The organism is Terrabacter sp. Root181, from assembly GCF_001428505.1.
Classification (GTDB): Bacteria; Actinomycetota; Actinomycetes; order Actinomycetales; family Dermatophilaceae; genus Terrabacter.
Window position 1 is genome coordinate 342,971 of record NZ_LMHU01000006.1, and the last position, 115,343, is coordinate 458,313.

Annotated in this window: 107 protein-coding genes, 1 tRNA gene and 2 riboswitches (2 of these 110 running past the window's edge); of the genes, 18 read left to right on the forward strand and 90 right to left on the reverse strand. The window is 71.9% G+C overall.

Annotated elements, in window-relative coordinates; all coding sequences use genetic code 11:
- From ASD90_RS13440 to ASD90_RS24740, 16 genes are all read right to left on the reverse strand, one after another.
- Positions 1–445: the 5' portion of a TetR/AcrR family transcriptional regulator gene (locus ASD90_RS13440; protein WP_082588715.1), read on the reverse strand. It extends 215 nt beyond the left edge of the window; the window shows 445 of its 660 coding nt (coding positions 1–445); its start codon is at positions 443–445; the stop codon falls past the left edge of the window.
- A 250-nt stretch (positions 446–695) separates the two neighbouring features.
- Positions 696–1,577 (reverse strand): glycerophosphodiester phosphodiesterase family protein, encoded by an 882-nt coding sequence (locus tag ASD90_RS13445; RefSeq protein WP_056757231.1) that lies wholly within the window; start codon positions 1,575–1,577, stop codon positions 696–698.
- A gap of 1 nt (position 1,578) precedes the next feature.
- Positions 1,579–2,694, reverse strand: coding sequence for an ABC transporter ATP-binding protein (locus ASD90_RS13450; protein WP_056757235.1), 1,116 nt, complete (start codon positions 2,692–2,694; stop codon positions 1,579–1,581).
- 102 nt (positions 2,695–2,796) lie between these two features.
- Positions 2,797–4,098, reverse strand: coding sequence for an ABC transporter substrate-binding protein (locus ASD90_RS13455; RefSeq protein ID WP_056757237.1), 1,302 nt, complete (start codon positions 4,096–4,098; stop codon positions 2,797–2,799).
- Positions 4,099–4,167: 69 nt separating this feature from the next.
- Entirely contained in the window at positions 4,168–5,100 is a 933-nt protein-coding gene (locus ASD90_RS13460; protein ID WP_157623177.1) for a carbohydrate ABC transporter permease, read from the reverse strand.
- Positions 5,097–6,047 carry a carbohydrate ABC transporter permease gene (locus tag ASD90_RS13465; RefSeq protein WP_200958626.1) on the reverse strand — a complete coding sequence of 317 codons (951 nt, stop codon included), beginning with the start codon at positions 6,045–6,047 and terminating at the stop codon, positions 5,097–5,099. The genes ASD90_RS13460 and ASD90_RS13465 overlap by 4 nt, the downstream gene beginning before the upstream one ends.
- A gap of 58 nt (positions 6,048–6,105) precedes the next feature.
- Entirely contained in the window at positions 6,106–7,164 is a 1,059-nt protein-coding gene (locus ASD90_RS13470; RefSeq protein ID WP_056757241.1) for an LLM class flavin-dependent oxidoreductase, read from the reverse strand.
- Complete coding sequence (locus ASD90_RS13475) at positions 7,161–7,931, reverse strand: DUF1684 domain-containing protein (RefSeq protein ID WP_056757244.1); 771 nt, start codon at positions 7,929–7,931, stop codon at positions 7,161–7,163. Before ASD90_RS13475 ends, ASD90_RS13470 begins: the two co-directional genes overlap by 4 nt.
- Positions 7,928–9,073: an LLM class flavin-dependent oxidoreductase gene (locus tag ASD90_RS13480; RefSeq protein WP_056757246.1), complete on the reverse strand. Its 1,146-nt coding sequence runs from the start codon at positions 9,071–9,073 to the stop codon at positions 7,928–7,930. Before ASD90_RS13480 ends, ASD90_RS13475 begins: the two co-directional genes overlap by 4 nt.
- Complete coding sequence (locus ASD90_RS13485; protein WP_056757250.1) at positions 9,063–11,066, reverse strand: FAD/NAD(P)-binding domain-containing protein; 2,004 nt, start codon at positions 11,064–11,066, stop codon at positions 9,063–9,065. The genes ASD90_RS13480 and ASD90_RS13485 overlap by 11 nt, the downstream gene beginning before the upstream one ends.
- Positions 11,063–12,193, reverse strand: a complete 1,131-nt coding sequence (ssuE, locus tag ASD90_RS13490; RefSeq protein WP_056757253.1) for an NADPH-dependent FMN reductase — start codon at positions 12,191–12,193, stop codon at positions 11,063–11,065. Before ssuE ends, ASD90_RS13485 begins: the two co-directional genes overlap by 4 nt.
- Positions 12,194–12,202: 9 nt before the next feature.
- Positions 12,203–13,234 carry a transporter substrate-binding domain-containing protein gene (locus ASD90_RS13495; RefSeq protein ID WP_056757256.1) on the reverse strand — a complete coding sequence of 344 codons (1,032 nt, stop codon included), beginning with the start codon at positions 13,232–13,234 and terminating at the stop codon, positions 12,203–12,205.
- 32 nt (positions 13,235–13,266) lie between these two features.
- Complete coding sequence (locus tag ASD90_RS13500) at positions 13,267–14,271, reverse strand: ABC transporter substrate-binding protein (RefSeq protein ID WP_157623178.1); 1,005 nt, start codon at positions 14,269–14,271, stop codon at positions 13,267–13,269.
- Positions 14,272–14,359: 88 nt separating this feature from the next.
- Complete coding sequence (locus ASD90_RS13505) at positions 14,360–15,121, reverse strand: amino acid ABC transporter ATP-binding protein (protein WP_056757262.1); 762 nt, start codon at positions 15,119–15,121, stop codon at positions 14,360–14,362.
- Positions 15,118–16,182 (reverse strand): amino acid ABC transporter permease, encoded by a 1,065-nt coding sequence (locus ASD90_RS13510; protein ID WP_056757265.1) that lies wholly within the window; start codon positions 16,180–16,182, stop codon positions 15,118–15,120. Before ASD90_RS13510 ends, ASD90_RS13505 begins: the two co-directional genes overlap by 4 nt.
- A 163-nt stretch (positions 16,183–16,345) precedes the next feature.
- A complete protein-coding gene (locus ASD90_RS24740) occupies positions 16,346–16,429 on the reverse strand; it encodes a putative leader peptide (RefSeq protein WP_369791901.1) in 84 nt (27 codons plus the stop codon).
- Positions 16,430–16,462: 33 nt separating this feature from the next.
- A riboswitch (SAM riboswitch) is annotated at positions 16,463–16,575 on the reverse strand.
- 296 nt (positions 16,576–16,871) lie between these two features.
- Here ASD90_RS24740 and ASD90_RS13515 point away from each other — a divergent pair.
- Both ASD90_RS13515 and ASD90_RS13520 read left to right on the forward strand, forming a co-directional pair.
- Entirely contained in the window at positions 16,872–18,095 is a 1,224-nt protein-coding gene (locus ASD90_RS13515; RefSeq protein WP_056757268.1) for an acyltransferase, read from the forward strand.
- Positions 18,092–19,483, forward strand: coding sequence for an acyltransferase (locus tag ASD90_RS13520; RefSeq protein ID WP_056757271.1), 1,392 nt, complete (start codon positions 18,092–18,094; stop codon positions 19,481–19,483). Before ASD90_RS13515 ends, ASD90_RS13520 begins: the two co-directional genes overlap by 4 nt.
- A gap of 82 nt (positions 19,484–19,565) precedes the next feature.
- Here the strand turns inward: ASD90_RS13520 and rpsA are convergent, their stop codons facing one another.
- The gene (rpsA, locus tag ASD90_RS13525; RefSeq protein ID WP_056757274.1) at positions 19,566–21,077 is read right to left on the reverse strand and encodes a 30S ribosomal protein S1; all 1,512 of its coding nucleotides are present in this window, start codon (positions 21,075–21,077) and stop codon (positions 19,566–19,568) included.
- 172 nt (positions 21,078–21,249) lie between these two features.
- Here rpsA and ASD90_RS13530 point away from each other — a divergent pair, with 172 nt between their 5' ends.
- The gene (locus ASD90_RS13530; RefSeq protein ID WP_056757277.1) at positions 21,250–22,071 is read left to right on the forward strand and encodes a class I SAM-dependent methyltransferase; all 822 of its coding nucleotides are present in this window, start codon (positions 21,250–21,252) and stop codon (positions 22,069–22,071) included.
- A gap of 93 nt (positions 22,072–22,164) precedes the next feature.
- On the opposite strand, the gene ASD90_RS13535 is transcribed toward ASD90_RS13530, so the two are convergent.
- On the reverse strand, positions 22,165–23,082 hold the full coding sequence (locus tag ASD90_RS13535; protein ID WP_056757280.1) for a DUF3068 domain-containing protein: 918 nt from the start codon (positions 23,080–23,082) through the stop codon (positions 22,165–22,167).
- Between the two features lie 216 nt (positions 23,083–23,298).
- Here ASD90_RS13535 and ASD90_RS13540 point away from each other — a divergent pair, with 216 nt between their 5' ends.
- A complete protein-coding gene (locus ASD90_RS13540; RefSeq protein ID WP_056757283.1) occupies positions 23,299–24,477 on the forward strand; it encodes an acyltransferase in 1,179 nt (392 codons plus the stop codon).
- A 24-nt stretch (positions 24,478–24,501) separates the two neighbouring features.
- Here the strand turns inward: ASD90_RS13540 and ASD90_RS13545 are convergent, their stop codons facing one another.
- Positions 24,502–25,347 (reverse strand): 2OG-Fe(II) oxygenase, encoded by an 846-nt coding sequence (locus ASD90_RS13545; RefSeq protein ID WP_056757286.1) that lies wholly within the window; start codon positions 25,345–25,347, stop codon positions 24,502–24,504.
- Positions 25,348–25,453: 106 nt separating this feature from the next.
- Between ASD90_RS13545 and ASD90_RS13550 the strand changes: the two genes are divergently transcribed.
- Genes ASD90_RS13550 through ASD90_RS13560 form a run of 3 tightly spaced genes read left to right on the forward strand, consistent with a single transcriptional unit; the run spans position 25,454 to position 30,059 of the window.
- Positions 25,454–26,914, forward strand: coding sequence for a bifunctional glycosyltransferase/class I SAM-dependent methyltransferase (locus tag ASD90_RS13550; RefSeq protein WP_056757290.1), 1,461 nt, complete (start codon positions 25,454–25,456; stop codon positions 26,912–26,914).
- Positions 26,911–28,941: a hypothetical protein gene (locus ASD90_RS13555; RefSeq protein WP_056757293.1), complete on the forward strand. Its 2,031-nt coding sequence runs from the start codon at positions 26,911–26,913 to the stop codon at positions 28,939–28,941. The genes ASD90_RS13550 and ASD90_RS13555 overlap by 4 nt, the downstream gene beginning before the upstream one ends.
- Complete coding sequence (locus ASD90_RS13560) at positions 28,938–30,059, forward strand: glycosyltransferase family 4 protein (RefSeq protein WP_056757296.1); 1,122 nt, start codon at positions 28,938–28,940, stop codon at positions 30,057–30,059. The genes ASD90_RS13555 and ASD90_RS13560 overlap by 4 nt, the downstream gene beginning before the upstream one ends.
- Here the strand turns inward: ASD90_RS13560 and ASD90_RS23575 are convergent.
- Positions 30,040–30,180: a hypothetical protein gene (locus tag ASD90_RS23575; protein WP_157610851.1), complete on the reverse strand. Its 141-nt coding sequence runs from the start codon at positions 30,178–30,180 to the stop codon at positions 30,040–30,042. The genes ASD90_RS13560 and ASD90_RS23575 overlap by 20 nt on opposite strands.
- Before the next feature lie 2 nt (positions 30,181–30,182).
- Entirely contained in the window at positions 30,183–31,964 is a 1,782-nt protein-coding gene (locus tag ASD90_RS13565) for a hypothetical protein (RefSeq protein WP_056757299.1), read from the reverse strand.
- Positions 31,965–32,066: 102 nt separating this feature from the next.
- On the opposite strand from ASD90_RS13565, the gene ASD90_RS13570 reads away from it, so the two are divergent.
- Positions 32,067–32,819 (forward strand): class I SAM-dependent methyltransferase, encoded by a 753-nt coding sequence (locus ASD90_RS13570; RefSeq protein WP_082588719.1) that lies wholly within the window; start codon positions 32,067–32,069, stop codon positions 32,817–32,819.
- Positions 32,820–32,846: 27 nt separating this feature from the next.
- On the forward strand, positions 32,847–34,139 hold the full coding sequence (locus ASD90_RS23580) for a lipopolysaccharide biosynthesis protein (protein WP_056757302.1): 1,293 nt from the start codon (positions 32,847–32,849) through the stop codon (positions 34,137–34,139).
- A 50-nt stretch (positions 34,140–34,189) separates the two neighbouring features.
- Here ASD90_RS23580 and polA read toward each other — a convergent pair whose 3' ends face one another.
- Positions 34,190–36,865, reverse strand: a complete 2,676-nt coding sequence (gene polA / locus ASD90_RS13580; protein WP_056757306.1) for a DNA polymerase I — start codon at positions 36,863–36,865, stop codon at positions 34,190–34,192.
- Positions 36,866–36,960: 95 nt separating this feature from the next.
- On the opposite strand from polA, the gene ASD90_RS13585 reads away from it, so the two are divergent.
- Positions 36,961–37,398 (forward strand): PaaI family thioesterase, encoded by a 438-nt coding sequence (locus ASD90_RS13585; RefSeq protein ID WP_056757309.1) that lies wholly within the window; start codon positions 36,961–36,963, stop codon positions 37,396–37,398.
- Positions 37,399–37,424: 26 nt separating this feature from the next.
- Here the strand turns inward: ASD90_RS13585 and ASD90_RS13590 are convergent, their stop codons facing one another.
- The 22 genes from ASD90_RS13590 to ASD90_RS13695 form a co-directional block, all read right to left on the reverse strand.
- On the reverse strand, positions 37,425–38,012 hold the full coding sequence (locus ASD90_RS13590; protein ID WP_056757311.1) for a GNAT family N-acetyltransferase: 588 nt from the start codon (positions 38,010–38,012) through the stop codon (positions 37,425–37,427).
- Between the two features lie 192 nt (positions 38,013–38,204).
- Entirely contained in the window at positions 38,205–38,924 is a 720-nt protein-coding gene (locus tag ASD90_RS13595; protein WP_056757316.1) for an ABC transporter ATP-binding protein, read from the reverse strand.
- Positions 38,914–39,900 (reverse strand): ABC transporter ATP-binding protein, encoded by a 987-nt coding sequence (locus tag ASD90_RS13600; protein WP_369793605.1) that lies wholly within the window; start codon positions 39,898–39,900, stop codon positions 38,914–38,916. The genes ASD90_RS13595 and ASD90_RS13600 overlap by 11 nt, the downstream gene beginning before the upstream one ends.
- Positions 39,893–41,041 carry a branched-chain amino acid ABC transporter permease gene (locus ASD90_RS13605; RefSeq protein WP_056757319.1) on the reverse strand — a complete coding sequence of 383 codons (1,149 nt, stop codon included), beginning with the start codon at positions 41,039–41,041 and terminating at the stop codon, positions 39,893–39,895. The genes ASD90_RS13600 and ASD90_RS13605 overlap by 8 nt, the downstream gene beginning before the upstream one ends.
- Entirely contained in the window at positions 41,038–42,027 is a 990-nt protein-coding gene (locus ASD90_RS13610; protein ID WP_056757322.1) for a branched-chain amino acid ABC transporter permease, read from the reverse strand. The genes ASD90_RS13605 and ASD90_RS13610 overlap by 4 nt, the downstream gene beginning before the upstream one ends.
- A gap of 111 nt (positions 42,028–42,138) precedes the next feature.
- Positions 42,139–43,281: a branched-chain amino acid ABC transporter substrate-binding protein gene (locus ASD90_RS13615; RefSeq protein WP_235506633.1), complete on the reverse strand. Its 1,143-nt coding sequence runs from the start codon at positions 43,279–43,281 to the stop codon at positions 42,139–42,141.
- A 150-nt stretch (positions 43,282–43,431) separates the two neighbouring features.
- Positions 43,432–44,145: a response regulator gene (locus ASD90_RS13620; protein ID WP_082588720.1), complete on the reverse strand. Its 714-nt coding sequence runs from the start codon at positions 44,143–44,145 to the stop codon at positions 43,432–43,434.
- 121 nt (positions 44,146–44,266) lie between these two features.
- Positions 44,267–44,349 (reverse strand) — tRNA-Leu (locus tag ASD90_RS13625).
- A gap of 94 nt (positions 44,350–44,443) precedes the next feature.
- A complete protein-coding gene (pyk, locus tag ASD90_RS13630) occupies positions 44,444–45,901 on the reverse strand; it encodes a pyruvate kinase (protein ID WP_056757328.1) in 1,458 nt (485 codons plus the stop codon).
- A 185-nt stretch (positions 45,902–46,086) separates the two neighbouring features.
- Positions 46,087–47,544, reverse strand: coding sequence for a glutamate synthase subunit beta (locus ASD90_RS13635; RefSeq protein ID WP_056757331.1), 1,458 nt, complete (start codon positions 47,542–47,544; stop codon positions 46,087–46,089).
- Positions 47,537–52,102 carry a glutamate synthase large subunit gene (gltB, locus tag ASD90_RS13640; RefSeq protein WP_056757333.1) on the reverse strand — a complete coding sequence of 1,522 codons (4,566 nt, stop codon included), beginning with the start codon at positions 52,100–52,102 and terminating at the stop codon, positions 47,537–47,539. The genes ASD90_RS13635 and gltB overlap by 8 nt, the downstream gene beginning before the upstream one ends.
- Before the next feature lie 202 nt (positions 52,103–52,304).
- Entirely contained in the window at positions 52,305–53,366 is a 1,062-nt protein-coding gene (gene lgt, locus ASD90_RS13645; RefSeq protein ID WP_056757336.1) for a prolipoprotein diacylglyceryl transferase, read from the reverse strand.
- Complete coding sequence (trpA, locus tag ASD90_RS13650; protein WP_056757339.1) at positions 53,363–54,163, reverse strand: tryptophan synthase subunit alpha; 801 nt, start codon at positions 54,161–54,163, stop codon at positions 53,363–53,365. The genes lgt and trpA overlap by 4 nt, the downstream gene beginning before the upstream one ends.
- Positions 54,160–55,419 (reverse strand): tryptophan synthase subunit beta, encoded by a 1,260-nt coding sequence (gene trpB, locus ASD90_RS13655; protein ID WP_056757342.1) that lies wholly within the window; start codon positions 55,417–55,419, stop codon positions 54,160–54,162. The genes trpA and trpB overlap by 4 nt, the downstream gene beginning before the upstream one ends.
- A gap of 2 nt (positions 55,420–55,421) precedes the next feature.
- The gene (gene trpC / locus ASD90_RS13660) at positions 55,422–56,249 is read right to left on the reverse strand and encodes an indole-3-glycerol phosphate synthase TrpC (protein WP_056757345.1); all 828 of its coding nucleotides are present in this window, start codon (positions 56,247–56,249) and stop codon (positions 55,422–55,424) included.
- A 5-nt stretch (positions 56,250–56,254) separates the two neighbouring features.
- Positions 56,255–56,524, reverse strand: coding sequence for an HGxxPAAW family protein (locus ASD90_RS13665; RefSeq protein ID WP_235506634.1), 270 nt, complete (start codon positions 56,522–56,524; stop codon positions 56,255–56,257).
- 58 nt (positions 56,525–56,582) lie between these two features.
- Positions 56,583–57,188: a Trp biosynthesis-associated membrane protein gene (locus ASD90_RS13670; RefSeq protein WP_056757350.1), complete on the reverse strand. Its 606-nt coding sequence runs from the start codon at positions 57,186–57,188 to the stop codon at positions 56,583–56,585.
- Positions 57,185–58,768, reverse strand: a complete 1,584-nt coding sequence (locus tag ASD90_RS13675) for an anthranilate synthase component I (RefSeq protein ID WP_056757353.1) — start codon at positions 58,766–58,768, stop codon at positions 57,185–57,187. The genes ASD90_RS13670 and ASD90_RS13675 overlap by 4 nt, the downstream gene beginning before the upstream one ends.
- Before the next feature lie 115 nt (positions 58,769–58,883).
- Positions 58,884–59,294 carry a phosphoribosyl-AMP cyclohydrolase gene (hisI, locus tag ASD90_RS13680; protein ID WP_056757356.1) on the reverse strand — a complete coding sequence of 137 codons (411 nt, stop codon included), beginning with the start codon at positions 59,292–59,294 and terminating at the stop codon, positions 58,884–58,886.
- 49 nt (positions 59,295–59,343) lie between these two features.
- A complete protein-coding gene (locus ASD90_RS13685) occupies positions 59,344–61,155 on the reverse strand; it encodes an ABC transporter ATP-binding protein (RefSeq protein ID WP_056757360.1) in 1,812 nt (603 codons plus the stop codon).
- Positions 61,152–63,017, reverse strand: a complete 1,866-nt coding sequence (locus tag ASD90_RS13690; RefSeq protein WP_056757363.1) for an ABC transporter ATP-binding protein — start codon at positions 63,015–63,017, stop codon at positions 61,152–61,154. The genes ASD90_RS13685 and ASD90_RS13690 overlap by 4 nt, the downstream gene beginning before the upstream one ends.
- Positions 63,018–63,066: 49 nt before the next feature.
- Positions 63,067–64,098 carry a GNAT family N-acetyltransferase gene (locus tag ASD90_RS13695; protein WP_056757367.1) on the reverse strand — a complete coding sequence of 344 codons (1,032 nt, stop codon included), beginning with the start codon at positions 64,096–64,098 and terminating at the stop codon, positions 63,067–63,069.
- A 76-nt stretch (positions 64,099–64,174) separates the two neighbouring features.
- Between ASD90_RS13695 and ASD90_RS13700 the strand changes: the two genes are divergently transcribed.
- On the forward strand, positions 64,175–64,816 hold the full coding sequence (locus tag ASD90_RS13700) for a TIGR03085 family metal-binding protein (RefSeq protein ID WP_056757370.1): 642 nt from the start codon (positions 64,175–64,177) through the stop codon (positions 64,814–64,816).
- Between the two features lie 17 nt (positions 64,817–64,833).
- Here ASD90_RS13700 and hisF read toward each other — a convergent pair whose 3' ends face one another.
- Positions 64,834–65,607: an imidazole glycerol phosphate synthase subunit HisF gene (gene hisF, locus ASD90_RS13705; RefSeq protein ID WP_056757372.1), complete on the reverse strand. Its 774-nt coding sequence runs from the start codon at positions 65,605–65,607 to the stop codon at positions 64,834–64,836.
- A 54-nt stretch (positions 65,608–65,661) separates the two neighbouring features.
- Here hisF and ASD90_RS13710 point away from each other — a divergent pair, with 54 nt between their 5' ends.
- From ASD90_RS13710 to ASD90_RS13725, 4 genes are all read left to right on the forward strand, one after another.
- Complete coding sequence (locus ASD90_RS13710; RefSeq protein WP_056757375.1) at positions 65,662–66,249, forward strand: uridine kinase; 588 nt, start codon at positions 65,662–65,664, stop codon at positions 66,247–66,249.
- A 2-nt stretch (positions 66,250–66,251) separates the two neighbouring features.
- Entirely contained in the window at positions 66,252–67,448 is a 1,197-nt protein-coding gene (locus ASD90_RS13715) for a CynX/NimT family MFS transporter (RefSeq protein ID WP_235506636.1), read from the forward strand.
- Positions 67,449–67,579: 131 nt separating this feature from the next.
- A complete protein-coding gene (locus ASD90_RS13720) occupies positions 67,580–71,449 on the forward strand; it encodes an IPT/TIG domain-containing protein (protein WP_056757378.1) in 3,870 nt (1,289 codons plus the stop codon).
- Between the two features lie 71 nt (positions 71,450–71,520).
- The gene (locus tag ASD90_RS13725) at positions 71,521–72,003 is read left to right on the forward strand and encodes a group II truncated hemoglobin (protein WP_082588721.1); all 483 of its coding nucleotides are present in this window, start codon (positions 71,521–71,523) and stop codon (positions 72,001–72,003) included.
- 102 nt (positions 72,004–72,105) lie between these two features.
- Here ASD90_RS13725 and ASD90_RS13730 read toward each other — a convergent pair whose 3' ends face one another.
- Genes ASD90_RS13730 through pnuC form a run of 9 tightly spaced genes read right to left on the reverse strand, consistent with a single transcriptional unit; the run spans position 72,106 to position 78,563 of the window.
- A complete protein-coding gene (locus tag ASD90_RS13730) occupies positions 72,106–72,645 on the reverse strand; it encodes a flavin reductase family protein (protein ID WP_056757380.1) in 540 nt (179 codons plus the stop codon).
- On the reverse strand, positions 72,642–73,154 hold the full coding sequence (locus ASD90_RS13735) for a PH domain-containing protein (RefSeq protein ID WP_056757384.1): 513 nt from the start codon (positions 73,152–73,154) through the stop codon (positions 72,642–72,644). The genes ASD90_RS13730 and ASD90_RS13735 overlap by 4 nt, the downstream gene beginning before the upstream one ends.
- Before the next feature lie 30 nt (positions 73,155–73,184).
- Positions 73,185–74,030 carry an ATP phosphoribosyltransferase gene (hisG, locus tag ASD90_RS13740; RefSeq protein ID WP_056757387.1) on the reverse strand — a complete coding sequence of 282 codons (846 nt, stop codon included), beginning with the start codon at positions 74,028–74,030 and terminating at the stop codon, positions 73,185–73,187.
- Positions 74,031–74,044: 14 nt separating this feature from the next.
- Positions 74,045–74,308, reverse strand: coding sequence for a phosphoribosyl-ATP diphosphatase (locus ASD90_RS13745; RefSeq protein ID WP_056757742.1), 264 nt, complete (start codon positions 74,306–74,308; stop codon positions 74,045–74,047).
- Between the two features lie 44 nt (positions 74,309–74,352).
- Positions 74,353–74,823 carry a 6,7-dimethyl-8-ribityllumazine synthase gene (gene ribH, locus ASD90_RS13750; protein WP_056757390.1) on the reverse strand — a complete coding sequence of 157 codons (471 nt, stop codon included), beginning with the start codon at positions 74,821–74,823 and terminating at the stop codon, positions 74,353–74,355.
- Positions 74,820–76,061, reverse strand: coding sequence for a 3,4-dihydroxy-2-butanone-4-phosphate synthase (ribB, locus tag ASD90_RS13755; RefSeq protein ID WP_056757393.1), 1,242 nt, complete (start codon positions 76,059–76,061; stop codon positions 74,820–74,822). The genes ribH and ribB overlap by 4 nt, the downstream gene beginning before the upstream one ends.
- The gene (locus ASD90_RS13760; protein ID WP_056757397.1) at positions 76,058–76,675 is read right to left on the reverse strand and encodes a riboflavin synthase; all 618 of its coding nucleotides are present in this window, start codon (positions 76,673–76,675) and stop codon (positions 76,058–76,060) included. Before ASD90_RS13760 ends, ribB begins: the two co-directional genes overlap by 4 nt.
- 10 nt (positions 76,676–76,685) lie before the next feature.
- Complete coding sequence (ribD, locus tag ASD90_RS13765) at positions 76,686–77,801, reverse strand: bifunctional diaminohydroxyphosphoribosylaminopyrimidine deaminase/5-amino-6-(5-phosphoribosylamino)uracil reductase RibD (RefSeq protein WP_235506639.1); 1,116 nt, start codon at positions 77,799–77,801, stop codon at positions 76,686–76,688.
- A 3-nt stretch (positions 77,802–77,804) separates the two neighbouring features.
- On the reverse strand, positions 77,805–78,563 hold the full coding sequence (pnuC, locus tag ASD90_RS13770) for a nicotinamide riboside transporter PnuC (protein ID WP_056757400.1): 759 nt from the start codon (positions 78,561–78,563) through the stop codon (positions 77,805–77,807).
- A gap of 116 nt (positions 78,564–78,679) precedes the next feature.
- Positions 78,680–78,810: riboswitch (FMN riboswitch) on the reverse strand.
- A gap of 218 nt (positions 78,811–79,028) precedes the next feature.
- Between pnuC and ASD90_RS13775 the strand changes: the two genes are divergently transcribed.
- Together ASD90_RS13775 and ASD90_RS13780 are read left to right on the forward strand one after the other, a co-directional pair.
- A complete protein-coding gene (locus ASD90_RS13775) occupies positions 79,029–79,526 on the forward strand; it encodes a hypothetical protein (RefSeq protein ID WP_056757402.1) in 498 nt (165 codons plus the stop codon).
- Positions 79,526–79,795, forward strand: a complete 270-nt coding sequence (locus ASD90_RS13780; RefSeq protein ID WP_157610853.1) for a hypothetical protein — start codon at positions 79,526–79,528, stop codon at positions 79,793–79,795. Before ASD90_RS13775 ends, ASD90_RS13780 begins: the two co-directional genes overlap by 1 nt.
- Positions 79,796–79,803: 8 nt before the next feature.
- On the opposite strand, the gene rpe is transcribed toward ASD90_RS13780, so the two are convergent.
- The 27 genes from rpe to efp all read right to left on the reverse strand — a co-directional run bounded on the left by rpe (position 79,804) and on the right by efp (position 106,733).
- Complete coding sequence (gene rpe / locus ASD90_RS13785) at positions 79,804–80,460, reverse strand: ribulose-phosphate 3-epimerase (RefSeq protein WP_056757745.1); 657 nt, start codon at positions 80,458–80,460, stop codon at positions 79,804–79,806.
- Positions 80,461–80,489: 29 nt separating this feature from the next.
- A complete protein-coding gene (locus ASD90_RS13790) occupies positions 80,490–81,272 on the reverse strand; it encodes a class I SAM-dependent methyltransferase (protein WP_235506641.1) in 783 nt (260 codons plus the stop codon).
- A gap of 50 nt (positions 81,273–81,322) precedes the next feature.
- Entirely contained in the window at positions 81,323–82,903 is a 1,581-nt protein-coding gene (locus ASD90_RS13795) for an RsmB/NOP family class I SAM-dependent RNA methyltransferase (RefSeq protein ID WP_056757411.1), read from the reverse strand.
- On the reverse strand, positions 82,896–83,843 hold the full coding sequence (fmt, locus tag ASD90_RS13800) for a methionyl-tRNA formyltransferase (RefSeq protein WP_056757413.1): 948 nt from the start codon (positions 83,841–83,843) through the stop codon (positions 82,896–82,898). Before fmt ends, ASD90_RS13795 begins: the two co-directional genes overlap by 8 nt.
- A 1-nt stretch (position 83,844) precedes the next feature.
- The gene (gene def, locus ASD90_RS13805) at positions 83,845–84,390 is read right to left on the reverse strand and encodes a peptide deformylase (RefSeq protein WP_056757419.1); all 546 of its coding nucleotides are present in this window, start codon (positions 84,388–84,390) and stop codon (positions 83,845–83,847) included.
- A gap of 39 nt (positions 84,391–84,429) precedes the next feature.
- The gene (locus ASD90_RS13810; RefSeq protein ID WP_056757422.1) at positions 84,430–85,764 is read right to left on the reverse strand and encodes an MFS transporter; all 1,335 of its coding nucleotides are present in this window, start codon (positions 85,762–85,764) and stop codon (positions 84,430–84,432) included.
- A complete protein-coding gene (locus tag ASD90_RS13815) occupies positions 85,761–86,300 on the reverse strand; it encodes a helix-turn-helix domain-containing protein (RefSeq protein ID WP_056757425.1) in 540 nt (179 codons plus the stop codon). The genes ASD90_RS13810 and ASD90_RS13815 overlap by 4 nt, the downstream gene beginning before the upstream one ends.
- Before the next feature lie 82 nt (positions 86,301–86,382).
- On the reverse strand, positions 86,383–86,925 hold the full coding sequence (locus tag ASD90_RS13820) for a dihydrofolate reductase family protein (RefSeq protein ID WP_056757428.1): 543 nt from the start codon (positions 86,923–86,925) through the stop codon (positions 86,383–86,385).
- A gap of 13 nt (positions 86,926–86,938) precedes the next feature.
- Entirely contained in the window at positions 86,939–88,243 is a 1,305-nt protein-coding gene (locus ASD90_RS13825; RefSeq protein WP_056757431.1) for a trans-acting enoyl reductase family protein, read from the reverse strand.
- Between the two features lie 44 nt (positions 88,244–88,287).
- On the reverse strand, positions 88,288–90,324 hold the full coding sequence (locus ASD90_RS13830) for a primosomal protein N' (protein ID WP_200958621.1): 2,037 nt from the start codon (positions 90,322–90,324) through the stop codon (positions 88,288–88,290).
- A 16-nt stretch (positions 90,325–90,340) separates the two neighbouring features.
- On the reverse strand, positions 90,341–91,564 hold the full coding sequence (metK, locus tag ASD90_RS13835) for a methionine adenosyltransferase (protein WP_056757434.1): 1,224 nt from the start codon (positions 91,562–91,564) through the stop codon (positions 90,341–90,343).
- Between the two features lie 83 nt (positions 91,565–91,647).
- Positions 91,648–92,886: a bifunctional phosphopantothenoylcysteine decarboxylase/phosphopantothenate--cysteine ligase CoaBC gene (gene coaBC, locus ASD90_RS13840; RefSeq protein ID WP_056757437.1), complete on the reverse strand. Its 1,239-nt coding sequence runs from the start codon at positions 92,884–92,886 to the stop codon at positions 91,648–91,650.
- Positions 92,887–92,911: 25 nt separating this feature from the next.
- Complete coding sequence (gene rpoZ / locus ASD90_RS13845) at positions 92,912–93,175, reverse strand: DNA-directed RNA polymerase subunit omega (protein ID WP_020143994.1); 264 nt, start codon at positions 93,173–93,175, stop codon at positions 92,912–92,914.
- A 101-nt stretch (positions 93,176–93,276) separates the two neighbouring features.
- Positions 93,277–93,897 (reverse strand): guanylate kinase, encoded by a 621-nt coding sequence (gene gmk, locus ASD90_RS13850; RefSeq protein ID WP_082588738.1) that lies wholly within the window; start codon positions 93,895–93,897, stop codon positions 93,277–93,279.
- Positions 93,897–94,214 carry an integration host factor, actinobacterial type gene (gene mihF / locus ASD90_RS13855; protein ID WP_056757440.1) on the reverse strand — a complete coding sequence of 106 codons (318 nt, stop codon included), beginning with the start codon at positions 94,212–94,214 and terminating at the stop codon, positions 93,897–93,899. The genes gmk and mihF overlap by 1 nt, the downstream gene beginning before the upstream one ends.
- 155 nt (positions 94,215–94,369) lie before the next feature.
- Positions 94,370–94,756 (reverse strand): hypothetical protein, encoded by a 387-nt coding sequence (locus tag ASD90_RS13860; RefSeq protein ID WP_157610855.1) that lies wholly within the window; start codon positions 94,754–94,756, stop codon positions 94,370–94,372.
- A 69-nt stretch (positions 94,757–94,825) separates the two neighbouring features.
- Positions 94,826–95,281 carry a hypothetical protein gene (locus ASD90_RS13865; RefSeq protein WP_157610857.1) on the reverse strand — a complete coding sequence of 152 codons (456 nt, stop codon included), beginning with the start codon at positions 95,279–95,281 and terminating at the stop codon, positions 94,826–94,828.
- A gap of 49 nt (positions 95,282–95,330) precedes the next feature.
- Positions 95,331–96,173, reverse strand: a complete 843-nt coding sequence (gene pyrF / locus ASD90_RS13870; protein WP_056757449.1) for an orotidine-5'-phosphate decarboxylase — start codon at positions 96,171–96,173, stop codon at positions 95,331–95,333.
- Positions 96,174–96,208: 35 nt separating this feature from the next.
- Complete coding sequence (locus tag ASD90_RS13875; protein WP_056757453.1) at positions 96,209–97,159, reverse strand: dihydroorotate dehydrogenase; 951 nt, start codon at positions 97,157–97,159, stop codon at positions 96,209–96,211.
- Positions 97,159–98,049 carry a dihydroorotate dehydrogenase electron transfer subunit gene (locus ASD90_RS13880; protein ID WP_056757456.1) on the reverse strand — a complete coding sequence of 297 codons (891 nt, stop codon included), beginning with the start codon at positions 98,047–98,049 and terminating at the stop codon, positions 97,159–97,161. The genes ASD90_RS13875 and ASD90_RS13880 overlap by 1 nt, the downstream gene beginning before the upstream one ends.
- Positions 98,046–101,399, reverse strand: coding sequence for a carbamoyl-phosphate synthase large subunit (carB, locus tag ASD90_RS13885; protein WP_056757459.1), 3,354 nt, complete (start codon positions 101,397–101,399; stop codon positions 98,046–98,048). The genes ASD90_RS13880 and carB overlap by 4 nt, the downstream gene beginning before the upstream one ends.
- Positions 101,399–102,610: a glutamine-hydrolyzing carbamoyl-phosphate synthase small subunit gene (gene carA / locus ASD90_RS13890; protein WP_369793608.1), complete on the reverse strand. Its 1,212-nt coding sequence runs from the start codon at positions 102,608–102,610 to the stop codon at positions 101,399–101,401. Before carA ends, carB begins: the two co-directional genes overlap by 1 nt.
- Complete coding sequence (locus tag ASD90_RS13895) at positions 102,607–103,944, reverse strand: dihydroorotase (RefSeq protein ID WP_056757462.1); 1,338 nt, start codon at positions 103,942–103,944, stop codon at positions 102,607–102,609. Before ASD90_RS13895 ends, carA begins: the two co-directional genes overlap by 4 nt.
- Positions 103,941–104,939, reverse strand: a complete 999-nt coding sequence (locus ASD90_RS13900) for an aspartate carbamoyltransferase catalytic subunit (RefSeq protein WP_056757464.1) — start codon at positions 104,937–104,939, stop codon at positions 103,941–103,943. Before ASD90_RS13900 ends, ASD90_RS13895 begins: the two co-directional genes overlap by 4 nt.
- Positions 104,936–105,484 (reverse strand): bifunctional pyr operon transcriptional regulator/uracil phosphoribosyltransferase PyrR, encoded by a 549-nt coding sequence (pyrR, locus tag ASD90_RS13905; protein WP_255358568.1) that lies wholly within the window; start codon positions 105,482–105,484, stop codon positions 104,936–104,938. Before pyrR ends, ASD90_RS13900 begins: the two co-directional genes overlap by 4 nt.
- Positions 105,485–105,739: 255 nt before the next feature.
- Positions 105,740–106,153 (reverse strand): transcription antitermination factor NusB, encoded by a 414-nt coding sequence (gene nusB, locus ASD90_RS13910; protein ID WP_056757472.1) that lies wholly within the window; start codon positions 106,151–106,153, stop codon positions 105,740–105,742.
- A 16-nt stretch (positions 106,154–106,169) separates the two neighbouring features.
- Positions 106,170–106,733: an elongation factor P gene (efp, locus tag ASD90_RS13915; protein WP_056757475.1), complete on the reverse strand. Its 564-nt coding sequence runs from the start codon at positions 106,731–106,733 to the stop codon at positions 106,170–106,172.
- Positions 106,734–107,005: 272 nt separating this feature from the next.
- Between efp and ASD90_RS13920 the strand changes: the two genes are divergently transcribed.
- Positions 107,006–109,054, forward strand: a complete 2,049-nt coding sequence (locus tag ASD90_RS13920) for an AAA family ATPase (protein ID WP_056757480.1) — start codon at positions 107,006–107,008, stop codon at positions 109,052–109,054.
- Between the two features lie 7 nt (positions 109,055–109,061).
- Here the strand turns inward: ASD90_RS13920 and ASD90_RS13925 are convergent, their stop codons facing one another.
- The 9 genes from ASD90_RS13925 to ASD90_RS13965 all read right to left on the reverse strand — a co-directional run.
- A complete protein-coding gene (locus ASD90_RS13925) occupies positions 109,062–109,355 on the reverse strand; it encodes a hypothetical protein (protein WP_056757483.1) in 294 nt (97 codons plus the stop codon).
- 25 nt (positions 109,356–109,380) lie between these two features.
- The gene (locus ASD90_RS13930) at positions 109,381–110,307 is read right to left on the reverse strand and encodes an intradiol ring-cleavage dioxygenase (protein ID WP_082588723.1); all 927 of its coding nucleotides are present in this window, start codon (positions 110,305–110,307) and stop codon (positions 109,381–109,383) included.
- Between the two features lie 146 nt (positions 110,308–110,453).
- The gene (locus ASD90_RS13935; RefSeq protein WP_157623179.1) at positions 110,454–110,843 is read right to left on the reverse strand and encodes a hypothetical protein; all 390 of its coding nucleotides are present in this window, start codon (positions 110,841–110,843) and stop codon (positions 110,454–110,456) included.
- A gap of 218 nt (positions 110,844–111,061) precedes the next feature.
- Entirely contained in the window at positions 111,062–111,499 is a 438-nt protein-coding gene (gene aroQ / locus ASD90_RS13940; protein ID WP_056757488.1) for a type II 3-dehydroquinate dehydratase, read from the reverse strand.
- Positions 111,500–111,509: 10 nt separating this feature from the next.
- Complete coding sequence (gene aroB / locus ASD90_RS13945) at positions 111,510–112,637, reverse strand: 3-dehydroquinate synthase (protein ID WP_056757491.1); 1,128 nt, start codon at positions 112,635–112,637, stop codon at positions 111,510–111,512.
- Positions 112,634–113,164: a shikimate kinase gene (locus tag ASD90_RS13950; RefSeq protein WP_056757494.1), complete on the reverse strand. Its 531-nt coding sequence runs from the start codon at positions 113,162–113,164 to the stop codon at positions 112,634–112,636. Before ASD90_RS13950 ends, aroB begins: the two co-directional genes overlap by 4 nt.
- Positions 113,158–114,378, reverse strand: coding sequence for a chorismate synthase (gene aroC, locus ASD90_RS13955; protein WP_056757496.1), 1,221 nt, complete (start codon positions 114,376–114,378; stop codon positions 113,158–113,160). The genes ASD90_RS13950 and aroC overlap by 7 nt, the downstream gene beginning before the upstream one ends.
- Before the next feature lie 106 nt (positions 114,379–114,484).
- Entirely contained in the window at positions 114,485–115,186 is a 702-nt protein-coding gene (locus ASD90_RS13960; protein ID WP_235506644.1) for an A24 family peptidase, read from the reverse strand.
- 8 nt (positions 115,187–115,194) lie between these two features.
- Positions 115,195–115,343, reverse strand: the final stretch of a protein-coding gene (locus ASD90_RS13965; protein WP_056757502.1) for a shikimate dehydrogenase. 715 nt of this gene lie beyond the right edge of the window; only the last 149 of its 864 coding nucleotides appear in the window; its start codon lies beyond the right edge, outside the window; its stop codon occupies positions 115,195–115,197.

Below are 115,343 nucleotides of genomic sequence, written 5' to 3' on the forward strand. Positions count from 1 at the left end.
TGCCGACCCGTCGCTCGCGGTCGATGGTCGCGACGAACTCCTGCAGGCCGGCGTCGCCCCCGGGACCCTGGGCGAGGAGGACGCCGAGGAGGGGCCCGACGCGCTCGTAGATGGTCGCGCACAAGGCGGCGTAGGCCCGCACGAAGCTCTCGCGGTCGGGGGCCGCCGACATGGCCCGGAACTCGGGCCGATCCTGCATGGCCACGGGGGCGTCGTCACCGACGAGCAGCACGTCGTAGACGGCCTTGACGACCGCCGCCTTCCCACCGACGGCGTTGTAGACGGTCTGCGCGCTGACGCCCGCGCTCGAGGCGAGGGCGCTGACCGACATCGCGTGGTACCCGTCGCGCAGGAGCATGTCGCGGGCCGCCTCGATGATCCGGCGCCGCGTCGCGAGGGCTGCCTCCGCCCTCGAACTGTTGTCGTACGCCCGGTCTGTTGACATCGGAGTCCTTCGAAAGCATCATGAGTTCGCTGGAACGGCGTTCTAGCGAATGGGTGGGGTCCAGGGGTCCCCACCCAGCTGCTGCACCAGGCGGTTGCAGCGCCGACATCGGCGCCTGTCGACCGGACGAGTGTGCCACGAGCGCCACAGCGCCCGCCCCGGCGGGGCACCGGAGGGGAAGTGAGGGGCCGGACCACGGGGGTCCGGCCCCTCGCTGGGGCTCAGCCGGGTGAGCCGGGGGCCTCTTCCCTCAGGCAGGGGCCGGGGTGAGCACCGACAGGGCGCGGTCGGGATAGTCAGAGACGATGCCGTCGACCCCCGCCTCGACGAGCGCCACCATGCGGTCCGGCTCGTTGACCGTCCACGGCAGCACCGCGAGTCCGGCCCGGTGCGCGCGGTCGACGAAGTCCGCGTCGACGAGCACGTGCTCGGGTGAGATCACCTGGGCGCCCACGGCAGCGGCACCGGCGCACACGTCGTCATGCGACTCCCCCACCGTCACGCTCCCGGTCCACGGGCTGCCCGGCATCCACGTCACGGAGGCCTCGACGAGCGCCGAACGGATGACCCCGGGGGCCAGCTCGGCCGACAGCTCGAGCACCGCCCAGTCGAAGGAGTGCATGAAGCACTGCCGCTCCAGGCCCGCGTCGTGCACGCTCGACAGGACGCGATCGAGGAGCTGGCGCCGGCTCGCGGACTCCCCTGCGTCGAGCGGGTTGACCTTGAGCTCGATGGTCCACCACACGTCGGGCGCGCGCTCTCGCCCGTGGGCCAGCACCTCGTCCAGCGTCGAGATGCGGGCGCCCGGCGAGGGGCGCTGGTCCGGGAAGCCGGCGAGCGTCTGGCTGCCGACGTCGACCGTGCGCAGCTGCTCCAGCGTCAGCTCGGCGACGCGGGCCCCGACGACGTCGGGACCGGTCGGCAGGCACTTGCCCGGCAGCAGCACCGGGTCGTGCCAGACGACGACCTCACCGTCGGACGTGAGCCGGACGTCGAGCTCGACACCGGTCACCCCGGCGTCGTACGCGGCCGCGAAGCTCGCCAGGGTGTTCTCGACGACGAGCCCCTTGGCACCACGGTGCCCCTCGACGTCGAACCGGCCCGAGGCCCAGGGGCCGGGGCGAGCGGACATGTCAGGCCTCGATCCGCTCGCCGGAGGTCGCGTCGAAGAGGTGGACCTCGCCGCGGTTGGGCTCGACGTGCACCGTGTCGCCGACGGTCAGGTGCGTGCGCTTGTCGAGGCGGACCGTGACCCGGTCGGTGCCCTCGTCCGCACCGACCGGACGGCCGTAGACGAACGACTCGGAGCCGAGGGACTCGACGAGCTCGACATTGAGCGCGAGGGCCGACGCGTCGGCCCCGTCCCGGGCTCCGTCCGCAGGCGTCTCGACGACGTGCCACGACTCGGGCCGCAGCCCCACCACGACCTTCTCCCCCGCCCGGCCGGCTACGGCACGGTCGAGCGGCACGGATACGCCGTGGACGCGGGCGACACCCTCGCGGACCTCCGACTCGACGAGGGTGATGGCCGGCGATCCGATGAAGGCCGCCACGAAGGTGTTGACCGGGTGGTCGTAGAGCCGCTCCGGCGTGTCGACCTGCTGGAGCCTCCCGTCGCGCAGCACCGCGACACGGTGCCCCATCGTCATCGCCTCGACCTGGTCGTGGGTGACGTAGACGGTCGTGATCCCCAGACGCCGCTGGAGACCCGCGATCTGCGAACGCGTCGAGACGCGCAGCTTGGCGTCGAGGTTGGACAGCGGCTCGTCCATGCAGAAGACCTTGGGGTTGCGCACGATCGCCCGGCCCATCGCCACGCGCTGGCGCTGCCCGCCGGACATCTGGCCCGGCTTGCGGTCGAGCAGCGGCTCGAGCTCGAGGATCTTGGCGGCCTCGGCGACCCGCTGCTTCGTCTCGGCCTTGCTCACCTTCGCGTTGTCGAGGGCGAAGGCCATGTTCTGGGCCGCGGACATGTTGGGGTAGAGCGCGTAGCTCTGGAAGACCATGGCGATGTCGCGGTCGCGGGGACGCACGCCCTTCTGGTCGTGTCCGTCTACGAGGATCCGGCCGCCGTCGACGGGCTCGAGGCCGGCGAGCATGCGCAGCGTCGTCGACTTGCCGCAGCCCGAGGGGCCGACGAGGACGAGGAACTCACCGTCGGCGATGTCGAGCGTGATGCCGTCGACCGCCGGGGCGTCGTCGTCCTTGGAGAACCGACGAGTCGCCTCGTCGAAGTACACGGTTGCCATCGGTGGCCTCTCGGGTCGTTCGTGTGGGGAGCTCGTACGCCGTCCGGCGGGTCCGCGCGGAGCCCGCCGGACGGCATACGACCGAGGTGGTGCGGTGGCGCGTCAGGCGCCCAGCTTGCTCTTGATCTGCGAGTCGAAGACCTGCTGGCTCTCGGCGTCGAGCGCCTTGAAGACCGCCGCGACGTCCTGGCCCTGGACGATCTGGTCGAGGCCCTTGCCGATGCGCGCGCCACCACCGGGGAGCAGCACGCGGACGTTGTCCTGCGACCGGGTCTTGGGCAGCTGCTCGATCGCCGTCTTCGCGTTCGGGTTCTTCTCGAGGAACGCCTTCTCCTCCGGCAGCTCCACGGCCGACTTGCGCACGGGCATGTACCCGGTGGCCTGCGTGAAGGTGACGGTGTTCTGGGCATTGGTGAGGAACTCGATGAACGTCAGCGCGTTCTTCTTGCGGTCGTCGGAGATGTTGGCCGGGATGCCGACGCCCGCGCCACCCGTCGGGCAGTTGCCGTCCGTGGGCAGGAACGCCGTGCCCACCGGGAACTTCGCGTCCTTGGCCACGCCGCCGAGCGATCCGGTCGACATCATGCTGCAGCCGACGATGCCGGCCGTGAAGTCGGGCGCCGGGTCCTTGGAGAGCTTGAGGTAGCCGTCCTTGGCGAGGTTCTGCAGGTAGGTGCCGGCCTTGACGGTGTTGGGGTCCGAGAACGTCGGCGTCCACTCCTTGGAGTAGGCACCGCCGTAGCCCCACACCATGTTCTGGAAGACCCAGTCGAGGTAGTTCGAGCCGTCGGGCAGCTCCATGACGATCTTGTCGGAGCCGGCGGCGGCCTTGAGCTTCGGTGCCCACGTGAGGAACTCGTCCCAGTCCTTGGGGCCACGGTCCTCGAGACCGGCGGCCTTCCAGAGGTCCTTGTTGTAGTAGAAGAGCGGTGTCGACCGGGAGAACGGCAGCGCGTAGTGCTTGTCGTCGAGGTTGTAGTCGTTGTAGAGCGCGTCGACGTAGTCGGACGTGTCGAGCTTCGCCGTCGCGAGCAGCTCGTCGAGCGGGCTGAGCTGCTTGTTGAGCGCGAAGTTGAACCACGTGACGTCCGAGACGACGACGACGTCGGGCAGCGAGCCGCCGGCGAGCGACGCGTTGAACTTCTGCGCGACCTCCTCGTAGTTCTTGCCGGCGTCGACGAGCTTGACCTTGAGGCCGGAGTTGGCCGCCTCGAAGGCCTTGATGATCTCCTGCTCGACCGGCTTGCTGTTGCCGGGGTGGTTGCTCCAGAACTCGATGGTGTTGCTCGAGCCGCCCCCGCTGCCCGTCGACGGTGCCGTGCCCGTGCCGGCGCAGGCCGCGAGACCGGCGACGCCGGCGGCCCCGGCGAGGCCGAGGAAGCCTCGACGTGAGAACTCGTTCATGGATGGTGCCTTTCCCTGTGGTGGTGGGTTGGGGTCGTTGGTATGGATCGGCCTGCGGCAGAGCAGGACTCAGCTCTTCACGGCCCCCGCCGTGAGGCCCTTGATCATCTGCCGCTGGAGGAAGAGGAACAGCACGAGGATCGGCAGCATCGCCAGGACGGTGCCGGCCATGACCGGCCCCCAGTTGGTGACGCCGTCGTTGTTCTGGAGGAACGTCAGACCGACGGGCAGCGTGGCCGTCGACTCGTCGTCGGCCATCAGGAACGGCCAGAGGTACTCGTTCCACTCGTTGACCACCGTGATGAGCGCGAACGCCACCAGCGTCGGCCACGACATGGGCATGACCACGCGCCACAGCAGCTTCATCGGCCCCGCCCCGTCGAGGCGGGCGGCCTCGATGATCTCTCCGGGCAGGTTGAGGAACTGGTTGCGCATGAGGAAGGTGCCGAAGGCGACACCGGCCAGCGGGATGATGATGCCCTGGTAGGTGTTGCGCCAGCCGAGCTGCGCGACGAGCGCGTAGTTGCTGATGACGGTGATCTGGTTGGGCACCATCAGGGCCGCGATGACGACGAGGAAGACGATCGAGCGCCCCGGGAAGCGCAGCAGCGACAGGGCGTACGCGCTGATGACGCCGAGGATGATCTTCGCGAGCGACGTCGCGGACGTGATGAGCACCGAGTTGCGGACGTAGTCGAAGAACGGGATGCGGGTCGTCAGCTCGCTGTAGTTCGCGGTGGTGGCGGGGTCGGGCCACCACTGCGCCGGACGGACGTAGATGTCGCCGCGCTCCTTGAACGACGTGATGAGGATCCAGAAGAGCGGGACGGCGACGACGAGGACGACGAGGACCATGCCGGCGTATCCCGCTGCGGTCCAGAGCGGTCCACGGTTGTGGGTCGACGCCTCCACGTTGTGCGACGCGCGTCGGCGCCGACGCCGGGTGGGCGCCTCAGGTGCCTTCTCGTCGTCGAGGGTCCCGAGGATGGTGGACGTGCTCATGCCTTCTTCCCCCTGTCCATGAAGCGCACCTGGACGACCGTGACGGCGAGCAGGATGACGAACATGACCGTGGCGACCGTGGCGCCGTAGCCGGCGCGCTGGTTGACGAACGTCTCCTGGTAGACCTGGTAGACGAGGGTGGTCGTGGCATTGCCCTGTGGACCGCCTCGGGTCATGACGTTGATGATGTCGAAGACCTGCACCGAGCTGAGCAGCACCGTGATCGACAGGAAGAAGGTCGTCGGCCGCAGCTGTGGCATGAGGACCCGGCGGAAGCGGGTCCAGGCCGACGCCCCGTCGATCTCGGCCGCCTCGTCGAGGTCGGCGCGCCGGCCCTGGAGGGCGGCCAGGTAGATGACGAACGTGTAGCCGATGTTCTTCCAGATGTAGGTCACGGTCACCATGAACAGGGCCCATCCGGGCTCCTGGTAGAAGTCCGGGACCCCGACGCCGATGCGGACCAGCAGGTCGCGGATGAGGCCGTAGTTGGGGTCGAAGACGAACTGGAACGCGATGCCGATCGCGGCGCCCGAGATGACGAACGGCGCGAACACGACCGAGCGCACGAGGTTGCGGCCCCTGAGCTTCTGGTCGAGCAGCAGCGCGAGGCCGAGCCCGACCGCCATCGAGATGCCGACCGTCGCGACCGTGAAGACCAACGTGTTGCCCACGATGATCTTCGTGTCGTCACGCCCGAACCACTCGATGTAGTTCGACAGGCCCACGGGGTTGGCGATGGGCGAGGAGACGTTCCAGTCGGTGAACGACAGCCTGATGTTGTCGAGCAGCGGACGGTAGGTGAAGACGATGAGGAGCACGAGGTTGGGCAGGAGCAGGAGGGCCGCGAGCGACCACTCCCAGGCCCGTCCGCTCGACCGTCGCGGGGGTGGCCCGACCTCGGGCGGGGGTCCCCCGGTTCCGGGCGTGGCGCTGCGGGGATGGGTCACCGATGACTGCACCCGGCCAACCTAGCCGCGCGAATGCACCGATTGCGGCTTTGGTGCGTCAGGCATTCAACGCGTGTCTGAACTCCTGTCGCGACGGGTGCTCGCGGCGCACGACGGGCGCGACGTCGGCGAAGAACCGATCGATGCTGCGTCGCGTGACGGCCTCCGGTAGGCCCGGCACGTCGAGCGAGACGCCCGAGAGCTCGTGGCCGAACGCCTCGCGGTACCGACCGATCTTGTCGACGACCTCGGCGGGCGAACCGATGAGCGCGGAGCTGTCCCGGGCGTACTCCTCGACGGTCGTGAAGGGCAGCCGGTTGTGGACCGCGCCGGGTGAGCGCCGGAACGCCTCGAAGGCAGGCTCGTAGAGGCGCAGCGCCGCCTGGGTCGTGTCGGCGACGAGCAGGCCGAGGAACCCGGCACCGACGACCGCGTCCGCCGGGTCGTGGCCGTGCGCCTCCCACCGCTCGCGGTAGTGACGCACGAGGGCTGCGTACTTCGTTAGTGGGTGGAAGCCGTTGGCGGAGAAGAGCGGGTCGCCCCAGCGCGCCGCGAGCTCGGTCGACTCGGTGGAGCTGGCGGAGCCGTGCCAGACGGGAATCGGCTGCTGGAGCGGCCGCGGCTGCGTGGTCGCGTCGACGAGCGGGGGCCGGAACCGGCCTGACCACGTCACGCGCTCCTCGCGCCACAGCCGCCGGAGCAGCTCGTACTTCTCGGCGTTGCGTTCCCACTGCCCCTCGAGGTCGAGCCCGAAGAGGGCGTTCTGGTCCGGGTCGTTGCCCTTGCCGATGACGACGTCGAGCCGTCCGCCGCTCAGGTGGTCGAGGGTGGCGTAGTCCTCGGCGACGCGGACCGGGTCGAGGAGCGAGAGCACCGTGACGGTCGTCATGAGGCGGATGCGAGTGGTGCGCGCCGCGAGGTGGGCGAGGACGACGGGCGGCGAGGAGGAGACGAAGCGCTGGGCGTGCCGCTCCCCCACGCCGAACGCGTCGAACCCGAGCTGTTCGGCCCACTCGGCCTGGTGCGCGACGTGCTCGAAAGCCTGCGTCTGGGTGCGCGCGACTCCGGTGACCGGGTCGGGGCTCGTGTCGAGCAGCGTGTAGGTGGCGAACCTCATGCCGGCCGCTTCTCCCCTGCCGTGACGGGGACGGCGATGCGGTTGCCCGTGACGGGCCCCGGGCACGTGCCATGGGCCGTGAAGGCGAAGGGAAGGTTGACCGCGCGGTTGAAGTCGACGACGACGTTGCCGTCGGGGTCCGGCGCCGACGTCGTGACGGTGCGCCAGGGCGCCGAGGCATCACCGTTCGTCGTGTCGTGGAAGAGCAGCCCCAGGCCGTCTCCGGCCGCGACCGCGCTGAGTCGGTGGCGCACGCCGTCGATGTCGACGTCGACCGTGCCGACGACGGTGGCGTGCTGCACGAGGTCGTCACGCGCGGTGCGCACCGCCACCCGCGCCGGGCGGTCGGACGGCGTGAACCGGCCGGGTCGCACCCAGTCGGGGTCGTGCTCCCACGTCGGCACGCCGCGGAAGCCCAACCGCGTCGGTGCCTGTGGGTCACGGGTGCGCACGGCGAGCCTCCCGCCCCTTCGGAGCAGCTCGACGACGCGGTCCCCGTGCCTCACCCAGAGTCGCGAACCCGACTCCTCGACGTCCGCCGTGGCCCGTCCGGCGATCGGTTCGTCCCCGACCCGGAGGGACTCACCGGGTTCCGCCTCGACATGGGCTCCGGAGTCGTCCGCCCACCAGCGGCCCGGGAGGCCGGGCAGGCTCGCCGCCTGGTCAGGGAGCCAGGCGAACGCGGTCAGCGAGAGCCAGCCGTGCTCCTGGGCGAGGTCGGTCTCCCGCGCGGTGCGCCACGCGAGCCACTCGTCCGTGGCGCTCATGCGACGGCCGCCCGGTCGGCCGTGTCGGCCGTGTCGGCCGTGGCCGCGGCCGCCTCCCGACGCGCGACCTCGTCGCGCACGAGCGGGATGACGTGCCGCCCGAAGTCCACGGCGTCGTCGTAGAGGTGGTAGCCGCGGGCCGAGAAGATCCGCACCCCGAGGTCGTAGTAGTCGAGCAACGCCGCTGCGACGGTCTCGGGGGTGCCGACGAGGGCCGTGGAGTTCCCGCCTCCCCCCGTGGCGGCCGACGTCGCGGTCCAGAGGGCACGGTCGTGGCGCTCCCCCGACTCCGCGGCCGCCAGCAGCCGCTGCGACCCTGCGTTCTCGGGCTGGGAGCCGTTGCGGCGCAAGCGTCCCCGCGAAGCAGAGCCTCCGGCGGCTCTGTGCGCCCGGATGTCGCCGAGGGTGCGCTCGGCCTTGTCCCAGGCCAGCTCGTCCGTGGCTCCGAGGATCGGCCGGAAGGCGACCTGGATCGTCGGCAGGGCACGCCCGGCATGGGCGGCGGCAGCGCGGATCGTCTCGATCTGCTCCGCCGTGCCGGCGAGCGGCTCGCCCCACAGCGCGAAGACGTCAGCCTCCTGCGCACCGACGGCGTATGCCGCCGGGCTCGACCCGCCGAAGGAGATCCGCGGGCGCGGGGACTGGAGCGGCTTGATGTCGGCGAGGAAGCCCTCGAAACGGTAGTGCTCGCCGTCGAAGTCGAACGGCTCGTCGCTCGTCCACGCCTGCTTGAGGATCTGGATGAACTCCCTCGTGCGGGCGTACCGGGCGTCCTTGTCGAGGTGGTCACCCTCCGCGGCCTGGTCCGCGGTGCTGCCTCCGGTGATGACGTGCACCTCGAAGCGGCCGTCGCTGATGTGGTCGAGCGTGGCGAAGGTCTTCGCCGTCAGGGTGGGGTAGGCCGTGTTGGGCCGGTGCGCGACGACGAGGTTGAGCCGGTCGGTGTTCGCCGCGACGTGGGCGGCGACCTGTGCGGGGTCGGGTGAGCCGGAGTGGTAGGCGAAGAGGACGCGGTCCCAGCCGTTGTCCTCGTGGGCGCGGGCGAGCTTCGTGGCGTACGACAGGTCGAGGGCGCCCGCGCTGCGTGCGGTCGTCTCCGTGCCGTCGTGGTTGGCGGCGATGCCGAGGAACTCAACTGGCATGACGGTGGTCCTTCTCTCTCGGGGTGTCTCGGGGGTCGTGCTGCGGTCGGTGGGCGTCGTCGTGGTCCCGCACGTGGACCGGTGCCCTGCGTGGCGGTCGGTGCGACGAGGAGCTGATGAGGTGCGCGGGCGTGGTGCGCCCTGCCAGGGCGACCGTGAGCAGGTCTCGGGCGACGGCGTCGTTCTGGCGGAACCCCGGCCCGTTGAAGCGGGGCCGGGAGAAGCCTCCGGCGCCGACGGACCCCGACACCGCGGGGCCGACGAGGTAGCGGTGCGGGTGCACGCTGCCGTCGGCACGGACGGCCCGCGCCCGGGCGTCGTCGACGAGCTGCCCCGCGCCGAGAGCGGTCCCGTCGGAAGCCGTGACGGGCCGCGAGCGCAGCTCGCCCGAGGCCAGCAGCCCGGCGACGAGGGGGTCGGTGACGAGGGCGCTGTCGGGTCGGGGCAGCCTCGCGTCGACGGCTGCCCGGGCCCGCACCTCACGGTCTCCGGAGCGCCCGACGAAGGCACCGTCCTCGATGACGAGCTCGAGGTGCGGGCCGAGGAACCGGACGATGCCCGCCCGGTGCAGCGCCAGCAGCTCGGCGAGCCGACGCGGCGGAGGTCCGCTGGCCAGGAACGAGAAGAGCCCGTGGAAGTGCCCCTCCACGTGCCGCACCCGGTCCTCGTCGAGGAGGCGACCGGTCACGACGAGCTCGGTCAGGACGGCATACACCGCGAGGAGCGTGTCGAAGACGGCCCGGTCGCTCGACCGCGACGGGTCGGCGCGACGGGTCAGGTCGTGTCCGACGTGCTCTGCGACGAGGCGCTCCACCTCGTCGGGCGACGTCCCGTCGTGGAGGACGGCGTCGAGCGGCCGGTCGATGCGGTGGATGTCGAAGACGTCCTCGGGGTCGCTCAGGTGCGCCACGGCGACGGCCGTGAGCTCCCCGTTCGTGACGTCGGCCTTGGCGAGGGCGCGCTCGAGGGCCTCGAGGGTGCCTCGGGTCCGCTCCGGGTGGGCCTCGAAGAGCCGGCGGTAGTGCGCCGCCGCGAGCTCGAGCACGACGAGCGGCCAGACCTGGCTCCGGTAGTCGAGGACCGACGCGCCGCCGCCGAGGGTGGCGAGGCGCTCACGGGTCAGGTGTCGCAGCGGGGCCGGTCCGGCGACACCCTCGCGGACCTCGTAGCCGAGCTTGGCGTGGTAGGGCACGCCGCGACGTGACCCCACGTGGAGCACCGGCTCACGGCCGCTCGGGTGGTAGGTCAGCTGCGTGCCGTCGCCGGTGAACGTGCCGCCGCGGCCTTCGCCGAGAAGGACGACGAGGTCGACGAACGCCAGGCCCATCCCGCGGACGACGACGGGCTCCCCCGGCTGCAGCCCGTCGAGGTCGAGGTCGGCCGTGTGCCCCGGGGGGACGTAGGTGAGTCCATGTGCGGCCGCGACGTCGAGGAGACGTTGCTCGCCCGGGGCGGGAGCCTGGTCGAGATACCCCTGCGCGAGCACGACGACGTCCGCCTCCAGGTGCCGCCCGTCGGCCAGGCCGACGCGTTGGGACCCGCCGCGGTCGACGAGTCCGACGGCCCGGCTCGCGTGGACGTGCACGCTGACGGCCTCCGGAAGGGAACCGACGACTCGTCCCCAGGCCCAGTCGAGGTAGTCCGCCTGGACGACGCGGGGCGCGAAGGAGCGGGCAGACAGCCCGGCCGCCGCGGCGCTCGCCTCGGGACCGGCCGCCCACTCGGACAGGGACGGCCCCGGCACGACCGGTCCCTCGCACGTGACCGACTCGTCCGTGAAGACCGTGACGTCCTGCGCCTCGGAGTTCATCCAGAGCAGGGGCGACTGGGCTGCCCGCCAGATCCGACCGGTGCCCGGCGGGTGCGGGTCGACGACGTGCACCTCGACCCGCTCCCCCGGCGTGCCGACCACGCCCGCGTTGGCGCCGAGGCGCTCGACGAGGCCGAGCGCCCGCGGTCCGGCCCCCACGACGACGATCCGTCGGCCGGTCACGCCGCACCCCAGTCCCGGTACGAGCGCAGCCCGGGCGACCCGGCGGACACGCCGGGCACGGCGGGCACGGCGGACGCGCCCGATAGGACCGTCCCCGCCGGAAGCTCCTTGTCGAAGGCGTGCGGGCCGATCGACTCGGGGTCGGCGTGCAGGTCGAAGGCCGGGAGGTAGCCGGCTGCGAGGTAGAGCGCGCGTGCCTCGGGCTGGCGTGGCCCCGTGGTGAGGTGGATCCTCCGGTACCCGAGCCCCGCGGCGGCCTTCTCGAGCTCGATCAGGACCCTGCGGGCGAGTCCCTGACGACGGAACTGGGCGTGGGTCCAGACCCGCTTCACCTCGGCGGTCTCGTCGTCGTGGCGGCGGATCGCCCCGCCGGCGATCGTCTGCCCGCCTCGGAGCACGACGACGAACGCCCCGTGGGGTCCCTCGAAGTCGCTGACCGGGACCTCTGTCAGCTGCGTGTGGGGCGTCGACAGCCCGTAGCGCGTGCCGTACTCGACGACGAGGTCCTCGAGGAGCGGGGCCGCGACGTCGTCGTGCGGGGACACGCGCAGCACGACGTCGTCGTCGTCGAGGGCCGGCACCTTGTCGCGGCGGTGCCGCGCGACGTGCGTGAGGAACGACTCCGTGACCTGGTGGAGGGCTCGGGAGGCGGACTCCGAGAGCAGCACGCCGCCGTCGGCGGGGAAGACCTGCACGTCGGAGGCCAGCACGAACCAGCCCTGGGTCACGTGCTCCGCGCCGAGCGAGACGAGCACCGGCCGCAGGGCGTAGTCGACGGCGAGCACGTGCGCCGCACTGCCGCCGGTGGCGACGGGAAGCACCGACTTGCCCCGCAGTGCGTACTGCGGGAGCAGGTCGAGCAGCGTCTTGAGCAGCCCGGTGTAGGCCGCCTTGTAGACCGGTGTCGTGACGACGACGGCGTCCGCCGCCTCGATCTGCGCCACGACCGCCGCGATCTGCGGGTCGGTGGCGTCGGCACGCAGCAGCGCCTCCGGGGGCAGGTCGCGCACGACGACGCGCTGGACGGCGTGGCCGCGCACGTCGAGACGGCGTTCGATGTGGCCGAGGACGGCATCCGTGCGGGACGCCACCGACGGGCTCGAGGCGATGGTGACGATGGTGGCCATGTCAGCGCCTCACTTCGCCGAGGTCTCGGTGGGCTTGGGCAGCCCGGCGGGGTTGACCTCGGAGGCGGGCACCGCCTCCGCGGTGAGGCCCCACCGGGCGAGGACCTTGCCGTAGCTGCCGTCCGCGATGGCGGCGTTGATGGCGTCCGCGATCGGCTTGGCCAGGCCGTTGCCCTTCTTCGTCAGCACACCGACCTTCCCGGGGATCGGGAAGCTCGACGACACGGTGCCGACGATCTGCGTCCTGCCCGCCGTGACGACGTGGTAGGTCGCGGTCGGGTTCGGGCCGAGGTAGAGGTCGATGCGACCGGAGTCGAGGGCGAGGTAGTACTCCGTCGTGCCCTGGTAGTAGACGAGCTCGGCGGGCGCGCGTCCGGCCTTCTCGTTCTCCTCGTTCCAGCGCAGCAGGATCGCCTCCTGCAGGGTCCCCGACCCGACGGCCACCTTCTTGCCCGAGATGTCGGCCGGCCCCCGCACCTGCAGCGTCGAGCCCTTCTTGGCCTCGAACGCGTGCAGCCCGAGCCGGTACGTCGCGAAGTCGTACTTCTCCTTTCGCTCCTCGGAGACGCCGACGTTGGAGATCGCGACCTGGTACTTGCCCGAGTCGGTGCCGATAAAGAGGTTCTCCCAGCTCGTCGTCTGCACGTCGGCCTCGAGGCCGAGGACGTCGGCGACGAGGTGGGCGACGTCGACCTCCACCCCGATCGGCGTCGTGTTGTCGTCGGCCGTGAACGCCAGAGGGGGTATGCCGCCGCCCGCGCCGCCGCTGCCGATGACCAGGGTGCCCCTGGCCTTGACGTCGGCCGGCAGGGTCGCGGCGATCTCCGGGTGCAGGGTGCCCGCCGGGCGCTTCGCGTTCGCCGAGGTGTCGAACGAGACGGGGAGGACCTTCGAGTCGCCGAGTGCCTTCGGGTCCACCTGCGTCGTCCCGGTGCTGACCGGGTCGGCGCAGGCTCCGAGCACACCGACGGTCGACAGGAGGGCGGCCGCGACGACGATCGCACGGCGGCCAGCAGGCGCATGGGTCTTGCTGTGGTGCATGATGATTCGTCTCCTGGGGTGGTGTGGGTGGCTCAGTCGGTCTTGGGCAGGCCGGGCGGGTTGACCTCGGACTTCGCGAGCCCCTCGGTGCTGAGGTTCCAGCGCTGGAGGACCTTCGCGTAGCTGCCGTCGGCGATCGCCGAGTTGATGGCGGCGGCGTAGGGCGCGGCGAGGCCGGAGCCCTTCCTCGTCAGCACGGCGATGAGTCCCTGCAGGGACTCCCCGGCGCCCGAGAAGTGACCGATGGCCTCGGTCTGCCCGGCGGTCGCGACGTGGTAGGCGACGCTCGGGTTGGGGCCGAAGTACGCGTCGATCCGGTGCGACGACAGCGCGAGGTAGTAGTCCGTCTGCGACTGGAAGTACTTCACCTCGGCGGGTGCGAGCCCGGCCTTGATGTTGGCCTCGTTCCAGTCGAGGAGGATCTTCTCCTGGTTGGTGCCGGAGCCGACGGCGATGGTCTTGCCGGCGATGTCCCTGCCGCTCGTGACCTTCCACGTGCCGCCCTTGGGCGCCTCGAAGGCGAGGTCGTCCTTGCGGTAGGTCGCGAAGTCGTACTTCTCCTTGCGCTCCTCCGTGACCGTGACGTTCGTCAGGGCCACGTCGTAGCGACCGGAGTCGATGCCGAGGAAGACGTTCTCCCAGCTCGTCGCGGGCGTCTCGACCCTGAGGCCGAGCTTGTCGGCGAAGAGGTGCGCGAGGTCGACCTCGACGCCGATGACGGTCTTGTCGTCGTCGGCCGTGAAGACGAGCGGCGGCGTGCCGCCACCCGCCCCGGCGTTGGCGGCCGTGATCGTGCCCCGCTCCCGGATGGCCGCCGGCAGCAGGGCCGCGGCCTGCTCGTCCTTCGTGGTCGTGATGCGCTTCTGGTCCGGCGAGGTGTTGACGCCCGCGACGGCTGCCGCGGCCGGGTCGGCCGAAACGCCCGAGCTGGCCTCTGCGGCTCCGGAGCAGCCGGTGAGCGCGACGGAGGCGGCGACCGCGAGGGCGGTGACGGCATACGTCGTCGGGCGGTGGACGGTGTGGGGACGTGCGGGCATGAGGACTCCTCTCGGCACCCGATGGGTGCGAGTCATGGATGGCCGGTACGGCCTGAGGGGTGGTGGGGTGGTGGGGTGGTGGGCGGCGTCAGAGGACGCGGTCGAGGAAGGCGCGGGTGCGTGCGTGGGCGGGGTGGTCGATGACCTGCTCGGGCGGTCCCTGCTCGACGATGCGGCCCCCGTCGAGGAAGACGACCGTGTCGGCGACCTCGCGGGCGAAGCCGACCTCGTGCGTCACGACGACGAGGGTGGCACCGTCGCGGGCGAGCTCCTTGATGACGGCGAGGACCTCGCCGACGAGCTCGGGGTCGAGGGCTGAGGTGGGCTCGTCGAAGAGGATGACGTCGGGGTGCAGGGCCAGGGCGCGGGCGATGGCGACCCGTTGCTGCTGGCCACCGGAGAGCTGACGCGGATAGGCGGCCGCCTTGTCCCCCAGACCGACCCGCGCGAGCAGGGCCCGGGCCTCGACCTCCACCTCGGACCGTCGCCGGCGCTGCGCCGACACCGGCGCCTCGACGACGTTCTCGAGGACGGTGAGGTGCGGGAAGAGGTTGAACTGCTGGAAGACGAAGCCGATGCGGCTGCGCTGGCGCAGGATGTCCCGCTCGGGCAGCTCGTGCAGGCGCTCACCCACCTGCCGGTAGCCGATGAGCGTCCCGTTGACGCGCACCTGACCCCGGTCGATCTTCTCCAGGTGGTTGATGGTCCGCAGCAGCGTGGACTTGCCCGATCCCGACGGACCGAGGATGACGGTCACGGTGCCCTCGGCGAGCTCGAGGTCGACGTCGTCGAGCACCCGGTGGCCCCCGAACGACTTCGTGACGCCGCGCAGGTCGACGACGGCGGTCATCGGACAGCCTGCTCGGGACGACGGGTGGCCTGCGATGCCTGCGTGGCGAACCCGGCCCACCGGGCACGCAGCCGCTGGAGCGGCGTCGGGGGCAGGGAACGGGCGCTGCCCCGGGCGAAGTGGCGCTCGACGTAGTACTGGCCGACCGACAGCAGCGTCGTGAGGATGATGTACCAGACCGTCGCCACGAGCAGGAGGGGCACGACCCGGGAGTTGCGGCCGTAGATCACCTGCACCTGGTAGAAGAGCTCCGGGATCGCGAGGACCGAGACGATCGAGGTGCCCTTGAAGAGGCTGATGACCTCGTTCGCGGCGTTGGGCAGGATCGAGCGCATCGCCTGCGGCAGCACGATCCTCGTGAGCTGACGGCGCCGCGGGATACCTAGCGCCGACGCCGCCTCGCGCTGCCCCTCGTCGACGGAGAGGATGCCTCCGCGGATGATCTCTGCCGCGTAGGCCGCCTGGTGCAGGGCGAGGCCGAGCACGGCCGCGCCGAGGGCCCCGAGGAGGTCGTTGGTCTCGACGCTGGCGAAGGACGGGCCGAACGGCACGCCGACGCTGATGGTCTGGTAGAGGTAGGCGATGTTGAACCAGAAGAGCAGCTGCACGATGAGCGGGATCGACCGGAACGCCCAGATGTAGGCCCACGCCACGGTCCGCAGGAACGCGTTGGACGAGAGACGCATCGCCGCGAGGACGAGCCCCAGGGCGAAGCCGGCCACGGTCCCGAGGACGGTTAGCTGGATGGTCGTGCCGAGGGCCCGGATGACGGTCTCGGTCGCGAAGTAGCGACCGAAGGTCGGCCAGTCCCAGCCGGGGTTGGTCGCCAGGCCGTTGACGAACATCGCGACGAGCAGGCCCACTCCGGCGACGCCGACCCACGTCCAGGGGTTGCGACGCGGGACGACGGCGAGGACCGGCCGGTCGACGGACGGCGTGACGGTGTGCGGGGCTGGTGGGGTCGCAGGGTGGTCCGCGCCGGTCGGCGGGACGGGCTCGGTCGCCCGTGGCGACGGAGGTGCCGTCGGCGCCGAGCGCCGGACGGTCGAGAGTGATGGCACGTGGGGCTCCTGGAGGGATCGCTCGGGCACCCGTCACCGGGGACGGGTGGCAGGGAGGCGGCGTGCGCCGCGTGGGGTGCGTGCTGGCGCCTGTCCCTGCGGGATCACCGCTGGGGCCATGGGCGCCGACCGGCCGGCCGAGGAGTCGGCGACCGAGACGTCGTCAGGGACGACAGAGCGCGCTGGACACGCGGAGCAGGTCGACGTGGCGGCGTAGCACCAGGTGGGTGCTCGTCGTGCGCGCCATGTCGGCTCCTCGGTCCGGGACCCGACCACAGCGAGTCCGCGCTTGCCGTCGCCTGCTGGCGACGGCCTGGTCCTCACCCGGAGCACCCCGCCGCGGTGGAGGGTTGCTGTCCAGCGAGCCGGGGCTTGGCACTGGAGCTCTTGACCTGTGGACGACACTACGAAGGGCGCGTGGCACCCGTCAATCGCCGAATCGGGCACTTCCTCGGCACCAGGACCGGGTGCGCACCCGCCGTCGGAACCTTGTATTCCCTTGCCTCCCAATGGATTTCCAGCATGGCAACGGACTGTCGACGGACTTAATTCCTAGTAATCCAGTCGGAAATAGGCTCAGGCCCTTCTTGCATCCTGAGACAGCAGGCTCGCCTCGGCGCGTCGCCCACCGTCCCGCAGCCTCGACGACCCCCGCCACTCCCGGGCTACCACCGGGTAGTCTCACGCGCGTGACTGCCGGACCAGGTCGCACTGACGCGCCCGCCACGACCCCACCGACACCCGTCGGCCCCGGGTCGACCCGACGCATCGCCGCGCTCGACGGGCTGCGCGGGATCGTCATCGTCCTCGTCGTGCTCGGTCACGCCAACGGCAACCTGTGGCCCACCGACCTCGTCCTCCCCGTCCCGGTCCTCGGCGGCTTCTTCGGAGGTGGCGCCGTGTCGCTGCTCTTCGTCATCGGCGCCGTCATCGTCACGCGGGGCCTGCTGCGGGAGCGCGAGCTCGGCGTCATCGACCCGGTGCGCTTCTACGCCCGACGCGTGGTGCGCCTCGGGGTGCAGCTCGTCCCCTTCACGGTCGCGATCCTCGTGCTGCACCGCATCGACCCCACCGACACGACGAGCGCCCACACGACGAACCAGTCGGTGCTCAATGTCCTGGCCTTCACGTGGAACACCTACACCGAGCAGCACCTCCTCGAGGCCCGCCCCGACTTCTTCCACCTCTGGTACCTCAGCGTCCAGCAGCAGTGCTACCTCCTGCTCCCACTCGTCGTCGTGCTGCTGGGTGCCCGTCGTCGTGCGCTCGCAGCCGCCCTCGCCGCCCTTTTCGTGGCCATCACGGTGTGGCGCTACCACGTCTTCGCGACAGACGGGTGGATCGTCGCGCACAGCTCCACCACGACACGCTCCGACGGCCTCGTGCTGGGCGTGCTCGTCGCGGTGGTGCTGCCGTGGCTGGCGCCCCTGCGTCACCGGGCCGGGCATGCCATGACCGCCAGCGCCGTCGCCCTCGTCGTCCTCGTCGGCAGCCTCCAGGAGCTCCCGCCCTTCCAGTACCTCCACGAGTGGGGCATCGTCTTCACGCTCGTCGGCGGGATCCTCGTGGCGACGATCTTCCTCGACCCCGCTCCCACGGTCGCGTCGCGGGCCCTGTCCACCCGGCCGCTCGGCTACCTCGGGCGCGCGTCGCTCGCCATCTTCATCTGGCACCTCCCGGTCTTCGCCCTCGTCGCCCGGCACACGACCACGTGGCAGTGGCCGACCCGGACTCTCGTCGCCGCCCTCGTGCTCGGCGTCGTCGTGTGGTCCTCCCACCGCTTCATCGAGGAGCCCACCCGGATCTGGCTGGCCACCCACCTCCGGCCGCGCCGGCTCGAGACCGCTCCCGGGCCGGTGCCGGCCAGGACGGCACGCCCGACGTCGCCCGCCGCCCCGGCGGGCGAGCCGTGAGCACGAAGGGGGCGGCGGCGAACACCTCGCCGCCGACCCGACCGGAGCACCCGGCCAGCGCGTCCCGCCTCGCGGTGCTCGACGGCTTCCGCGGGATCGCGATCGTCCTCGTCGTCCTGTCGCACCTCGGCAAGGTCTGGCCGGAGCAGCTGCGCCCCGACCTCGGCCCGCTCGACGGGCTGTTCGCCGCCGGGAGCATCGGGGTGACGATCTTCCTCGTCGTCGGTGGGTTCCTCGTCACCCGGGGCCTGCTCGCGGCCCGGTCCCGCGACGGGCTCCGCGGCCCGGTGGTCTCGTTCACCCGCCGGCTCGTGAGGATCAGCCTGCAGGTCTACCTCCTGCTCGCGGTCGTCGCCGTCGTCGCGGAGATCGACCCGACCGACCCGAACTCCCGCTCCGCCACGAACAGCTCGCTGCTCGCCGTGGCGACGTACTGGTGGAACGTCTACGTCCGCAACCACGCCCTCGACGCCCGCAGCGACCTCGGCCCCCTCTACTACCTCAGCATCGAGCTGCAGTTCTACGTCGTCCTTCTCGTCCTCGTCCTGCTGCTCGCGCGACACCGCCGGCTCCTGGCCGGCCTGCTCGCCGCGGCCATCCCGGTCGTCACGGTCTGGCGCTGGCACGTCTACGACACGCAGGGCTGGTTCGTCGCCTCGCTCATGACCACGACCCGCATGGACGGGCTGCTCTACGGCGCGCTGGCGGCCGTGGTCGTCGACCTGCTCCCGGGCAGGGTCCGGGCCGGTCTCCGTCGCCAGTCGGCGACCCTGGTGGGCGGCTCGCTCCTCGTCGTCGTGGGCGTCGTGGTCTCGTGCGCGTTCTACGACATCGGGGCCTACTTCAAGGTCCAGGGCATCGTGCTCACGGTCGCGTGCGCCCTGCTCGTCCTCGGCTGCGCGAGCCCCCTCGACCCGCAGGCGTATGCCGTCCGCCTCCTCTCGGAGCGCCGGCTCGCGTGGCTCGGGGTGGCGTCGCTCAGCATCTTCGCGTGGCACGTGCCTGTCTTCGAGCTCCTGATGCGCCACACGCCGGACTGGCCCCCGGCGGCACGCACCGCCGTCGCCCTCGGCCTCCTGGCCGCCGTCGTCCACCTCGTCGAGCGCTTCGTCGGGCGGCCGGTCACGGCCGTGGTCGGCCGCGTGGGCCGCACCGTGCGCCTGGCGGACCCGCCCGCCGTGGTGGAGCCGAGCCCTGGGCTGGTCCAGACCTCCCCTGCGCCGCAGCCGGCACCGACGCCGGCCGTGACCGGCTCGTCGACGAGCACCGCCCGACCCGGCCCCTCCCTGCGGCGCTCCTCGGGGACCGTCATCGCGGCCGTCGAGGCACCCGACGACTGGGACGACGGGTTCGAGGACTACGACTACGACGGACCCGTCCGCGACTGACCTCGTCCGCGACCGAGGGCCGGACGCACGAGAGCCCCGGACCGTGACGGTCCGGGGCTCTCGGTGTTGCGGGTGACTGGCGTCAGTTGCCCGTCAGCTTCTCGCGAAGCGCGGCGAGCGCCTCGTCCGAAGCCAGCGTGCCCTCGGCCGGGGCCGGGGCGTTGCGCGGGGCGCGCTCGGCACGGTCGGCGTCGCCGGCCTCGGCGACGTCACCGGTCGCGGACGAGTACGACGTCGCGGAGCCGGCGTTGGCCGCAGCCTCGGCGTCGGCCTTCGTCGCGGCGTCGACCTGGGCCTTGTGGGCCTCCCAGCGAGCGTGGGCGTCGGCGTACTGGCGCTCCCACTTCTCGCGCTGGGCGTCGAAGCCCTCGAGCCACTCGTTCGTCTCCGGGTCGAAGCCCTCGGGGTACTTGTAGTTGCCCTGCTCGTCGTACTCGGCAGCCATGCCGTAGAGGGTCGGGTCGAACTCCGACGCCGCGACGGCCTGGTCGTTGGCCTGCTTGAGCGACAGCGAGATGCGGCGACGCTCGAGGTCGATGTCGATGACCTTGACGAAGATCTCGTCGCCGACGTTGACGACCTGCTCCGGCAGCTCCACGTGGCGCTCGGCCAGCTCGGAGATGTGGACGAGGCCCTCGATGCCGTCCTCGACGCGCACGAACGCACCGAACGGGACGAGCTTGGTGACCTTGCCGGGGACGACCTGGCCGATGGCGTGCGTGCGAGCGAAGTGCTGCCACGGGTCCTCCTGCGTCGCCTTCAGCGACAGGGAGACACGCTCACGGTCCATGTCGACGTCGAGCACCTCGACGGTGACCTCGGTGCCGACCTCGACGACCTCGGACGGGTGGTCGATGTGCTTCCACGACAGCTCGGAGACGTGGACGAGACCGTCGACGCCGCCGAGGTCGACGAACGCGCCGAAGTTGACGATGGAGGACACGACGCCCGAACGGACCTGGCCCTTCTGGAGCTCCTTGAGGAACGTCGTGCGCACCTCGGACTGCGTCTGCTCGAGCCAGGCACGGCGCGACAGGACCACGTTGTTGCGGTTCTTGTCGAGCTCGATGATCTTGGCCTCGATCTCCTTGCCGACGTAGGGCTGGAGGTCGCGGACACGGCGCATCTCGACGAGCGAGGCGGGAAGGAAGCCGCGGAGGCCGATGTCGAGGATGAGTCCACCCTTGACGACCTCGATGACGGTGCCGGTGACGACCCCGTCCTCTTCCTTGACCTTCTCGATCGTGCCCCAGGCGCGTTCGTACTGTGCGCGCTTCTTGGACAGGATGAGACGGCCTTCCTTGTCCTCCTTCTGGAGGACGAGGGCCTCGACCTCGTCACCGACCTTGACGATCTCGCCGGGGTCGACGTCGTGCTTGATGGACAGCTCGCGCGAGGGGATGACGCCCTCGGTCTTGTATCCGATGTCGAGCAGGACCTCGTCCCGGTCGACCTTGACGATCACACCCTCGACGATGTCGCCGTCGTTGAAGTCCTTGATGGTGGCGTCGATCGCCGCAAGGATGTCTTCCTGAGAGCCGATGTCGTTGATGGCGATCTCAGGCGCGGTCTTCTCGACCGTGTTGGCAGTCATGTAGTAGGAACTCCGATTGTGGACAGTTAGATTGGGGACCTCGCGGCGGCGGACCTGACGGCCGCTGCCCCGATGCCTTGTGGACAGGTTCAACATTGATCGTGCGCACACGGATGTGCACGGCAATCCTATCCGCGCTGTCACCAGCCGGTCAAAAGAGAGCACGTATGCCGTGAGCACGCCCACCGAGGCCACCCGCCGTCCCGCTCCCCCGGACGAGACGGCCACGGCCAACCGCACGTGGTGGGACGGCGAGGCGACGTCGTACTACGTCGAGCACGGGTCGTTCCTCGGTGACACCGACTTCGTCTGGGGCCCCGAGCGCCTGCGCGAGGATGACGCCGGACTGCTCGGCGACCCGGAGGGCCAGGTCGTCCTCGAGATCGGCGCCGGCTCGGGGCAGTGCTCGCGCTGGCTCGCCGCCCACGGCGCGACGGTCGTGGCCACCGACCTGTCGGCCGGCATGGTCGCGACGGGCGTGGCCGTCAACGACGCCCTCGCCGACGGACTGGACGAGGCCCTCCGTGTCCCCTTCGCGCAGTGCGACGGACGTGCCCTCCCCTTCGCCGACGCGTCCTTCGACACGGTCTTCACGGCATACGGCGTCGTGCCCTTCGTCGCGGACTCCGACGTCGTCATGGCGGAGGCGGCCCGCGTGCTGCGCCCCGGCGGACGGTTCGTCTTCTCGACGACCCACCCGGTGCGGTGGTCGTTCGCCGACGACCCCGGGGCCGGCGGGCTGACGGCACGTCACTCCTACTTCGACCGCACGCCCTACGTCGAGCAGGACGAGCAGGGCAGGGCGACCTACGTCGAACACCACCGGACGGTCGGCGACCGCGTGCGCGAGATCGCCGCGGCCGGGCTCGTCCTCGTCGACCTCGTCGAACCCGAGTGGCCCGAGGGCCACGAAGAGCCGTGGGGTGGATGGTCGCCCCTGCGCGGTCGGGTCATCCCGGGCACGGCGATCTTCGTCTGTCGCAAGCCCGCCTGACGCGCGGCGACGGGCACGGCGACGGGCGCGACGACTTGCCGCGACGGCCTGCGTCCCGACACCGAGACGGCGCCGGGACGGCGGTCGGACCGGTCAGGCGCCCACCGGAACGCGGTGTCGCGACCCGTCACTCGTTCGGGCATCGCTCTGGCGCAGGACGAAGCCGCCGAAGAGGGCCAGGACCCCGCCGACGAGCCCGACGAGCGGCACGGTCGAGGTGAGCAGGTTGAGCTTGCTCGCGTTGGCCTTGGCGTCCTCGACGTTCTTCGCCACGGTGTCGGGGGTGAACGCGAACGTCAGGTCGAGCACGGTCTGGCCCGACGAGGCCATGCTCCGGGTCTGGTGCTCGCTCTGCTTGAGGATCGAGCCGGTGAGGGCGTCGACCCACATCGTCTTCTCCGTCGAGTACTTCCCGGCGTCCTCACCGATCGTGATGTCACCGTCGATGATGCGCACGACGTACTTGTGCGTCGTGACGCCGTCGAGGTCCTCCTCGCCCTGGAACGTCGCCGGGACCGCGCGGCTGGTCAGGCCGTCCCAGAACTTGTAGTCGGCCTTCTCCGGGTGGAAGGGGAACTTGTTGATGAGCCCCTCGTGCTTCTTCGCGTCGGCGGGTAGGTACTTCGAGTCGTTCACGGCGAGCGCGGTGACGCGGTCGGTGGCGAACACGTCCGTGCCGGCGGACACGAGTCGCTTGTCGGGGTCGTCGGCCGAGACGCAGTCGGGGGCGGTGCCGTCGGGGTCCTTCACGAGGCACGACGAGCTCTCCATGACGACGACGGAGTCGTCGGACTTGGACGTGTCGGAGTGGGTGACGCTCGTCGCCTTGACCGGGGTCTCCTGCAGCGCCGTGCCGTCGAAGAGCTGGGCGTCGCCGGTCAGTCGCGTCACCGAGTTGATGTCGAGCGGGGTCTTCTCGACCTGGCCCGGGACCCAGAACCTGGCGATCAGGCCTCCCACCAGCAGGAAGGACCCCAGGAAGAGCAGGATGATGCTCAAGACCTTGCGCACCGAGCGACCCCTTCGTCGACGGCCGTCTGACCCACGTTCGGGCTTCGTCCGGCTTCAGTTCGGCGAAACCCTACCAGCGAGTACCCCACGGCGACCCGTGCGTGGTCCGTGATGTCGTGCAACGTTTCGGCAACCCTCCCGCCGGCGCCCGAGCCGCGGACGGCAAACCCGCCGTCACGGTGTCCCGGACGCCCGGATGTCACTACAGTGCGGGCCATGAACGCCGAGAAGAAGGACGGCCCCGCGCCGTCGGCACCCCGACGGCTCGCGCCGCTCGACGGAGTGCGCGGCATCGCCATCCTCCTCGTCGTGCTCTCGCACGGATGGGCGCTCTGGCCGACCGCCGGCCTCGAGACCACCCCGGTCGTCGGGCTCTTCCGCGCGGGCAACCTCGCGGTGACGATCTTCTTCGTCGTCGGCGGCTACCTGCTGACGCGCTCGCTCCTCGGGGAGGTCGACCACACCGGTCGGCTCCGGGCGCGCACCGCGACGGTCCGGCGCTGGGCGAGGGTCAGCGCCCACGTCTACGCCCTCGTCGCCGTCGTCCTCATCGTCCACACGCTCGACGACACCGACCTCTACGACCGCTCCAACCTGCGCCAGTCCGCGGTCCGCATCGTCACCTACACGTGGAACTGGTTCCTGCGTGACAGCCCCCTGCTGGCCCGGCCCGACCTCGGACACCTCTGGTACGTCTGCGTCTACCTGCAGGTGACGGTGCTGCTCATCGTCGTCATCAAGCTGCTCGGACGACGTCGCGTCCTGCTCCTCGTGCTGCTGGCCGGCGCGCTCGTGGCCGTCACGCTGTGGCGGGCGTGGGTCGTCGACCACGAGGGCCTCTACAGCGCGCTGCTGCGCACCACGACCCGGATGGACGGCATGCTGTGGGGCGCGCTCGCCGCGGTGGCGATGCCGTGGATCCGCCACCGCATCCGTCGAGCCGCACCCGCCCTCATGCCCGCGGCCCTGCTCGGCCTGGTCGCACTCATGCTGACCACCGGCCACGACGAGACGTACTTCCGCTGGCAGGGCGTGCTCATCAACCTCGCCGCGTTCGCCTTCGTGGTCTCGGCCGTGACGCTGGCCGCCCCGACCCGGCTCAGCGGCGCCCTCTCCTGGCGCCCGTTCGTCGTCCTCGGCAACGCCTCGATGGCGATCTTCGTCTGGCACTACCCGATCTTCTGGGCGGTCACCCGGCACACGACGTCGTGGTCGTGGCCCGCCCGGACGGTCGTCGCCCTCGCGATCACGGCCGCCTTCGTGCTCATGGCCCAGCGGCTCGTCGAGCGCCCGCTCCAGGCGTGGCTCGCCCACCCGCGGTGGGACCGGCGCCGCGCCGCAGCCGCCGAGCCCACCCAGCACACCGAGCCGGCGGCGCCCCCGACCCGACGCTGACCGCGCACCGGGCCGACCCGCCGATCAACCCTTGCGGCGGAGGCGGTCGACGCGGGCCAGCCAGCGCTGCGCGGTCTCGTCGGTGACGCCGAGCCGGCGCTTGGCGCGGTCGAAGAGGTCGACGGCCTTCTTGTCGGCCCAGATCGCGACCTTCCTGACCCCGTCGTCGGGACGCGCCCGGTAGTTCGTCGCCCGACGGACGGTCTGCTCCTCCTGCGTGAAGTAGTAGAGCGCCATCGAGCGGCGCGCCACGTCCTCGGGACACAGCAGCGGGTCCGGGTGACCATGGAAGCTGTCGTGGGAGGTCGTGAAGACGAACATGCGGTTGCCCTTGGGGGTGACCCTGCCCTGGACGGCCGTCATGTCGTGGTCCCACAGCTCGAGCTGTCCGCCCCACTCCTCCTGCCACTCCTCGTTGAGGTAGAGCAGGATGTTGACCCGGCGGGCCCAGTTCTCGTGCGTGTGGTGCGTGGAGAAGTCCGCGTGGATGTTGAGGTGGCCACCGCGCAGCGTCTGGTGCAGGCCACCGCCGTCCATCGACCAGTCGGGGATCAGCCCCTCGATGCCGGTGAGGCGCTCGAGGTAGTCGACGAACTCCGGTGACACGAACTCCTTGGCGACGGCCGTCAGGGTCGAGCCCCACGTGTCGGGCAGCGTGTTGGAGTACTTCGTCTCGTTGACGTGGAGGTAGCCCTTCCAGAAGGGGTCGCGGATTCCCGGGAACTCCTGCACCGCGGCGGCGAACGCCTCGGGCGTCAGCACGTCGTCGAGGACGATGTGCGGGTAGGGAGGTGCGGCGGCGTACCGGGCCGACGTCTCGTCGAGATCCGCCGTGAGCGACCCGACGTCGATGAGGGACAGCGCTGTCATGCGCGGAACTATCGCACAATATTTCCCGCGAGTAACTTGCAGTCGCTAGACTCCGCGAAGTTTCGTCGTCGGCTGCCCCCTCGGGCACCGTCCCGGGAGGTCAACGGTGCTCACCCCAGCTCACGCACGCACGTCCAGCACGCCCAAGCGCGTCGGTGTCCTCGTCGTCGCCTACAACGCGGCGACGACCCTGGCGCGGGTGCTCGACCGGCTGCCCGAGTCGTTCATCTCCGGGGTGGACCACATCCTCATCGGCGACGACGCCAGCGTCGACGACACGCACGCGGTGGCGACGGCGTACCAGAGCGGTTCCTTGCTCCCCCTCACCGTGGTGCGCCATCCGGAGAACCTCGGCTACGGCGGCAACCAGAAGGCGGGCTACCGCTGGGCGATCTCGCACGGCCTCGACGTCGTCGTGCTGCTGCACGGGGACGGGCAGTACGCCCCCGAGGTCATCGAGGACCTCGTCGAGCCGCTGCTCGCCGGGGATGCCGACGCGGTGTTCGGCTCCCGGATGATGCGCCGGGGCGCCGCCCGCGCCGGTGGCATGCCGGCCTACAAGTACGTCGGCAACCGCATCCTCTCGACGATGCAGAACGCCCTCACCGGTCTCGAGCTGACCGAGTGGCACAGCGGCTACCGCGCCTACCGGGTCGACGCGCTCGCCGACCTCGACCTCGGCTCGTACTCCGACGACTTCGACTTCGACACGGAGATCATCCTGGGGCTGCATGCCGCGGGGAAGCGCATCGTCGAGGTCCCGATCCCCACGTACTACGGTGACGAGATCTGCTACGTCAACGGGATGAAGTACGCGCGCGACGTCACCAAGGACGTCGTCCGCTTCCGCGCGGCCCAGATGGGCTTCGGCAGCGGCTCGACCGGGCTGGACGAGACCGCGTACGAGCTCAAGCCCTCACCGCACTCGTCCCACGGTCGCCTCCTCGGCTGGCTCGGCCGCCGCTCCCCGGCCCGCGTCCTGGACGTCGGGTGCTCCGACGGCCAGTTCGGCGCGCTCGTGCGCGAGCAGGGACACCACGTCGTCGGTGTCGACATCGTCAAGCACGACGGCGTGGCCGACCGCCTCGACGACTTCGTCGAGGCCGACCTCGAGCAGGGGCTGCCCGACACCGGCGAACCCTACGACGTCGTCATCGCCGCCGACGTGCTCGAGCACGTCACCGACCCGGCACACCTGCTGAACGACATGACGGCCGCGCTGGCGCCCGGCGGCCGGATCCTCGTCTCGGTGCCCAACTTCGGGCACTGGTACCCCCGTGGCCGCGTCGCGGTCGGGCGGTTCGACTACGACCAGCGTGGGCCCCTGGACCAGGGGCACGTCCGCTTCTTCACCCGCCGCAGCTTCGAACGGCTCGTCACCGCCAACGGGCTGCGTGTCGTGGCACGCGACACCGTCGGCTCACCCGTCGACGTCCTGGCACGGGGCCGGGAGGACACCACGGTCGGCGCCGTCGCCCAGGGTGTCGCCGCAACCGACCGCGCGGCCACGCGCGTGTGGCCGACCTTGTTCGGCTACCAGTTCCTCTACGTCCTGGAGCGGGTTTGACCTCAGCGCTACGACAGCGGCGCGCGCAGGTCGCCACCGCCGTCGGGCTCGTCGTCGGGGGCCTGGCGTTCTACCTCACGCTGTTCGACTTCCGGCTCGACCCGACGCGTACGGCCGTCAGCCTCGGCTACGCGTCGAACTTCTTCGACCTCCAGGCCCAGGCGTTCCTCGACGGTCGGGTCGACGTACCCCGGGGCAGCCTGGGCATCGAGGGCTTCGTCATCGACGACCGCACCTACATGTACTTCCCGCCGTTCCCGGCCCTGCTCCGCGTGCCGGTGCTGCTGCTGACCAAGGCGTTCACCGGCCGGCTCAGCCTCGTCTCGATGGGCCTGGCCTGGGTGGTGCTCGCCGTGATGACGGTGCTGCTGCTGTGGCTCGTGCACCGGTGCCTGCGGGGCACGCGTCCGGTGACGGTCCTCGAAGCGGTGGCCGCCGCCGTGTTCCTGGCAGCGGCGACCGGCGGCACGGTGCTCACGTTCGACGCGGCGCTCCCGTGGGTCTACCACGAGGTCTACCTCTGGGCGGTGGCTCTCGTCGTCGGCTCCCTCTACTGGATCGTGCGCACGGTCCTCGAGCCGACGCGGACCCACGTGCTGTGGCTCGGCGGCTTCGCCCTCGCGAGCGCCCTGACCCGCACCACCGGTGGCTGGGCCGTGTGCATCGTGGTCCTCGGCATCGGCGCCTGGCTCGCGCTCGGGCGCTACGGGCCCGAGCGCCGTCCGGCCTGGCGCATCGTCGCCCTCGCCGGAGCGGTGCCGCTCGCGGTCGCGGTCGCGTACAACCAGCTGAAGTTCGACCACCCCTACCTCTTCCCGCTGCAGGACCAGGTGTGGACCTCGGTCAACGAGCACCGGCGCGACGCCCTCGCGGCCAACGGCGGGACCATCACGGGACCGCAGTTCTTCCTGACCTCGCTCGTCAACTACTTCCGGCCCGACGGGGTGCGGTTCGTCGACTACTTCCCGTGGGTCACGCTGCCCGGCGAGCCGGCGCGGGCCTACGGCGGCGCGTACCTCGACCAGTTCTACCGGACGGGCAGCGTCACGGCCTTCATGCCGCTCCTGCTGCTGCTCACGCTCGCCTCGTTCCCCGTGCTGTTGCGCCGCACGGAGAGCATCGAGCGGCGGGCGCTGCGCCCGGCTGTGCTCGCCGGGCTGCTCGTCACCGGTGGCGTCATGGCCTACGGCTATGTCGCGTACCGCTACACGAGCGAGTTCGTCCCCGTCCTCGTCATGGCCGGCGCCGTGGGCCTGTGGGGCCTGACGGGGCTGCTCGAACGGCTCCCCCGGGTCGTGCGCGCCACGGCGCTCACCGCGACCGCGGTCCTGGCCTGCTTCGGCATCGCCGCCAACATGCTCACCGGGGTGGCGACCGCGGCGACGACGCACCGCGGCGAGGACCTGCGCGAGTTCGTGGCCACCCAGGCCACGGTCAGCGGCGGACCCGGCTCCGCCCTCAGCCGGCGGGTCACGCAGTCGGACGACCTGCCCGCGCGGGGCGCCACCGACGAGCTCCACGTCCTCGGCGACTGCGACGCGCTCTACCTCAACACCGGCGACGCGTACGAGCCGTGGGTGGTCGTCGAGGCGCGCCCCCAGGTCGTCGAGGTGCGGGTCGGCGAGCGGCTGCGTCACGGTCGCGTGCTGCTCTTCACCGTCCACGGCACCGTCGACCGGCACGTCTACCTCGAGACGCAGGACGACAACTACGCCCGTGTCGTCATCACGACGAAGGACGGCAACTACGCCGGGGGATGGTTCGCCGTCTACCGCGACTCGACCTTCCGCGTGGGCATCGGCGTCGCGACCGACCTGGGGTTCGCCGAGGTCACGTCGACCCCGGGCGGCTTCGTCGGATACGTCCCCTACATCGAGTGGGACGCGAGCTGGGACGCCCGACCGGGGAGCATCTCCCCGTCGTTCTACGGCACCCGCACGTTCGAGAAGCTCGGCGTGACCATGAGCCGCCAGCAGGGCCTGCCCCTCGACCTCTGCCACCGCCTGCTGGCCGACGCCCGCTCGTGAAGGTCACCTTCCTCACCTGGCGGGACCCGGGACACCCGGACGGGGGCGGCTCCGAGGTCTACGTCGAGGAGATCGCTCGGCGGCTCGCGGCCCGCGGCCACGAGGTCACCGTGCGCAGTGCGGCGTATGCCGGGGCCCCGGCTCGCGAGACCGTCGCGGGCGTCGCGCACCGCCGGTCCGGCGGGCGGCTCACCGTGTACGTCCGTGGGCTCGCCCACCTGCTGACGCGCGAGGGGCGCGACCGCGACGTCGTCGTCGACGTCATCAACGGCCTGCCCTTCGCGTCACCGCTGCTGCGCCGCCACGGCGTGCTCGCGCTCGTGCACCACCTGCACCGAGAGCAGTGGGCGATCATCTACCCGGACTGGCGAGGACGCCTGGGCTGGTTCGTCGAGTCGCGCGTGACGCCACTGCTCTACCGCGCCGTCCCGGTCGTGACGGTGTCGGAGCACTCGGCGGCGGACCTCGCACGGATCGGCGTCGAACGCGCGCGCGTCACCGTGGTCCGCAACGGGCTGGACCACGGTCGCCGGCCCCCGACCGCCCCGAGGTCGACCTCGCCACGCCTCGTGGTCCTCGCGCGGCTCGTCCCCCACAAGCAGATCGAGCACGCCCTCTGGGTGCTGGCGCAGCTGCGCGCGGAGGTGCCCGGGCTACGGCTCGATGTCCTCGGCGACGGGTGGTGGCGCAGTCACCTCGTCGACGAGGCGAGCCGACTGGGCGTGACCGACTGCGTCACGTTCCACGGACACGTCGACGACCCGACTCGCGACGAGCTGCTCGCGACCGCCTGGGTGATGCTGCTGCCCTCGGTCAAGGAGGGGTGGGGCATCGCCGTCACGGAGGCCGCGGCCCAGGGGACGCCGACCATCGGCTACCGCCAGAGCGGGGGCCTGTGCGAGTCCGTCGTCGACGGCGTGACGGGCCTGCTCGTCTCGGACCGCTCGGAGCTCCTCGCCGCGACGCGCCGGCTGCTCGCCGACGACGTGCTGCGGACGCGGCTGTCGGTGGAGGGCACCCGCCGCGCGCGGCTGCTCGACTGGGACGACAGCGCCGAGCGCTTCGAGGAAGCGCTCGGCGAGGTCGGCGTGGACCGCGTCAGCGGTCGCCGTAGGTGATGATCTCCTGGCTTGCGGGGTTGGTCTCGGGCGGCGCCGTCTGCGACGACACGAGACCGAACAGTCCGACACCGGCAAGCACGGCACCGGCCACGATGGGGCCGACAACCTTCGTGAGCATCCTCAACTCCCTCTCTGGGTCCGGGGCAGCATACCAGCGGGTAGCCCCCGCCGACGGATGAACCGGTCGCGCGTCACGAGGACCATTGCGACCAGCACGAGCGCGGCCACGAGCGCATCCGTCCCGACCACTGTCGCGATCCGCAACATCCCCGGATCCGGCTGCGGCGCAACGGGATCCGCGGACTCGTAGAGCTCCAGGTGCGTTCCGCGAAAGCGCTCCACGTAGCCGGCGGGAAGGGCGGGCCGCGTCGCGGCGTCGGCCTGGACGAGGAGCCAGCGCATGCCGAGCCGGCGCAGGTCGGCGGCAGCCGCCGGCGTGCCTCCGGGCTGCCCGGCACGGGCCAGGGCTGCCCCGACGGTGGCGGACCGGACGCTCTCCCCGCCCAGGGTCAGCGGCCCGACGGAGAGCCGGTCGGACATGACGACGTCGACGTCGAACCAGCGCGACGCAGGGTCGTAGACGGCGGAGGCGGCGCCCCACGGGTAGAGGCGGTAGGGGGCCCACGGCAGCGATGCCATCGACCCGTCGGACCCGTCGACGACGTCAGCCACCCGTGCGAAGTCGACGGGGTAGTCGACCGGGCGCACGGTGGGCCAGACGACCCGCGTGGCGTCGGGGAGAACGGCCAGCGGCAGCAGCAGCGCAGCTGTGCCCACCGTGGCGAGGAGCCCCGGGGACCGCGTACGAGCCGCCCTGAGTGCCCGGTCGGTGACCGCGCCGAAAGAGAGGACGGCGAGGACGACCGCGGGCAGGAGCCACTTCTGCCCGTCGCGCAGCAGGCCCGCCCCCGGGACGCTCTCGACGAGCAGGCGCACGCCGGCAGATCCGCCCGGCACAGCGGCGACCACAGCGAGCCCGAGGCCGACCGCCGCGGCGACAGCGAGACGGGGCGCCGCCTCCGGGAGCAGCCGGCGCAGGCGCGGCCACCCGAAGGCGACCACGCCGACGACGAGGACGGTCCCGACGTGGCCGAGCACGCCGCCACGGCTGGGTGGCACCGAGCCCGAGTCCCAGATCCCGCCGAGCCCGAGCAGGCTCCACAGCGCGCCACCGGGGCGCTCGGCCCGGGCCGCGAACGCCTCCACGGCGTTCGGGTCGCCCACGGAACCACTGGCGCCCAGCAGGGCCGGGACGAGCCACGGCAGCTGCACGATCACGGCGACCGCGACGGCGAGCCGACGCGTCCCACGCGTCCAGGCCAGGACGGCCGCGAGCCCGCCCGCCACGACCGCCCCGGTAGGCGTGATCGAGGCCAGGGCCGCTCCGACGAGCAGCCCGGCAGCGGCACGGGTCCGGGCGCCCCTCCCCTGCTCCGAGACGCGGCGGAGGCGGACCGCGGCAGCGACGACGACGAAGCACGCGGCATACGCGGCGAGCAGGGCCCACTGCCCCAGCGCGAGCCGCTCGACGACGAAGGGGTTCCACAGCGCGAAGCCGGCCGCGGCCGCTCGCGATGCGGGATGGGCGTCCCGCAGGAGCCGGTGGGCGGCGCACCCGGCGAGGACGAGGATCCCGACCAGCGCGACCCGGGCGAGGAGCGCCCCGCCCACGACGAGGTCGGCCGCGGCGACGAGGGCATCGAGGGGGACGGCGCGGGCGGGCGAGTCGCCGAGGCCGAGCCATGCGAGGCGGAACGGCTGGTGCGGGGTGAAGACGAGGTCCCGCGCGAGCGGGTGACCGGCCTCGGTGAGCAGCGGCCAGAGGAGCAGCACCGTGAGGGCGGCGACCCACAGGTCGAGAGCGGCCGGCACGAGCCGACCAGCCCGGGGTCGCGGGTCCATGCGCCTCCCTCCGTCGACCGGGCCGCGCCGCCTCACCACGATGCCGGTGTCGTGCCCCTCTACGCTGGGCCGACCCACCCTAGAACACCCCGGAGGCACCTCGTGAGCGAGTCGATCGGCGGCGACGCGCCCACGGCTGCCGCAGACCCCGGCGGCGACGGGTTCGACGAGGCCTTCGCCCTCGCCGACCCGATCGGCGGCTGGCTGACCCGCGACCAGGCTCGCGCCCTCTGGGACGCCGCGGCCGACCTGCCACCCGGTGCGCACGTCGTCGAGATCGGCTCGCACCAGGGGCGCAGCACGGTCGTCCTCGCCCGCGCCCTCGCCCGGTCGGGTGGCCGGCTCACCGCCGTCGACGCCTTCGTGGACGGCCCCCGCTACGGCGGCACGGCCACCCGCGACGTCCTCGCGGCCCACCTCGAGCAGGCCGGCGTGACCGCGGTCGTCGACGTCGTGGCAGCCCGCAGCCAGGACGTCCGGTCCCGGTGGTCCGAGCCCATCGACCTGCTCTGGGTCGACGGCAAGCACGACTACTGGACGTGCAGCGACGACCTCCGCTGGAGCGAGCACCTTCCACCGCACGGCCGGTGCCTCGTGCACGACGCCTTCTCGAGCATCGGCGTGACGACGAGCCTGCTCGTCCACGTCCTTCCGTCGCGGCGCCTGCGCCTCACAGGCCGGGTGGGGTCCCTGGCGCTGCTCGAGGTCGCCTCCCCCAGCGGCGCCGACCGTCGCCGTCTCGTCGCACAGCTGCCGTGGTGGCTGCGCAACGTCGGCCTCAAGGTGCTGCTCCGTCTGCGACTGGGCGCCGTCGCGCGTCGACTCGGTCACGTCGGGCCGTTCGACCCGTACTGACGGGTAGGTAGGGGCTATCCTCGGCCCGTGACCGACCGCTCGCGACGCCGCGACGCCCTCCGTGGGGGCCTCGTCATCGCTGTCGCCACCGGGCTGATGAACGCGGCGACCTACGGCTTCACCCTCATCGGGGCCCGCCGTCTCGGGCCCACCGGGTACGGCGCGTTCGCGGCGATGCTCGGCCTCGTCATCGTCGTGAACGTCGTCTCGCTCGGCCTGCAGGCGACCGGCGCCCGTCGCGTCGCGGCGGCTCCGGGCGACCGTGGCGTCATCGAGGCGCGGGTCATGGCGGTCTCGGTGCGCTGTGGGATCGCGCTCGCCGTCGTGTGCCTCGCGGCCTCCCCGCTCGTCGCCCGGGTGCTCTCCCTCGACTCGTGGCTGACGGCGGCGCTGCTCGCGGTGCCGGCGTTCTGCTTCTCCGTCATGGGCGGCCAGGCCGGCATCCTGCAGGGTGAGGGGCGCTGGCTGCCGCTCGCCGCCGTGTTCGTCTCGCTCGGCGTGGCCCGCATCGTGATCGGCAGCGTCGCGATCTCGGTCTCGGCGACCCCCTTCTCGGCGACGCTCGGCGGCATCGCCGTCGCCGCGGTCGTCCCTCTGGCGGTCGGCGCCGTCGCGCTCCGCCGGACGGCGGTCGCCGGCACGCCGACCACGCCGGCCACGCCGGCCACGGGCCGCACGCACTCCCGCGTGCTGCGCGAGGTCGTCCTCAGCGCGCACGCCCTCTTCGCCTTCTTCGCCCTGTCGACGGTCGACGTCGTCGTCGCCCGCGTCGTCCTCGACGAGCACGAGGCCGGGTTGTATGCCGCCGGGCTGATCCTCTCCAAGGCTGTGCTCTTCCTCCCCCAGTTCGTCATCGTCATCGCGTTCCCGGCGATGGCCCGGCACGGAGCCGACCACCGGCTGCACCTGTGGGGGCTCGGCGTCGTCCTCGCAGTGGGCGGCGTCGTGTCCCTGGTCGCGGCCGCGCTGCCCGGGGTCGCCGTGGTCTTCGTCGGTGGGCGCGCCTATGCCGAGGTCGCCGGCTCGCTGTGGGCGTTCGCCGCCGTCGGCACGGTGCTCGCCGCCGTCCAGCTGCTCGTCTACAGCGCGCTGGCCCGACGACACCAACGGTCGATCGGGCTGCTCTGGGTCGCGCTCGTCGCCATCTCGGCGGGGTCGCTCCTCGTGCACACCGGGACCGGCCTGCTCACCCTCGTGTGCGTGGTCGACCTCGCGCTGCTCACCGCCCTCGTCGTCATCACCCGGCGTGACGACGTGACCCAGCGCGACCGTTTCGACGGGCTCGATACGCGGGCCGCGGAGCCCGTCGCCCAGCTCTGACGGGACGGCGGCCGCGTCAGAGCCCGCCCCGGGCCGTCAGGTGCGAGGGGTCAGTGGGCCGCGTCGTGCCAGGAGTGACCGACGCCGACGTTGACGTCGAGGGGCACGTCGAGCTCAGCGGCGTGGCCCATCTCGTGGCGGACGAGCTTCTCGACGTCGTCGCGCTCACCGGCGGCGATCTCGAGGACGAGCTCGTCGTGGACCTGGAGCAGCACGCGTGACCTGGCGCCCGAGTCGGTGAGCGCACGATCGACGCCGATCATGGCCACCTTCATGATGTCTGCCGCCGAGCCCTGGATCGGGGCGTTGAGGGCCATCCGCTCGGCCATCTCGCGGCGCTGGCGGTTGTCGGACGTCAGGTCGGGCAGGTAGCGCCGGCGGCCGAACATCGTCGCGGTGTAGCCGGTTCCGCGCGCCTCGGCGACGATCTCCTTGAGGTAGTCGCTGACGCCGCCGAACCGCTCGAAGTAGCCGTCCATCAGGCCCCGGGCCTCCTCCGTGCTGATGGTCAGCTGCTTGGAGAGTCCGAAGGCCGACAGGCCGTAGGCGAGGCCGTAGGACATCGCCTTGACCTTGGAGCGCATGGCCGAGGTGACCTCGTCGGGCTCGACGCCGAAGACCTTCGAACCGACGAAGCTGTGGAGGTCCTCACCGGTGCGGAACGCCTCGATGAGCCCCTCGTCGCCGGACAGGTGCGCCATGACGCGCATCTCGATCTGGGAGTAGTCGGCCGACATGAGAGCGTCGTAGCCGTCACCGACGACGAAGAGCTCACGGATGCGGCGCCCCTCCTCGGTGCGGATCGGGACGTTCTGGAGGTTGGGCTCGGTCGAGCTGAGCCGCCCCGTGGCGGCGATGGTCTGCAGGTAGGTCGTGTGGATGCGGCCGTCGTCGGCCACCGACTTCTGCAGCCCCTCGACCGTGACCCGCAGACGCGCGGCATCGCGGTGACGCAGCAGCGCCTCGAGGAACGGGTGCTCGGTCTTGGTGTAGAGGTCGGACAGGGCGTCGGCGTCGGTCGTCCAGCCGGTCTTGGTCTTCTTGGTCTTGGGCAGGCCCAGCTGACCGAAGAGCACCTCCTGCAGCTGCTTCGTCGAGCCGAGGTTGACGTCGCGCCGGTCGATGGCGTCCCACGCGTCCTCCTGGGCCTGGCCGACCTTGGCGGCGAAGTCGCCCTCGAGGGAATCCAGCCCGGGCACGTCGACGGCGATGCCGGTGCGCTCCATCCGGGCGAGCACGCCGACGAGCGGGAGCTCGACCTCCGCGAGCAGCTGCTCGCCCCCGGTGGCGGCGACCTGCTCGTCGAGCACGTCGGCGAGGTCGCGCACGGCGGTGGCCCGCACCATCTCCTTCTGGGCCGCGACCTCGTCGGCGTCGCCACCGAAGTCGAGCATGCCCTGGCCGTCGGTCGGCGCGGCACCGCTCAGCTCTCGGTGCAGGTTGCGCAGCACGAGGTCGTCGAGGTGGTAGGTGCGCTGGTCGGGCTTGACGAGGTAGGCCGCGAGCTGGGTGTCGCTGGTCAGCCCGGCGAGCGTCCAGCCCCGGGCGCCGAGCGCCTCGATCGGGCCCTTGGCGTCGTGCATGGCCTTGGGGCGTGCGGGGTCCTCGAGCCAGGCACCGAGCGCGGACTCCCCCTCGGGCGTCAGGGTCTCCAGGTCGATCCACGCGGCGCTGCCGTCGGGAGCGGCCACGGCGACACCGCTCGCGTCGCCGGTGCCCCGGGCCCAGGTGCCGGCGACGGACAGTCCGGCGCGCTGGTCGGACGCGAGGTGCTCGGCCACCCAGGCCGGCACGGCCTCGGGCGCGACGAGCTCTCCGTCGACGTCGAAGCCCTCCTCGGCCTCGGGCGCGGCGGCCTCGACGGTGGCGAAGAGACGGTCGCGCAGGACGCGGAACTCGAGCCCGTCGAAGACCGTGTGCACCTCCTCACGGGCCCACTGGGTGCGCTGGAGGTCCTCGACCTCGATGCCGACGGGGCTGTCCTTGACGAGCTGGTTGAGCCGGCGGTTGCGCAGCACCTGGTCGAGGTGGTCGCGCAGCGACTGGCCGGCCTTGCCCGGGATCTTGTCGATGCTCGCGACGATGCCGTCGAGGTCGCCGTACTGGGTGATCCACTTCGCCGCGGTCTTGGGGCCGACGCCGGGCACGCCCGGGAGGTTGTCGGACGACTCGCCCACCATGGCCGCGAGGTCGCTGTAGCGGGTCGGCGGGACGCCGTACTTCTCCTCGACCTGCGTCGGTCCCATCCGCGAGACCTCGGACACACCGCGGACCGGGTAGAGGATCGTCACCCGGTCGGAGACGAGCTGGAAGGTGTCGCGGTCGCCGGAGCAGATGAGGACGTCGATGTCCTTGGCCTCGGCCTGGGTCGCGAACGTCGCGATGATGTCGTCGGCCTCGTAGCCGTCGAGCTCGACGTACCTGATGCGCAGGGCGTCGAGGATCTCCTTGACGAGCGGGATCTGGCCCTGGAACTCGTCGGGAGTGCGCGCCCGGCCCGCCTTGTACTCGGCGTACTCCTCGGTGCGGAACGACTGGCGCGCCTTGTCGAAGGCCACGACGACGTGCGTCGGCTCCTCGTCGCGCAGCATGTTGATGAGCATCGAGGTGAAGCCGTAGACGGCGTTGGTGTGCTGCCCCGTGCTGGTCGAGAAGTTCTCGGCCGGGAGCGCGAAGAACGCACGGTAGGCCAGCGAGTGTCCGTCGAGGAGGAGAAGTCGGCTCACACGGCAACCCTAGTGGCGGCCACCGACGACGTGAGCCGGGGCACCGGCGGCCACCGGGCCACCGGCAGCGCGGGAGGGCGGCATACGATCCCGGCATGACTGACTCTTCGACGCAGGCGGCAGGCGGGACCCTCGACGACATGCGGTCGATGGCCGAGGGGACCCTCATCGAGCGGATGGACATCGAGGTCACCGAGGTCTCTCCCGAGCGCCTCGTCGCGACGATGCCTGTCGCCGGCAACACCCAGCCGTACGGCCTGCTCCACGGCGGGGCCAGCGTCGTGCTCGCCGAGACCCTCGGCTCCATCGGCGCCCAGATCCACGCCGGTCCGGGACGCGTGGCCGTCGGGCTCGACATCAACGCGACGCACCACCGCGCCGCGCGATCGGGCGTCGTGACCGGCACGGCGACGCTGCTCAGCGCCGGGCGGACGCTCGTCAGCTACGACGTCGTCGTCACCGACGAGGACGGCAGGCGCGTCTGCACGTCACGGATCACCTGCCTGCTGCGCGACGCGGCCCCGGGGGCCTGACGTCGGGTCGACCGCCTCGAGAGGACTCAGCCCGCGATCTTGGGGTCGTGGCGCGGCGCCCGGGCGGCGCGCAGGTCGCGACGGCGCTGGAGCAGGTCGAGCGAGACCCTTTGGGGCCGCGGCTCCCCCGCCAGCTTGCGCTGCAGCGTCGCGGCCGATGCGACACGACGCACCGTCTCGGGGGCGAAGCCGAGGCGGGCGAAGAAGCGGTTGGCCTCTCGGTCCCCTGCCGGCACCGAGCTCGCGAGGTGCTCGCAGCCCTGGCGGTCCGCGTAGCGCCCCGCCGCCGTGAGCAGCGAGCGACCGACGCCCTGGCGGCGGAAGTCGGGGTGGACGAAGAGCATGTCGATCGACACGCACGGTGAGTCGACGAGCAGGCTGCGGGTCGAGTCGGCGAGGACGACATAACCGGCGGGGCTTCCGTCGGTGAACGCGATGAAGGCGCAGATGTTGTTGCGCTGCAAGGCATTTCGCAGGGTGCCGTCGAGCGCCAGCCGCTGAGCCGCCTCCGGGGTGGTGCCACCCTCGATCCGGTGCGTGATCCACAGCTCGATGAACTGCGAGTGCAGGCCCTCGTCGACCCGCCGCACCGAGACCATTGCTCGACCCATCATCCCTCCCGTTCCTGCCCCGAGGTCACCCGGCAGACACTACGACCAACAGGGCCGCGGCGGAAGAGGAACACCCCGGAGCACCCGTGCCGGACGGGGCGCCACGACCGTGGTCGTGACGCCCCGCCTTCGGGTTCCTGGAGCTCGCGCTCTGCGCCCGGAACGGCGTTCCGACCGTCGGTCGGAACGGCCCGCCTAGACGTCGCCGCCGAGGTAGGCCGCCTTGACGGCCGGGTCGTCGGCGAGGTCCTTGCCCGTGCCCTCGCGGACGATCTCGCCCGTCTCGAGGATGTAGGCGCGGTGCGACCTCTTGAGCGCCTGGGCGGCGTTCTGCTCGACGAGCAGCACCGTCGTGCCCTGGCTGTTGATCTCCGTCACGATGTCGAAGATCTGCTTGATCAGCTTGGGCGCGAGACCCATCGACGGCTCGTCGAGGAGCAGCAGCTTCGGCTTGGCCATGAGCGCGCGGCCCATCGCCAGCATCTGCTGCTCACCACCCGACATCGACCCCGCGGCCTGGTTGCTGCGCTCCTTGAGCCGCGGGAAGAGCTCGAAGACGCGCTCGAGGTCGTCCTTGACGGCCTTGCTCTTGCGGTCCGGACGGGCATACGTGCCCATCTCGAGGTTCTCCATGACGGTCATGCCGACGAAGCACCCGCGGCCCTCGGGCGACTGAGAGATGCCGAGGACCGGCCGCTCGTGCGACGGCATGTGCGTGATGTCCTTGCCGTCGAAGACGACCGAGCCGGCTCGCACCGGACGCAGTCCCGAGACCGTCTTCATCGTCGTCGTCTTGCCGGCACCGTTGGCCCCGATGAGGGTGACGATCTCACCCTCCTCGACCGTGAAGCTGATGTCGCGGATGGCCTCGATGCGTCCGTAGTTGACGCACAGGCCGTTGACCTCAAGAAGCATCTTCCTCATCAACTCCCAGGTAGGCGGCGATGACCGCCGGGTTGTCGCGGATCTCCGCGGGCGAGCCCTCGGCGATCTTGCGGCCGAACTCGAGCACGACGATCCGGTCGGTCACGCCCATGACGAGCTTCATGTCGTGCTCGATGAGCAGGACCGTGTAGCCCTGGTCGCGGATCGTGCGGATCAGCTCCATCAGCTTGGCCTTCTCGGCCGGGTTGAAGCCGGCCGCCGGCTCGTCGAGGCAGAGCAGCTGCGGGCTCGTGGCCAGGGCGCGCGCGATCTCGAGACGGCGCTGGTCGCCGTACGGGAGGTTGCGGGCCAGCTCGTCGGCCTTGCCGTCGAGCCCCATGAAGGTCAGCAGCTCGAGGGCGCGGGCGTAGCCCTGCGCCTCCTCCCTGCGGTGCTTCGGCAGGCGAAACATCGCCGAGACCACACCCGTCGAGTGGTGGGCGTCGACCCCGACGAGGACGTTCTCGAGCGCCGTCATGTTGGCGAAGAGCCGGATGTTCTGGAACGTGCGCGCGATGCCCAGCTTGGTGATCTGGAACTTCTTGCGCTTGCCCAGCGGCTTGCCGAGGTAGCGGACACCACCCGAGGTCGGCTGGTAGACGCCGGTCATGACGTTGAAGCACGTCGTCTTGCCGGCACCGTTCGGGCCGATGAGGCCGAGGATCTCCCCCTTGTTGATGTGGAAGCTCACCTCGTTGAGGGCGACCACACCGCCGAAGCGGAGGGTGACCTCGTCGACCTCGAGCAGCCGCTCGCCCTCGGACACGACAGGGACACCGATGTCCTCGGGAGCGATGTCGACCTCGGGGTTGATGTCGGTGACCTCGTCGGCCGGGTCGGCGAGCGCGCGCTCTCCGGTCGGCTCGACCGGAACCGAGCTCGTGCCGGCGCTCGTGCCGGCCGGGTCGGGCGTGGCCGCGGCCGCGGTCGGGTCGTCGCCGGATGTGGGCTGAGTGGGATCAGACACTGGCTTCTCCTTCCTCGAGGACGGCCTGTCTCTCGTCCGCCCGCTTGGCGCGGACCGTGCGCCGCGGGGGCAGCAGGCCCTGGGGGCGGAAGATCGCGAGCAGCATCAGCGCGAGACCGAAGACGAGCACGCGGAAGTCCGCGAACTCACGGAAGCGCTCCGGGAAGTAGCTGACCACGATCGCACCCACGATGACACCCCAGCGGTTGCCGGCGCCACCCACGACGACGGCTGCCAGGAACAGGATCGAGAGCAACAGCTGGAAGCTGTCGGGCGAGATGAAGCCCGCCTTGGTCGCGAAGAGCGCACCCGACAGGCCACCGATGGCGGCACCGAGGGCGAACGCGAGCAGCTTGAACCGGAAGGTCGGCACGCCCATCAGCTCGGCGGCGTCCTCGTCCTCACGCGTGGCCTCCCACGCACGACCCACCCGGCTGCTCTTGACGAGGATGTCGAAGAGCAGGACGAGCGAGATGATGCCGAGGGCGAGCCAGTAGTAGGGCACGAAGTCGTTGATCCCGAACTTGAGGAAGGTCGAGGTCGTGTCGAGGTCGACGACCGGCGCTCCGCTGCTCCAGTCGATGCTCGGGACCTCGAACAGCTCGAAGCCGGGCGGCTTCGGGATGTCGGAGATGCCCTGCGCCCCGCCCAGCCACTCGGAGTTGACGAGGGTGAGGCGGACGATCTCACCGAACCCGAGCGTCACGATGGCGAGGTAGTCGCCGCGCACGCGCAGGGTCGGCGCACCGAGGATGATGCCCGAGATCATGGCGATGACGATCGCGATGGGCACGACGACGACCCACGACATGTGGGCGTGCTCCGAGGTCAGCACACCGATGGTGTAGGCGCCGATCGCATAGAAGCCGACGTAACCGAGGTCGAGCAGTCCGGCGTAGCCGACGACGATGTTGAGGCCGAGGGCGACGAGGACGTACGTCGCGACCGTGAAGAGGACGCCACCGAAGTCGGAGCCCTCGGTCGTGATGAACGGGATGTTGAGCAGCGGGAGGAGGAACAGGAAGATCGCGAAGAGCACCCACAGGAGGATCTTGACGGCCTTCGGCAGGTTGGTGACCCGCTCCCTGAAGCCCGGTGAGGTCGGCTTGCGTGCCGCGGGGGTCGACGTCGTGGTGCTCATGCGCGCGCCTTTCCGAGGGACTCACCGAGCAGGCCGGTGGGTCGGAAGAGCAGGATGAGGATGAGGAGGACGAAAGCCACGACGTCCTTCCACTGCGAGCCGACGACGGCGGAGCCGTAGTTCTCGGCCAGTCCGAGGATGAAGCCGCCGAGCAGTGCGCCGCGCAGGTTGCCGATGCCGCCGAGGACGGCAGCGGTGAACGCCTTGACGCCGAGGATGAAGCCGGCGTCGTAGCGGGTGATGCCGATCTTCAGCATGTAGAAGACGGCAGCGGCGCCGGCCATGACGCCACCGACGAGGAACGTCACCTGGATGACGCGGTCGCGGTTGACGCCCATGAGTGCGGCGGACTCGGGGTCCATCGCGACGGCGCGGATGCCGCGGCCGAGGCGCGAACGCTTCACGAACTGGTCGAGGAGGACCATGATGGCGATGGCGCCCACGATGACGAAGACGTCGACGTTCGTGACGTGGTAGCCACCGATCGTGAAGATCGGCTGCGGCGCGATGATCGTCGGCATGCCCGCGTTGTTGCGCGAGTTGCGGACGTAGTCACGCAGGTTGTCGTCCAGGCCGACCCAGCTGGTGATGCGGCTGCGCAGGCCCATGATCTCGGCGAGGACGAACGAGGCGCCGATCGCCGAGATGAGCGCGATCAGGGGTGGCGCGTTGCGTTTGCGGAGCGGCCGGTAGGCCACCCGTTCGAGCAGCACGGCGATGAAACCGGACATCGCCATGGCCGCGACGAACATCATCGCGACCCAGAAGATGACCTGCCCCACCCCGGCACCGGGACGACCACCGAGGAGCATGACCACCCACAGTGCCGCGAAGGTGCCGTACATGAACACCTCGGAGTGGGCGAAGTTGATGAGGCGAAGGACGCCGTAGACGAGCGTGTAGCCGAGCGCGACGAGCGCGTAGACCGCGCCGATCGTCAGGCCCGTGATGGTGTAGGCGAAGAAGTTGTCGATGAGGTTCTGCATCCAAGACCTCCTGGGCCGGGTGCGGTGGGCGGGATCAGGGCTCGAGCGCCAACCGAACGAGGGGCGGTCGGAGCGTACTGCTCCGACCGCCCCCCTTCGTTGACGAACGCGTTACTTGATCTCGCCGACGGAGACGATCTTGCCGCCCTCGACCTTGTAGGCGAACACCTTGATGTCGGCCGACTCGCCCTTGGCGTCGAACTTCAGCTGCTTCGTGACGCCCTTCTTGTCGTAGGCCTTGACGAAGTCGACCATGCTCGCGCGGTCCTTGCCGGCGGCGATGCCGTCGAGCAGGATCGTGGCCGAGTCGTAGCCCTCACCGGAGTAGGTGTTGGGGTCCTCGTTGTACTTCGCCTTGTAGGCGGTCTGGAAGTCCGGGGCCACGTCCGCGGGGACGCAGGGGCAGGTGATGATCGTGCCCTCGGCGGCGTCCTTGGCGTTGTCGATGAAGGACTGGTCCTTGACACCGTCGGCCACGACGAACGTGCCCTTCCAGCCGGCGTCGCGCAGCTGCTTGATGAGCGGCGCGGCCTCGGGCGAGTAGCCACCGAAGAAGAGCGCGTCGGCGCCCGAGCTCGTCACCTTCGTGACGGAGGCGCTGAAGTCGGTCTGCTTCTGCTGGATGGTGTCGTTGCCGATGACCTGTGCGCCGAGGTCGGAGCGGACGATGTCGGCCAGGCCCTTGCCGTACTCGGACGCGTCGTCGATGACGAACGTCTTGGTCGACTTGACGGTGTCCTTGATGTACTTGGAGGCCGCGGGGCCCTGGGTGGCGTCGTTGCCGAGGGCGCGGAAGAAGGTCTTCCAGCCGTTGTCGGCGAGCTTCGGGTTGGTTGCCGACGGCGTGATCGTCACGAGGCCGGCCTCGTTGAACGCCGGGTCGGCGGCCTTGGACTCACCGGAGAACGCCGGGCCGACGATGCCGACGACCTTCTTGTCGTCGATGGCCTTCTTGGCCAGGGCGGGGGCCTGCGTCGGGTCACCCTGCGAGTCGTAGTTCTCGAGCGTGACCTTGCAGTCCGCGTGCTTCTTGTTGTAGTCGTCGAGGGCGAGGTTCACGCCGTTCTGGATGTAGATTCCAAGGTTGGCGTTCGGGCCGGTGAGGGCACCGAACATGCCGATCTTGTAGTTGCCGCAGGCTGCAGCGCCACCACTGGCGGGCGGTGTGGCGGTGTCGCCCCCCTTGGTGCCACAGGCGCCGAGGGCAAGCGCTGCGACCGCGAGCGGCACAGCGAACTTGAGGGTAGAACGCACGGGTGTCCTCCTGATGTCACACATCCCTCGGTCGAGGGCTGACTGGAGACTAAGCCCCACCCTGCACCGTGGTCACGAGAAACTCGCGATGAGTGACCGTGTCGTGACCTGTTCGGGCGTGCTCCCGGACGATGTGCGGCGCCCGGGGCGTCAGGACGCCGGAAAGCCGTTGATGACGGCCTCGGCGACCTCTTTCATCCCGAGCCGACGGTCCATCGCGGTCTTCTGGATCCAGCGGAACGCGTCGGACTCGCTCAGCTTGAGCTGGGTCATGAGCACACCCTTGGCGCGGTCGACGAGCTTGCGCGTCTCGAGCCGCTCACCGAGGTCGGCGATCTCGGCCTCGAGGGCCTTGAGCTCCTGCCAGCGGGAGGTGGCGATGTCGATGGCGGGGCGCAGGTCGTCGGCGGTGAACGGCTTGACGATGTAGGCCATGACGCCGGCGTCGCGGGCGCGCTCGACGAGCTCGGTCTGGGAGAAGGCGGTGAGCATGATGACGGGGCACAGCTTGGCCTCGTGCAGCTGCTCGGCGGCCGAGAGCCCGTCGAGGACGGGCATCTTGACGTCCATGATGACGAGGTCGGGCCTGACCTCCTTCGCGAGCTCGACGGCCTGCTCGCCGTTGCTCGCCTGGCCGACGACGTCATAGCCCTGCTCGCCGAGCATCTCGACGAGGTCGAGGCGGATGAGGGCCTCGTCCTCGGCGACGAGGATGCGGGTCGCCCCGGTGACCGGCGCCGCCGTGTCGGTGGCGTCCTCAGGTGCCGACAGCCCCTCGGACGCGGCCGGGGACGCGGGTGACCCGGAGGCCTCGGCGGCGGTGGCGGGTGTCGGCCTGGGGGTCGTGCTCTCGTCAGTGCTCACGGGCAAAGCGTAGCCGGGGCCACGTTTCCGGCGCGTTTCGGGACCGTCAACCCCGCGTCGCGATCGGGCCGGGCGGGTCCGTGCAGGCGGCCACCCCGCTCGTGAGCGCGGCGGCAAAGGGTGCCGAGGGCGGGACTCGAACCCGCACGGCCTTGCGGCCAGAGCATTTTGAGTGCCCCGTGTCTGCCATTCCACCACCCCGGCCGGAGTGCCGCGCCAGCATACCCGCGAGGACACGAACGCCGCCGGGGGTGCCGGCGGCGTACGTGGTCACTCGGTCGTGCGATGCGGGCCGAGCTCAGCTCGTGACCTCCTCCGGCCGGTAGGCCGGGGCCGCCCGGTTGACGGCGTCGCCGACCCGGTGGACGCGCAGCGCGTTCGTCGAGCCCGGGATGCCGGGAGGCGAGCCGGCGACGATGACGACGCGGTCACCCTCGGTGACGCGACCCTCGGGCATGAGCTTGAGGTCGACCTGCATGGCGAACTGGTCGGTGTGGTGCATGCGCGGCACGAGGTAGGTCTCGATCCCCCAGACGAGGGCGAGGCGCGAGCGCACGCGGGGGTCGGAGGTGAAGGCCAGCATCGGCAGCCGCGGACGCATGCGGGCCATCCGGGTCGCCGACCCACCGGTCTCGGTGAACGTGATGAGGAACTTCGCCCCGATGACCTCGCCGATCTCGGCAGCGGCCTTGGTCACCGTGCCCCCGACGGTCTTGGGGTTGGTCTTCATCCGCGCGATCTTGTCGTGGCCGTGGACCTCGGTGGACTCGATGATGCGCGCCATGGTGCGCACCGAGTCGATCGGCCAGGCACCCACCGACGTCTCGCCCGAGAGCATGAGCGCGTCGGCGCCGTCGAGCACCGCGTTGGCGGCGTCGGAGGCCTCGGCCCTCGTCGGGCGGGGGTTCTCGATCATCGACTCGAGCACCTGCGTGGCGACGATGACCGGCTTGGCCTCGCGCCGCGCGAGCTCGATGGCGCGCTTCTGCACGAGGGGCACGTCCTCGAGCGGCATCTCGACGCCGAGGTCACCACGGGCGACCATGATGCCGTCGAAGGCCGCGACGATGCCCTCGAGGTTGTCGACAGCCTGCGGCTTCTCGATCTTGGCGATGACGGGGATGCGCTCACCGAACTCGTCCATGACGGCGTGGACGTCGACGATGTCGTCGGCGGAGCGCACGAACGACAGCGCGATCATGTCGACGCCGAGCCGCATCGCGAAACGGAGGTCCTCGCGGTCCTTGTCGGACATGGCGGGCACGCTGACGGCCACCCCCGGCAGGTTGATGCCCTTGTTGTTGCTCACCTGGCCGCCGATGACGGTCTCGGTGAGTACGTCGGTGTCGGTGACCTCGACCGCGCGGAGCATGACCTTGCCGTCGTCGATGAGCAGGAGGTCGCCGGGAGTCACGTCACCGGGCAGGCCCTCGTAGGTGGTCCCGACGATCGTGTCGTCGCCGTCGACCTCGCGCGTCGTGATGGTGAAGCGCTGGCCGGGACTCAGGGTCACCGGACCGCCGGAGAAGCGGCCGGTGCGGATCTTGGGGCCCTGGAGGTCGACGAGGATGCCGACGGCGCGTCCGGACGCGTCGCTGGCGGCGCGGCAGTCGCGGTAGACCTGCTCGTGCACGGAGTGGTCACCGTGGGAGAGGTTGAGGCGGGCGACGTCCATGCCGGCGTCGACGAGGGCGCGGAGCTGGGTGGGCGATGAGGTCTTGGGTCCGATCGTGCAGACGATCTTGGCGCGACGCATGCTTCAACCTTATGGGTGCTGTGACGTGGGTCACCACGAGGGTTCGTCCAGTGGGACGCCCCGCGGCGTCGTCGGCGCGGGCTCCGTTGTGGCTCAGGGTGATCATGAGCGTATGCCGTGTCGCTGAGGTGGCGACACGGCATACGCCCGGGTGTGGCGGGGTGGTCGGATGCCGGCCGGCGCGGTCAGACGGTGACCGGGCGGTCGCTCGGGCCGATCGGGCGCGGGAGCGAGCTCGAGCCGGTGAGCCACGCGTCGACGCCCGCTGCGGCGGCCCGGCCCTCGGCGATCGCCCAGACGATGAGCGACTGCCCACGACCGGCGTCGCCGGCGACGAAGACGCCCGGGACCGAGCTCATGAAGTTCTTGTCGCGCGCGACGTTGCTGCGCTCGTCGAGGGCGACCCCGAGCTGCTCGACGACACCCGGGCCCTGGGGACCGAGGAAGCCCATCGCGAAGAGGACGAGCTGCGCGGGGATCTCGCGCTCGGTGCCCGGCTTGGGGGTGAGCCGGCCGTCGACGAGCTCGACCTCCGTGAGGCGCAGCGCCGAGACGTTGCCGTCGTCGTCGCCGACGAACTCCGTCGTGCTGACGGCATACAGGCGCTCGCCGCCCTCCTCGTGGGCGCTCGCGACGCGGTAGAGCATCGGGTAGGTCGGCCACGGCTGGTTGCCGGGACGCTCCTCCCCCGGCTGCGGCATGATCTCGAGGCTCGTGACGGACGCCGCGCCCTGGCGGTGGGCGGTGCCGATGCAGTCGGCGCCGGTGTCACCGCCGCCGATGACGATGACGTGCTTGTCGGTGGCGAGGATCTGGCCATCCACCTGCTCGCCCAGCGCTGCACGGTTGCCCTGCGGGAGGTAGTCCATGGCCTGGTGGATGCCACCGAGCTGCCGCCCCGGCACGTCGAGGTCGCGCGGGACCGTGGCCCCGAGGGCGAGCACGACGGCGTCGTAGCGGTCGCGCAGCTGGCGGCCGGTGATGTCGACACCGACGTCCATGCCGTTGCGGAAGCGCGTGCCCTCGGCGGCCATCTGCTCGAGACGGCGGTCGAGGACCGACTTCTCCATCTTGAACTCGGGGATGCCGTAGCGCAGCAGCCCCCCGGGCTTGTCGGCCCGCTCGAAGACGGCGACCGTGTGACCCGCGCGCGTCAGCTGCTGGGCCGCGGCGAGACCGGCCGGGCCCGACCCGACGACGGCGACGGTCTTGCCCGACAGTCGCTCGGGCGGGAGCGGCTGGACGAGTCCCTCGTCGAAGGCGCGCTCGATCGTCGTGACCTCGACCTGCTTGATCGTCACGGCCGGCTGGTTGATGCCAAGCACGCACGCGGTCTCGCACGGTGCCGGGCACAGCCGTCCGGTGAACTCGGGAAAGTTGTTGGTCGCGTGGAGCCGCTCGATGGCATCGGACCAGTCACCGCGCCACGCGAAGTCGTTCCACTCGGGGATGAGGTTGCCGAGCGGACAGCCGGAGTGACAGAACGGGATGCCGCAGTCCATGCAGCGACCGGCCTGGCGCTGGAGCTGCCCGAGCTCCTGCTCCTCGTAGACCTCCTTCCAGTCCCGGATGCGCACGGGGACGGGACGGCGGGCCGGGAGCTCGCGCTCACGGGTGGTGAGAAAGCCTTGGGGGTCAGCCACGGGAAGCCTCCATGATCCGGTTCCACACTTCGGGTCCGTCGAGGTCGAGGCCCTGTTCCTCGGCCTCGGCCCGGACGTCGAGGACACGCTGGAAGTCGCGCGGGAGCACGAGCGTGAAGCGCTCGCGCGCAGCCGCCCAGTCGTCGAGCAGCGCGCGGGCGACGGGCGACTCGGTCCACCGGACGTGGCCTTCGAGCAGCTCGCGGAGCGGCCCCTCGTCGTCGGCCCGGAGCGGCAGCAGGTCGACCATCTCGCGGTTGACGAGGTCGGCGTCGAGGTCGAGCACGTAGGCGACGCCACCGGACATGCCGGCCGCGAAGTTGCGCCCGGTCCGGCCGAGCACGACGGCCGTCCCGCCCGTCATGTACTCGCAGCCGTGGTCGCCGACGCCCTCGACGACGGCGTGAGCACCGGAGTTGCGCACGCAGAACCGCTCGCCGACGACACCGCGCAGGAAGAGCTGCCCCGTCGTGGCGCCGTAGGCGATGACATTGCCGCCGATGACGTTCTGCTCGGCCACGAGGGCCGCGTCACGGTGCGGACGCACCGCGACGCGCCCGCCTGACAGGCCCTTGCCGACGTAGTCGTTGGCGTCGCCGAAGAGCTGCATCGTGATGCCGGCGGGCAGGAAGGCCCCGAAGGACTGCCCACCGGAGCCGGTCATCGTCAGCTCGATCGTGTTGTCGGCGAGACCGTGCGGGTGCGCCTTGGTCACGTGGTGCCCGAGCATGGTTCCGACCGTGCGGTTGACGTTGCGCACGGCGATCTCGGTGCGCACCGGCTCGCCGCTCTCGATGGCCGACAGGGCTCGGCTCAGCAGCTCGTTGTCGAGCGCCTTGTCGAGGCCGTGGTCCTGGGTGGCCGACTGGTACAGGGTGCCGCCGGTCGGGTTGTCGGCGACGGCGAGGATCGGGCTGAGGTCGAGGCCGGACGCCTTCCAGTGCGCGATGGCCTTGTCGAGGTCGAGGCTGCCGACCTGGCCGACGGCCTCCTCGATCGAGCGGAACCCGAGCGAGGCCAGGTGCTCGCGCACCTCCTCGGCGATGTACTCGAAGAAGGTCTCGACGAACTCCGGCTTGCCCGAGAAGCGCGAGCGCAGCTCGGGGTTCTGTGTCGCGATGCCCACCGGACACGTGTCGAGGTGGCAGACGCGCATCATGATGCAGCCCGAGACGACGAGCGGCGCGGTCGCGAAGCCGAACTCCTCGGCGCCGAGCAGAGCCGCCACGACCACGTCGCGACCGGTCTTGAGCTGCCCGTCGACCTGGACGACGATGCGGTCGCGCAGGCCGTTGAGCACGAGGGTCTGCTGGGCCTCGGCGAGACCCAGCTCCCAGGGGGCACCGGCGTGCTTGAGCGACGTGAGCGGCGAGGCTCCCGTGCCGCCGTCGTGGCCCGAGATGAGCACGACGTCGGCGTGCGCCTTGGACACGCCCGCCGCGACCGTGCCGACGCCGATCTCGGACACGAGCTTGACGTGGATGCGGGCCGACGGGTTGGCGTTCTTGAGGTCGTGGATCAGCTGCGCCAGGTCCTCGATCGAGTAGATGTCGTGGTGCGGTGGCGGTGAGATGAGGCCGACGCCGGGCGTCGAGTGCCGCGTCTTGGCGACCCACGGGTAGACCTTGTGCCCGGGCAGCTGCCCGCCCTCGCCGGGCTTGGCGCCCTGGGCCATCTTGATCTGGATGTCGTCGGAGTGGGTGAGGTAGAGGCTCGTCACGCCGAACCGCCCGGACGCCACCTGCTTGACGGCGGAGCGTCGCTCGGGGTCGAGCAGACGGTCGATGTCCTCGCCGCCCTCACCGGTGTTGGACCGACCGCCGAGGTGGTTCATCGCGATCGCGAGCGTCTCGTGCGCCTCCTTGGAGATCGAGCCGTAGCTCATCGCGCCGGTGTTGAAGCGCCTGACGATCTCGCTGACCGGCTCGACCTCCTCGATCGGCACGGGCAGACGCCCGGTGACCCCCGTCGGGCGGAAGCCCATGAGGCCGCGCAGCGTCATGAGGCGCGACGTCTGGTCGTCGATGCGCCCGGTGTACTGCTTGAAGATGTCGTAGCGGCGCTGGCGCGTCGAGTGCTGGAGGCGGAAGACCGTCTCGGGGTCGAAGAGGTGCGGCTCGCCCTCACGGCGCCACTGGTACTCGCCGCCGACCTCGAGGGTGCGGTGCGGCTGGTGGACTCCGTCCGGCGGGTAGGCCCGCGCGTGGCGCTCGGCGGTCTCGCGGGCGATGACGTCGAGGCCGACGCCGCCGAGCTGGCTGACCGTGCCGGTGAAGTAGCGGTCGACGAGCGGCTGGGCGAGGCCGATGGCCTCGAAGACCTGGGCGCCGCGGTAGGACGCGACGGTCGAGATGCCCATCTTGGACATGACCTTGAGGACACCCTTGCCGAGCGCCTTGATGAGGTTGGCGACGGCCGTCTCGGACGTGACGCCCTCGATCTCGCCGGCGCGGACGAGGTCCTCGACGGTCTCCATCGCGAGGTAGGGGTTGACCGCGGCCGCTCCGAAGCCGATGAGCAGGGCCACATGGTGGACCTCGCGCACGTCGCCCGCCTCGACGAGCAGACCGACCTGGGTGCGGGTCTTCTCGCGGATGAGGTGGTGGTGCACGGCGGCGGTGAGCAGCAGCGACGGGATGGGCGCGAGGTCGCGGCCCGAGTCGCGGTCGGAGAGCACGACGAAGCGCGCGCCGCGCGAGATGGCCTGCGAGACCTCGGCGAAGATCTCCTCGAGGCGGTCGCGCATGGCGGCCGCTCCGCCCGTGACGTCGTAGAGCCCGCGGACGACGTGCGTGGCGTAGCCGGGCAGGTCACCGTCGGCGTTGATGTGCACGATCTTGGCGAGCTCGTCGTTGTCGATGACCGGGAAGTCGAGGACGAGCTGTCGCGCGTGCGACGGCGAGGCCGACAGGGCGTTGCCCTCCGGGCCCATGTAGGTGCCGAGCGAGGTGACGAGCTCCTCGCGGATCGCGTCGAGCGGCGGGTTGGTCACCTGCGCGAAGAGCTGGGTGAAGTAGTCGAAGAGCAGCCGTGGACGCGACGACAGCACGGCGATGGGCGTGTCGGTGCCCATCGAGCCGAGCGCCTCGCCACCGGAGCGGGCCATCGGCGTCAGCAGGATGCGCAGCTCCTCCGCGGTGTAGCCGAAGGTCTGCTGGCGGCGAGCGACCGAGGCCGCCGTGTGCACGATGTGCTCGCGCTCCGGGAGGTCCTCGAGGCGGATCAGGCCCGCGTGCAGCCACTCGGCATACGGCTTCGCCGCGGCGAGCTGGCTCTTGATCTCCTCGTCGCTGACGATGCGGCCGTGCTCGGTGTCGACGAGGAACATCTTGCCCGGCTGCAGGCGTCCCCGCTGGACGATCGTCGCGGGGTCGAGCTCGAGCACGCCGGACTCCGACGCCAGGACGACGAGGCCGTCGTCGGTGACGGTGTAGCGGCCGGGGCGCAGGCCGTTGCGGTCGAGCACCGCGCCGACGAGGGTGCCGTCGCTGAAGCAGACGTTGGCCGGACCGTCCCACGGCTCCATGAAGGTCGAGTGGAACTCGTAGAACGCCTTGCGGGCCGGGTCCATCGTGGCGTGGTTCTCCCACGCCTCCGGGATCATCATCAGCACGGCGTGCGGGAGCGAGCGCCCACCGAGGTGGAGCAGCTCGAGCACCTCGTCGAAGCTCGCCGAGTCGGACGCCTCCGGCGTGCAGACCGGGAAGATGCGCTCGAGGTCGCCCGGGATGATGTCGGACGTCAGCAGGCTCTCGCGGGCGTGCATCCAGTTGCGGTTGCCCTTGACGGTGTTGATCTCGCCGTTGTGGGCGATGAAGCGGTAGGGGTGCGCGAGGGGCCACGACGGGAACGTGTTCGTCGAGAAGCGCGAGTGCACGAGGGCGAGCTCGCTCTTGAAGCGCGGGTCGGACAGGTCGGGGAAGAACGGCTCGAGCTGGCCGGTCGTCAGCATGCCCTTGTAGACGATGGTTCGGGAGCTGAGCGAGGCGAAGTAGACGTCGACCTCGTGCTCGGCGCGCTTGCGCAGGCAGAACGCGAGCCGGTCGAGACCGAGCGCCACCTGCCGCCCGATCGAGCTGCTGACGAAGAGCTGCTCGAAGAACGGCATGCACTCGCGCGCGACGGTGCCGACGAGGTCGTCCTCGACGGGGACCTCGCGCCAGCCGAGCACCTTGAGGTTCTCGGCGACCGCGATCTCCTCGATGCGGGCCTTGGCCGCGGCCCGCTCGATGGGGTTCTGCGGCAGGAAGGCGATGCCCGCGGCATACGCCCCGTTGTTGGGGAGCGTGAACGGGACGCTGGACCGGAAGAACTCGTCGGGGATCTGCGTCAGGATGCCCGCGCCGTCACCGACGAGCGGGTCGGCGCCGGTGGCGCCACGGTGGTCGAGGTTGCGCAGCGCCGTGAGGGCGTGGTCGACGATGTCGTGACCCGCCGTGCCCCGCATCGTCGCGATGAGGGCGACACCGCAGGCGTCGTGCTCGAACTCGCGTCGGTAGAGACCGGAGTTCTCCGGGTGTGCACTGAAGAGGGCACGGGTGCGGGTGTGCGGCGGCATCTTCACCGTCCTTCTGCTGGGTCCCAGGCGGGCGACCGCGACGGGGCCACGCGACATGACTGAGGGCATGTGGACGGCACTGGCCACAGGCGTTGCTGACGACGATATCGGAGGGACCGCTCGTCCTACCTGTTGATACAGCGGATTCCGAATCGTGAGACGCCGTGCTCACGTCCACGGTCGGGACGTGAGGAAGGACGCATCAGGACTGCGCCGGACGGTCCACCTTCGTGCCGCCGGGGACGGTGTCGTTCGGCCGGTCTGCGACGGTCTCCGCCGAAGGATCTTCGACGACGTCGTCGTCGGTGTCGCCCGCCTGGGTGGCCGAGGTGGCCTCGTCCGGCTCGTCCGGCTCGCCCGACGCGTCGTCGACCGTGTCGTCCGGAGGGGTCGGTGCGGGGGGCTGCTCCATCCGGCCGAAGTGCCGCCACAGGTAGACGCCCAGCAGGAACACGAGGATCGAGACCCAGGTGTTGACGCGCTGTCCGAGGATGAGGTTGGCCGAGTCGGTGCGCATGTTCTCGATGACGATGCGGCCGACGGGGTAGCCCATGACGTAGGCGGCGAAGACCTGGCCGGCCTTGAGCTGACGGTGGCGGCCGAGCCAGATGAGGAAGGCCGCGAGCAGCAGGCACCAGAGCGCCTCGTAGAGGAACGTCGGGTGGAAGTAGCCCTTGACGACCGGGCTGCCCTGGGCGTCGACGACGGCGCGGCCGAGGGAGGTGTCCCACTCGTAGATGCGCAGCCTCCACGGCAGGTCGGTGGGCGCACCGTAGATCTCGTTGTTGAACCAGTTGCCGAAGCGACCCATGGCCTGGGCGATCGCCAGCCCGGGTGCCGCTGCGTCGACGAAGTCACGGAAGGCCACGCCGTTCTTGCGGCAGCCGATCCACGCGCCGACGGCTCCCAGCGCCACGGCGCCCCAGATGCCGAGACCGCCCTCGTAGATGGCGAACGCCTTCCACGGGTCGCCGTTCTCGCCGAAGTACGGCTGCGGCGTCGTGACGAGGTGGTAGAGGCGTCCGCCGACGATGCCGAACGGCACGGCCCACGCGGAGATGTCGATGGCGATGCCCTTGCGGTGCCCTCGGGCCTCGAGGCGCTTCTGCGTCAGCCAGACGGCGACGACGATGCCGGCGAGGATGCACATGGCGTAGCCGCGGATCGGCAGTGGACCGAGGTGCCAGACGCCGACGCTGGGCGACGGGATGTCGGCCGGGAGGGCGGCACCCAGCGCGGTCGGCACGCCGGCGAGCACGCTCACGACCGGCCCCGACGGACGCCGTCGGCGAGCTCGCAGGCCAGGGCGCCGAGCGCCTCGAGCCCCTGCTCCTCGGAGTCGGCCTCGGTGAGGCAGCGCACGAGCGCCGATCCGACGATGACGCCGTCGGCGTAGCGCCCGACCTCGGCAGCCTGGTCACCGGTCGAGACACCGAGCCCGACGCAGACCGGCAGGTCGGTGTGCTCGCGGGTGCGGGAGACGAGCGCGTCGGCCGCCTCGCCGACGCTGGCCCGCGCACCGGTCACGCCCATGACGGCGGTCGCGTAGACGAAACCCCGGCACTGGGAGGTCACGGCGGCGAGCCGCTCGGGTGTCGAGCTGGGCGCGACGAGGAAGACCTTGTCGAGGTCGTGGGCGTCTGCCGCGGCGATCCACTCACCGGCCTCGTCGGGGATGAGGTCGGGCGTGATGAGCCCGGCTCCCCCGGCCGCCGCGAGGTCGGTGGCGAAACGCTCGACGCCGTAGCGCAGGACGGGGTTCCAGTACGTCATGACGAGCGCACCGGCTCCGGCGCCGGAGACCTCGCGGGCGGCGGTGAAGATGTCGCCAAGGCGGACACCACGGGCGAGGGCGCGCACGGCGGCGTCCTGGATGACCGGGCCGTCCATGACGGGGTCGCTGTAGGGCACCCCGATCTCGATGATGTCGACGCCGGACTCGACGAGGACCTTCATCGCGGTGATCGACCCCTCGACCGACGGGAAGCCGACGGGGAGGTAGCCGATGAGGGCTGCGCGGTTGTCGGCGCGGCACTTCTCGATGATGAGACCGACACTCACTGCTGCTCCCCCATGCCCTTGGCGCCGTCGTCGTCCGGCAGCCGGGGCGACCCGTCGTCAGCGATGAGGCCGAACCACTCGGCAGCCGTGTGGACGTCCTTGTCGCCGCGCCCTGACAGGTTGACGAGCAGGATGGCGTCGGGGCCGAGCTCGCGCCCCACCTTCATCGCACCGGCGAGGGCGTGCGCGCTCTCGATCGCGGGGAGGATGCCCTCGGTGCGCGACAGCAGCGAGAACGCCTCCATCGCCTCGACATCGGTGACGGGGCGGTACTCGGCCCGCCCCGACTCGAGCAGGTGGGCGTGCTCAGGGCCGACGCTGGGGTAGTCGAGACCGGCCGAGACGCTGTGCGACTCGACGGTCTGGCCGTCCTCGTCCTGCATGACGTAGGTGAAGGCGCCATGGAGCACCCCGGGGATGCCGGCGGAGAAGCGCGCGGCGTGCTTGCCCGACTCGACGCCCTCGCCGCCCGCCTCGAAGCCGATGAGCCGGACGGACTCGTCGTCGATGAAGCGGTGGAAGATGCCCATCGCGTTGGAGCCGCCGCCGACGCAGGCGAGCACGGCGTCGGGCAGGCGCCCGACGAGGTCGAGCACCTGCTGGCGCGCCTCGACCCCGATGACGCGGTGGAAGTCGCGGACCATCTCGGGGAAGGGGTGCGGGCCGGTCACGGTGCCGAGGACGTAGTGCGTCGTCGCGACGTTGGCGACCCAGTCGCGGAACGCCTCGTTGACGGCGTCCTTGAGCGTCTTGCTGCCGTTGTCGACCGGGACGACCTCGGCGCCGAGCAGGCGCATCCGGGCGACGTTGAGCGCCTGGCGCTCGGTGTCCTTGCGGCCCATGTAGACGACGCACTCGAGCCCGAGCAGGGCGGCCGCGGTCGCCGTGGCGACTCCGTGCTGGCCGGCGCCGGTCTCGGCGATGACGCGCGTCTTGCCCATCCGCTTGGTCAGCAGGGCCTGGCCCAGCACGTTGTTGATCTTGTGCGAGCCGGTGTGGTTGAGGTCCTCGCGCTTGAGGATGACGCGGGCACCCCCGCAGTGCTCGGCGAAGCGCGGCACCTCGGTGATGATGCTCGGCCGCCCCGTGTAGGTGCGCTGGAGGCGCTCGAGCTCACCGACGAACTCCGGGTCGACGACGGCCTTGCGCCAGACCTCCTCGAGCTGCTCGAGGGCGGGGACGAGCGCCTCGGGGACGTAGCGTCCGCCGAAACCCCCGAAGCGGCCGTATGCCGGCACGTTGGATGTCGTGGTCATGCTCACTCTCCTGCCGCGCCGGGGCGGGCCGGGGCCCGGACCGCGGTCGCGGCGTCGATGAAGCCGCGGATCGCGGCCTCCGGGGCGCCGTTCTTGACGAGGGCCTCGCCGACGAGCACGGCACCGGCGCCGGCGCGCACGTAGGCAGCCACGTCGTCGGGACCACCGACACCGGACTCGGCCACCCCGACGACGCCCGCGGGCACGCGCGGCAGCAGGTCGGTGACGGTGCGGGGGTCGACCTCGAGGGTCTTGAGGTTGCGGGCGTTGACGCCCACGAGGACGGGGTCGAGGGCGAGGGCCCGGTCGAGCTCGGCGGCGTCGTGCACCTCGATCAGTGCGGTCATGCCGAGCGCGAGCGCCTGGTCGTGCAGGTCACGCATGAGCGCGTCGTCGAGCGCTGCGACGATGAGGAGGACGAGGTCGGCGCCGTGGGCGCGGGCCTCGGTCACCTGGTAGGCGTCGACCATGAAGTCCTTGCGCAGCAAGGGGGTCCGGACCGCCGCGCGCACCTCGTCGAGGTCGGCGAGGCTGCCTGAGAACCGGCGCTCCTCGGTGAGCACGCTGATGGCACTCGCTCCCCCGGCGGCATACGACCGCGCCAGCACCCCGGGCTCGGGGATCTCGGCCAACGCGCCCTTGCTCGGGCTCGAGCGCTTGACCTCGGCGATGACGGCGACGCCCTCGGCGGAACGGATGCCCGGCATCGGGTCGAGTGCCGGGCCCACGGTCGCGAGCAGCGCCTCGAGCTCAGCGAGCGGCAGCGCGGCACGACGGCGTCCGAGATCCTCGCGGACGCCGCTGATGATCCCGTCGAGAACCGTCGGCACTGCGCTCAGCTCTTGCCGACGGTGTCGGCGCCCGTCTCGTCGGGGGCGTCGACGATCGAGCCCGCCTGCGCGTGGTGCCCGTCGTTGCCGTAGCCGGCCATGGACATCGTCTTGCCCGCGGCGACACCGGCCACGATGACGACGGCACCGATGATGCCGAGGACCAGGCTGGGGATGACGACGGCGACGGACGCGATGGCCGTGCCGAGCAGGATGATCCCGACCCCGGTCCAGGCGGCGGTGCTGTGACCGTGGTCCTCGTGCTGCTCTTCCATGGGGTCCTCTCTGGTCCGATCGGCTCCACTCGCGTGCGGGCCGACGGGGTTCATTCTGTCAGGTCTCGTCAGGAGCGTCGCGCAGGGTCGGGTCCCGCCCCTCGGACAGCTCGTCCCAGGTCGTGCGGACCTCTCCGCGCGGGCCGCTCTCGGGCTTGTCGCCCCGCTCGTAGCGGCCGGAGAGCCCGGCCCAGGTGCGGCTCGACACGGCCGCGAGCACGGACCCGACGGCCAGCAGCACCGCCGCGACGACGGCGAGCCACACCCCCGCGGTGCTCGAGCCCGTGGCGGCCGGGGCGGTCGTGCGGGCGAGCTCGCGGGCGACGGCGTCGGCCACCGTGTCGACCGGCCGCAGGGCGACGAGGACGGTCATCGCCAGCGCGCCCAGCGAGGCCAGCACGATGACGGCCGCGGCGACGGCGCGGATGACGCGGCCGCCCGTCATGAGGCCGAGCAGGGCCACCACGCAGACGGCGGTGAGGCCGACGACGCCCGGTGCCGCGGTGCCACCGGTCACCTCGGTGACCGCCTGGCTGAGGACGTCCTTGGACTCACCGACCGCCCACGCACGGGTCGTGAGGCCGAGCAGCAGGGCCGCGGGGACGAGGACGACGAGGGCCGCGCGCTTCTTGTCGAGGGCGCCGGGACGGAGGCGGGAGGTCATGGGCGGTGGTCCCCCAGGGGACGCAGGCCCGCGGCGGCGGCCACGGCACGCAGGGCGGCGGCCGCCTTGTTGACCGTCTCCTCGTACTCGAGGTGGGGCACCGAGTCGGCGACGATGCCGGCGCCGGCCTGGACGTGGGCACGCCCGTCCTTGATGAGCGCGGTGCGGATCGCGATGGCCATGTCGAGGTCGCCGGCGAAGTCGAGGTAGCCGACGACGCCGCCGTAGAGACCGCGGCGCAGCCCCTCGTAGGCGTCGATGAGCGCCATGGCGCGCGGCTTCGGCGCCCCGCTCAGCGTGCCGGCGGGGAACGTCGCGACGAGCGCGTCGTAGGCGCTCTGGTCGTCGCGGAGGTCACCGACGACCGTCGACTCGATGTGCATGATGTGGCTGTAGCGCCGGATCGACATGAAGTCGACGGTGTCGACGGTGCCGGCGCGGCAGATGCGCTGGAGGTCGTTGCGGGCGAGGTCGACGAGCATGAGGTGCTCGGCCCGCTCCTTGGCGTCGCCGAGCAGCTCCTCGGCGAGGTGCGCGTCGTGGTCCGGGCTCTTGCCACGGGGCCGCGAGCCGGCGATGGGGTGGGTGATCGCCTGGCGTCCCGTCACCTTGATGAGGGCCTCGGGGCTCGAGCCGACGATGTCGTAGGCCGTGCCGTCGGGGTGCGGGAGCCGCAGGAGGTACATGTAGGGGCTGGGGTTGCTGACCCGCAGCGCCCGGTAGACGTCGAGGGCGTCGGCACGACACGGCACGGTGAAGCGCTGCGAGACGACGATCTGGAAGGCCTCGCCGGCCCGGATCGCCTCCTTGGCCTCCTCGACCATCTCCTCGTACTCGGCCTGCGTGTGGCTGCTCGTCGGATGGCTGTCGATGGGTTCGATGGTGGCCACGGTGCTCGGCGCGGGGGCTGCGAGCTCGTCGGTCATCCGGTCGAGACGGCTGACGGCGTCGGCCCAGGCGTCCTCGATGCGCTCGTCGGTGGCGTCGTGGTTGACGGCGTTGGCGATGAGCAGCAGCGACCCGTCGCTGTGGTCGAAGACCGCGAGGTCGGTGGCGAGCATCATCGCCACCTCAGGCAGGTCGAGCTCGTCGCGGCCGCCGTCGGGCACCTTCTCCCAGCGCCGGACGGCGTCGTAGGTGATGGCGCCGACGAGACCACCCGTGAGCGGCGGCAGCCCCGGCGTCCGCGGCGTCGCGAGGGCGGCGACCGTGTCGCGGACGGCCGCGGTCGGGTCTCCGTCGGTGGGCAGTCCGACCGGCGGCTCGCCGATCCAGTGCGCGCGGCCGTCCTTCTCGGTCAGCGTCGCAGCACTGCGGGCCCCGACGATGGAGTAGCGCGACCACACGCCGCCGTGCTCGGCGGACTCGAGCAGGAAGGTGCCCGGCGCGTCCTTCGCGAGCTTGCGGTAGACGCCGACGGGCGTCTCGGCGTCGGCCAGCACACGGCGTACGACGGGGATGACGCGACGGTGCTCGAGCGCGAGCTCGGTGAAGACCTCGAGGCTCGGCCACGTGCGGCCCCACGCGAGGTCGGCGTGTGGCGCGGGCGCGGCGGCGAGCGAGGTGTTCGAGTCGGGCACCGAGCCATTCTGGCCCACGCCGTCGTATGCCGTGGCCCCGCCTCACCCGTCGAACACGCGGCCGCCGCTCCCCCAGCACCCTCGAGTGGGACGGAGCGCACGCTCGAGCCGGGGTTCAGGCCGTGGGGGTGGGCTCGCCGACGGTGGCGGGGAGGACGCGCGCGTCGAAGCAGGTGCGGTCCCCCGTGTGGCAGGCCGCACCGACCTGGTCGACGCTCACGAGGAGGGCGTCGCCGTCGCAGTCGAGGCGCACGCCCTTGACCCACTGCACGTGGCCGCTCGTGTCGCCCTTGCGCCAGTACTCCTGACGGCTGCGCGACCAGAACGTCACCCGGCCCTCTCCGAGGGTGCGGCGCAGGGCCTCGTCGTCCATCCAGCCGACCATCAGGACGTCGCCCGTGTCGTGCTGCTGCACCACGGCGGCCACGAGGCCGTGCTCGTCGCGCTTGAGCAGCTCGGCGATCTGCGGGTCGAGCGTCGAGGGGTCGGGCGTGGCAGCTGGCGTCGGGTCGAGGGCGTCGGTCACCCGCCCATTCTGCCGCCGCCCGGACCGAACCCGGCACTCGGTCTCGCCGTCAGACCGCCTGCTGCTGGGCGACCCAGGACTCGTGGAGCCGGGAGTAGACGCCTCCGAGTCGGACGAGCTCGGTGTGGTGTCCGCGCTCGACGATGCGACCGGCATCGACGACGATCACCTCGTCGGCGGCCTGGGCCGTCGAGAGCCGGTGCGCGATCGCGATCGATGTGCGCCCGCGGGTCAGCGAGTCGAGGGCGCGTTGGATCCGCACCTCCGTGCTCGGGTCGACGGCCGACGTCGCCTCGTCGAGGACGAGCAGGTCGGGGTCGGCGAGGTAGGCCCGGGCCAGTGCGACGAGCTGACGCTCGCCGGCCGACAACGACTCGCCACGCTGGCCCACGTCGGTCGCCAGACCGAGCGGGAGCGTCGCGACCCACGGGTCGAGGCCGAGCTCGGTGAGGGTGAGGCGCACGTCCTGCTCGCTCGCCTCTGGACGGCCGAAGCGGATGTTGTCGAGCAGCGTGCCGTCGAAGAGGAACCCCTCCTGGGGGACGAGCACGACGCGGGACCGCAGTGACGAGAAGCGGATCGTGCGCAGGTCGACGCCGTCGAGGAGCACCTGACCGCTGCTGGAGTCCATGAGCCGGGTGAGCAGCTTGGCGAGGGTCGACTTGCCCGACCCGGTCTCGCCGACGATCGCGACGCGGCTGCGCGGCGCGATCGTCAGGTCGACGTCGTGGAGCACGGGCGCGCCACCGGGGTAGGCGAAGCCGACCTCGTTGAACTGCACGGTGATCGGTCCGCGCGGCAGGGTGACGCCGGAGTCGCCCGGGTCTGAGACGTCGGCGGGGGTGTCGATGATGCCGATGACCCGGCGCCATCCGGCGACGGCGTTCTGCATCTCGTTGAGGATCTCGGTGGCCTGCTGGACCGGCTGCGTGAAGAGGTTGACGAGGAAGAGGAAGGCGAGCAGCTCTCCCAGCGTCAGGCTGCCGCGGGCGGCGAGCACGGTGCCGACGACGAGGACGACTGCCGTGGTGAGTCCGGAGACGAGCTGCCCCGACGTGAACGCCACGACCGAGCGGGCCTGGGCGCCGATGGCCGCCTTGCGGTGCGCCTCGACCGCGGCGTCGATGCGCTCGGCGGTGCGGTCCTCGACGCCGTAGGCGCGGATGGCCTGCGCCCCGACAACGGCCTCGGAGATGGCTCCGAGCATGTCGCCGACGCGTTCGCGCACCTTCGTGTAGGCCCGGCCGACGATGCCCTGGAACTTGCGGATGATGACGAAGAGCGGCACGAAGCACAGCCACACGACGAGGCCGAGGAGCGGGCTGTAGACGACCATGAGCACCGTCGCGAGCGAGATCTGCGCGATGTTGATCATGAGCATGAGCCCGCCGAACTGCACGAACATCGAGATCGTGTCGACGTCGGACGTGACGCGGGAGACGAGCGACCCGCGCCGCTCGGTGTTCTGGGTGAGCATCGCGAGGTCGTGGATGTGCCGGAAGGCCCTGAGACGCAACGTCGCCAGGCCGTTCTCGGACGACCGGAAGAGGCGGATGTTGACGAAGTAGGCGGAGACCGCCGTCACGGCGACGCCGACGAGGGCGACGCCGATGTAGACGGCCACGACCTGGGTGTCGGGACCGCCCTCGGCGAGGAGGCCGTTGTCGGTGATGCGCTGGACGACGAACGGCACGAGCACCCGGCCGAGGGTCGAGAGCACGGCGAGGAGCACCGTCACCCAGATGCCCTTGCGCAGCTCGGGTGAGAGCTCGACACCACGACGCAGCGTCTGCCACGTCGTCATCTCCTTGCCCGTGGCGACACCGTGGTGCTCGACGAGGACCTGCGACCGCATGCTCATCGGGAGACCTCCTCGGCCGCGTCGGCGCCGAGCCCGGGCTCGTCGCGCTCCTCGGCGGCCGCGATGGCCTCGCGCTCCGCGGCCTCGCGGGCGTATGCCGTGACGAGCCGCTCGTAGCCGACGCACCGGCCGAGGAGCTGGTCGTGGGAGCCGTGGTCGACGACCCGACCGCCCTCGAGGTAGACGACCTCGTCGGCGAGCAGGATCGTGGCCATGCGGTAGGCGACGACGAGGACGGTGGTGCCCGAGCTCGCCTCTCGGAGCCGGGCGAGGATGGCCTGCTCGACGCTCGGGTCGACGGCCGACGTGGCGTCGTCGAGGATGAGCAGCTGCGGCTCACGGATCACGGCACGGGCCAGGGCGATGCGCTGGCGCTGTCCGCCGGAGAGGCTCGCGCCGCGCTCGCCGACGTGGGTCTCGAGACCGTCGGGCAGCTTCTCGACGAAGCCGGCGCCCTGCGCCACGTGCAGCGCGCGCCAGACGCTCTCGTCGTCGTGCTCGACACCGAGGGTGATGTTGCCGCGGACGGTGTCGTCGAACATGAAGGTCTGCTGCGCGACGAGCGCAGCGACGTCGCTGATGCCGCCATGGCGCACCTCGCGCAGGTCGACGTCGTCGACGAGCACCGCCCCCGAGTCGGGGTCGACGAGCCGCATGACGAGGTTGGTCAGCGTCGACTTGCCGCTGCCCGTGGGCCCGACGATCGCGACCGTCGCTCCGGGCGCGACGTCGAGGGTGACGTCGACGACCGCCGGGTTGCGGTCGGCCTCGCCCGTCTCGGTCTCGATCTCATAGGCGTACGCGAGTCGCTCGGCCTGCAGGTGGCTCGCGGTGCCCCGGGGCAGCGAACGGTCACCGAAGGTCATGCTGCCCGTCGCGTCCAGGACGGCCGAGACGCGCTTCCACCCGACGACGGCGCGCGGCAGCTCGGCGAGGACCCACCCGAGGGCTCGGACGGGGAAGGCGAGGATCGAGAAGAGGTAGGCGATCTGGACGACCTGGCCGGCCGTGAGCTGGCCGCTGCTCACCCGGAGGGTGCCGACGAAGAGCACGGCGAGCGTCCCGATCGTGGGGATGGCCTCGATGGCGGGGTCGAAGCGGCCACGCGTGCGGCCGACCTCGATGTTGGCGTCGCGCAGCTCGTGGGTGACGACGCGGAAGCGCTCGGCCTCGTGGTCCTCTCGGCCGAGCGACTTGACGATGAGCGCCGCCTCGAAGCTCTCGTGGGCCACCTCGGAGACGTCGGCGCGCAGCTGCTGCGCTCGCGTGACCCGCGGCGACATGGCTCGCTGGAAGGCGACGTTGGCCAGGAAGAGCATCGGGAAGACGGTGAGCCCCACGAGCGCGAGCCAGGGGTCGACGATGACCATCTGGACGATGCCGAAGACGAGCATGACGACGACACCGAGGGCCATCGGCAGCGGCGCGAAGATGTTCCACGTCGCCTCGACGTCGGCGTTCGCGTTGGAGAGCAGCTGACCGGACGGGTGCTTGTGGTGCCAGCTGAGCGGGAGCCGGAGGTACTGGCGCGTGACCTGGCCGCGGTACATCGCGCCGAGGTTGTACATCGCGACGCCGCCGGCGATGCGGCGGCCGATGACACCGATGATCGTCGTGAGCACGACTGCGGCCATGACACCGCCGATGAACCACAGCTGGGACGCGGTGACGTATCCGGCCTCGATGGCGGGCGAGATGGCGTGCTGGACCACGAAGCCGATGGCCGCCGCCGTCAGGCTCGTCATGACGCCGTAGACGACGCTGCCGACCACGGCGAGGGAGAACCAGCGCGGCTGGCCCTTGATGCCCCGGCCGATGACGGCGAGACCCTCCCGAAGGGTCGAGGTGGGCGGGACGTTCACGGTGTGCTGCTCCCCTGGTGACGTGCTCTGTGGTCGACCCCTCAGCCTCTCACGCGTCGGCGACACCCTCGCCACCAGTCCCTCTGACCCAGAGCCACTCGGCGCCGTCGGCGGCGTCCTGCGCTGCGTGCCGCTGGAAGCCGAGGCGCGCCAGGACGCGGTGGCTCGCGACGTTGTCGGGGTCGGTGTGCGCGACCACGGAGAGTCCGGCCGCCTCGAGCGAGCGCACGAAGCCGGACAGGACGTCGGTCATCAGGCCTCCTCGCCGGGCGTCCGCGACGAGGCCGTAGCCGACCTCGACGACGCCCTGGTCCGGTGGCCCGAAGCAGCCGATCGAGCCGACGACGAGCCCGTCGCTCCTGCGCACGATGTGGCGCGGGGTCCACGCGTCGGGGCCGGAGGGCATCATCCCGACGGCGTCGAGGTCGTCCTCGCGCGGGTAGCCCGTCGCCCAGTCGGCCCGCCGCTCCCCCGCGCGCATCGCCGCGGCCTCCTCGGACGTCACCGGCACGAGCCTCGCGTCCCGTGTCTCGATCGGTCCCGGGCCGATCGGCTGCGCCGGGGCGTCGGTCCGGACCCAGTGCCGCAGGACGCCCTCCCGCTCGTCCTCCAGGACGCCGCCGCACGACGTGATGGTCCGCGCGGAGGCCGTGTTGGTCGCGTCGCACGTCACGAGGACGGGGTCGATCCCGCGGGACGCGGCGAGGCGGAGCGCGAGACCCAGCGCGGCGCGGGCGATCCCCTGGCGTCGGACAGCCGGCGACACGGCATACCCGATGTGCCCACCCTCGGCGACGAGGGACGGGGTGAGCGCGTGGCGCACGGCGATGGCGCCGACGACACGACCGTCGCGGACGATCCACCGGTTCGACGACGGCACCCGGCCCTGCGGGAGGGCCTCGTCGGACCGCTCCATCCGGCCGAGCCAGTCGACCCACTCCTCGAAGGCCTCGCGGTCGCGCAGCAGCTCGCGGTCGCCCGAGCGGTAGCTCGAGCCGTGGATCGTCGTGCCGGCGAAGTCGTCGACCATCTCCCACCACGAGTCGGACAGGTCGACGGTGGGGCGCACGAGCTCGATCACCGTCCGACCCTAGGCACAGACCTCCGCCCGGGCCACCGAGATTCGGTCGTGGCCGACGCCCTGAGAGGATGGCGTCATGACGCGCCACGCCCAGTCCGAACGCCTCCTGCTCTGCGACGAGCTCGACCGGCTCGGACCCGACCAGCCGACGATGTGCGAGGGGTGGGACACGCGTGACCTGGCAGCCCATCTGCTGGTCCGCGAGCACCGGCCCGACCTGACGGCCGGTCGCTTCATCCCGTTTCTCGCGGGTCACCTCGAGAAGGAGCAGGGCAAGATCGCGCACGGCGACTACACGGCGCTCGTCGACCGCGTCCGCCGGGGCGCCCCGGTGTGGAACCCCATGGCGCACCCCAAGGTCGACGAGGTGACCAACCTCATCGAGTTCTTCGTCCACCACGAGGACGCCCGCCGCGCCCAGCCCGGGTGGGAGCCGCGCGAGCTGTCGCCCCAGCTGTCGGGCAAGCTCTGGTCGGCGCTCAAGCGCTCGTCACGCCTGATGTTCCGGAAGGCGCCGACGGGGATCGTGCTCATCGCGGAGGGCCAGGGCCGCTACGCCGCCAAGCTGCCCGACGAGCACGGCACCGTCGTGCTCCGCGGGACGCCCGCCGAGCTCGTGCTCTACGCCTACGGCCGCAAGAGCGTGGCGCGCGTCGAGTTCGAGGGCGACGCCGACGACATCGCGGCGCTCCAGAAGACCGACCTCGGCATCAGCTGACCGCGGCCGACCCGCACTCAGCGGACCGTCACACCGGCTGCCCGCAGGGCGTCCTTGACGTCGCCGACGGTGAGCTCGCGGAAGTGGAAGACGCTCGCGGCGAGCACGGCGTCCGCCCCGGCGGCGACGGCGGGCGCGAAGTGCTCGACGCGTCCGGCGCCCCCGCTCGCGATGACGGGCACGGACACCGCCGCCCGCACGCGCCGGATCAGCTCGAGGTCGAAGCCGTCCTTCGTGCCGTCGGCGTCCATCGAGTTGAGCAGGATCTCGCCCGCCCCGAGCTCCGCTGCGCGGGCGCACCACTCGACGGCATCGAGGTCGACCGGGGTGCGCCCTCCGTGCGTCGTCATGACGAAGTCGTCGGTGGGCCGCCCGTCATCACCGATGCGCCGGCGGACGTCGGCCGACAGGACGAGCACCTGCGCGCCGAACCGGGCCGCGATCTCGGAGATCAGCTCGGGCCTGGCGATGGCGGCGGTGTTGACCCCGACCTTGTCGGCGCCGGCGCGCAGCAGGCGGTCGACGTCGTCGACGGTGCGCACGCCACCCCCGACGGTGAGCGGGATGAAGACCTGCTCGGCGGTCCGGCGCACGACGTCGTAGGTGGTCTCGCGGTCACCGCTGCTGGCCGTGACGTCGAGGAAGGTCAGCTCGTCGACGCCCTGGTCGTCGTACAGCTTCGCGAGCTCCACGGGGTCGCCGGCGTCACGGAGGTTCTCGAAGTTGACGCCCTTGACGACGCGCCCGGCGTCGACGTCGAGGCAGGCGATAACTCTCGTGGCGACGGGCATGCGACAAATCTAGGCCAGCCCGGGAGCGGGCCGTGGATCGGTAGGGTCGCGCCCATGTGGGACGAGGTGACGCGGCCGCCGCGCGAGGAGCACGTCGCGGCCGTCGTGTCCCTGGCGCTCACCGCCGACGCCCGGTGTGGCGACGTCGTCGTCGTCGCCCTCGACGGGCCCAGCGGCGCCGGCAAGACGACGCTGGCCCGCGGGATCGAGCTGGCGCTCGAGCCGACGGGTCCCGTGGCCGTCGTGCACATGGACCACCTCTACCCGGGCTGGGACGGCCTGTCGCAGGCACCCGGACTGTTGACGCAACAGGTCCTCGAGCCGCTCGCGCGCGGTGGGCGGGCCACCTACCGGCTGTGGAGCTGGGTGCGCGACGAGTGGAGCGGCACACGCGAGGTGCCCGCGTGCCGTTTCCTCGTCGTCGAGGGGTGCGGTTCCAGCGTGGGGCCGGCCGGGCCGTATGCCGCCGTGGCCGTCTTCGTGGACGCCGACGTCGCGCTCCGGATGCGCCGGGGCATCGAGCGCGACGGAGAGGCCTACCGACCGCAGTGGCAGCGCTGGGCCGACCAGGAGACGGCGCTGTTCAGTGCCGACGCGACGAGGGAGCGCGCGGACCTCGTCCTCGACACATCTAGTCTCTGATGGTGCTTCGACGAGACCGACCGCTCCGCCCCCTGCCGCCCGTCCGGGTCATGGCCCTGGCTCTCGTCGCGGTCGCCGCCAACCTCCGGATCGCGATCACGAGCGTCCCTCCGCTCCTCGACGCGATCTCCGCGGACCTCGGCCTGAGCCACGCCGCGGCCGGGGCGCTCACGACACTGCCCGTCCTCTGCATGGGCCTCTTCGCCCCGGTCGCGAGCCGGATCGCCCACCGCACCGGGGCGGCCGCCGCGGTCCTGGGCGCGGTCATCAGCATCGTCGTCGGTACGGCCAGCCGTTTCGCCGGCGAGCACGTCGTCGTGCTCTACGCAGGCACGTTCCTGTGCGGAGTCGGCATCGCCGTGGCCGGCACGCTGCTGCCCCGGCTCGTCAAGACCTTCTTCCCGCCCGAGCGCACCGGTCTCGTCACCGGCCTCTACATGCTGGCGATGATGGGCGGCGCGGCCCTCAGCTCGGCGGTCGCCGTGCCCCTCGCCGACCGACTCGGCAGCTGGCAGGCCTCGCTCGGTTCGTGGTCGGTCGTCGCCCTGGTGGGGGCCCTCGCGTGGGCGCCGTTCACCATGCGGGCCAACCCGCACCACACGCCAGACGAGGAGGGTCCGGGCCGGCTGCCGTGGCGGCACCGCACGGCCTGGCTCGTCGCCGGCTACCTCACCCTGCAGTCGTGGTGCTTCTACTCGGCCGTTACGTGGCTCGCCCCGACCTACGTCGAGCACGGCTGGTCCCGCGCGTCGGCGGGCTATCTTGCGGCGGTCTTCAGCGGGGCCCAGATCGTCTCGGGCCTGCTCGGTCCGGTCGTCAGCGACCGCACCCGCGACATGAGGCGGCTCCTGTGGCCGGCCGCGGTGCTCGGGATCGCCGGCTCGGTCGGGATCTGGGTCGCACCCCTCTCGGCGCCGTGGGTGTGGGCGGTCGTCACCGGGCTCGGCCAGGGGGCCGCGTTCTCCCTCGCCCTCGTCCTGCTCGTGCGCTACGCCCGGACCCCGGAGGCGAGCGGACGTCTCACCGGAATGGCGTTCCTCATCTCCTACGGCCTCGCCTCGATGGGACCGATCGCGATGGGACTGGTGCGCGACGTCACCGGCAGCCTGTCTCTCGTCTGGGGCATCCTCGCCGCGATCGGGGTCGTGCAGATCTTCGTCGTCCAGCGCCTGCGCCCCGACCTGCGCCGCGTCGACTGACGGGTCCCGGACCCCACGGCTGGGGCTCGTGGTGCGCTTGGGTCGACCCAATTCGGGCGAAACGGCGTACAAGGGACGATTTGCCTGTGCAGAATGCTCGCCGGACGTGCTGACTGCAAGGAGACGGACGAATGCTGCCCCGCCCCACCCCGCTGGCCGAGCCTGACCGCGACGTCGAACGACGCAGGACCGGGCGCCTGGGGTCTGCCCTCGTCGTGGCGGCTCTCCTCGCCGGAGTACCCGGCCTCGCGACGGCGCAGCCGGCGACCGCGGCTCCGTCGCTCGCCACCGCCGCACCGGCCACCGCCGCCGTCACCGGGACCGCGCCGGCCGCGGTCAGCCTGTCGGTCGTCGCCGGCCCGACCAGCGGTGGCACGACCGTCGATCTGTCGGGGACAGGCGTGGGAGCCACAACGACGGCCTGGTTCGGCTCCACCGCCGTCACCCGCATCACGAAGGTCTCGAGCACCCGGGTCCGCGTGCTCACCCCGGCCCACCCGGCCGGAGTGGCGAGCGTCCGCGTCACCACCCCGGCAGGCACGTCTCCCGTCTCGTCGCGCTCGAGCTTCGCCTTCGACGCGGTCCCGACCGTGACGGCGCTGTCGTCAGGCACCGCTACGACGGGCGGCGGCACGGTGGTGACGCTGACCGGGACCGGGCTCTACCGCACCACCGCGGTGCGCTTCGGCAGCACCCCGGCCGCAGGCCTCACCCGCCTCTCGGCGACCCAGCTGCGTGTCACCGTCCCGGCGCACACCGCCGGGGTCGTCGACGTCCGGGTCACGACGCCGGGCGGCACCTCGCCGGTGGTCTCCGCCGCCCGCTTCACCTACACGGTCGCCCCCGTCGTCACCCCACCGACGGTCACCGGCCTCTCCGTCGCGGCAGGACCGGTGCGGGGCGGGACGACGGTCGTCGTGTCGGGGACCCGCTTGACGGGGGCCACCACGGTCACCTTCGGGGCGACCGCGGCCCGGTTCACCGTGCTGTCGAGCACCCAGCTACGCGTCACGTCGCCGGCCCGACCGGCCGGACTCGTCAACGTGCGCGTCCGGACCGCCTCCGGCATCTCGTTCGGCTACTCCGCGAACGCCTTCGCCTACGAGGCAGTCCCGACCCTCACCGGGATCTCGTCCACCTCGGGTCCCACGGCCGGTGGGGCCACCGTGACCCTGACGGGCACCGGCCTCGGCAGGGCGACCGCCGCCCAGTTCGGCTCCACGACGACGACCAAGGTCGTGCGGGTCTCGGCGAGCACGCTGCGCGTCACCACCCCGGCACGTCCGGTGGGCACCGTCGACGTGCGCGTGACGACGCCGGGTGGCATCTCGGCCGCCACCTCACGAGCCCGCTACGGCTACCAGGCGCTCCCCGCTGTGACGTCCCTGTCGACGACGGCCGGCCCGGTGCGCGGCGGCACGGTCGTCACGCTGACCGGCTCCCGGTTCACGGGCGCGACCCGGGTCGCCTTCGGCGCCATGGCAGCCCGCTTCACCGTCCTGTCGGCCACGAGCATCCGGGCCACGGCGCCCGCTCACACGGCCGGGGTCGTCGCCGTCACCGTCACGACCGCGTACGGCACGTCCCCCGAGCACTCGTCGAGCACCTTCGCCTTCGACCCCGTCCCGGCCATCACGTCGCTGTCCCCCCAGGCGGGCCCGCCGGCGGGCGGCACCGTCGTGACCCTGACCGGCACGGGTCTGGAACGGGCCACGGCCATCCGTTTCGGCTCGGTCGCCGCGACCGACGTCGTCCGGGTATCGGCGACCACGGTGCGCGCCACGACGCCGCGCCACGCCTCCGGCCCCGTCGACGTCCAGGTCATGACGCCGGGTGGCACCTCCGCCGCAGGAGCCGGCGCCCGCTTCGCCTACGGATCGCCGCCGGTCGTCACCGCCCTGTCCGTCACCGCCGGCCCGCTGCGCGGCGGCACGGTCGTGACGATCTCGGGTGCGCACCTCGCCGACGCCACCTCGGTGCGTTTCGGGACCGTCGCCGCCACCGGGTTCGTCCGCGTCTCGGACGGCACCCTCCGGGTCACCGCCCCCGGCCAGGCCGAGGGGACCGTGGCCGTACGCGTCACCAACCCCAACGGGACCAGCCCCGAGTCAGCGACCGGCCGGTTCACCTACGTCGGCATGCCCGCCGTGTCCGCGCTCTCGGCCCCGGCAGGCCCGCTCCGCGGCGGCGTCGTCGTGACCGTCACGGGCACACGTCTGGGTCTGGCGACCGGCGTGGACTTCGGCGGCGTGCCCGGCACCGGGCTCGTCCGGGTCTCCGACACGACCCTGCGGATCACCGCCCCCGCGCGGACCGTCGGCACCGTCGACGTCCGCGTCACGACGCCCGGCGGCGTCTCCCCGGTCGTGCCGGCCGCCCGGTTCACCTACCAGGCCGTCCCGACCGTCACCGCCGTCTCCCCCACCCTCGCGCCCACGAAGGGCGGCGGCACGGTCACCCTGGCGGGGACGGCATACGACCGGGTGTCGTCGGTGGCGTTCGGCGGCGTCGCCGCCACGGCCGTGACCCGCCTCTCCGCCACCCAGCTGCGCGTCACCCTGCCGGCCCACGCGGAGGGCGACGTCGATGTGCGCGTGACCACGCCCGGTGGCACGTCGCTCGTGGTCCCCGCCGGGCGCTTCACCTTCCAGGACGCACCGGTCGTCGCCTCGGTCTCTCCCGCCTCGGGCCCCCTGGCCGGCGGCACCGTGGTCACCCTGCGCGGCACGTCCTTCACGGACGTTCGCGGGGTGCTCTTCAACGGTGTCGCCGCCACGTCCTTCACCCGCGTCTCCGCGACGCAGCTGACCGCGGTCGTGCCGGCTCGGATCGCCACGGGCAGCATCCCGATCCGGGTCACCACCCGCGCCGGCACCGTCGTGCGCACCGACGGCTTCACCTACGTCGCGGGGGCAACGCTCCGGACGGGCCAGTGGCTCTCGTCCGCGACGGCGCTCCGGTCGTCCACGGGGGCCTATCTCGCCACGATGCAGGCGGACGGCAACCTCGTCGTCACGACGTCGGCCGGGGTCCGCCGCTGGACGAGCGGCACGCCGGGCGCCGGCAACCGTCTCCAGGTCCGGGCCGACGGCAACGTCGTCATGCTGCGCACCAACGGCACGGTCGCGTGGTCGAGCGGGACCGGCGGCTGGACGGGAGGCCTGCTCACCCTGACGAACGACGGCCTGCTCCAGGTCCGCCAGGGCACGACGACGGTGTGGGACCACCGCGGCTACCGCTACGACCGGATGCTGCCGGGCCAGGTGCTGCGGTCCGGGGAGTCGATCCTGTCCACGAGCAAGGCGTGGCAGCTGACGATGCGCACCGACGGCAACCTCGTGCTGACCTCGTCCGCCGGTGTGCGGCAGTGGGCGACCTTCACGACGGGGACCGGCAGCACCGCCACGATGCAGACCGACGGCAACCTCGTCGTGCGCAGCCCGCGCGGCGTGACGCTGTGGTCGACCGGGACCAGCGGGAGCGGCTCCGTCGTGCGCGTGCTCGGCAACGCCAACGTCGCCGTCTACCGGTCCACCACCGTGACGTGGGCGATCACCGGCGGTCCTGCCCCGTCGAGCTGGAAGTGCTACTCGCGCGCCACCCAGGACTGCATCGAGCGCTTCGGCTACTACGGGCAGCGCGCGTGGAGCTACCCCGTCGACCCGTGGGGAAACAACTGCACGAACTTCTCGGCCTACCGGCTCTCCCGTGACGGCGTGAAGAACCCCGGCAACCTCGGCAACGCCACCAGCTGGGACACGAACGCCCGGGCCAAGGGCTTCGCCGTCGACCAGAAGCCCCGCGTCGGCGACATCGCCCAGTGGAACTCCAACCACGTCGCGTACGTGGACTGGGTCAGCGCCGACGGCGACACCGTCGCGATCTCCGAGAGCGGTTACGGCGGAACGGTCCTCGGTGCGACCTACACCTCGATGAGCGGTCGCCGCATCCTCGAGCGGGGCAGCTACTCCTGGCCGTCGAACTTCATCCACTTCCGCTGACGGCGACGCCTCGGGACCCCGGTCGGTCCCGAGGCCTTGTCGCGCCGTCCGCCGGGTGGGAGCCTGCCACGGTGACCCGGACGATCTACGACGCCGTCGGCGGGATGCCCGCGCTCGTCTCCCTCGCGCACGCCTGGCACGAGCGGGTGCTCGCCGACCCGGTCGTGTCGCACGCCTTCTCGCACGGCTACCACCCCGACCACACCGAGCGGCTCGCCGCGTACTGGGCCGAGGCCCTCGGCGGGCCACCGGCCGTCACGACCTCCGTCGCGAGCGAGTCGGAGGTGGTGCGGATGCACTCGGGCAACGGCCCGCACCAGGAGATGGACGCGCGGGCGGTGGAGTGCTTCGAGCGGGCCGTGGAGGACGCCGGCCTCTCCGGCGACGCGGACGTACGCGACGCGCTCGTCGCGTACTTCACCTGGGCGACCGGCTACATGGGCACCTACCACGGGTCGGCCGACCAGGTGCCCGACGGCCTGACGGTGCCGCGCTGGTCGTGGGACGGCCTCGTCGACGGCACCGACTCCCGTCCCTCGCAACACACCGAGTAGGTCGCAACCCACCGCGATCCGATCCCGGTGGGTTGTGACCTACTCGGTGTGTTGGGGGCCTGGACGTCCGGAGGCGTGCGACCGGGCGGCGGGCACGGGGCCTCAGCCCCAGTAGTCGTCCATCGCCGCAGGGCCCTCGTCGGTCCCCGCCGACGCACGCCGCTCGGTGACGGTCAGGCGTCCGCGGTAGAAGAGCATCGGCCGGCCGGACTCGCCGTCCTCGAGGTCGAGGACCCGACCGACGACCACGTCGTGGTCGCCGGCGACGTGGACCTGCTCGACCGAGCAGTGCACCCGCATGAGCACGCCGGGCAGGCTCGGGCCACCGTGCACCGACGGCTCCCAGTCCAGCGCGTCGAAGCGCGCGCCGCCCGCCGAGCCGAAGCGAGCGATGAGGTCACGCTGGTCGTGCCGCAGCACGTTCACGGTGAAGCGACCGTCGTCGCGCATCCGCGGCCATGACCGACCGCGGTGGTCGGCGCAGAAGAGCACGAGCGGCGGGTGCAGGGACACCGACGCGAAGGACTGGCACGCGAACCCGACCGGCTGCCCGCCGTCGGCGAACCCGGTCACGATCGTCACGCCCGTGGCGAAGTGGCCGAGCGCGTGGCGCATCCGCTCCGGGGTCGGCTCGCCCGTCACGTCAGGTCCTGGGGACGGTCGGGCTCACGCGCCTCGCCGAACGCCTGGACGAGCGCGGCGAGCCGGGACGCCTCCCGACCGGCGAGCGGACCGTCGGCCTTCTGGATCGCCATGACCGCGACGGTGTCGCCGTCCTCGAGGTCGAGGGTGACCCAGGGCTCTCCCCCACCGAACTGGATGCCGACGACCTCGGGCCACTCGAGCGTGCGGGTGAGCACGAGGTTGCGCACGACGAGGCCGGCGCGGCTCGGTAAGGCGGCGATCGACGCGTACCGCCAGGCGAGGAAGGCGATCACGACGCCCAGCCCGAAGAACATCAGGCGGTCGCCCAGCCCCCACCGACCGTCCACCTGCGCCGGCATGACGACGGCGATGGCGCCGAAGACGGCGAGCGAGGACCACACCACGCCGAGCGCAACGGCCCGACCACGCTTGGGACGGAAGGGCGCCCACGCCGCCGAGTCCGCGGACGGATCGGGTGCCGGCTGGGACGGGGGCTGCTGCGTCATCGGGTCACGTCCGTCGTCCGCCGTGGTGCTTCACAGCCGGCAGGCGGCGATGTCGGTCACGAGGATCGCCCGCGCGCCGAGGTCGTAGAGCTCGTCCATGAGCCGGTTGCGGCCGATGCGGGGCACCATGGCGCGCACGGCGACCCACGCGTCGTCCTGCATCGGCGAGACCGTCGGGGACTCGAGGCCCGGCGTGAGCTCGCAGGCGCGGTCGACGAGCTCCTTCGGGCAGTCGTAGTCGAGCATGACGTAGGTGCGGGCCGTGATGACGCCGGCGATGCGTCGCTGGAGCACCTCGATGGCCTGGGCCTCGCCCGGGCGGTCGCCGCGGATGAGGACGGCCTCGGAGCGCAGGATCGGCTCACCGAAGACCTCGAGACCCTGCTGCCGCAGCGTCGTGCCCGTCTCGACGACGTCGGCGATGCAGTCCGCGACCCCCAGCGTGATGGCCGTCTCGACGGCGCCGTCGAGCCGCACGACGTCGGCCGACAGCCCGCGGGCCGCGAGGTCCGAGCGCACGAGGCCGGCGTACGACGTCGCGACGCGCTTGCCCGCGATGTCCTCGACGGTGGCCACGTGACCGGGCTTGCCGGCATACCGGAAGGTCGAGGCGCCGAAGCCGAGCGACATGACCTCGACGGCGTCGGACCCCGAGTCGAGCAGCAGGTCGCGGCCGGTGACGCCAGCGTCGACGGTGCCCGACCCGACGTAGACGGCGATGTCGCGAGGGCGCAGGTAGAAGAACTCGACGTCGTTCTCGACGTCGGTGACGACGAGCTCCTTGGTGTCACGGCGCGTGCGGTAGCCCGCCTCGCGCAGCAGGTCGACGGTCGCGTCGGACAGGGAGCCCTTGTTGGGCACGGCGATTCGCAGCATGGGCAGTGAGGTCCTCAGAGGTGGGAGTAGACGTCGTCGAGCGAGATGCCCTTGGCGAGCATGAGGACCTGCAGATGGTAGAGGAGCTGGCTGATCTCCTCGGCGGCCTCGTCGTTCGACTGGTACTCGGCGGCCATCCACACCTCGGCCGCCTCCTCGACGATCTTCTTGCCGATGGCGTGGACGCCGGCGTCGAGCTGCGCGACGGTGCCCGATCCCTCGGGTCGCGACTGCGCCTTCTCGGCCAGCTCGGCGTACAGCTGCTCAAAGCTCTTCACGGTGCCCCAGCCTACGGGCCGCTCGGCCGCGGTCCGGACGGTGCTCACGTCGTGGCGACGCCACGGAGGGCGACGACGGTCGCGACGGCCGCCGACGCGGCCTCGAGGCCCTTGTCCTCGGCCGACCCGGGCAGGCCGGCACGGTCGAGCGCCTGGGCCTCGTCATCGCACGTGAGCACCCCGAAGCCGATCGGCGTCGCCGTGCGGACCGAGACGTCGGTGATCCCGACGGTCGCGGCCTGGCAGACGTAGTCGAAGTGCGGGGTGCCGCCGCGGATGACGACGCCGAGGGCGACGAGGGCGTCGTAGCGCCCCGCGAGGGACGCGCACGCGACGGGCAGCTCGAACGTCCCGGGCACGCGGACGACGTCGACGGACGTGACCCCGGCGTCGGCGAGACCGCGGCGGGCGCCGTCGAGCAGGCCACCCATGACCTGCTCGTGCCAGCTCGCAGCGACGACCGCGACCCGCAGCCCGCTGCCGTCGGTCGTGATGGTGGGGGCGCCGTCCTTCATGCCGTCTCCTTGCCGTGCCGGTCGGTCGTGACCGGGATGTCGTGGCCCATGCGCTCGCGCTTGGTGATGAGGTACTGCTCGTTGTCCGCGCCCATCGGCCCGTGCAGCCGCTCGACCGCGACGACGTCGAGGCCGAGGTGACGCAGCGCCGAGACCTTGGTGGGGTTGTTCGTCAGGAGCACGACCTGGGTCGCGCCGAGGTCGTGCAGGATCGCCGCTCCTGCGGCGTACTCCCGTGCGTCGACGGGAAGTCCCAGGGCCGTCTGCGCGTCGACCGTGTCGGCGCCGAGGTCCTGCTGGGAGTACGCGCGGAGCTTGTCGACGAGGCCGACGCCTCGGCCCTCGTGCCCGCCGAGGTAGACGACGACACCGCCCTCGCTCCCGACGCGCGAGAGGGACGCCTGCAGCTGGGGCCCGCAGTCGCAGCGCAGCGAGCCGAAGGCGTCGCCCGTCAGGCACTCGGAGTGCAGGCGGGTGAGGACGGGACCGGTGATGCTCCGCCCGTGCAGCCCGCGCGGGCTCACGAGGGCGACGTGCTCGTCGCCGGTCAGGGTGTCGCGGTAGCCGTGGGCGGTGAAGGTGCCGTGCACCGTCGGGATGCGGGTCGTGGCGAGCCGCTCGACCCGGTCGAGCCGCTGGCGGTGGTCGATGAGCTGCTCGATGGTGATGACGGGCAGCCCGTACTCGCGCCCGAGGCCGACGACCGCGTCGAAGCGCATCATCGTGCCGTCGTCGTGGACGAGCTCGCCGATGACGCCGACGGGTGAGAGGCCCGCGAGGCGCGTCAGGTCGACCGCCGCCTCGGTGTGCCCGGGCCGGGTCAGCACGCCACCGTGGCGCGCGCGCAGCGGCAGGATGTGCCCGGGGCGGATGAGGTCGGCCGGCGTCGAGTCGACGTCCGCGAGCACCCGGACGGTGTGCAGGCGGTCGGCGGCGCTGATCCCGGTGGTGACGCCGCTGGCGGCGTCGACCGAGACCGTGTAGGCGGTGCGCAGCGGATCGCGGTTCTCGGCCACCATGAGGGGCAGCTCGAGCCGGTCGGCGATCTCGTCGGGCATCGGCGCGCAGAGGTAGCCGGACGAGTGACGGATGGTCCACGCCATCCAGTCCTCGGTGGCGGTCTCGGCGGCGAGGACCAGGTCGCCCTCGTTCTCGCGGTCCTCGTCGTCGAGGACGAGGACCGGGCGTCCCGCCTGGAGGGCCTCGAGCGCGGCCTCCACGGTCGAGAGGGTGGTCATGAGCCGACCTCCTGCCGGTCGGTGTTCCGATGGCTGAGCAGTCGTTCGACGTACTTGGCGATGACGTCCACCTCGAGGTTGACGACGTCGCCGACTCCCTTGTGCCCCAACGTCGTCAGCGCGAGCGTCGTGGGGATGAGCGAGACGCCGAACGCGTCGTCGCCGACGTGCGCGACGGTGAGCGACACGCCGTCGACCGTGATGGACCCCTTCTCGACCACGTATGCCGCGAGGCCCGGTGGGAGCGTGAAGTCGACCGTCTCCCAACGGTCCCCGGGCGTGCGCGCCGTGATCGTGGCGGTGCCGTCGACGTGACCCTGGACGACGTGGCCGCCGAACCGGCCGTCGGCCGGCATGGCACGTTCGAGGTTGACGCGGTCGCCGGGTGCCAGGGCGCCGAGGCTGCTGCGGTCGAGGGTCTCGGCCATGACGTCGACGGCGAAGCCCGTGGCGTCGAACTCGGTCACGGTGAGGCAGACCCCGTTGACGCAGATGGAGGCCCCGTGCGTGGCGTCGCTGACGACGAGCGGGCCGTCGATGCGCAGCACCGCAGAGTCGCTGCCGTGCTCGACGGAGGCGACGGTGCCGAGCTCCTCGACGATTCCGGTGAACATGTCTGTCTCCTCAGGGTTCTGCGTGCACGCGCGCGCCGGAACCGTCCGGCGCATCAGTGGTCGGGACGTCAGGTGTCCGGGCATCGCTGGTCGGGATGTCGGCCGGCCGTACGACAGCGGTCGGGACGGCGTGGATGCGCACGTCGCCCCCGACGACCCTCGCGTCGACGAGGTCGAGCCGCCGCACGTCGTCGATGGACGCGATACCGAGGTCGGCGACCGCGGCCCGACCGGCGCCCAGCAGGGCGGGCGCGACATAGGCGTACACGTCGTCGACGAGGCCCGCGCGCAGGAACGCCGCGGCCAGCGTGGGCCCTCCTTCGAGCCACACGTCTCGGACTCCCCGGTGCCACAGGAGGTCCAGCGCCTCACGGGGGTCCCGCGTGGACAGGTGCACGACCGGGCCCGGGGCGCTGTGGAGGCGCGCACCCGGCGGGACCTCGCGCTCCCCCATCACGACGCGGAGGGGCTGCTGCGGCGCGAGCGCGCCACCCGGCATACGGACGGTCAGGCGAGGGTCGTCCGCGAGGACGGTCCCCGTCCCGACGAGTACGGCGTCACGGGTCGCGCGCAGCGCGTGGACGTCGGCTCGCGCCGCCTCTCCCGTGATCCACTGGCTGCTGCCGTCGGCAGCCGCGCTCCTGCCGTCGAGGGTCGTGGCGAGCTTCCACGTGACGAGCGGGCGACCGAGGGCCACGCTGCGCGCCCACCGGTCGTTGAGGGCGGCCGCCTCGTCGGCGAGCACACCCCCGGTCACGTGGATACCGGCGGCGTGCAGCACCTCGGCGCCTCCCGCCGCATCCGGGTTGGGATCCGACTGCGCGAAGACGACCCGCGCCACGCCGGCCTCGACGAGCGCCTGGGCGCAGGGGCCGGTGCGCCCCGTGTGCGAGCACGGCTCGAGCGTCACGTAGGCGGTCGCTCCCCGGGCCCCGGCACCTGCCGCGCGCAGGGCCTCGATCTCCGCGTGCGGCGTACCGGCGCCGTGGTGGTGCCCCTCGCCCACGACGGTCCCGTCGGCGGCCACGACGACGCAGCCGACCCTCGGGTTGGGGTCGGGCCACGGCCCGGACGCGGCGAGCTGGAGGGCTCGTCGCATCCAGGCCGGGGCAGCCGTGTCACCCATGGGTCAGCTCGACGCGCCGGTCAGCTGCGGCTCGACGTCGCGCTCGCTGACCCGAGACGCCTTGACCCACTGGGTGAAGCCGTAGATCACGAAGAGGCCGTAGAACGTGTAGAGCACACCGGTCGGCACGTAGTCGGTCGCGAAGGCGAAGGGCACGCCGACGAGGTCGACGGCGATCCAGGCGAGCCAGAACTCGTTCCAGCCTCGCGCCATGGCGTAGGTCGCGACGATCGAGCCGACGAAGATCCACGCGTCGCACCAGTAGAACCACCACTCGGGCGTGAAGAACGGGTTCGGCGAGAGGTTCCACAGCCAGACGAACGCCTGGTGCACGACGACCGTGGCGACGAGCCAGAAGGCGACGACGGCGACGCGCTCGCGGGTCGTGGCCCAGCGCGGGGTGATCGCGACACCGCTCGAGTCGTCGGCGTGGTTGAGCCGGCGCACCTGCGACCAGCGCCACCAGCCGTAGATGCTCGTGATGATGAAGAAGACCTGCCGCCCTGCCTGCCCGAAGAGCGGGATGCGCTCGTCGGCGCCGAAGACGGCGCCCAGGTAGACGAAGAACAGCATGATGTTCGCAAGGATCCCCACGGGCCAGGCCCACACCCACCGGCGCATGCCGAGGTAGGCGGAGGCGAGCCCGATGAGGACGCCGATCAGCTCGAGCCAGTGCAGCTGGTACTGGCCGATCGGGATGGTCGCGTCGATGGCCTGTTGGAAGACGTTCTTCGTCTCGTCGGCCAGAGCAAGTGCCTGCATGTGGTGTTCGTCCTTGGTCGTTCGTCGTGGCACGGACGAACTCCGGGGTACCTCCACACGCCCACGCGATCCGGGCCGGGTCGGACGACGCCGACGGCCCAGGCCACGACGGCCTGTTTCGTGCTGCCTCCCATCCGGACTTTCACCGTCGGTCCCGGAATTTCACCAGGTCAACCGGCCGCTGGATGCGGTCGGGTCGCGGACTGTAACCGCCGGCTCGGAATTACACCGACCCCGGAGCACGTACAGCCAGTATGCACCTGGGTCGCCGCCGGGCGCACACCGCGCCCGCGTGACGGCCACCACCCGTCGGTGCCCGTCGGTGCTCGTCGGTGCTCGTATCACGGCTCCCGATGCGCGACTCCGTCCCGTAGGAGTCACCAGGCTGACGCAGGGGCGGCTCCAAGACCGAGTCGGCACGGGAGCCGAGGCCGGGCCGGCGACCGAGAACGAGGGGGCAGTCCAGTGAGTGACAGCGCGAGCGGAGAGCAGCGACGGTCGAGGGGCTTCGTCGGGTTCCTCTCGACCGTTCCCGGCATCCTGACCGCGGTTGCGGCCGTGGTCACCGCGGTCGGGGGCGTCTACGTCGGTGCGTCCAGGGATGGGACCTCGCCGGTGCCCACGCCCGCGCCGACCCAGCTGACCGTCAACCTCAGGATGGACGGCGGAGCGCCGCCGCCCCGGGCCACCCAGGTGGCCGCGGGCTCGCTACGTCTCGACGACGTGGACAGCCTGCCGAGCGCCGACCCCGTCCAGGGACTGGTCGACGCGTGCGCGCAGGGCGACGACGGCGCGTGCACCCAGATCCTCGACCAGTTGACCCTGGAGTGCTCGGACGGCGACGGTCTCAGTTGCGACGTCCTCTATGCCGTGAGCCCGTCCGGAACCGAGTACGAGTCATTCGGTGCCAGCTGCGGCTACCGATTCACCGTCGACTACGCCGGCACGTGCGAGCAACAATGATGCGCGATGAGACCGGTCGGCCCGACCCGAGCGAACCCGGGCGGGCGGCGTGGTCGAGGAGGTTCGGACGATCCGCGACCGAACAACCCCTCCCGTGGGTCGTCGCGGGGCTCGTCTTCATCGTCAACGCCGTCCTGTCCGCGACCCGGGGTGACTGGTGGCTCGCGGCACTCGAGGGGTGCACCGGCCTCCTTGCCGGGCTCTCGGCGTACTCCGTCTCCACACGGCGGAGCCCGGAGCGCGAGCGACCGGTGGACCGCTCGGCGTGACCGCGCGGTCAGTGCCCGTGCCCCCGGGCCAGCGTGCGGAGCTCGTCGACCGCTGCGGCGGCGTCCTCGGCCCCGTAGACGGCCGATCCGGCGACGAAGACGTCCGCCCCGGCGTCGGCGCACTGCTCGATGGTGTCGGCGCTGACGCCACCGTCGACCTGGATCCAGATCTCGCCGCCGTGGCGGCGAACGGCCTCGCGCACCTGGCGCACCTTGGGCATCTGGTCGGCCATGAACGACTGGCCGCCGAAGCCGGGCTCGACGGTCATGACGAGCACCATGTCGAGGTCGGGCAGGAGGTCCTCGTAGGGCGCGAACGCGGTCCCGGGCTTGAGCGCCATCGCTGCGCGCGAGCCGGCGGCGCGCAGCGTCCGGGCCAACGCCCGCGGATCCCGTGCGGCCTCGACGTGGAACGTCACCGACTGGCACCCGGCCTCGGCGTAGCTCGGCGCCCACCGGTCGGGGTCCTCGATCATGAGGTGCGCGTCGATGGGGATCGGGCTCACCTTCAGCAGCGCCTCGACGACGGGAAGGCCGAGCGTGAGGTTCGGGACGAAGTGGGCGTCCATGACGTCGACGTGGGCCCAGTCGGCGTTCGCGATGCGCCCCAGCTCCGCCTCGAGGTTCGCGAAATCGGCGGAGAGGATGCTCGGTGAGATCTGCACGCGCACAGCCTAGGGGCGTGGCGACGCCGTCAGGCAGCGGCCTTCGTCCAGACCGACACGTGCGACGACGAGTCCGCCGTGAACGGCGCTCGGGTCCAGTCCGCCCAGCGGTCGCGCAGCGTGAGGCCGGCGATCCGGGCCATGAGGTCGAGCTCCGACGACCAGACGTAGCGGTGCGCAGAGGTGGAGTAGGTCGCGACGCCCCTCCCGCCGGCGTCGGTGTCCCCTTCCGTCCGCACGAAGTGATGTGAGACGCACCGCTGCGTCACGACGTCGACGGTGTCGAACCCGACGTGCCGCCTGCCGACGTGGAAGGGCACCGCGGTCTGCCCGGGCGGCATCCGCCGCAGCTGCGGCACGAACACCTCGACGACGAAGGACCCGCCCGGCGCGAGCTGGGCGGCCACCGTGCGGAAGCACTCGACCTGCTCGTCCTGGGTCAACAGGTTGGTGATCGTGTTGTAGACGAGGTACGCCACGCGGTAGCCGCTGCCGACTCGTGTCGTCGACATGTCACCGATCGTCACCGGCAGCCGGTCCCCACCCGGCTTGCGTCGCAGCTGCGCGACCATGGCCTCGGAGAAGTCGATGCCGTGCACCTCGACACCGCGCTCCGCCAGGGGCAGCGCCACCCGACCGGTGCCGATCGCGAGCTCGAGCGCGCGACCGTCACCGGCGAGCTCGTACAGCACGTCCACGGTCGGTCCGAGGACGGCCGGCTCGAACATGTGGGCCGAGCCCGCGTCGTACGTCGGAGCCACGCGCTCGTCGAAGGGGTTGGGCTCGAGGTCGTCCATCGCGTATGCCGTCACGGCCCCACCCTGCCCACCGCTCCGTCCGCGCGCGAGCGGTTTTCAGGCGCCTACCGCTTGCGCAGCAGGGCGAAGAACATCGCGTCGGTGCCGTGGACGTGCGGCCAGAGCTGGACGTAGGGCCCTTCACCGAGACCCGGCAGCTGACGACCGGACGCATCGACGAAGAGCGGGCGTGCGTCGACCAGCTCGACGTCCTCGTGGCGCTTGAGGATGTCCGTGACGACGAAGCGCGTCTCGTTGAGGTGCGGGCTGCACGTCGCGTAGCCGATGAGGCCGCCGGTCGCGGTGGCCTCGATGCCCGACGCGAGGAGCTCACGCTGCAGCCCGGCCAGGGCCGCCACGTCGCCGGGACCGCGACGCCAGCGCGCCTCCGGGCGTCGTCGCAGGGCCCCGAGACCCGTGCAGGGCGCATCGATGAGGACGCGGCTGAAACCGCCAGGCTCCAGCTCGCCGAGCTCGCGACCGTCGCCGTGACGCACCTTGAGGCTCGTGTCGAGCTCACGGGCCTCGGCGCGTGCGGCCGCCAGGGTCTGCCAGACGAGGTCGGCGCGGTGCTCGCTGATCTCGTTGGCCACGAACGGGATCCGTCGCTCGATGGCCAGGGCCGCCAGGAGCCCGGCCTTGCCGCCCGGGCCAGCACAGAGGTCGAGCCACCGCTCGTGCCGGGCGGCCTCACCCTCGACGCCGGCACCGGCCAGCGCGAGGACGAGCAGCTGCGAGCCCTCGTCCTGCACGGCTGCCCGGCCGTCCCGAACCGCTGCGATGGCCCCGGGGTCACCCTCGGGCAGCGTCGCCCCGACCGGGCTGAGCCCGGAGCGCTCGGCCCCGGCGTCCTCCAGCTCGTCGAGCGAGCAGAGGCCGGGTCGAGCGACGAGCGACACCTTGGCGGCCGCGTTGTCGCTCTCGAGGAGGGCCGTCAAGGAGGCCTGGACGTCGCCGGGCCCGGCGGCGCCGTGCCCGATCAGGGCAGCTCGAAGGGCCTTGGCGATCCACACCGGGTGCGAGGTGCGCAGGGCGAGCCGCTCGACCGGGTCGGCGACGTCGTGGGTCACAAGGTCGGTCCACGCGTCCGGCTCCCGCTCGCTGATGCGACGCATGACGGCGTTGACGAAGCCCGCCGCCCCGGCGCCGTTGACCTGCCGGGCCAGGGCCACGGTCTCGTCGACGGCGGCGTGGCTGGGCACGCGCATGCCGAGCAGCTGGTGGGCCCCGAGCCGCAGTGTGTCGAGCACGTTGGCGTCGATCTTGTCGACCGGCCGACCCGCAGCCGAGGCGATGACCGCGTCGTAGAGGCCGGACAGCCGGGTCGCGCCGTAGACGAGCTCGGTCGCGAAGCCGGCGTCGCGGCCACTGATCCGCTTGTCGCGCAGCAGCTTCGGCAGCGCGAGGTTGGCGTAGGCGCCGTCGGCGATCTCTCGCATCGCGGTGTAGGCAGCCAGCCTCGGCGCGTCGGTGCGGCGGGCCCGTTCCGACGGACGCTGCTCCGAACGGTGCCCGGCGGAGCGCTCGCGCGCCTGCGGGCGCTGGCGTTCGCCGCGTCGCCCGTCTCCCCGACCGCCGTCGCCACGTCCGCCGTCGCCGCGGGGGTCCTCGCCCCCCGGGCCGCGTCCTCGTCCTTCGTCACTCATCGCCGACCCGCTCCCCTGCCTCGATGCGCGTGCCCCGCGCCCAGTCGGCCGCCGACATGGGCTTCTTGCCGTGGGCCTGCACGATGCCGAGGCGGACGGGCTGGGTGCCCGTGCCGACGAACACGGCCTTCTTCGTGACGCGGAGGTCGCCGGCGCGCAGCGCGACACCGTCCGGGACGTCGTCGACCAGCACGAGGGCCACGGGCGAGACCTTCAGGCGCTCCCCGCGGAACGTGGTCCAGGCGCCGGGACCTGGGGTGCAGCCGCGCACGAGCCGGTCCACCGCGGTGGCCGGTCGGGTCCAGGCGATGCGGGCGTCCTCGACCTCGATCTTCGGCGCGAGCGAGACACCCTCGGACGGCTGCGGCACTGCGACGAGGTCGCCGGACTCGAGCCCGTCGAGCGTCGCGACGAGCAGGCCCGCCCCGGCGGCCGACAGTCGACCCAGCAGGTCACCCGCCGTGTCAGTCGCTCGGATGGTCTCGGTCATGACCCCCAGGACGGGGCCGGTGTCGAGGCCGCGCTCGATGACGAACGTCGACGCACCGGTCACCTCGTCACCGGCCATGATCGCGTGCTGGACCGGGGCCGCCCCGCGCCACGCGGGGAGCAGGGAGAAGTGCAGGTTGATCCAGCCGAGCCGCGGGATCGTCAGCGCGGCGGGCGGGATGAGGTTGCCGTAGGCCACGACGGGGCACGCGTCCGGCGCGAGCGCCGTGAGGGCCTCGAGGAAGTCGGGGTCCTTGACGCGCGTCGGGGTGAGCACCGGGATCCCGAGCTCCTCGGCGCGGCGTCGCACGGGCGAGGCCTCGAGCCGGCGACCGCGTCCGGAGGGTGCGTCGGGCCGGGTGACGACCCCGACGAGCTCGTGGCTCGAGGACGCCACGGCATCGAGACTCGGCACCGCCGCCTCGGGGGTGCCTGCGAAGACGACTCTCATGTCACATCGCCCGGCCGAAGGTGGAGTGCGGGCTGATGCGCACCTCAGGCGGGTCCTCGGCGAACCACTCCGCCTCGCGGATGGCCCGCATCGCCTCGCGCCTGGCGTCGGGGTCGAGCCGGTCGAGGAAGAGGATCCCGTCCAGGTGGTCGGTCTCGTGCTGGACACAGCGCGCCAGCAGCTGCGTGCCCTCGAGGACGACGGGCTCACCCCACATGTCCTGACCCTTGGCCACGACCGACAGGGCGCGTCTGGTGTCGAACGCGAGACCCGGGATGGAGAGGCAGCCCTCGGGCCCGTCCTGCTCGTCGGTCGAGAGGTCGAGCACCGGGTTGACGAGGTGACCGAGCACGCCGTCGACCCAGTAGGTGAAGACCCGCAGTCCGACGCCGATCTGCGGGGCCGCGAGGCCCGCGCCGGGGGCGTCGAGCATGGTGTCCTCGAGGTCCTTGACGAGGACGCGCAGCTGCTTGTCGAAGTCGGTGACCTCGGCAGCGGCGGTCCGTAGGACCGGATCGCCGAAGAGTCGGATGTCCTTGATCGACACGGGTCTCCAGGGGTCGGGAATGCGTGGGGCGCCGCCAGTCTAGGACCGTGACGCCTCGCCGGCCTCGGCGCCGTTCGGGGTGCCCGTCGGCGTGCCGGTCGGCGTGCTGGTCGGCGTGCCTCCCGGTTCCTCGGCCACCGACGGGTCCTCGCTGCTGCGTCCCAGCTCGCGCACCGACCGCGACAGGAGCGCGGAGAGCGAGATGACGACGTAGACGCCGGCGCTGACGAGCATCAGCACCTCCGTGTCGACTGTCGTCGCGAGCCAGCCGTAGAGGAAGGTGCCGATGGGGATGGCGACGAACGACCCCAGCGCGTCGTAGCTCGAGACCCGCGAGAGCACCTGGACGGGCACGTGCTCGTGCAGGGCCGTGCTCCACCCGACGCCGAAGACCTCGACGGCCGCACCCGCCAGGAAGAAGCCGATGGCGACGGGGACGATCGCCGGCGCGACCCCGAGCAGCACCATGGGCACGGCAAGCACGCAGATGGCGATCATCCCGGCACGGAGGGGTCGCTGCAGCTGCAGCCGCAGCATGACGAGCGTCATCAGGACGGTGCCGACGGCCTCGGCGCTGAGCACGAGGCCCCAGCCCGCCTCGCCGATGGAGGCGGTCGAGCTCGCGATGAGCGGGCCGAGCACGCCGATGACGCCGGCGTGGATGGCGTTCGTCAGCCCGAAGGCGAGCACGACGACCCAGAGCCACTCGCGCCGGGTGAACTCGCTCCACCCCTCGCGCAGCTCACGCACCATCGAGTGGTGCGGCCTGCCCGCCTCCTGCGACCGGCGCGGCAGCCCGACGCGTGTCAGGCAGACGATCGCGACGGCATACGTCAGGGCGTTGACGGCGAGCGCCCACCCCGGTCCGACGCTGACGACGAGCAGGCCGGCGACCGCGGGTCCGATGACGGACAGGCCGCTCCGGCTGAACGACAGCAGCGCGTTGGCCTGCTGGAGCCGCGAGCGGTCGACGACCAGGGGGACGATGCCCATCATCGCGGGCATCGTGAAGGCCGACACCGCGCCGTTGACGCCCTCGAGGACGGTCAGCTGGGTCAGCGTCGCGTCGCCGCTGATGATGAGGTATGACGCGAGCGCCTGGGTGAGGCACGTCAGGACGTGCGAGACCTGGAGCACGACGATCCGCGAGAAGCGGTCGGCGACGACGCCGCCGACGAGGAGGAAGACGACCATCGTCAGGGTGCGCACGCCGAGCACCTGGGCGAGGGCGCCCGCGGACTGGTCGATGTGCAGCACGGCGAAGGCGAGCGAGACGGGCACCATGACCGAGCCGGCCGTCGAGACCGTGCGGGCCGCGAAGTACCACGCGAACCGCCGGTCGGACAGCACGCCGAGCGACGCCTTGACCTTCACGACGTCACCTCCCCGCCCTGGAGCCGGAAGGCGGCGACGGACAGGGCGGCCCGGACGGTGCCCTCGGTGCGCGGCGGCTGCGCCGAGGCGTGCAGCAGGGTGCTCGCCTCGGTGACGAGGTCGAAGACGCGCTCCCACACCTCCGGCGCCACCCACAGCTCGGCGTCGGTGAACTGGGACCTCTCACCCGGCGTGCGCTCGGCGAACCGGCGCGGGATGGCGTCGGCGAGGACGCGCGCATAGGCCAGCTTGTCCGCCTCGCTCGCCGGGCGGGCGCCCGACGGACGCGGGGCGTCCCACGGGTGCCGGTACTTCTTGGCCTTGCCGCCCCGCACGGTCTCCTCCCCCGCGACCTCGAGCAGACCCGCGGCGTGCAGCAGGCGCAGGTGGTAGCTGGCGTTGGCCTGCGTGACGCCGAGCTCGCGCGCGACCTCGGCAGCGCTCAGCTCGGCGCCCGTCAGCAGCGAGAGCATCTGGAGACGCAGGGGGTGGGCCGTGGCGCGGAGCTCGCTGATCCGCTCTTCCTCCAAAGACATGTTTGGGAGTATGCCGTCCGGTGGGATCGACCGTCAAGCATTCCTTTGGAGGTTGTCCTCCCGCCGCGTCCGCCCCGGACCCTCAGCCCTGGCTGTAGGCGAGGTGCACGACGCCGCTGTCGTACGCCTCGGTCTCGGCGAGGCGCAGCCCCGAGACGGCCTCGTCGGTGAAGAGCCGCTCCCCCGCGCCGAGGACGACGGGGAAGACGAAGAGGTGGAGGCCGTCGACGAGCCCGTCGCGCAGCAGGGCGCGCACGAGCGTGCCGCTGCCGCTGACGTAGAGCGAGCCCTCGACCTCGTCGCGGAGGCGGCGGACGGCGTCCGCGTCGTAGGGCCCGAGGACCCGGGAGTTGTTCCACTCCGGGTCCTTCAGCGTCGAGGAGACGACGTTCTTGCGGGCGCCGTTGAAGAAGGACGCGCCGGGGTCGTCGTCGTCGGTGCGGGCCGACCAGGCGGGCGCGAACATCTCGTACGTGCGCCGGCCGAGCAGCAGCTCGGACCCGGGGCCGGTGAGACGCGCGATGGCCTCGCCCATCCGCGGGTCGAAGGGGAACTCGGCCGTCCAGCTCGGGTTCTCGTACACCCCGTCGAGCGAGATGAACTCGTGGATCTCGATGCGTCCCATGTCAGTGCCTCCGTCAGCTCTCGGACAGGTGATCGGCCGGGTCTGCGGCCGGGTGGTCGGGTCGGTCGTCGCGTTCGACGTCGAAGGTGAAGCCCTGCGATCGCAGCCGCTCGACGAGCGCCTCGCCGAGGGCCGTCGCGGGCGTGCAGACGCCGGACCGGCGCGGCAGTCCGTCGTCGAGCGCCAGTGCCAGGGCCGTCTGCCCGAGCATGACGGCCGTGCCGCCGTAGCCCGGGTCGTAGTCCGCCCCGACACGGGTGCGGTAGCGCGCGCCGCTCGTCGTCGTGGAGCGGATCTCGAGCCGGAAGCGCCCGGCAGCCTGCGCCTCGGGGCCCGGGCCCTCGCCGGGCTTCGGCAGGAAGCGGTCGATGACGGCCCGGGTCGGCCGGAACGCCATGCCCGCCACCACCCCACCGAGCCCGACGGCCATGCCGCCGGCCAGCACCGGCGACATCGGGCCGGAACCGAAGTCGGTCGCCTCGCGGTAGCGCAGGTCGCGACCGTAGGACCAGTCCGTCAGGGTGTTCGACAGGCGGACGATGCGGGTGTTGAACGACGCCATGACGAAGGGCCCGGTCCAGTGACCGGTCGACGGGTCACGGTCGACCTGCACGAGCCGGCGCAGCCGGTCCAGGACGCCGGTGGCCCGGCGCCGACCGGAGGACGGCTCCTCCGTGCGTCGGGGACTCAACGCGTACGGGTCGCCCAGCACGCGGCGGGCACTCCCGTCGGCACGGGCCGTGATGGCCTGCTGGCGGGCCGAGTCGACGGTGCCGCCGGAGAAGCCGCCCTTGAGCGACCGGACGAGCAGGGTCGTCTCTGCGAGGGTGCCCTCACCGTCGGCGGCCGCGCGCCGGGCCGTCGCGAGCACGCCGAGGTCGGAGGGGATGGAGTCGAAGCCGCAGGCGTGCACGATGGCCGCGCCGGTCTCCCGCGCCCGGGCGTCGAGCTCGTCGAGGGACCACCGGACGAAGAGCACCTCACCGGTGAGGTCGGCGTAGTGCGTCCCCGACTCCGCGCAGGCACGAGCCACCTCCTTGCCGTACGTCGCGTACGGGCCGACCGTGGTGGCGAGCACGCGGGTGCGGCCGGCGAGCGCGCGGAGGGCGGGTGCGTCGGTAGCGTCGACGGCGACCAGCTCCCACGCGGCAGCATCCCGACCGAGCTCGATGCGCAGGGCCTCGAGCTTGGGTCGGGACCGGCCCGCCAGGGCGATCCGCACGTCGGGACCCGCGTGCCGGGCCAGGTGGGCGGCGGTCAGGGCCCCGACGAAGCCGGTGGCGCCGTAGACGACGATGTCGAGCTCGCGTTCGGGCATGCCGTCACTCTGCCACGGCGCACCGCTGCGGAGGCGTCGGCCGGTCAGAAGGTGTCGACCGGGTCGACGCGCACCGCCACGACGTCGGTCTCCTTGCGCGCCGAGCGGAACGCCTTGAGCGCCAGCAGGGCCCGGGTCAGCGACTCGGTCTCGGCGGCGGGCACCCGGACGAGCACGTGGTGGTCGGCGGCCGCACGCTCGGGCTCGCCCTCGACCGGGGGCCGGCGTGGCGGGGCGCCGGCGTGCGAGAGACGCACCGGGCCGAGCACCTGGGCGGTGATCGGCAGGTCGGCCTGCTCGAGGGCCTCCTCGAGCGCACGCCGACCACCGGTCAGCTGGGCCACACGCACGGCGGGGGGCAGGCCGAGCTCGCGCCGCTCCGCCAGCTCGCGGGCCGCGAGCCACGCGGGGTCCCACCGCACGAGCGCCTCGACGGCAGGCAGCGCGACGGCCTCCGGGGCGCCGCTCAGCACGACGGCACGTCCCTCCCGGGCCAGCGCGGCCGCGGCCATCCACCGGCGTACCGCCTCGAGCGGGGCGTCGAGCACGGGCAGGTCGAGGCTCGCCCACGCGTCGAGCAGCAGCACCGCGGTGTAGCCGCCGTCGGCGACGGGCTCGGCACCCGGCGTCGCGATGACGAGGGACGGCTCGCGACCGACGGTGGCGAGCACCTCGCCGGAGCCCGACGTGAGCACCGGGAAGCCGGGGAAGGCACGGCCGATCTCCTCGGCCGTGCGCCGCGCGCCCGTGATCGACGAGCGCAGCCGCCGCGAGCCGCAGTGACCGCACTCGAACCCGTGGCCGGCGAGGGCGAGGCCGCACCACCGGCAGGCCGGGGCCGTGCCGGACGCGCCCAGGGCGACCGGCCCCTGGCAGCGGGCGCAGCGCACCGGCGTGCGGCACTCGGCACAGCTCAGCGAGGGGAGGTAGCCGCGCCGCGGCACCTGGACGAGCACGGGCCCGTCGACCAGGGCGTCCTTGGCGACGCGCCAGGCCCGGGACGGCAGGTGCGCCCGGGCGGCCGGCCCGTCGCGCTCCTCGTCGACACCCTCACCCGCGACGGTGACCCGGGGTGCGGCCCCGCGGACGGTTGCCGGGTCGGCCTCGACGGGCACGAGCGCCCCCGTCTCGACCGCCACCTGCACGCGCAGGCTGCGCCCGAACCCTCCGGCGAGCAGGGCGGCGCCGGTCGCGGCGGCCCGCAGACCGAGCACGACGCCGACGTGGTGGTAGGGAGCCCGCGGCTCGGCGAGCAGGTCGTCACCGTCGTCCCACCAGGCGACGAGGCCGAGGTCGTGGACGGGGGCGAAGGCTGCCGCCCGCGTGCCGATGACGACACGGACGTGGCCGCGGAGCACCTTGAGCCAGGCGGTGTAGCGCGCCTGCGGCCCCTGGTCGGACGTGAGCCGGACGTGCCGGCCCCTGCCGAGGACCGCGGTCAGGGCGGCATCGAGGCGGTCGACGTCGCGGTGGTCGGGCACGACGACGAGCGCGCCCCGCCCGGCAGCCGTCGCCGTGGCCACGGCGACGGCCAGGGCGGCCGGCCAGTCCGCGTCGCCGGTGCGTCCGGGCAGCGCCGCCCATGCCGCCGCCGGGCCCTCCCCCGAGGCCACCCGACGCAGCCAGGCCGGACCGGCGGGGTAGGCCGCCCACGGACCGGGGTCCGGTGCCGCGAGCTCGTCCTGGGGCGGGCACTCCATCGCGAGGTTGCGCTCGGCCGTCGCGTGGCGCTTGGGCACCGCCAGGCGCAGGACGTCGCTCAGCGTGCCGGCATACCGGTCGGCGACGGCGCGACAGAGCGCGAGGACCTCGGGGGTTAGCACCGGCTCGGGGCCGACGACCCGCCGCAGCGGGGTCAGCCGGCCGTCGTGCTGCGCCCGGTCGCGCCGCTCGACGACGAAGCCGTCGAGCTCGCGCCCCGAGAAGCGCACGCGGACCCGGGCGCCGGGCACCGCGTCGGCGTCGAGCTCGTCGGGGACGGCGTACTCGAAGACCCGGTCGAGGTGCGCGAGCGGGGTCTCCACGACGACGGCAGCGACCGGCCGTCCGGCCGGTCGCTGCTCCGTCTCGTCGTCGCCCACGGGGGCGAATCTAGCCTCAGCCGGAGACGGCCGTGCGCAGGGCCTCGACGCGGTCGGTGCGCTCCCACGTGAAGGGGTTCTCGACGCCGTCGGCCTTGGTGCGGCCGAAGTGGCCGTAGGCGGCCGTCGGGCGGTAGATCGGGCGCAGCAGGTCGAGGGCGTCGACGATCGCGGCGGGGCGCAGGTCGAAGACGTCGCCGATGGCCTGCTGGATCTTGTCGACCGGCACGGTCTCGGTTCCGAAGGTCTCGATGTAGAGGCCGACCGGCTGCGCCTTGCCGATGGCGTAGGCGACCTGGACCTCGCAACGACGGGCCAGGCCCGCGGCGACGACGTTCTTGGCGACCCAGCGCATCGCGTAGGCGGCCGAGCGGTCGACCTTGCTCGGGTCCTTGCCCGAGAAGGCGCCGCCACCGTGGCGGGCCATGCCGCCGTAGGTGTCGACGATGATCTTGCGCCCGGTCAGACCGGCGTCGCCCATCGGGCCACCGATCTCGAAGCGGCCGGTCGGGTTGATCAGGGCCCGGTAGCTGGAGACGTCGAGGTCGGTGCCGCTCTCGCGCAGCTCCGCGAGGACCGGCTCGATGACGTGCGCGCGGATGTCCGGCTCGAGCATGCCCTCGAGGGACACGTCGGGGGCGTGCTGGGTCGAGAGCACCACGGTGTCGAGCGCGACGGCCTTGTCGCCCTCGTAGGCGATGGTGACCTGCGTCTTGCCGTCCGGGCGCAGGTAGGCCAGCTCGTCGCTCTTGCGCACCTGCGTCAGGCGCTCCGAGAGGCGGTGCGCGAGGTGGATCGGCAGCGGCATGAGCTCGGCCGTGTCGTCGCAGGCGTAGCCGAACATCAGGCCCTGGTCGCCGGCGCCCTGCTTGTCGAGCAGGTCGCCGACGTCACCCGTCCGGTGCTCGTGGGCCGTGTCGACGCCCTGGGCGATGTCGGGCGACTGGGCGCCGATGGAGATCGACACCCCGCAGGTGCGCCCGTCGAAGCCCTTCTGCGAGCCGTCGTAGCCGACCTCGAGGATCGTCTCGCGCACGATCCTCGGGATCTCGACGTAGGCCGTCGTCGACACCTCGCCGGCGACGTGGACCAGTCCGGTCGTGACCATCGTCTCGACGGCGACGCGGGCCTGCGGGTCGTCGGTGAGCAGCGCGTCGAGGATCGAGTCGCTGATCTGGTCGCAGATCTTGTCCGGGTGTCCCTCGGTGACGGACTCGGACGTGAACAGACGTGCGGACACTTGCTCTCCCTCGGTCGGGTGCGTGGTGGTGTGCTCGGGCGCGCGGTGACGGCGCGTACGCGTGTGGGGCGAGAGTCTAGTGCTCAGTCGAGCAGCGTCGAGATGGTGTCCCACAGCGCGTCGGCCACGGCGTCCTTGGAGGCCGGGCCGACCATGGTCGCCTCGTCGCTGCCCCGCCGCAGCAGGTGCACCGTCGTGTCGTCCTTGCCGAACGTCAGGTCGGTGCCGACCTCGTTGACGACCTGCAGGTCGCTGCCCTTGCGGGCGAACTTGGCCCGCGCGTGGTCCATGACGCTGCCGTGGGCGTCGCCCGTCTCGGCGGCGAAGCTGACGATGAACGGCGAGCCCGTCCCGCGGCTCTCGCGGGCTGCGACGAGGCCGCGGACGATGTCGGGGTTCTCGACGAGCTCGACCCGAAGGCCGGCGTCGGGGTCGGCGGACTTCTTGATCTTGCTCTCGCTCACGGCCGCCGGGCGGAAGTCGGCCGGCGCCGCAGCCATGACGACGACGTCGGCGTCGGACGCCGCCTCCTCGACGGCACGCTGAAGCTCGAGGGTCGTCTCGACGGGCACGACGTCGATGCCCTCGGGCACCGGGAGCGCGACGTTGGCGGCCACGAGGGTGACCTTCGCGCCACGGTCGGCAGCGGCGCGCGCGATGGCCACGCCCTGCTTGCCGGACGAGCGGTTGCCGAGGTAGCGCACGGGGTCGAGCGGCTCGCGCGTGCCCCCGGCGGACACGACGACGCGCCGGCCCTCGAGGTCGCGCCGGGGCTCCCCCGCCACGGCGGCGCCGTCACCCGACACGATCGCGAGGCACGCGGCATACAAGGCCTCGGGCTCGGGGAGGCGGCCGGCACCGGTGTCCTTGCCGGTCAGGCGTCCCACCGCGGGGTCGATGACGTGGGCTCCGCGCGCGCGGAGCGTGGCGACGTTGGCCTGCGTGGCCGGGTGCTCCCACATCTCGGTGTGCATGGCCGGCGCGAACGCGACCGGGCACCGAGCGGTGAGGAGGGTGTTGGTCAGCAGGTCGTCGGCGAGGCCGTGCGCGGCCTTCGCGAGGAGGTCTGCGGTGGCCGGGGCGACGACCACCAGGTCGGCGGACTGGCCGATGCGCACGTGCGGGACCTCGTGGACCGACGTCCACACCTCCGTGCTGACGGGCTTGCCCGAGAGGGCCGACCACGTCGGCGCTCCCACGAAGTGGAGCGCCGCCGCGGTGGGCACGACGGTGACGTCGTGCCCGTGCTCGGTGAAGAGCCGGAGCAGCGAGCAGGCCTTGTAGGCGGCGATGCCGCCACTCACCCCGAGGACGACGCGCATCGGCTGCTCCCGACCCGTCGGGTGCTCAGGCCTCGGTGGGCGTCGAGGTCAGCAGGCCCTCGTTGATCTCGCGCAGCGCGATCGACAGCGGCTTCTCGTGGACCTCGGTCTCGACGAGCGGACCGACGTAGTCGAGCAGGCCCTCCTGCAGCTGGGAGTAGTAGGCGTTGATCTGACGGGCGCGCTTGGCGGAGTAGATGACGAGCGCGTACTTCGAGTCGGCGGCGGTCAGGAGGTCGTCGATCGGCGGGTTGGTGATGCCGATGGGAGCAGCCTGGGTACCGGACACAGTGATCTCGTTTCGTTGGTTTCAGCGGGCTTGAGGTGCGTGCTGCGACGTCGACGGCGGTGCGGTCGTCTGCCGTCGGCTGGCACACATCACGTCGGGACTCACCGGTCGGTGCGTCCCGATCTCATCAATGATACGAGTTCTTCGCTCGCCCGACGAACATCGTCGTTGACGATGACCTCGTCGAACTCGCTCTGGGCGGCCAGCTCGGCCCGTGCGGTGGACAGGCGGCGCTCGCGCTCGGCCTCGTCCTCGGTGCCCCGTCCGACGAGCCGGCGCACCAGCTCGTCCCAGCTCGGCGGCGCGAGGAAGACGAAGAGCGCCTCGGGCCACGTGTCGCGCACCTGGCGGGCCCCCTGCAGGTCGATCTCGAGCAGGGCGTCGCGCCCCTCGCGGATGACGCGCTCGACCGGCCCGCGCGGGGTGCCGTACTTCGCGGCGCCGTGCACGACGGCGTACTCGAGGAACTCCCCCGCCTCGACGAGACGGTCGAACTCGTGGTCGTCGACGAAGTGGTAGTGCACGCCGTCGACCTCGCCCGGCCGCGGGCGCCGGGTCGTCATGGAGACGGAGAACCACACGCCCGGGAAGTGGGTGCGCACGTAGGCCGCGATGGTGCCCTTCCCGACGGCGGTCGGGCCGGCGAGCACCGTGAGCCGGCCACGCCGGGGTGCGTCTGCGTCGTGCTGGGGCTCCGCGGTCGACGTCGGGTCAGCCGACATCACGGCTTCTCGAAGCGGTGCAGCAGGGCCGCGACCTGGTTGGCCCCGAGCCCCCGGACCCGGCGGGACTCGGCGATGCCGACCTCGGACATGATCGCCTTGGCCCGCACGCGGCCGACGCCGGGCATCGACTCGAGCAGCTCGGTGACCTTCATCTTGCCGATGACGGGGTCGACCTTGCCGTCCTCGAGGACCTCCGCGAGCGAGCCGCTGGAGTACTTGAGCCGGTTCTTGACCGCTGCTCGCTCCCGACGTGCGGCTGCAGCCTTCTCGAGTGCTGCGGCCCGTTGCTCAGGGGTGAGCGGTGGAAGCGCCACGGTCTTCGGTCTCCTCGCTGCCTGCGGGGAGCGCCCTGCGCCCCCTGCCGTTCTTCACGTCTCGCGTGTCTGTCTCCGCCGAACCTAGCGATCCGGCCCTGCGCGCCGCAACGCGGGGCCTGCCGGAAACGCCTCACGGCACGCCCCGGCGCCGCTCAGCTGCCGAGGTCGACCCCGCAGGTCTCCTTGGCGTGGGTCTCGATGCGCTTGGCCGAGGCCTCGAAGCCCTGCATCTGCTTCGTCAGTGCGGCGAGGTCCGGCTTGGCCACCGTGAACTTCGCGACGAGGACCCGCAGCGACGCCCAGTCGGCCTTGACCTCCTCGGGTGCGCTCGCCTCGATCTGGGTGATGGTCGCGACGAAGCGGGCCGCGGCGGCCGGGTCCTTGAGGGTCGCGCCGGCGTCCTTCCAGTCGGCTTCTGCCGTCTTCAGGGCGTCACAGTAGGAGCCGGCGGACCCCGCCGAGCAGGCGCCGAGGGACGTCGCCGACAGGAGCAGCACGAGGGCCACCGACGGCCCCCTGCGCATGGCGGTCGTTCGCATCCCCACACCGTATGCCGTGTGGTGGGCGCCGTCGCGCGAGTCCCTCGAAGCGCGCCGGTCCGAGGGGGCTCAGGAGATGTCGAGGTTGCACGTCGTCTTGGCGTGCTTCTCGATGGTCGTGCTCGAGGCGTCCATCTTCGCCGTCGCGGCCGTGAGGGCGCTCTTGTCGCCGGAGGCTGCGGCGTCGACGAAGGCGATGAGGTCACCCCACTCCTGCTTGACCTCTGCGGGCGCGGCGGCCTCGATCTTCTCGAGCACGGCCTTGCCCTGCGCGAGGGCAGCCGTGTCGCTGAGCTTCGAGGACATGGACTCGAGCTCCTTCTGGCCGGACTCGAGTGCCGCGCAGTAGGCGGCGTCGCCCTGCGCGCTGGTCGTCGCGCTCGGTGCCGACGACGAGGAGGCGGCAGCGCTGCCGCCGCCGCTCGCGGGGGGCTGGGTGCTGGAGCCGCACGCGGCGGCGAGCGGGATCGTCGCCACGACGGCGACGGTGGCGAGCAGTCGGCGAACCGGTCGAGTGTGAGTCATGCCACACGGCATACCCGGCTGGGAGTTGCCTGTGACAAACCGGGGAGCGTCAGCGCAGGAGCGACTCGGCGACCTGCGCCGCCCGGCTCGCCAGTCTGCTCGGGTCGGGGCCGGCCGCGAGGATCTCGCGACTCGACGCGGCGAGGACCTGGTGGCGGGCCGCGCCGAACGTCGCCGCGAGGGTATCGACGGTGCCGCCCTGCGCCCCGAAGCCGGGCGCGAGCACGGGCGTCGCTGCCGCCACGAGGTCGAGCCCGAGGTCGCGCACGGCGGTGCCCACGGTGGCGCCGATGACGAGCCCGACGCTCCCGAGCTCGCCGCGGGGCAGCGCAGCAGCGTTGTCGCCGGCTGCGCCCTCGACGACGGACGCGGCGACCGACCGGCCGTCCCGCACCGCGTGCTGGACCTCGGCGCCCTCCGGGTTGGAGGTCAGGGCCAGGACGAAGAGCCCGCGACCGTTCTCCTCGGCGAGGTCGATCGCGGGGCGCAGCGACTCGTAGCCGAGGTAGGGGCTCACGGTGAGGGCGTCCGGCGGGGCGACGGCGTCCGGACCGAGGTAGGCCTCGGCGTACGCGCTCATGGTCGACCCGATGTCGCCACGCTTCGCGTCGAGGATCGTCAGCGTCCCCGACGCGCGCAGCTCGGTGAGCACCCTCTCGAGCACGGCCAGGCCACGGCTGCCGAAGACCTCGAAGAAGGCGGACTGCGGCTTGACCGCGGCGACCCGCCCGGCGAACGCCTCGACACAGGTGAGCGCGAAACGCTCGAGCCCGGCGACGTCGTAGGACAGGCCCCACGACTCGACCAGCCCCCGGTGCGGGTCGATGCCCGCGCAGAGCGGCCCGTGGGCCTGCATGGCGTCCTGGAGGCGGGCTCCGAAGGCCTTGCTCATCGTCGGTCTCCGTTCACGGGTGTGCGGTGGGTCGCTCAGCGGCCGTGGGCCACGGCGACGGCATCGGTGAAGCGCTCGAAGCCCTTGGCGTCGAGCAGCTCGCACAGCTCGCGCAGGACCCGGACCGGTGCCGAGGGGTCGTTGAACACCGCCGTCCCGACCTGGATCGCGCTCGCTCCGGCAGCGACGAGCTCGAGGGCGTCCCGCCCCGTGCGCACTCCCCCGACGCCGATGATCGGCACGGTGGGGATCCGCCCCTCGAACATCGCCTGGCGCACCTGCCAGATGGCCCGCACCGCGACCGGTCGGATGCCGGGACCCGACAGGCCACCGGTGACCCCGCCGAGCTGCGGACGCATCCGGTCGGTGTCGATGACCATGCCGAGCAGCGTGTTGATCATCGTCAGGCCGTCGGCGCCGGCCTTGACGCAGGCGGCCGCGATGGCGGTGATGTCGGTGACGTCCGGGCTGAGCTTGGCGAAGACCGGGATGTCGCGCGGGAGCTGCTCGCGCACGAGCGCGATGACCTTGGCCGAGGCCATCGGGTCGCAGGCGAACACGAGGCCGCGGTTGGCGACGTTGGGGCACGAGATGTTGACCTCGACCCCGACCACGGCATCGAACGCCCGGCTTGCTCGGAGGGTCGCCGCGACGTGGGCGTACTCGGTGCTCGAGCTGCCGGCGATCGAGGGCAGCACGCGGGCCCCGACGGACTTGAGCCAGGGCAGGTCCTCGTCGACGAACGCCTCGATGCCGGGACCCTGCAGGCCGATCGAGTTGAGCATCCCGGAGGGCGTCTCGGCCATGCGGGGTGTGCCGCGGCCGGACCGCGGGTCGGCCATGACGGACTTGGTGACGAACGCGCCGAGGTCGGCGACGTCGAAGAAGCGGTGCAGCTCCCTGCCGTTCGCCGCGCAGCCCGAGGCGGTCATCAGCGGGTTGGGCAGCCGGTGGCCGCCCCCGAGGTCGACGGAGAGGTCCACCATCAGTGGCCACCCACCTTCGGGGCGCCGACGGCGTCGTCCGGAACGCGGGCATGACCACCGTCGAAGGCGTCCCAGCGGACTCGGTCACCGCGGAAGACGGGTCCCTCGACGCACGAGCGCACCATCCGCGTCCTCCCGTCGGACCCGACGACCGGCATCACGCAGGTCATGCAGACGCCGACGCCGCAGGCCATCGACTCCTCGACGGCGACCTGGGCCACCGCGCCTTGGGCCTGCGCGACCCGGGTGATCGACTCGAGCATCCCCATGGGACCGCAGCCGTAGACGACCCCGGCCCCGGTGCGCTCGATGATCCCCGGCAGCGGGTCGCTGACCCAGCCCTTCTGCCCGGCGGAGCCGTCGTCGGTCGTGACCGTGACGCCGTCGCAGCTGCGCCGGGCCTCGACCACGCCGAAGAGGCGGTCCTCGCTCGCCGCTCCCAGGACCATCTCGACGTGGCAGCCGCGCTCGCGCAGCTCACCGGCGAGCCAGAAGAGCGGAGCGCTGCCGTAACCGCCGCCGACGAGGACGCAGGCGACGGGGTCGGTCGGCAGCGGGAACGCCTTGCCGAGCGGTCCGACGACGTCGATGGTGTCGTGCGGGGCACGCTCGACGATCCACCGGGTGCCGGTGCCCACGGCCGACACGACGATCTCGACGGTGCCACCGTAGGTGCCGCTCGGGCTCACCTTGTGGATCGAGAAGGACCGCCGCAGCAACGTCCCGGACGTCTCGCCGCCGACCGCGAGAGCGACGAACTGGCCCGGTCGGGCGAGCTCGGCGACGCCGGGGGCGACGAGGGTGAGGTGCTGGTAGGCACCGACCCGACGGGTCGCGATGACCTCCGCGACCTCCTGCGTGACGCGGGCCCGCAGCTGGCGCTCGCTCATGCCGTCGCCCCCGCCGTCGCGGCGGCTGTCGCGGCGGCTGTCGCGGCGGCCCGGCGGCCGTAGAGGTCGAGGTCGCGCGCGTGGTCCTGCAGCGACTTGACCCGGATCTCCTCGGTCAGCCCGGCCTCGATGCCGAGGACGGCCGCGGCGAGGGTCGCGATCGTCGTGATGATGGGCTTGTCGGCACTCGTCGTCGCGGCGCGGATGGCGTAGCCGTCGGCGCGCGCGTCCTGGCCCGACGGCGTGTTGACGACCATCTGCACGGTGCCCTCGCGGATGAGGTCGACGATCGACTTCTCCCCCGGCGCGTCGTCGTCGCGCTCGGTGATCTTGCGGACGAGCGTGGCGGGGATCCCGTTGCGCTTGAGCACTGCGGCCGTGCCGCTCGTCGCGAGGATGGTGAAGCCGAGGTCGACGAGACGCTTGACCGGGAAGAGCATGGCGCGCTTGTCGCGGTTGGCCACGGACACGAAGATCGCACCGGAGCGCGGCAGCGCCGACCCGCCACCCTGCTGGGCCTTGGAGAAGGCCGAGCCGAAGTCGACGTCGATGCCCATGACCTCGCCCGTCGAGCGCATCTCTGGCCCGAGGAGCGAGTCGACCGCGACACCCTCCTTGGTGCGGAAGCGCTTGAAGGGCAGGACCGCCTCCTTGCACGAGACCGGCGCGTGGTCGGGCATCCGGCCGCCGTCCCCGGTCGGGGGCAGCATGCCCTCCTCGCGCAGCTCCTTGATCGTGGAGCCCAGCATGACGCGGGCCGCCGCGCTCGCGATCGGCACGCCTGTCGCCTTGGCGACGAACGGCACCGTGCGCGATGCGCGGGGGTTGGCCTCGATGACGTAGAGGATGTCCTGGGCGAGCGCGAACTGGACGTTCATGAGGCCGCGGACGCCGATCCCCTCGGCGAGCTTGCGCGTGGCGACGCGCACTCGCTCGAGCTCCCCGTCACCGAGCGTGGCCGGCGGCAGCGTGCACGAGCTGTCGCCCGAGTGGATGCCGGCCTCCTCGACGTGCTCCATGATGCCGCCGAGGTACATGTCCTCGCCGTCGAAGAGCGCGTCGACGTCGATCTCGATCGCGTCGTCGAGGAAGCGGTCGATGAGGATCGGGTGGTCGGGCGAGGCCTCGGTCGCCTTCTCGACGTAGGTGACGAGGGAGTCGTCGTCGTAGACGATGACCATGCCGCGGCCGCCGAGGACGTAGGACGGCCGCACGAGGACGGGGTAGCCGATCTCGCGCGCGACGACGAGGGCCTCGTCCGAGCTGTACGCCGTGCCGTGCTTCGGCGCGATGAGACCCGCCCTGGCGAGGACCTGACCGAAGGCGCCGCGGTCCTCGGCGAGGTGGATCGCGCTCGGCGACGTGCCGACGATCGGCACGCCCTCGTCCTCGAGCGCCTGCGCGAGACCGAGGGGCGTCTGACCGCCGAGCTGCACGATGACGCCCGCGATCGGGCCGGCCTGGCTCTCGGCGTGGATGACCTCGAGCACGTCCTCGAGCGTCAGCGGCTCGAAGTAGAGACGGCTGCTCGTGTCGTAGTCGGTCGAGACCGTCTCGGGGTTGCAGTTGATCATGACCGTGTCGAATCCCTTGTCGCGCAGGGAGAACGACGCGTGAACGCAGGAGTAGTCGAACTCGACACCCTGCCCGATGCGGTTGGGACCCGAGCCGAGGATGATGACGGCCGGGCGCTCGCGCGGCGCGACCTCGGTCTCCTCGTCGTAGGAGCTGTAGTGGTAGGGCGTCGTGGCTGCGAACTCGGCCGCGCACGTGTCGACGGTCTTGTAGACCGGGCGCACCCCGAGGGCGTGGCGCACCCCGCGGACCACGGCCTCCGGCATACGCCGGACGGAGGCCACCTGCGCGTCGCTGAAGCCGTGCCGCTTGACGAGGCGGAGCAGCTCCGGCGTCAGCTGTGGCGCGTCGGCGAGCATCGTCGCGACGTCGTTGATCAGCGCGATCTGGTCGAGGAACCACGGGTCGATGCCGGTGGCGTCGTGGACCTCCTCGACGGTGCAGCCGCCGCGCAGCGCCTGCTGCACGAGCACGATGCGGCCGTCGGTCGGGACCCTGGCCTCCTCGAGCGCCCGCTCGGCGGAGACCTTGCTGATCTCGCCGTCCCAGTGGAAGCTCGCGCCCTTCTTCTCGAGCGAGCGCAGTGCCTTCTGGAGGGCCTCGGTGAAGTTGCGCCCGATCGCCATCGCCTCGCCGACCGACTTCATCGTCGTCGTCAGCGTCGGGTCGGCCGCCGGGAACTTCTCGAAGGCGAAGCGCGGCACCTTGACGACGACGTAGTCGAGCGACGGCTCGAAGCTCGCCGGCGTCTCGCGCGTGATGTCGTTGGGCACCTCGTCGAGTGTGTAGCCGATGGCCATCTTCGCCGCGATCTTGGCGATCGGGAAGCCGGTCGCCTTCGAGGCCAGGGCGCTCGACCGCGAGACGCGCGGGTTCATCTCGATGACGATGATGCGTCCGTCGTCGGGGTTGACGGCGAACTGGATGTTGCAGCCGCCGGTGTCGACGCCGACCTCGCGGATGACGGCGATGCCGATGTCGCGCAGTCGCTGGTACTCGCGGTCGGTCAGGGTCAGGGCCGGCGCGACGGTGATCGAGTCGCCGGTGTGCACGCCCATCGGGTCGAGGTTCTCGATGGAGCAGACGACGACGACGTTGTCGGCGTGGTCGCGCATGACCTCGAGCTCGTACTCCTTCCAGCCGAGGATCGACTCCTCGAGGAGCACCTCGGTCGTCGGGGAGTACTGCAGGCCGGCACCGCCGAGGAGGCGCAGGTCGGCCTCGTCGTAGGCGAAGCCCGACCCGAGTCCACCCATCGTGAACGAGGGGCGCACGACGACCGGGTAGCCGAGCTCGTCCGCGGCCGCGAGGAGCTCGTCCATCGAGTGGCAGATGAGGGACTTCGCGGACTCCGCGCCGCACCGCTCGACGACACCCTTGAACTTCTCGCGGTCCTCGCCGAGCTGGATCGCCTCGACGTTGGCCCCGATGAGCGGGCAGCCGTACTTCTCGAGGACTCCGTTGTCGTGCAAGGAGATCGCGCAGTTGAGGGCGGTCTGGCCACCGAGCGTGGCGAGCACCGCGTCGGGGCGCTCCTTGGCGATGATCGCCTCGACGACCTCGGGAGTGATCGGCTCGACGTAGGTGGCGTCGGCGAACTCGGGGTCAGTCATGATCGTGGCCGGGTTGCTGTTGACGAGGATGACGCGGATGCCCTCCTCGCGCAGCACGCGGCACGCCTGCGTGCCGGAGTAGTCGAACTCGCACGCCTGCCCGATGACGATCGGTCCGGACCCGATGACGAGGACGCTCTTGATGTCGTCGCGCTTGGGCATCAGGCGTTGACCTCCGTGGTCTGGTGGGCTGTCTGTCTGGTGCTCATGAGCTCCACGAAGCGGTCGAAGAGGTAGGCGGCGTCGTGCGGGCCGGCGGCCGCCTCCGGGTGGTACTGCACGGAGTACGCCGGCCGGTCGAGGCACTCGAGGCCCTCGACGACGTCGTCGTTGAGGCACACGTGCGACACGCGGACGCGGCCGTATGCCGTGTCGCTGTCCTCGTCGAGGGGCGCGTCGACCGCGAAGCCGTGGTTGTGGGCGGTCACCTCGACCTTGCCGGTCGTGCGGTCCATGACCGGCTGGTTGATGCCGCGGTGGCCGTACTTCAGCTTGTACGTGCCGAAGCCGAGCGCCCGACCGAGGAGCTGGTTGCCGAAGCAGATGCCGAAGAACGGGATGTCGCGGTCGAGCACCTCGCGCAGCAGCGCGACCTCGCGCTCCGCGGACGCCGGGTCACCGGGACCGTTGGAGAAGAAGACCCCGTCGGGGCCGGACTCCCCCACCGCGAGCACGTCGTCGATCGTCGCGGAGGCCGGCAGCACGTGCACCTCGATCCCGCGCTGCGCCATGAGCGCCGGGGTCATCGCCTTGATGCCGAGGTCGACGGCGGCGACGGTGAAGCGCTTGTCGCCCACGGCCGGGACGGCATACGGCTCGGCGGTGGTGACCTCCGCGGCGAGCGCGGCGCCCGCCATCTGCGGGCTCGTGCGGACCGCGTCGAGCAGGTCGGCCTCGGGACGGTCGGCGGCGTCACCGCTGAAGATGCCGACGCGCATGGCGCCGCGCTCGCGCAGGTGGCGCGTCAGGGCGCGGGTGTCGATGTCGCAGATGCCGACGACGCCCTGGTCGACGAGCTCGTCCTCGAGCTCGCGCGTGGCGCGCCAGCTGGACGACCGGATCGCGGGGTCGCGCACGACGTAGCCGGCGACCCAGATGCGGGTGCTCTCGTCGTCCTCGGTGTTGACGCCGGTGTTGCCGACGTGCGGCGCGGTCATGACGATGACCTGCCGGTGGTAGCTCGGGTCCGTCAGCGTCTCCTGGTAGCCGGTCATGCCGGTGGAGAAGACCGCCTCACCGACGGTCTCGCCGACCGCGCCGTAGGACGACCCACGGAAGGTGCGGCCGTCCTCGAGCACGAGGGTCGCTGCGACGCGGGCGGGCGCGGACCTCCCGTCACGGCTCGGCACGGTCAACGGTGTCTGGGTGGTCACAGGTCTGCTCCCGAGGTCGTCGCGTTCGTCAGTTCTCGTCGGGTGCCCGCGCCGTTGCGGACGTCGTGGGTGACGCGCCCCGCGTGGACCGTCGCGAGGACGGCTCCGCGCAGGGTATGCCCGTGCCACGGGTTGTTGCGCGAGCGGCTGCGGCTCGCGGCGGCGTCGACCGTGACCTCGCGGTCGGGGTCGACGAGGGTGATGTGGGCGGGGCTGCCGACGTCGAGCGCCCTTCCCTGGTGGGCGAGTCCGCCGATCCGGGCAGGGGCGGTCGACATGACGCGGGCCACGTCGGCCCAGTCGAGCAGCCCGGGGTGCACGAGCACGTCGCTGACGACCGAGAGTGCCGTCTCGAGGCCGAGCATGCCGAAGGCAGCGTCGACGAAGGCATGCTCCTTGTCGTGACGGGCGTGCGGCGCGTGGTCGGTGGCGACGGCGTCGATGGTGCCGTCGGCGAGGCCCGCGCGCAGCGCCTCGACGTCCTCGGTCGGGCGCAGCGGCGGGTTGACCTTGTAGACGGGGTCGTAGCCGAGCAGCAGGTCGGTGGTCAGGGCCAGGTGGTGCGGCGTGACCTCGGCGGTGACGTCGATGCCCTGTGCCTTGGCCCAGCGGATCACCTCGACGGTGCCCGCGGTCGAGACGTGGGCGACGTGGACGCGGGAGCCGGTGTGGCGGGCGAGCATGACGTCGCGCGCGACGATCGACTCCTCGGCGATGCCGGGCCACCCCGGCAGCCCGAGACGACCGGAGACCTCGCCCTCGTGGCAGCAGGCCTCGCGCCCGGCGAGCCGGGGGTCCTGGGCGTGCTGGCTGACGACCCCGCCGAACGGCTTGATGTACTCGAGCGCGCGGCGCATGATCCGCGCGTCGTGGACGCAGTGGCCGTCGTCGCTGAAGACGCGCACCTTCGCGCGCGAGCGGGCCATCAGGCCGAGCTCGGCGAGCTCGACGCCCTCGAGGCCCTTGGTCACGGCCCCGACCGGGACCACCTCGGTGAGCCCGCAGGCGCGCCCGAGGTCGAGCACGCGTTCGGCTGCCTCGGCCGTGTCGGTGACCGGGCTCGTGTTGGCCATGGCGAAGACGGCGGTGAAGCCGCCTGCGGCAGCGGCCGCCGAGCCGGTGGCGATGGTCTCGGCGTCCTCGCGTCCCGGCTCGCGCAGGTGCACGTGGAGGTCGACGAGGCCGGGCAGCGCGACGAGGCCGTCGGCGTCGAGCACCTCGGTGCCGGCAGGTGCCGAGACCGAGCCGACCTCGGTGATGACGCCGTCCTCGACGAGCAGGTCGGCCGACTCGGCGCCGAGCAGGCGGGCGCCGCGGATCACGAGGCGGGTCATCGGACGGCTCCTTCGGGGGCGCTGGCGGGCAGGGGCGCCGGGGTGTCCTCGCCGGCGAGCAGGTGGTAGAGCACGGCCATCCGGACCGCGACGCCCGCCGACACCTGGTCGAGGACGACCGACTGCGGCGAGTCGGCCGCCTCGGGCGCGATCTCGAGCCCACGGTTCATCGGGCCGGGGTGCAGCACGAGGACGTCGTCGTTGCGCGCGACGAGCCGCTCGAGCCGGTCTCGGGTCAGGCCGTAGCCGACGGTGTACTCGCGCGCCGTCGGGAAGTAGCCGCCGCTCATCCGCTCGCGCTGGACGCGGAGCATCATGACGGCGTCGACCGGGCCGTGCTCGCCCTCGCCGTCGAGGACGGGGTCGAGGTCCCAGCTCGTCGCGAAGCCGTCGGCCTGGCTCCACGCACCGATGCCGCTCGGCATGAGCGTCGGCGGGGCGACGACCGTGACGTGGGCGCCGAGGGTCCCCAGGGTGATGACGTTGCTGCGGAAGACGCGCGAGTGGGTGAGGTCGCCGACGATGACGACGTGCTTGCCGTCGAGGTCACCGAGGCGCGTCCGGAGCGTGTAGGCGTCGAGCAGCGCCTGGGTCGGGTGCTCGTGGGTGCCGTCCCCCGCGTTGATGACGCTGCACCGCACCCACTGAGCCACCTGGTGGCAGGCGCCCGAGGCGTTGTGTCGGATGACGAGGGCGTCCACCGCCATCGCGTCGACGGTCATCGCCGTGTCGCGCAGGCTCTCGCCCTTGCTCGTCGAGGAGCCCTTCGCCGAGAGGTTGATGGTGTCGGCCGACATCCACTTGCCGGCGATCTCGAAGGAGCTGCGGGTGCGCGTCGAGTCCTCGAAGAAGAAGTTGATGACGGTGCGCCCGCGCAGGGTCGGGACCTTCTTGACCTCGCGGCGCTGGAGGTCGTGCATCGAGGCGGCGGTCTCGAGGATGTCCTCGACCTCGGTGCGGCTCAGGTCGGCCGAGGAGATGAGGTGCTTGGTCATCGCGACTCACCACCGCTGATCCGCACGACGTCGAGGCCGTCGACCTCGGCGACCCGGACGTGCACGCGCTCGTCGCGCGACGTGGGGAGGTTCTTGCCGACGTGGTCGGCGCGGATCGGCAGCTCGCGGTGGCCGCGGTCGACGAGCACGGCGAGCCGCACGGCGCGGGGCCGCCCGAGCTCGGAGAGCGCGTCGAGGGCGGCGCGGATCGTGCGACCCGAGTAGAGCACGTCGTCGACGAGGACGACGACCTGGTCGTCGATGCCACCGGCGGGGATGCGCGAGCGGTGGGCCGTGCGCACCGGGTTGCGGCGCAGGTCGTCGCGGTGGAGCGTGATGTCGAGCTCGCCGACGGGGATCGCCGTCCCCTCGACCTCCTCGATGCACGCCGCGAGACGGCGCGCGAGCGGGACGCCGCGCGATGGGATGCCCAGGAGGAGGAGCCCCTCGCTGCCCTTGTTGCGTTCGAGGATCTCGTGACCGATGCGCCGTAGCGCCCGGGAGATGTCACCCTCGCTCATGACGTCTCTCGCGTCATCGGGGATGCTCGAACGGTCGTTCGATGGCTGGTGGGGTGCACTCAGGTCAGGGCAGGTCACAGCCGCTGGACCTCCTTCCCCGCCTCACAGGACGGTGGTTAAAGGATGTCTTCGCGAGGGAGTCTAACGCGGGCCCGCCCACGGGCCGACACCGGTCCGCCCCTCGGCACGTCGCCCCGAGGACGGCCCGTGGCGTGGCCGGGAACGACGAAGCCACCCGCGCGCGGGTGGCTTCGTCGCATGGTGCCGGGTGCGTGGGCGTCAGACGATGGTCGCCTTGACCTCGGCGAGCCGCGCGAGCAGGCCGTTGACGAACGCCGGCGACTCGTCGGTCGACAGGTCGGTCGCGAGCGCCACGGCCTCGGAGATCGCGACGCCGTCGGGGATCTCGTCGTTCCAGAGCACCTCCCAGGCGCCGAGCCGCAGGATCGCGCGGTCGACGGCGGGCATCCGCTCGAGGGTCCAGCCCTGGCTGTAGTCGGTCAGCGCCGCATTGATGTCGTTCCAGCGCCCGACGACACCGCGCACGAGGTCTGCGGTGTAGGGGTTGTTCGCCGCCCGCGACTCGCGGTCGGCGAGGCGCTCGTCGAGGAGCGTCTCGGCGTTGAGACCGCGCTGGTCCGCCTCGAAGAGGATGTCGAGGGCCCGCGTTCGGGCCTTGCTGCGTGCTGCCAAGGGAATTCGCGTCCGCTCAGTCGTTGACTCGGCCGAGGTACGACCCGTCGCGGGTGTCGACCTTGACGCGGGTGCCGGACTCGAGGAAGAGCGGCACGTTGATCTGTGCACCGGTCTCGAGCGTGGCCGGCTTGGTGCCGCCGGTCGAGCGGTCGCCCTGCAGGCCCGGCTCGGTGTGCGTGATCTCGAGGACGACCGACGCGGGCAGCTCGACGTAGAGCGGCAGGCCCTCGTTGGTGGCCACGAGCGCGTTCTGGTTCTCGAGGAGGTAGTTGGCGGCGTCGCCGACGACGGCCTCGGACACGTTGAGCTGGTCGTACGTGTCGGTGTCCATGAAGACGAAGTCGGTGCCGTCCTTGTAGAGGTACTGCATCGTGCGCTTGTCGACGTTGCTCGTCTCGACCTTGGTGCCGGCGTTGAACGTCTTGTCGACGACCTTGCCGGAGAGGACGGCCTTGAGCTTGGTGCGCACGAACGCGGGGCCCTTGCCGGGCTTCACGTGCTGGAACTCGACGACGGACCAGAGCTGTCCCTCGATGTTGAGCACCATGCCGTTCTTCAGGTCGTTGGTCGAAGCCATCGTCACAAACCACTTTCGTATGCCGGCCGGCCCGGTCGGGTGCCTCTGGGCACGCCGGAGCCCCGGACGTTCTTTGACTTGGGGAGTTGCCGCACGAGTCTAGCCGTGCGCCCACCGGATCGCGGAATCGCGCACGCGTCCCAGGGGCCCCGCCGGTGTACGCTGACCCGTTCCCCCGCCCCGCAACACACCGAGCAGGTCACGACCCACCGGCGTCCGATCCCGGCGGGTTGCCACCTCCTCGGTGTGTTCCGCTGACGAAAGGTCCTCGCGTGCCCTCGCCCGACCACGGACTCGACGCCGAACTCGCCCGGGAGCAGGCCTATCTCGACGACGCGCGCGAGCAGCTCGCTCGGATGCGTCGGCTCGCCGAGTCCCTCGACGCGTCGAAGGCGAGCGACGCGGTCTCGGGAGAGGTCCTCGGCTGGGTGCTGGCGCGGCGCATCGCCTCGCTCCAGGACGACCCGCGCACGACCCTCTTCTTCGGCCGCATCGACGTCGACCCGCCCGGCGGACCCGCCGAGCAGTTCCACATCGGCCGACGGCACGTGTCGGACGAGGCGGGCGACCCGGTCGTCGTCGACTGGCGGGCCCCGATCTCGACGGCCTTCTACCGTGCCTCGTCGGTCGAGCCGATGGACGTCGTGCTGCGGCGCCGCTTCGGCGTCGACCGTGGACACCTGACGGCTCTCGAGGACGAGCACCTGCGCGAGCCGGAGCAGTCAGGGTCGACGGCCGGCTCGCTCCTCGCCGCCGAGATCGAGCGCCCGCGCACGGGCCCGATGCGGGACATCGTCTCGACGATCCAGCCGGAGCAGGACGAGATCGTCCGGAGCGACGTCGCCGTGAGCGTCTGCGTGCAGGGGGCGCCCGGCACCGGGAAGACCGCCGTCGGGCTGCACCGCGCCGCCTGGCTGCTCTACTCCTTCCGCGAGCGCCTCGACCGCTCGGGCGTGCTCGTCGTCGGCCCCAACCGCGCCTTCCTCGACCACATCGGAGCGGTGCTGCCCTCGCTCGGCGAGGTGCGCGTCGGGCACGCGACCATCCAGTCGCTGCTCGAGCACGGCCGGGTGCGCACGGACGAGCCGGCCGAGGTGGCGACCCTCAAGGGCGACGCCCGCCTCGCGTCGGTGCTGCGCCGCGCCGTGTGGTCGAGCCTCGTCCGTCCCACCGAGGCGGTCGTGGTGCCGCGCGGCGTGCGCAAGTGGCGCGTCCCGGCCTACGAGGTCGCCGACATCGTCGACGAGCTCGCCGCCCGCGGCGTGCGCTACTCCGCCGCGCGCGACCTGCTCCCCCAGCGCCTCGCCCACCACGTGCTCCTGGAGATGGAGCGGGCGGGCGACGCGCCCGACGACCGGGTGCAGGACGCGGTCGCGAAGTCGGCTGCGGTCAAGACGTACGTCTCGTCCGTGTGGCCCGCCCTCGACCCGCAGGGCGTGCTGCACCGGCTGTGGTCCGACGCCGACGCACTGCGAGCTGCCGCCGGTGACGACCTCACCGACGACGAGCAGTCGATGCTCCTGTGGGACAAGCCGGCCCGCGCCAAGGGTGCCGCCCGCTGGTCGCGCGCCGACATGGCCCTGCTCGACGAGCTCGACGACCTGCTGCGACGGGTGCCCAGCCTCGGCCACGTCGTGCTCGACGAGGCGCAGGACCTGTCGCCCATGCAGCTGCGCGCGGTCGGACGGCGGTGCTCGACGGGGTCGGTCACGGTGCTCGGCGACATCGCCCAGGGCACGACCCCGTGGGCGACGTCATCCTGGGACGACGCGATGCGTCACCTCGGCAAGGACGACCACGACCTCGTCGTGCTCGACCGCGGCTTCCGGGTCCCGGCCGTCGTGATCGAGTACGCCGCCCGGCTCCTGCCCGTCATGGCGCCGGGTCTCGGCGCACCGGTATCGGTGCGCGACAACCCGGGGCGGCTGGACATCGTGCCCGCGCCTCCGGGCGGCCTCGACGCCGAGGTCGTGCGGGCCGTTGCGCGGGCCTCGAGCGCCGCGGGGTCGGTCGGCGTCATCGCGCCGGACGCCGACGTCGAGCGGGTCTCGGCCGCGCTCGCTGCCGCCGGCGTGCCGCACGGACGGCTCGACCGCGACCACGGCGACGACGAGGACCACCAGGTCGAGGTCGTGCCGGCGAGCGTCGCCAAGGGTCTCGAGTTCGACCGCACCGTCGTGGTCGAGCCGGCGGCGATCGCGGCAGCCGAGCCCGACGAGCGCACCGGCCTGCGACGCCTGTACGTCGTGCTGACCCGCGCCGTCTCCGAGCTGACGATCGTGCACACCGAGCCGTTGCCCGAGGCTCTCGGCGCAGCCTGACGCCCGCTCACTGAAGCCCCTGGTGGCCCGCCCATCTGTCCGCGGCCCGGTCGCCGGCGGCCGAGATGAGTGCTGCGAGCTCGGGCCGGTCCGGCACCGTGAACGACACGTAGGCCCCGCGACCGCCCTCGACGGGTCGGCCGTACGCCTTGGCCGCGAGATGGCCGTCCGGGAGCATCCGGACGTTGAGGGTGTCGAGCCGGAACTCCTGTCCCCGGCGACTGTCGTTCCAGCGCAGCGCCTCAGGGATCGTCACGTTGATCGCCATCGCGCTGACGACGAGGTCCTCGTCCTCACTCATGGGAGCAGGCTCCCACGTCGCGCTGTCAGACGCCGATCGTCAACGCCGCCGTGTAACCAGACGTGGCGCTGCCCGACATCGTCGCGAGCTGGTGGATGCCACCGTCGTCACCGAAGACGTTGTCGCGCTGGAGACTGACCTGCGAGAGGTTGCCGACGCTCTGCCCGTAGCCGCTCATGGCGTAGACCGTCTCGCAGGTGGTCTGGGGCAGGGCGATCTGCGAGGTCTTGACGATCGGGCCGCTCGACGTCGCATCGCTCACCTTCGAGTAGACCTCGAAGTGGATGTGCGGCCAACGTCCCGAGTAGCAGGCGGGAAAGATCGACGTGAAGGTTGCCGTGCCCGACTCGTCGGTGGCCTGCACGCCGCGCAGGTAGTTCTCGTCGGCCGCGCCCTGGCTGTACATCGAGTAGCTGCCGTCGCGGTCGCAGTGCCAGACGTAGACGGCCGCGCCGACGAGCGCAGAGCTCGTCGCGAGATCCTTCACCGTCAGCTTGATGGTCAGGGGCACACCCTGGGCCGTCGTGGTGGAGGAGCCGAAGCTGCTGCGGATGTCCTGGCGCACGATGCCGGAGTCGTCGAGGGCGTTCTGGCCGTTGGACCCGTCGCCCGGATAGGGCCCGGCCGTCTCGTCCGGCGCCTCGACGAGATCGGCATCGGTCGTGGCAGCGGAGGTGGCCGCCGCCGTCGAGGTGGCGGCGCTCGTCGCGGTGGCCGAGGACGTGGCGCTCGACGAGCTACTCGTCGCGCTGCTCGTCGTGACCGACGCGGTGCCGGAGCTGCACGCTGCGAGCGCTCCCGCGACACCGAGACCGCCGAAGAGGGTCAGCGCCCGGCGCCGGTCGACGAGGGTCTGGAGGTCGTAGACAAGTCCCCGGTCGTGGTCCTCGATCTCGTTGCCGTGCTCGTCGAGCCACTCGTGCTCAGGGGCCGAGGGAGTGCGCGGTGCCATGGGCCGACCTTTCGTCGCGGGACCCGGTAGTCCCTCCTGAGAAGACTCTGAGAGTCTCATCCGTGGCGACCCGTTGCTCGGTCTGTGCAATCGCTGTGAGACTGCGGCTCGGGGCTGGATCGGACGCCTCCTCCCGGTCCGTGGTGTCAGGAGCGAGCGGCTTCCGTCGAGCGAACGAGGTCGAGCGCGCACTCCTTGACCCTCGAGGCGTCGCCCGTGTCGACCGTGGCGAGGTAGACGAACCAGCTGCCGTCGTGCTGGGCCGCGAGACGGCATGCTCTCGGCCAGCCCTTCAGCTCGTACACCGGTGACCGGGCCGGGATGAAGCCGGCCGAGTGCTCGGTCACCTCCGGCAGCTCCGACTGCGTGAGCTCGTTCAGGCTCGAGTACGTGCAGGAGACCCGGAACACCTCCGGTCCGAGCTGGGCCGGTGCGAGTGCCTGCGGCCGATCAGGTCGCGAGCTGTACGTGACGCCGTCGTGCACCACGAGGTCCGTGAAGTCGACGATCGCCCGCCGCACCGGCGTGACCAACACCGGCGGGCAGCCGGGCACCGCCACGGTCGTCGGTTCCGGGGCCGAGGCTGGATGCCGGACCGGCTGCACGCACCCCGACAGAGCGGCCGCGCGACGAGCACCGCGCCGCCGACTGCGAGCCGCTCTGCGTGGGTCACGACAGCAACGTACGGCGCGCGGAGGTGAGCCGGATGGGCAGCGTCGGGCTCCGTCATCACATCGTGACGGGCCCGCTGCCGTCAGACCAGGGCGCGCAGGGCCAACAGGTAGGACTGCAGGCCGAAGCCCGAGACCGTGCCGGTCGCGACCCCCGCGACGACGCTGGTGTGCCGGAACTCCTCGCGGGCAGCCGGGTTGCTCAGGTGCACCTCGACGAGGCTGCGTCCGCTCGTGGTCACGATGGCGCAGGCGTCGCGGACGGCATACGAGTAGTGCGTGAAGGCGCCCGGGTTGAGCACGACGTCAGCCCCCACGTCGACGGCCTCGTGCAGCCAGTCGATGAGCTCGCCCTCGTGGTTGGTCTGGCGACAGTCGGCGACGAGGCCCAGGTCGCGCGCCTCGCGCTGCACCGCGGCGTGCACGTCGTCGAGCGTGTCCGAGCCGTAGACCTCCGGCTCTCGGGTGCCGAGACGGCCCAGGTTGGGGCCCGACAGGACGAAGACCGTGGGTGCCGTCATGCCCGCGAGTCTACTGAGCGGCCGCGTCGGCGCGGCGCGACACGAGGCCGTATGCCGCTTGGAGCAGCGCGTCGTCAGGCCCGGCCAGACGGGTGGGCTCGGCCAGACCGTCGAGCACGACGAACCGCAGCGTCGAACCGCGGGACTTCTTGTCGCGTCGCATCGCGGTCAGCAGCTCGTCCCACCGGCCCGCGGCATACGTCGTCGGCAGGCCGAGCGAGGTGAGGACCGAGCGGTGCCTGGCCACGAGCGCGTCGCCCTCGGGACCGCTCAGGTGACCGGTGAGGCGGGCGAGCTCGGCGACGTAGACCATGCCGACCCCCACCGCCTCGCCGTGCCGCCACGAGTAGTGCTCGACCTGCTCGATGGCGTGGCCGAAGGTGTGGCCGTAGTTGAGGATCTCGCGGAGCGAGCTCTCGCGCAGGTCGGCGGCGACGACGTTGGCCTTGACCCGGACGGCGCGCTCGATGAGCTCGCGCAGGTGCGGGTTGGCGGCACTTCGGGCCCGGTCGGCGTCATCCGCGGTGGCCGACTCGACGAGGTCGAGGATGACGGGGTCGGCGATGAAGCCGCACTTGACGACCTCGGCGAGACCCGCGGCGAGGTCGGCCACGGGCAGGGTCGCGAGGACGTCCACGTCGCAGAGCACCCCGGCCGGCGGGTGGAAGGCGCCGACGAGGTTCTTGCCCTCCGGGGTGTTGATCCCGGTCTTGCCACCGAGGGCAGCGTCGACCATGCCGAGTAGCGTCGTCGGCACCTGGACGACGCGCACCCCGCGCAGCCACGACGCCGCGACGAAGCCGGCGAGGTCGGTGACCGTGCCGCCGCCGACCCCGACGACGGCATCGGTGCGGGTGAAGCCGGCGCGGCCGAGCTGCGCCCAGAGGGCCGCAGCGACCTCGGCGGTCTTGGCCGCCTCTGCGTCGGGCACCTCGGCGGCGTGGACGGCATACCCCCGACCCTCGAGTGCTGCTGTCACCCGGGACGTGAGCCCGGGGAGCGTCGGGGGGTGGACGACGAGGACGCGTTCGACGTCGGGGCCGAGGAGGTCACCGACGCGGTCGAGCACACCGGACCCGATGACGACGTCGTAGTCGCCGCCGACGGCGATCGTCGTCGGCTCGGCCGGAGCGCTCACGCCCGGGCCGCCTGGAGCTCGGCGACGACGACGTCGACGACCTCGTCGGGCGTGCGGCCGGCGGTGTCCACGCGGACGGTCGCGATGCGCTCGTAGGTCGGGCGCCGCTGGTTCATCATCGCGACCCACGACGCGCGGGGGTTGACCGACAGGAGCGGTCGCGACCGGTCGAAGCCGATCCGCTTGCTCGCGTCGGCGATGGCGACGTCGAGGAAGACGACGGCGTGCCCGGCGATGGCCGCCTCGGTCAGCGGGTCCATGACCGCTCCCCCGCCGAGCGAGACGACGCCCGGCTCCTCCGCCAGCGCCCGGGCGACCTCGGCGCGCTCGAGGTCGCGGAAGACGGACTCGCCGTCGTCGACGAAGATGTCGGAGATCGACCGGCCCTGCGCGGCCTCGATGGCAGCGTCGACGTCGTGGAAGGCGACGCCCAGGCGCGACGCCAGCGCCTGCCCGACGGTGGTCTTGCCGGCGCCGGGAGGCCCGACGACGACGGCCACGGGGCGGCTCACGGGCTCGTTCACCATGTGCGCAGCCCCTGCCGGATGCCGTCGAGGTATGCCGTGTGGTTGCGTGACGTCTCGGTGACCGAGTCGCCCCCGAACTTCTCGAGGCACGACGCGGCGAGGACCAGCGCGACCATCGCCTCGGCGACCACGCCCGCGGCAGGCACGGCGCAGACGTCCGAACGCTGGTGGATGGCCGTCGCGGCCTCCCCCGTGGCGACGTCGACCGTGGACAGCGCCCGCGGCACGGTGCTGATCGGCTTCATCGCCGCGCGGACGCGGAGCACCTGGCCGGTCGACATGCCGCCCTCGGTGCCGCCGGCCCGGCCGGTGCGGCGGGTGATGACGCCGTCGACGAGCTCCATCTCGTCGTGCGCCTCGGAGCCGCGACGCCGGGCCGTCTCGAAGCCGTCGCCGACCTCGACGCCCTTGATCGCCTGGATGCTCATGAGGGCCTGCGCGAGCTGCCCGTCGAGCTTGCGGTCCCAGTGCACGTGCGAGCCGAGACCCGGGGGCACGCCGTAGGCGAGGACCTCGACGACGCCGCCGAGGGTGTCGCCGTCCTTCTTGGCCGCGTCGACCGCGGCGACCATGGCAGCCGACCCCTGAGGATCGAAGGCGCGCACGGGGTCGGCGTCGAGGCGCTCGACGTCGTCGGGGGTCGGCAGGGCGGCGCCGGCGGCCACACCTGCCGTCCCGATCGAGACGGTGTGCGACACGAGGCGGATGCCGTAGGACTGCTCGAGGAAGCGGGCGGCGATCTCGCCGAGCGCGACCCGGGCCGCGGTCTCGCGGGCCGAGGCACGCTCGAGCACGGGGCGGGCGTCCTCGTGACCGTACTTCTGCATGCCGACGAGGTCGGCGTGCCCCGGACGAGGGCGGGTCAGCGGCTTGTTGCGCGCGACCTCCTTCTCGGCGTTCACGTCGTCGGAGGCGGCATACGCCTCGTCGCTGACGGCCTCGGGGCTCATCACGGTGGTCCACTTCGGCCACTCGCTGTTGCCGATGCGCACCGCGATGGGCGAGCCGAGCGTCAGGCCGTGGCGCAGGCCACCGAGGAACTCGACCTCGTCCTGCTCGAACGTCATCCGCGCACCGCGGCCGTAGCCGAGGCGACGACGGGACAGGGCGGCCTGCAGGTCCTTCGCCCCGACCTCGACGCCGGCGGGCAGCCCCTCCATCATGGCGACGAGTGCGGGACCGTGCGACTCACCGGCCGTCAACCAACGCAACATGCCCCGATCCTCCCACGGGGTCCGCCACCGCCCCCGACCCGCCCGCTCCGCGGGACCGGGCTCGCGGGCTGCGCTCGGGAGGGCAGGCGGTCGGGAGAGCAGGCGCTCAGACGAGCGGGCTCACCTGGACGACGAGGGAGATGAGCAGACCGAGCAGCATCCAGGGACCGAACGCGATGTCGTCCTTGCGGGTGCCGCGGCGCAGGACGAGCCGCACGAGCCCGTAGACCCCCGCGAGGATGAAGGCGGCATACGACGCCACGAGCGTCGTCGACACGCTGACGTAGCCGGTCGCGAGCCCCACGAGCCCGGCGAGCGTCACGTCGCCGTAGCCGAAGCCGCTGCCGAGCAACGCCGCCACGAGCGCGAGCACGAAGTAGATCGTCCAGAGCACGGCGCCGGCGATCGCCGCCCGGCGCAACGCCTCCCAGTCCCCCGAGGCGAGGGACGCGAGCGCGAGCTGCGCCACGAGGAGTGGGTATGCCGGCCGCGTCAGTCCGCGCGGCAGGCGATGCACGTCCGCGTCGATCCACGCGAGGCCGACGGCGACGAAGGCGAACCCGAGGTAGGCTGGCGTCAGCGCCCACTCCGACAGGGGTCCGAAGCGCCAGGCGAGCAGCCCCCACAGGAGGGCGAGCGCGACCGGCACGACGACCGGCGAGACGCGCGGCGGGGGCCCGGCCTCGTCGTCGAGGCGGTAGCCACCGGTCGCGAGCCGGCGTCGCAGCACCTCGCCGACGAGCCCACCGGCCACGACCAGCGCGACGACGAACCACCACGGCGTGCCCGGGGCCGTCGCCCACGTCATCGGCGGGATCATGGGTCCTCGCGCCGGTCGCGCAACGCGAGTCGGAGGGCGTGCGACATCTCGGCGAGCGGAGCCGGGCGACCGGTCATGAGACGGACCTGCTCGGTGGCCTGGTGCAGGAGCATGTCCGTGCCCGCGGCGACGGCCCAGCCGCGGC

Bases quoted from the DNA above. Each gene is read 5' to 3' on its own strand.
- trpB (WP_056757342.1), bottom strand. From the start codon at position 55,419: ATGACCACGACATCCAACGTGCCGGCATACGGCCGCTTCGGGGGTTTC.
- ssuE (WP_056757253.1), bottom strand. From the start codon at position 12,193: ATGGCCACCATCGTCACCATCGCCTCGAGCCCGTCGGTGGCGTCCCGC.
- ribH (WP_056757390.1), bottom strand. From the start codon at position 74,823: ATGAAGGACGGCGCCCCCACCATCACGACCGACGGCAGCGGGCTGCGG.
- ASD90_RS13480 (WP_056757246.1), bottom strand. From the start codon at position 9,073: ATGCCAGTTGAGTTCCTCGGCATCGCCGCCAACCACGACGGCACGGAG.
- ribD (WP_235506639.1), bottom strand. From the start codon at position 77,801: ATGGGTGACACGGCTGCCCCGGCCTGGATGCGACGAGCCCTCCAGCTC.
- gmk (WP_082588738.1), bottom strand. From the start codon at position 93,897: ATGTCGGCTGACCCGACGTCGACCGCGGAGCCCCAGCACGACGCAGAC.
- ASD90_RS13455 (WP_056757237.1), bottom strand. From the start codon at position 4,098: ATGAACGAGTTCTCACGTCGAGGCTTCCTCGGCCTCGCCGGGGCCGCC.
- ASD90_RS13780 (WP_157610853.1), top strand. From the start codon at position 79,526: ATGCGCGATGAGACCGGTCGGCCCGACCCGAGCGAACCCGGGCGGGCG.
- ASD90_RS13930 (WP_082588723.1), bottom strand. From the start codon at position 110,307: ATGGCACCGCGCACTCCCTCGGCCCCTGAGCACGAGTGGCTCGACGAG.
- ASD90_RS13565 (WP_056757299.1), bottom strand. From the start codon at position 31,964: ATGGACCCGCGACCCCGGGCTGGTCGGCTCGTGCCGGCCGCTCTCGAC.
- efp (WP_056757475.1), bottom strand. From the start codon at position 106,733: ATGGCTTCGACCAACGACCTGAAGAACGGCATGGTGCTCAACATCGAG.
- ASD90_RS13895 (WP_056757462.1), bottom strand. From the start codon at position 103,944: ATGACCCGCCTCGTGATCCGCGGCGCCCGCCTGCTCGGCGCCGAGTCG.
- hisF (WP_056757372.1), bottom strand. From the start codon at position 65,607: ATGCCCGTCGCCACGAGAGTTATCGCCTGCCTCGACGTCGACGCCGGG.
- ASD90_RS13595 (WP_056757316.1), bottom strand. From the start codon at position 38,924: ATGCTTCTTGAGGTCAACGGCCTGTGCGTCAACTACGGACGCATCGAG.
- ASD90_RS13820 (WP_056757428.1), bottom strand. From the start codon at position 86,925: ATGGGACGCATCGAGATCCACGAGTTCATCTCGCTCGACGGGGTGTAC.
- ASD90_RS13880 (WP_056757456.1), bottom strand. From the start codon at position 98,049: ATGAGCGAGCGCCAGCTGCGGGCCCGCGTCACGCAGGAGGTCGCGGAG.
- ASD90_RS13950 (WP_056757494.1), bottom strand. From the start codon at position 113,164: ATGGTGAACGAGCCCGTGAGCCGCCCCGTGGCCGTCGTCGTCGGGCCT.
- ASD90_RS13610 (WP_056757322.1), bottom strand. From the start codon at position 42,027: ATGCAGAACCTCATCGACAACTTCTTCGCCTACACCATCACGGGCCTG.
- fmt (WP_056757413.1), bottom strand. From the start codon at position 83,843: ATGAGAGTCGTCTTCGCAGGCACCCCCGAGGCGGCGGTGCCGAGTCTC.
- aroC (WP_056757496.1), bottom strand. From the start codon at position 114,378: ATGTTGCGTTGGTTGACGGCCGGTGAGTCGCACGGTCCCGCACTCGTC.
- ASD90_RS13685 (WP_056757360.1), bottom strand. From the start codon at position 61,155: ATGAGCATGCGGTCGCAGGTCCTCGTCGAGCACCACGGTGTCGCCACG.
- ASD90_RS13470 (WP_056757241.1), bottom strand. From the start codon at position 7,164: ATGAGGTTCGCCACCTACACGCTGCTCGACACGAGCCCCGACCCGGTC.
- pyrF (WP_056757449.1), bottom strand. From the start codon at position 96,173: ATGAGCAAGGCCTTCGGAGCCCGCCTCCAGGACGCCATGCAGGCCCAC.
- pyk (WP_056757328.1), bottom strand. From the start codon at position 45,901: ATGCGTCGCGCCAAGATCGTCTGCACGATCGGACCCAAGACCTCATCG.
- ASD90_RS13875 (WP_056757453.1), bottom strand. From the start codon at position 97,159: ATGGTGGACCTCTCCGTCGACCTCGGGGGCGGCCACCGGCTGCCCAAC.
- ASD90_RS13670 (WP_056757350.1), bottom strand. From the start codon at position 57,188: ATGACCTCCCGCCTCCGTCCCGGCGCCCTCGACAAGAAGCGCGCGGCC.
- coaBC (WP_056757437.1), bottom strand. From the start codon at position 92,886: ATGCGCGTCGTCCTCGGGGTGAGTGGCGGCATCGCCGCCTACAAGGCC.
- ASD90_RS13500 (WP_157623178.1), bottom strand. From the start codon at position 14,271: ATGCCCGCACGTCCCCACACCGTCCACCGCCCGACGACGTATGCCGTC.
- ASD90_RS13795 (WP_056757411.1), bottom strand. From the start codon at position 82,903: ATGAGTGACGAAGGACGAGGACGCGGCCCGGGGGGCGAGGACCCCCGC.
- ASD90_RS13505 (WP_056757262.1), bottom strand. From the start codon at position 15,121: ATGACCGCCGTCGTCGACCTGCGCGGCGTCACGAAGTCGTTCGGGGGC.
- ASD90_RS13735 (WP_056757384.1), bottom strand. From the start codon at position 73,154: ATGACGCAGCAGCCCCCGTCCCAGCCGGCACCCGATCCGTCCGCGGAC.
- ASD90_RS13900 (WP_056757464.1), bottom strand. From the start codon at position 104,939: ATGACCAAGCACCTCATCTCCTCGGCCGACCTGAGCCGCACCGAGGTC.
- ASD90_RS13960 (WP_235506644.1), bottom strand. From the start codon at position 115,186: ATGACGTGGGCGACGGCCCCGGGCACGCCGTGGTGGTTCGTCGTCGCG.
- ASD90_RS23575 (WP_157610851.1), bottom strand. From the start codon at position 30,180: ATGCTCACGAAGGTTGTCGGCCCCATCGTGGCCGGTGCCGTGCTTGCC.
- carB (WP_056757459.1), bottom strand. From the start codon at position 101,399: ATGCCCAAGCGCGACGACATCAAGAGCGTCCTCGTCATCGGGTCCGGA.
- ASD90_RS13760 (WP_056757397.1), bottom strand. From the start codon at position 76,675: ATGTTCACCGGAATCGTCGAGGAGCTCGGCACCGTCGCCTCCGTCGAG.
- ASD90_RS13665 (WP_235506634.1), bottom strand. From the start codon at position 56,524: ATGGAAGAGCAGCACGAGGACCACGGTCACAGCACCGCCGCCTGGACC.
- ASD90_RS13865 (WP_157610857.1), bottom strand. From the start codon at position 95,281: ATGACTCACACTCGACCGGTTCGCCGACTGCTCGCCACCGTCGCCGTC.
- ASD90_RS13450 (WP_056757235.1), bottom strand. From the start codon at position 2,694: ATGGCAACCGTGTACTTCGACGAGGCGACTCGTCGGTTCTCCAAGGAC.
- ASD90_RS13495 (WP_056757256.1), bottom strand. From the start codon at position 13,234: ATGCACCACAGCAAGACCCATGCGCCTGCTGGCCGCCGTGCGATCGTC.
- ASD90_RS13925 (WP_056757483.1), bottom strand. From the start codon at position 109,355: ATGAGTGAGGACGAGGACCTCGTCGTCAGCGCGATGGCGATCAACGTG.
- ASD90_RS13860 (WP_157610855.1), bottom strand. From the start codon at position 94,756: ATGCGAACGACCGCCATGCGCAGGGGGCCGTCGGTGGCCCTCGTGCTG.
- ASD90_RS13590 (WP_056757311.1), bottom strand. From the start codon at position 38,012: ATGATGGGTCGAGCAATGGTCTCGGTGCGGCGGGTCGACGAGGGCCTG.
- ASD90_RS13710 (WP_056757375.1), top strand. From the start codon at position 65,662: ATGTGGGACGAGGTGACGCGGCCGCCGCGCGAGGAGCACGTCGCGGCC.
- ASD90_RS13540 (WP_056757283.1), top strand. From the start codon at position 23,299: ATGAACGCCGAGAAGAAGGACGGCCCCGCGCCGTCGGCACCCCGACGG.
- ASD90_RS13475 (WP_056757244.1), bottom strand. From the start codon at position 7,931: ATGAGCGCCACGGACGAGTGGCTCGCGTGGCGCACCGCGCGGGAGACC.
- ASD90_RS13545 (WP_056757286.1), bottom strand. From the start codon at position 25,347: ATGACAGCGCTGTCCCTCATCGACGTCGGGTCGCTCACGGCGGATCTC.
- ribB (WP_056757393.1), bottom strand. From the start codon at position 76,061: ATGACCACCCTCTCGACCGTGGAGGCCGCGCTCGAGGCCCTCCAGGCG.
- ASD90_RS13445 (WP_056757231.1), bottom strand. From the start codon at position 1,577: ATGTCCGCTCGCCCCGGCCCCTGGGCCTCGGGCCGGTTCGACGTCGAG.
- ASD90_RS13585 (WP_056757309.1), top strand. From the start codon at position 36,961: ATGACTGACTCTTCGACGCAGGCGGCAGGCGGGACCCTCGACGACATG.
- ASD90_RS13815 (WP_056757425.1), bottom strand. From the start codon at position 86,300: ATGTCTTTGGAGGAAGAGCGGATCAGCGAGCTCCGCGCCACGGCCCAC.
- ASD90_RS13825 (WP_056757431.1), bottom strand. From the start codon at position 88,243: ATGCCCGAACGCGAGCTCGACATCGTCGTCTACGGCGCCACCGGCTTC.
- pnuC (WP_056757400.1), bottom strand. From the start codon at position 78,563: ATGCAGGCACTTGCTCTGGCCGACGAGACGAAGAACGTCTTCCAACAG.
- ASD90_RS13700 (WP_056757370.1), top strand. From the start codon at position 64,175: ATGACGCGCCACGCCCAGTCCGAACGCCTCCTGCTCTGCGACGAGCTC.
- ASD90_RS13720 (WP_056757378.1), top strand. From the start codon at position 67,580: ATGCTGCCCCGCCCCACCCCGCTGGCCGAGCCTGACCGCGACGTCGAA.
- ASD90_RS13605 (WP_056757319.1), bottom strand. From the start codon at position 41,041: ATGAGCACCACGACGTCGACCCCCGCGGCACGCAAGCCGACCTCACCG.
- rpsA (WP_056757274.1), bottom strand. From the start codon at position 21,077: ATGACTGCCAACACGGTCGAGAAGACCGCGCCTGAGATCGCCATCAAC.
- gltB (WP_056757333.1), bottom strand. From the start codon at position 52,102: ATGCCGCCGCACACCCGCACCCGTGCCCTCTTCAGTGCACACCCGGAG.
- ASD90_RS24740 (WP_369791901.1), bottom strand. From the start codon at position 16,429: ATGGCGCGCACGACGAGCACCCACCTGGTGCTACGCCGCCACGTCGAC.
- hisG (WP_056757387.1), bottom strand. From the start codon at position 74,030: ATGCTGCGAATCGCCGTGCCCAACAAGGGCTCCCTGTCCGACGCGACC.
- aroQ (WP_056757488.1), bottom strand. From the start codon at position 111,499: ATGACGGCACCCACGGTCTTCGTCCTGTCGGGCCCCAACCTGGGCCGT.
- ASD90_RS13460 (WP_157623177.1), bottom strand. From the start codon at position 5,100: ATGAGCACGTCCACCATCCTCGGGACCCTCGACGACGAGAAGGCACCT.